We start from the raw sequence: 113,514 nt of genomic DNA on the forward strand, positions 1-113,514 counted from the left end.
GCCACAACATCCCGCACCTTCGCGTCATCTTCTGCTTTTTCTGTCTCGGGCTTGCTGCGCTTGAGAAATTCGATCGCCATTGCTCTTATCCTTGAAATCTAAGTTGTTTTAGTCTTGCGCGATCCGCGCCCCTGTCTGCGCGTCGAACAGGTGGCAAATCTCGGTCGGAATGGCACCTGTCACAGTCTGGTCAATCTCGGCGCGATAGTCCTTGTTGGTCTTGATCGATACCAACGCACCGCCCTGACGCCATGTGATCATGGTGGCATCGCCCAAAAGTTCCACTGAATAGACCGGTCCGGTGATCTGGCCGTCCGCCTCACAAACATCGGCGTCTTCGGCACGGAAACCCAAGGTCACCGGACCGCTGTGCCGGGTTTTCAGGCCTTTGATTGTCATGCCTTCGGCAGTGAAGGTGCCGCCATCAATCCGGCCATCGATCAGGTTCATCGCGGGGGATCCGATAAAGCTGGCCACAAAAGTGTTGGCGGGTGTGTTGTAGATTTCGGTGGGCGTGCCAACCTGTTGGATCTCGCCTGCGTTCATCACCACAACGCGGTCGGCCAATGTCATCGCCTCAATCTGGTCGTGGGTGACATAGACCGTTGTCACCTTCAGCTTGCTTTGCAAGTTCTTGATCTGCGCACGGGTCGAAACGCGCAGCTTGGCGTCCAGATTGGACAGCGGTTCATCCATCAAAAACACGGTCGGTTTGCGTACGATGGCACGGCCAAGCGCCACCCGTTGCCTTTGCCCGCCGGACAATTCGGCGGGGCGGCGGTGCATGAAATCTTCCAGCTCCACCATGCGCACGGCCCGCATCACCATCTCGTCGTGCTGGTCCTTGGGCACGCGGCGCACCCGCAGCGGAAAGCGGATATTTTCATAGACCGACAGGTTCGGATAAAGACCATAGGATTGGAACACCATGGAGATATCGCGGTCTTTCGGCGGCAGATGGTTCACCACCTGATCACCCAGCAGGATCTCGCCCTCGCTGACCCCTTCAAGGCCCGCAATCATCCGCATGGTCGTGGACTTGCCGCAACCCGACGGGCCCAGCAGCACCAGAAATTCTTCATCCGCAATATCGAGGTTGAGGTCTTTCACGCCGACAAAGTCGCCCCATCGCTTGTTGATATTTTTGAGTTGAAGTCGGGCCATGACAGAGACCTATCCTTTGACTGCGCCAGCGGTCAGGCCGCTGACAATTTGGCGTTGGAAAAACATGATGAGCACAAAAAGCGGGATGATGGCCGAGACCACAGCGGCGACCGCATACATGACCTTGCCCTCTTCTTGCGTCGAGCCGAGGAAGCTGTTGATCTTGGGGATCATAGTGGCGTTCGTTTCGGTCAGCAGCATCGAGGTGGTGGTGAAATCGTTGTAGGCTAGCAGGAAACTGAACAATCCGGTGGTCACTACGCCGGGCCACATCACCGGGATGATCGCCAGACGAAACGCTTGGAACCGGGTACAGCCATCAACCATTGCGGCCTCATCCAGATCTTTGGGTATAGACAGGAAAAAGCTGTGCAGCATCCAAAGGGTGAAAGGTTGATTGATCGCCACCAGCACGATGATGGTGGTCGGCAAATAGCCCCAGATATTCAGTTGAAAGAACGGCAACAAGTAACCTGAAACCAGCGTCACATGCGGCATGGCACGAAACACCAGCGCGGCGATCAGGATCCAGAAGGTGTAGCGAAAGCCGGACCGCGCCAACGCATAGCCGCCCAAAGTGCCCAGCGTCAGCGAGATCATTGTAACGCAAAGCGTTACGATGCCGGTGTTCATCGCGGCACGCCAGAATTCCTTTTCGATCCAGGCGCCGCGATAGCCATCAAGGGTAAAGGCACCGCCGGTTTGCGCAGTGGTGGCGGGACCGGCGATTGCGTTCATCCAATCGGCGCGGGAAAAGAAATCGCCCTCCGCCTTGAACGACCCCCATGCTGTCCACAGGAATGGAAAGGCCGCGATGAACAACCAGACCAGAACGAATGCTACCGAAAGGACCGCAAGCGCGGTGGATTTCTGCGCCGCTGGATTGTCACTGGATGTTTGGAACAGGGCCATGGCTCAAGCCTTTCGGTTGAATTCGCGGGCGTTGCGGAACAGCACCGGCAGCAGCAGGATGATCACACCGATGATCGTCAGCATCGACGTCGCGGCAGCGGACCCAAAGAGCGGGGTCTCAGCCTCGCGCAGGTCGGTGTAGATCAGATAGCTCAGCGAGGTGGCGCTGGCGGAGGCAGAGAAACCGATGATTGGCTCAAAAATCCGGAAGTTGTCCATCAGCTGCATCAGCGCCACAAAGGTCGCCAGCGGCAGCAGATAGGGCATCACCACAAAGCGGATCTGCTCCCACCGGTTGGCGCCATCGACCATGGAGGATTCCAACGTATCGGAGGGCACGGTTTGCAGTCCGGCGTAGAAGACAACAAAGGCAAAGGGCGCAGAGTGCCAGACGCCGTAAACAAACAACGTGACCCAGGTCAGCGTCGGGGAGGCCTTGAGCGATAGCGATGGATCGGCAAAAAGGTATTGCAGGAAAGCCCCCACAACACCGCGGCTGTCGATCATCCAGAACAGCACCAGCGAGCCCACCAGCGGCGTGACGATCATCGGCAGCAGGGAAAAGAAGATCACCGGCCCCTTGAGAAAACTCGGGATCGAATTGACCACCACGGCGATGATAAACCCAAAGACAATCACCAGCGGCGTGACGATAAATGTATATGACAGCGTAAAGATCAGCGCCTTGTAGAACGGCAGGTTCATGATCCGGTCGCGGATTTCGCCAAAGTTCTCAGAGGTCGCTACAATCTCGGTGATCTCATCAGTCGCGAGGTGGCTGGAGTTTGTGTAAGTGTCCAACCCGTTGAACCGTCCGGCGGGAGAGTCTTCGCGCACTTTGCGCATCGCATCCTGATCGACCGCCACTTCGGGTGTGCAACCAAACGGGCCGCAGGTTTCGGTTTCGATCATGATCTGCTCATGTTCGACAAACATCGACTGATAGGCGACCGAGATAATCGGAACGGCGATGAACAATGCCATTGCCAGCAGTGACGGCCAGATGAAGGCCATAAATTCCTTGTGGGTCATAGCGGCCCCTGCCCCCCATTAGCCGGATACGGATCGAAGATTAGTAAGGGGGCTTTTACGCCCCCTTACAATGTCTGGCACAAAGCTTAGTTCAGAAAACCCGCTTCTTTTGCCGCAGTGTTGTAGGCGGCGGTGATGTCATCCAATGCCTGCTCGGCGCTTTCGCTGCCTTGCAGATATTCAATCACATTGTCCCCCAGTGCCGTGTGCAGGAGGCCCATGTAAGGGACCATCGGATAGGGGCGTGCCTTGCCTTGGAGATTGGCAACAACACCGTCAGCAGCAGGGGTTGGCGCATAGCCATCCACCAGCCAGACAGCCAGCTCCTGGTTCTCCGCGATCACTTGGGGGGAGATTCCCTTCATCATTGCGCGGAAGGAAGCTTCGGCATCCTCGTCAGAGATATTCTTGGCGATGGTGAACCCATCCCACCACAGCGCCGCAGACGGAACGCCGCCATCCATAAGCGCCGGCATCGCGGCAAGCGCTGTTGCTTTGGCGATCTCCGGTGCAGGGCTGTCGTCGCCGATATAGGCGCTGGCCCGTGAGCCCCAGGATGTTACAAAGGCAAGCTCGTTTGCCTCCCAGATCGGTTTGACGCCATTGGTGTCATAGGTCACGTAATCGGGGCTCATGTAGTTGGTCATCGCCTTGAGCGTTTCGAGCGTCTTCATGCCGTTGGCATTGTCGATATCCAACTCAGCAGATCCCGCCTTGAAGAAATCACCGCCGGTGCCGAGGTAGGCGTTCACAAACTCCGCCGCGAGGTTCCAACCGGGCTTGAAGTTCGCCGCCAGTGGATATTCCATCACGCCTTTGTCTTTCAGCATTTTGGAGGCTTCGATCAGTTCAGCATAGGTGCCGGGCACCGCGATGCCGTGCTCTTCCAAAATGTCCTTGCGATAGAACAGGTGCTGCGCGTTGGCCATAAAGGCAATCGCCATCACCTTGCCGTCCACCTTGATCAACTGCTGCGGCAGCAATTGTTGTCCCCATTTTTCAACATAGGCATCCAGCGGGCGGATCAGATCTTCGTTCAGCAGTGGCACGATGGAGTTTGTCGCAACAATCGGCACAGTATAGCTGGCCGGGTTGGTGGTCAGCGCAGGCACCTGAATGTTCTTGTGTTCGGTCGTGGCGTTGCTCGTGACCTCGACACTGTCATTGGCGCAGGTCTTGGCCGCGTCCGCGATCACATGCAGGGCTTCAAAGTCGTTGGACAAGATCCGGACCGAGCCACCCTCGATGCCGCAATCGGCCAAAGCTGCTGTGGTCGACATCGCCAGACCACAGGCAACAAGTGCTGTTGTGAGTTTGAATTTCATTGGAAACCTCCCATTGGTTTTTCTTTTCCCCTCCGGCGTCCGGAACTTGCCCAAACACCGCCCGAAACCCGATTCCGAGTCTCGTTGTGGCCTCAGTTGTGCATATTTTGAATACGCATTCAAGCTTAGATTTTGCGCTCCTCTTGGTAGCGATTTCGATCATTTCTCCCATTTACCTATGATTACTTAAACTTTTGACTTGAAATTACTGCTAAACGCGCAAGCTGATGGGTCGCCCATAAAGAAATATTTGCAAGCGTATTCATATCTGAGTAGCCTTTCATCCAAACCCCCGATTCTGAAGGTGACCCATGAATAAACAGCAGCCCCCCAAACAAGCGCCAGCCGCAAAAGCCCCCGAAGTTCTTCAGGCAGAGCGCCTTGATTTTGTTGATCTGGTCCCGGATGACCGGCCAAGGGCGCAACCCATGCGCGGGTTTGATCCGATCTACACAGACATTGTGGATTACATCATCCGCTGCACCCACAAGATTTGGGACGAACGTGATGTCGGGCTGATTTACACCCATTATACACACGATTGCGTGGTCTACGGCGCGACCGGTACGATCTACACCCGCGAGCAGGTTGTGCAGGACACCATTCAACGCATGTTCATGCTGCCCGAACGGCGCGGCATGGCCACTCAGGTGATCTGGCGCGGTAATGAAGATGACGGGTTCTACACGTCGCATCTGGTCACCGGCTCTGGTCGCCATACCCAGCCGGGGGTCTACGGCAAACCGACGGGCCGCAACTTTGTCGCCCGGACCATCGCGGACTGTATGGTTTTCGAGAACAAGATTTACCGCGAATGGCTGGTTGTGGACAGCATGGCGCAGATCAAACAGATCGGCCTTGATCCGCAGGACTATGCTGAAAATCTTGCGCAGGGGTATTTTGACAAAGGATTGCTGTCCATCGACATCGGTGAAAACGGCCGCCTGTCCGGGCAATATCCGCCCGAAGCCAAACCCGATCTTGAGATTGCGCATAACGACCTAGAAGAACAGGTTCTGATCTGGTTGAACGACATTCACAATCGGCGGATGTTCGGCAAGATCAACGAGGTCTACGCGCCAACCATTCAATACCACGGTCCGCTGATGAAAGAACTTTATGGGCAGGCGGCGGTGATCCACCAGACGGTGGGCTTTTATGCGTCCATTCCTGATGGCCATTTCATGCCGCAGCATATCTGTTCCGTGCCTTGCGACGAAGGCGGTCACAAAGTGGCGATCCGCTGGGTGGTTGAGGGGCACCACCTTGGTTGGGGTATTCTGGAAGATCTCGGCGCACCAACCGGAAAACGGGTTCAGGTCATGGGCATGACCCATTTGCATATTCGCGATGGCCGGATTGTCGATGAATGGGTGAACTATGACGAAATGTCGATCCTGATGCAGGTCAAATTGGCACAGATGGCAGACCGGCCCAGCGCGGTTTTGCCAGAGGCCTAAGGTCAAAAGACCGTCCCCCATGGTCTTTGCCATGGGGGACGGCCGCGCTTGCGGTGCGCCCTAGATGCTTTTGATAGATCCGCCGTCAATACGGATCTTGGAGCCAGTCACATATCCGGCCCGCGCAGAGGCAAGGAATGTGACAACATCGGCAAATTCTTCCGGCTTTCCATAGCGCCCCGCAGGAATGGTGGCGCGGGATTTTGCCGCGACGTCCGCCACATCGGTTTCGGTGCGTTTGGCAGCGGCCGCGTCCAGTTCATCAACCCGCTGTGTATGAATCCGGCCCGGCATCACGACATTGACGGTGATCCCGTCCCCTGCCACCTCATTGGCCAATGTCTTGGACCAGCCCACCACGGCAGAGCGGATACCGTTGGACAGTGCAAGGTTCGGGATCGGCTGTTCAACACCGGATGAGGTGATCGAGACAATGCGCCCCCATCCGCGCCCCTTCATCGCAGGCAGCAACCGTGTGTTGAGGTGGAACAGATTGGCGGCCATCGCCTCAAAATGGGTCAACCACTGGCCGCGTTCTGCTGATTGTGCGGTACCGGGGGGTGGGCCGCCGCCGTTGTTCACGATGATATCGACGCCGCCATCTTTGAGCAGCTCGTCAACCACCCCGTCCACTTGCGAAAGATCCGCCAGATCCAGCGCCAGCGGTGTGACATCCGTCATGCCCTCTGCCCAATCCGCAATCTTGTCGCGGCTGCGTGCAGCGGCAAAAACTGTTGCGCCTTCGGCAGCCAGCGATTTGGCGATGGCCATGCCAAGACCGCGGCTGGCACCCAACACAAGCGCCCGTTTTCCGTTCAGTTCGAGATCCATCAGCCCAGTTCCTTCAATCGTTGTTCTTGTCGTTCAATCAAACGGTCCACTTCCGCGCGACTGTTTGCCGACAAACCCGCGCCCGGTTTACGCAGGGCGTCATGGGCAATGATCCCGCGCCGGGCCAGTGTGTATTTTCGGATGGCAAGGCCCATGCCCGGCTGTTGCTCAAAACGGGCCAGCGGCAAATAGGCGTCAAAGATATCGCATCCGCGTTCGGCCTCTCCCTTGGTGTAGTGTTCGACCACGCTGACCATCATCTCTGGGTAGGCAAAGCCGGTCATGGCACCATCGGCCCCGCGTGCCATTTCCTCGGGCAGGAACAACCCGCCATTGCCGCAGAGGATCGACAGCGGCCTGTCCAGCGCGCCCGCCTTGCGCAGCGCGGTGATTTTTTCCAACCCCGGCCAATCCTCATGCTTGAGGCAAACGCAGGTTGGCAGATCGTTGACTATTCTGGCGATCACCTTGGGCGCGATCTGCACCCCTGTGACCAGCGGGAAATCCTGCAAGACAAAAGGCACATCGCCGATCAGCTCGGCCACCTGGCTGTAATAGGTCACGATTTGATCATCGGTACGCAGATTTCCAGGCGGTGCCACCATCACACCGGCCGCGCCAAGATCCATCACCATCTGCGTCAAGGCCCCGATCTGGGCAAAACCGGGGGCGGACACGCCCACAACCACCGGCACCCGGCCATCGACACGGGCCAATATCCGCGCCACCACATCACGCGATTCCTCAACTGTCAGCTTGGGTGCTTCGCCCATCATGCCCAAGACCGTCAGCCCTGTTGCACCTGCACCGAGGTAGAAATCCACCATCGAGTCGCAGCTGTCCATGTCGATGCGCCCGTCCGGGTGAAAGGGCGTCACGGCGATCACAAAGACGCCTGCAGCTTGGGGAGTAAGTAAAGTCATTGTTGGTCCTATCGTGTCTTTTGAAGTGCCACCCGCCCGATCGCCATTGCAGTGGCGGCCTGACAAGGTTCGACCACCGGAATACCGAGGTGGGTCTCAAGTTCGGTGCGAAAGGCGGTCATGCCCGCGCAGCCCAGAATAGCGACGTCCGCCCGCGCGGTGTCACGCAGATGCGCGCCCACGGACTTGAGCCGCTCAAACGTGCGGGTTTCATCGGCCAGTTCGGCCACCCCCAGTTCCAGCGGGTGATCCCCCGCCAGCCGGTCCATCACGCCCATCGCGCCCAGGTATCGCATGTGCCGCGGTATGCTGGTGGACAGGATGGAGATGATGCCGAACCGTTGGCCCAGGGTCATCGCCGTCAGGATAGAGGCCTCCGCAATGCCCAGTACCGGATGGTTTGATTGTTCGCGCAGCGCCGCCAGCCCCGGATCGGAATAACATGCCACGACAAAGGCGCTGGCGTTTTCTTCCAGTGCCGCGCAATGGGCCAACATTGGAGCCACGACCCCATCCACATGGGCTTGCGTTTCAATGCCCGGCGGCCCTTCGGCCAAAGTCCGCGCCTCAATCGGCACCGGCGCGGCAGAACGCATCGGATCCACGGCGCGGTCAATGCCATCCGTGACAAACTGGCTGCTGTTGGGATTGATCACATAGATGGTCATGTGGGTGTTGCCTCTCTTCCCCAAAAATCATCCGGCAGGGCCATATCGGCCTGGCCGCCACCGATACGTTGCAGCATCACGGCACATTGCCGCGCTGCATCGGCGAGGATCTCATCCTCATGCACCTGCGTTGCACGGCCATCCTCAAGCACCATGGCCCCGCCAACCATCACATTGCTAACATCATTGCCATTTGCAAAACAGACCAGCCGGTGCAGCGGCATGTTGGGCGGGAACAGATGCGGGCGGCGCAGATCAACGGTGATGATGTCGGCGCGTTTGCCAGTCTCCAAAGACCCGATATCGCCTTCCATGCCCAAGGCCCGCGCGCCGCCAATCGTGCACATTTCCAGTGTCTGGCCGATGGGCAGGACATCTGCATCCTGAAAATGCTTGCGGTGATAATGCATCGCCTGCTGCATGTGGCGGAACATATCCGCTGAGCGGTCGGGCGCGGTCGCGTCCGAGCCAAGCGCAACCGTCGACCCTTGCGCCATCAGCTCAATCGCGGGGCAGCGCCCCGAAATGGAGGCATTGGCGGAGGGGTTATGGGCCACCTTGGTGCCTGTCTCGGCGATCAGTGCGATCTCGTCATCGTGCAGATCAATGCAATGGGACAGCAAGGATTGCGGCCCTAACAGCCCCAGCTCATGTGCCCTGCGCACCGATCCACGCCAGTGTCCGTCTTGGGTAAAGATCGCGCCTTTGTCTTTGGCAAATTGCCGGACCGCCTGGCTTTGTGCGCAGGCGGCGGCATAGTCTTCGGGCGCCATGTCGCGCTCATGTTCGCCGCGCAAGACAGGATAGAGCATGGCGATGCGGATCGTGTCATCTGCCTTGCCGTGCCATTCCTCAAAGATGTGTTTGCAGGTTTCGAACTGCTGCTCGAAACTCACCGGAAAGGTCGTGCGGGTGCCGCTATTCCAATGGGCATAGTCAATCGGATGCGGGGCGCGGGTCGGCCCCACGGCAACAACCGACCGGGTGCCGACGGACAGCACCCCGTCGCAATGCGCCTTGGCATAGGCCGGATCGTCTGTGCGCATGATCGTATCGCCGCCGCCCAGCAGGGATACCCCGGTGGTCACACCAAACCGCAGCCGCTCCAACGCGGCAAGGCGGGCCTCGGCAAACCAGAACGCCGCGTCCGAGGCTTGGGTGTAGACCTCGCCGCAGATCTCCTCCCAACGGTTCCCATTGTGCATACCGATGGATTTGATCAGCCCGTGGCCGGCGTGGGCATGCACATCCACAAGGCCCGGCAGAATGATCTGATCCGTGCAATCAATGACCTGCGCCGCGTGCACCTGATCGGCCAGCGCCGCAGCCGCGCCCAAGGCGACGATACGCCCTCCCGCAACCGCCACCGCGCCACGATCCACCACGTCACGCTGTACGTTCATCGTGACTAAGCAGCCGCCGGTAAAAAGCGCATCTGCCTCAATCATGGCAGTGTCTCCAGTTTTGGCAATTGTCGCACGTCAATGACCCCGTCCGCTGGCATTTCGAAATCCGGGTTCGCGCCCCAAAGGCCAATCACCCGGACCGGATTGTAAAGTGTCAACCAAGCCGGATCATCCTGCAACAGCCTATAGGCCTCCTGCCAGATCTCGCCCCGCAGGTTGCGGTCGGTTGTCACCCGGCCCTCGTCGATCAACGCTTCGATCTTGGGGTTCTTGTACCCTTGCCACCACGATCCTTTGACCCGCCCGTCGATCTTTTCATAAAGTACGCGGTAGGTGCTCATCGGACTGGAATCGAACACGCAAAGATCGGCGATCTCCTTGCGGCGCACCATATGGGCGTAGTCTTCCCGCTCCGGATGCACGGTGACCGCCAATGTGATCCCGACCTCGACCAATTGCGCGGCCAGAGCTGCGGTCAACCGTTCGGCCTCATCAGGCAGCCGCGTCGGGCAATCCACGCTCAACGTCAGACCAGAGCCATGCCCGGCTTCGGCCAACAGCCGCATGGCAGTTTCTCGATCCGTCGGGATCGTGGCGTCTTGGCAGGAGCCATAATGATTTGGACTAACGAACCCGTGCAGCGGCTGCGCCGCGCCAAGCATCACAGTTTGCACAATCGCGTCCCGGTCTACCGCGAGGCTCAACGCCCGGCGCACGCGCGCATCGGCCAGCGGCCCCTGCGCGGCGTTCAGCAAATAGATGATGGCGACCGGCGACAAATAGGTGTGGCGCATAGCGCCCAACCGGCGGGAGGCCTCAAAATCCAGCCCATTGGCAATGGCTACTTCACCGCGCTCCAGCATCGCAAATCGCTCTGCCGGGTCATTGACAAGCTTCCAAGTAATCTCAGCATTGGCGGGCGTTCCGGCAAAGTGATCCGCAACGCGGGTAGCGGTGATCTGGGTTTCATCAACCGATTGCAGGCGGTACGGGCCACTGCCGATTTGCACGGAATAGTCCTTGGCATCAAGGGCGGCAAAAGCAGCGGGCGCGACGATGAAACCTTGCTCCAACACATCAAGCAAATCCGCCATCGGGGCGGCCAGCCGCACGGACAACCGATGCGGGCTCAGAATTTCCAGCGCTGCTCCGCCAAGAAATTGCCGCCATACAGCAGGCGCCCCAAGGGTATAGCCTTTGTCGGCCCGCGCCATACGCTCAAGGCTCGCAGCGACAGCCGTTGCGTCACAGGCGGAACCGTCATGAAATGTCACGCCCTCTTGCAAATCAAAAACCCAATGCCGCGCATCGTCGCTCACGGTCCAGCTTTGGGCCAGATGCGGCACAAAATCGGTGCCCGCACGGCGCACCAAGGTATCATAGATCGCATGCAGGATCGGCAGCTCGTCACTGGCATCCGTACAATCGTGGGGGTCGTGAATGCCTAAACGCGCCTGTGCGATTGTGGTCATGGGCGATCCCTTTCCGGTTCATCCGTCAGGTGGCATGCCACGGTTTGCCCATCGCCCACATCCTGTAGCGCGGGGCGTTCGCGGGCGCAGCGGTCCCATGCAAAGGGGCAGCGGGTCCGAAAACAGCACCCCTCCGGAAGATCAAGCGCCGATGGCACTTCGCCGCTGAGCACAATTTCCTCGCTGCTGCGTTTGGGTTTGATGCTGGGCGCCGCAGAAAGAAGCGCACGTGTATAGGGATGGCGCGGACGCGAGAACAAAACGTCACGCGGCGCGTTCTCAACCATGAAGCCCAGATACATCACGCCAACACGGTCCGCGATGTGATGCACCACTGACAGATCGTGACTGATGAACAGATAGGCCAGTCCAAATTCGTCACGCAGGTCTTTCATCAGGTTCAGGATTTGGGCCTGAATGGACACATCCAAGGCCGAGACCGGCTCGTCCGCCACAATCAATCCCGGCGTCACCGACAGTGCACGGGCAATGCCGATCCGTTGCCGCTGCCCGCCGGAAAACTGGTGCGGATAACGCCCGGCATGTTCCGCGTTCAGCCCCACCCGCGCCAACAGTTTTTCAATCTGATCAGGCACGGCCTTGCGGTCTGCGGCGGTCTTGGCTTGCTCCAGCAATGGCTCTGCCACGATGTCGCGGACTTTCTGGCGCGGGTTGAGCGAGGCGTAGGGATCTTGAAAGATCATCTGCATCTTGGCGCGCACTGGCAGCATCTCGGCGAACCCGTGACCGGCGATATCTTCGCCATCGACGTGGATCTCGCCAACGGTCGGTTTGTAGATGCGGGCAATGGTTTTGGCGACAGTGGATTTGCCGCAACCGCTTTCCCCAACCAACGCCATGATCTCGCCCCGGCCAATGGAAAAGCTCACACCATTCACGGCCCGGACAATCGGATTCTCAAGCCGCAACCCGCCACTGTCCAGCTTGAGCCGGTCCAAAAGGCCGCCGCCAATGGGGAAGTGCATTTCGAGGTCGCGCACCTCCAGCATGGGATCAGGGGTCAAAGTCATGCAAGCTCTCCCGGTTTGAGGGGGAAATGACACGCCGCCCAAAGCGAGCCATGCTGCGCCGTGAGGGTTGGCTCACGCTCCGCACAAAGCGCTTGGGCCCGTGGGCAGCGATCCTTGAAGTTGCACCCTTTGGGTAGGTTTCGGATGTCCGGCACCGATCCGGGGATCTGCTTCAAACGGTCATGGCGTTCGGCGGTGTCCGGGATGCTGTCGATCAGGCCCCGGGTATAGGGGTGGGTCGGCGTCTCGATCAGTTCTCTGGTTTTGCCGCGCTCCACAACGTTGCCGCAATACAGGACCGTGATGTGATCGGCCATTTCGGACACCACCGCCAAATCATGGGTAATCAGGATCATCGACGCGCCCTTGTCCGCAATCTGTTGCCGCATCAGCTTGAGGATCTGGCTTTGGATGGTCACGTCCAACGCGGTGGTCGGCTCATCGGCTATGATCAGCCGCGGCCGCGCCAGCATGGCAATCGCGATCACGACCCGCTGCCTCATGCCGCCAGAGAACTGGTGCGGATAGGCCTTGAGACGTTCCTCAGCCCGGCTGATGCCGACGCTTTCCAGCATGTCGATACAGGCCTGCTTGCGGGCCGCGGCATCCAGATCAGAGTGCAGGCACAAGACCTCGTCCATCTGGCGTCCCACTGTGTGCAATGGATTGAGCGAGGTCATCGGATCCTGAAAGACCATCGAAATCTCGCGTCCGCGCACTTGCCTCAGCCGGTTCTCACCCGCGGAGACCAGATCTTGCCCGTCCAGCAGGATCTGCCCGCCCTCGATCTTTCCGGGGCTGTCGATCAGGCCAAGGATGGAAAACCCGACAACCGATTTGCCGCCGCCGCTTTCTCCGACGAGGCCCATCACCTCGCCTGCGCCGACTTCGAAGCTGACACCATTGACCGCTTTGACCGTTCCGGCAAAGGTGTGAAAATGGGTGTGCAGATCCTGCACAGCAAGCAACGGCTTTGACTTGATTTGCCTGGTCATTTGAGCCTCGGATTAAGTTCGTCGCGCAGGAAATCGCCAAACAGGTTGATGCCAAAAACCAAGGTCATGATGGCCACGCCGGGAAAGACCGAGGTCCACCACAGACCGCTGAACAGCACGTCAAACCCGTTCTTGATCAACAGGCCCAACGAAGGCTGGGTGATCGGCACACCGACACCCAGAAAGCTCAGCGATGCTTCGATCAACACGAAGGTGCCGACCTGAATGGTCGCGATCACGATTAGCGGGGTCAGCACATTGGGCAAAACATGTTTGCGGATGATTTTGCGGTTGGACAGCCCGGCCACCTTTGCCGCCTGCACGTACTCCTTTTCGATCTCCGAAAGGGTCGAACCGCGCACTGTTCTGGCATAGACCACCCAGCCCACGGCAGTCAGCGCAATCAGAACCTTGTCGATGCCGGTGCCCACGGCGGACATCAGAAACAGGGCAATCAGGATTGAAGGGAATGACAGTTGAATGTCGGCAATCCGCATGATGATCGCATCGGCAATGCCGCCATAAAAACCCGCGATAAGGCCCAGCAGTGTGCCAAGCGTACAAGAGGCGATCATCGCCACCAGCCCGATAAACACCGAGATCCGCGCACCATAGAGGATCGACGCCCAGACATCCCGCCCCTGCCCGTCTGTGCCAAGCGGAAACCGCGGATCGCCGCCCTCCAGCCACATGGGCGGTTTGTAGCTGTCCATCAGGTTGAGCGCGGCAATATCATAGGGATCTTGCGCCACCAAAAACGGGCCTGCCAGCACCGCAAAGGCAAAGAACGCCATAAGCGCACTGCCAATGATGGCAGAGGAGCTGCGCTTGTAGTTGTGAAAGAATTCGGATTGGAAGAAGCCAGTCATCATATGCTCATTTCAGCGTGATGCGCGGGTCGATCAACGTATAGACGATGTCGACGATAAAGTTGATGACCACAAAGATCAGCGCCACCAGCATCAGGTAGACGACAATCACCGGGCGGTCGGCGCGGTAGATGCTGTCGATCAACAATTTGCCCATGCCGGGCCAGGAAAAGATCGTTTCGGTGATTGTCGCGAATGCGATCAGATCACCCAATTGCAGACCAAAGATTGTCACCACCGGGATCAGCGCGTTTTTAAGCCCGTGTTTGTAAAGCACATCCCGCCGCGTCGCCCCTTTGGCGCGGGCAAATTTCATAAAGTCCTGACGCCCCACTTCCATCATGCCGGCACGGGTCATGCGCAGCAAAATGGCCATGGTGCCAAGGGACAGGGTGATTGCTGGCAACATGATGTGATGCCAGCCGTCCCACGTCAGCAGGCTGATCCGCAAACCAAGAAATTCTGCGGTGTCGCCACGACCGGATGAGGGAAAGACCCCCCAATGCACAGCAAAGAGGTAGATCAACACCATGCCGACCCAGAATCCCGGCAAGGATATTCCTAGCAGCGATCCAGCCATGATGACCCGGCTGATCCGGCTGTTGGGGTTGGCACCGGCATAAACGCCCAAAGGGATCGCCACCACAATGGCAAGCGCCATGGCCACCAGAACCATTTCGACCGTGGCTGGCATCCGTTCAAGAATGAGGGTCATCGCAGGTTGGCGGAACACATAGGAATTGCCAAAATCGCCCTGCACCAGACTGGTCAGAAACTTGCCGTATTGCACCAGCAACGATTGATCGAGCCCCAGCAAACGGCGGGCCTGTGCGATCTCGGCGTCTGTGGCGTCAATCGGGACAACCATGAACACCGGATCCCCCGTGAAACTCATCATCAGGAAAACAATCACCGAGACCACCCAAAGAACGAGGGTCATCTGGATCAAACGTTTGAGCAGATATCCGAACATCAGCGCCGATCAGCCTTGTTTGATAGGGAAAAAATGGCCCCAACGCGCATTGGGCGTGCCAGGGCCAGTTACGGGGTTATTTGACGTCCATGTCGTAGGCCCACAGGAACTTGTCCACGCGCGGCTCAAGCATCACGCCATCACGGGCGGCGTAGATGTCTTGCTCATAATGCAGCGGGATCATCGGGACATCGGCCATCAGGATCTTGGTCGCTTGCTGCAAAAGCGCGTCACGCTCTTCGATCTTGGGGGTGGAATCCGCCTGATCAACAAGTGCATCCATTTCAGCGTTGGAATAGGAACCACGGTTCACCTGTCCATAGCCGTCTTTCTTGCCCCGTGAATAGAACAACGCACCATACATGGACCCGGCATCGCCCGACGGCACGTCCCAGCCGCTCATGATAAAGCTGGAATTCTCTGTCGGCACACGGATGTAGCCCCAGAAATTCGACTTGGGCATGATGTTCAGTTGCAGATCAATGTTGATCTTGGCCAGCATCGAGGCCAGCGCCTGTGCAATCTGGGCATCGTTCACATAGCGGTTGTTGGTCGCATCCAACGTCATGGTGAACCCGTCGGCGTAGCCTGCCTCGGCCATCAGCGCCTTTGCTCCGTCAATATCCAGCGGATACATCTCGCGGAAGTTCATGCCATCGACATGGCCAATGTGGGATGAAGGCACATATTGATCCGAGGGTGTTGCCAGCCCGTTCATCACAATCTTGTTGATCGCGTCCACGTCAATCGCCTGTGCAATCGCCGCCCGGACCCTTTGGTCGGTCATCGGATTCTTGCCCTCGATGGTCGGGGATTCCTCCCGCATGTCCATGGCCAGTACGACATTCAATAGACTGGGCCGTGTGATGACGCTAAACCCGCCCTCTTTCTTCACGCGGTCCACGTCGCGCACGGCAAGATCCTGGATCACGTCCACTTCGCCGGTCAGCAATGCCGCCGTGCGGGTGGCCGGATTGGTGATCGGGCGGAATGTGACCTCTTTGATCTTTGGTGCCCCGGCCCAGTAGCCATCAAAGGCCTTCAGAACCAGTTTTTCCTCTTTGATCCATTGATCCAACATATAAGGCCCGGTGCCCATAGGCTTGAGGTCCATATCGGTGTCACCGGTGGCGGTGGTATATTCCTCATCAAGGACCAACAATTCCGCCAGATCATTGGGCAAAACCGCATAGGGTTTGGGCGTTGTGATCTCGACCGTTGTATCATCCACTGCCGTGATGGAGGCGATGTTTGCCACCAGATCAGGACGGATGGATTCGCGGGCCTTTTCGACGGTGAAAACAACATCCGCTGCAGTGAAGGCATTGCCGTTGTGGAAGGTCACACCATCGCGCAGATTAAAACGCCACGTGGTCTCATCGACATTTTCCCAGCTTTCAGCAAGGCCCGGCCCAAAGGACAGATCCCCCGCACGCTTCACGAGCGGATCATAAAGGTGGTAATACATGATGTTGGACGACAGCTCTTCTCCCGCGAGGGGGTAAAGATGGCTGGGATCGGATGTCAGACCGATGGTCACGGATTTGCCTTCGGCTTGGGCCATGCTGGCCGCCGCAGCAAGAACCGCCACCCCGACAGCTCCGGCCCGAAGGGCGGTTTGAGACAGATATTTCATGGAAACTCCTCTGGTTGGTCGCGTTTGCGAAAAGTAGAACCGGACGGTTTGCCGCCCTTGTTGTGGTTTGGGTTAAATGGGTTTGGGTGATCAGTGCCCCGGCTTCGCGGTCTGCACCTCGATCTGGTATCCCTCGGGATCGTTCATAACAAAGGCGCGGATGCCCAGCTCTGCGCTGTCGCGCGGCTCCGTCAGCCCATCAACATTCCGAGAGGCCGCCCAGGCATGCCAAGCGTCCACATCCGGTACCCGCAGGCACAATTGTACGGTCTTGGCTTCAGCCCAGTTCTGCATGCCGCGGGCCTCATCGACGAGGCCAACATGGGCCTGCCCGTCGATCCGGTAAATTTTTGACCAGCCTTGATCAATGGCCAGATCGAAGCCAAGCACAGTCTCGTAGAAGGCCATCGCTGCGGGCAGGTCACGGTAGTACTGAAAGGTGACTGCCAGAACGATCCCATCATCCGGACGCTTTACCTGTGTCGAAGTCATCTAGTCACTCACTTTGGATCAATTTGGTATCCGGACGGTATACCATTTGAACACCGAGTCAATAGGCCTCTCCTAAATCCCCGCGTAGGCTGCAGGGGCGCGGATTAAAACGGGTGGTAGATGTGTGAAATAATGGCTTCGCGCACGTTGCTCAGGTGCAACTTCATCGCCGCTGAAGCAGCGTCAGGCGCTTGCGCGGTGATCGCGTCAATGATCGCCAGATGCTCATGGCAACCGGGCAAAAGCCGATCGGGAATCGACCCCTGATCGAACATCCTGGTCTTGTTCTTGAGGCCCTCTATCAGCTCGACCAATATGTTGGATCCCGCCAGTCGCGCAATCTCAAGATGAAGATCCCGGTCAAGTTTGGAATGGGTGCGCGGGTCGGGTCGCTCGCCCTCGATAAACCCAACGATCTGCGCCCGTAGGTCCAGCAATCCATCATATGAAGACTTTGAAATAGCGGCCTTTTTTGCAGCTTCGCACTCCAACAGGCTGCGGGCGTGAAGGATCTCCATAATGTCGCCCAGCGAGACGCTGCTGACCATGGGTGTGCCCCCGGCAGACCGGGTCGCGAGGCCTTCGCTGATCAGCTGGCCAATCGCCTCGCGGACGGGGGTGCGCGACACACCAAGCCGGTCGGCAAACTTCTTTTCGCGCAGCAGGGTGCCGGGTTCCAACGTGCCATCGAGAATCATCGCCTTCATCCGCTCAAACGCAGAATTCCCCAAGGTTTGGACGGGATCGGCCATTGTTTCTCCTTCGCTGCTTGCTCGACTATGTCATATTTATATCCGAGGCATCTTTAAAGATATGAGAAATGGTATACACTGAGTATTTCAATATGCAAAATTTGGCGTTGGACCGGGCATGAACAGCAAGACATTCGATCTCATCATTCGCGGCGGCACCATTGTAACGCCGCAGGGCATGCAACATTCTGACGTGGGCGTCACCGGCGGGCAGATCACCGCGGTCGCGCCGGATTTGCCCGACAATCAAGCCGAGGTAATTGATGCAGGCGGCCATCTGGTCTTGCCGGGCGGCGTCGATACACACTGCCATATCGAGCAGATTTCTGGCGCAGGGCTGATGAATGCCGATACCTTTGAAACGGCAACGCGTTCCGCGGCCTTTGGCGGCACAACCACCGTGGTGTCTTTTGCCGCGCAGCATCCGGGACAGAAGATCAAACAGGTCGTGGCAGAGTATGCTGCACTTGCCCAAAAGGGCGCGATGATTGATCACGCCTTCCATATGATTGTTGCCGATACGGCCAATGGCAATTTGACCGATGATCTGCCCAGGTTGATCGCGCAAAACCACCGTTCAATCAAGATTTTCACCACCTATGACAAGGTTCGCCAAGACGACAAATCCATCCTCGATATTCTAGATCTGGCTGCTCGCGATGGCGCATTGGTATGTTTTCACGCAGAGAACGACGGGCTGATCCGCAACATGACCGATAAACTGCTGGCGGAGGGCAAAACCGCACCGAAATACCACGCCGCGTCGCATCCGCGCGAAGCAGAAATCGAGGCAATTGACCGCATGTGCCGCTTTGCCAAATTCACTGGCGCACGGATCATGATCTTTCATGTTTCCACCCGCGAAGGGGCAGAGATCGTCCGCAAGGCCCGCGCCGAAGGTGTGAATGTGCAGGCAGAGACCTGCCCGCACTACCTGTTTATGACAGCGGACATTCTGGAGCAGGACAATCCGGCACGGTTCATGTGCTCTCCGCCGCAACGAACCACCGATGATCAGGATGCCCTTTGGGACGCCATTGCGGATGGCACGTTGTCACTTGTCACTTCCGATCATGCGCCCTACCGGACGGACGCCAGCGGCAAGTTCGCCAATGGGCGTGATGCCCCGTTCAACAAAATCGCCAACGGCATGCCCGGGCTCGAGACCCGTTTGCCACTTATGTTCAACGCCATGGTCACCCAAGGGCGCGGCGGGCCGGAAGCGTTTGCTCGCGTCACCGCAACAGCCCCCGCGCAGGCTTTCGGATTGCTGAACAAAGGCGCGATTGCACCGGGCTTTGATGCAGATATAGCAGTCTGGAACCCTGATTTGAGCCATACCTATGGCGCCAATGATCTTAAGGACAATGTCGGGTATAACCCGTTTGAAGGCACCACGGTGACAGGCATACCAGTGACTGTTCTGTCACGGGGGCAAGAGATTGTCCGCGACCGCGTATTGCACAGCCTGCCCGGTCATGGCGCTTGGCAACCGATGACATGGCAGGGGAATCGGCGCGACACGTAAGGGTCACCCTCCGCCTCGCATGGGCGCAAGATGGGTATTTCGTGCAACAAACGAGGCCTCGAACGACCTCTTGTTAACGGGCTGTTCTTCGGGCCGGCAATCGGCAAGGCGGGCCGCCTCCTGTGCCAGCTCATCCACCTGCATTGCGATAGTGGACACGCCCCCGCCCAGCCAAGCATAGTAAGACGGATCGCCATACCCGACAAAACCTGCGCCCTCTACTGCACCTTGATCTGCCTCCAGAAAAACGCTGAGCGCTCCGTTTGAAATTTCAAACCCGCCACAGACAATCGCCGTCACATTGCCCGCTTCCAACAATCGCGCCGCATTTCGTTGGCCGGTGCTAAAATCCGGGGCGCCTAGTGTGATCAAGCGCTCATCACTCGCAAGGCCCGCCGAGGCGAGCCCAGCTTCAAACGCCGCTCGTCGCGCCCGCCCCGAGGACAGCCGTTCATCCGCACCTATATAACCGATGGACCGATGCCCCAGTCCTGCCAAATGCTGCACAGCTTCGCCAATGGCCCTGTGGTCCTCAACCAGTATGGAGGACGCAGGTTGGCCCATGTCTTGTTCCCGGATCAGCTGGATCACATTCACCCCGTTGAGGTGAGCCGAGACATTCCGAACCGCGCCCGGCGCCGGCACGTGGATCACCGACATTGCCTGAACCTCGTGCAATCGCTCGAAGGCGCGCAGCTCGGTTTCGGGGTCATCATTCGTCAGATGGATGATCAAATGCAATGAATGATCTTCGCAAGATTGCGCCAGCGTATTGGCAAAGCGGGCATAGAATTCATTGACGATATTGGGAAGCAGCAAGCCAACAATCTTTGTCCCGTCGCCGCGCATGGCCTTTGCCGCGGCGTTTTTCACATAGCCAACTTTGCGGGCATGATCCTGAACAGCTTTGCGGGTGTCGGGCCGCACATTCGGATGATCCGAAAGCGCCCGTGACACTGTCATATGTGAAATTCCCAGATCTCTGGCAATGGACTTGATGGTGACGCGATTGCTCAAGAAAGAATCCTATTGGTTTTGGCGCAGGTTAGCATTTCTGGTTTGGATGTGTTGACAAATATGTTGGCGTTATCGCATATGTTCACGTGAACACGATGCAGGGAGGCAAAGCCCTTGGCAAGCGAATTTGAGAAAAGATGCGCGGAATTGCTGGTCGAGCTTGGCTTGATCAAAGCCGGGCAAAGCTGCACCGCAACGCCTTTGACCGGCGGTGTGGCCTCTGACATTGGCATGGTGGAATTTGAGGGCCGCAAAGTCTGTGCCAAGTTCGCTTTGGCCAAGTTGAAAGTTGCCGAAGACTGGTTCGCGCCAGTCCATCGCAACCGCGCCGAATACGAATGGCTGCGAGTCGCGTCAGGCATCGCGCCTGATGGCGCGGTAAAACTGTTTGGCCGCTCCGATGCGCTCAATGGTTTTGCCATGGAATTTCTGGATGGGGCTGACGTCTATCTTTGGAAAGACGCGCTGTTGGCAGGGCAGGCCCCGCAAGGCGAGGCCGCCGTGGTTGGCGATCTGGTGGGCCGCATTCACGCCGCTTCGACCCAAGAGGGTTTCGATACCGCGCCATTCCACAATGCCGACGATTTTCGCGCCCTGCGCATTGAGCCCTATTTGACCTTTACCGCAGGACGGCACCCGGATTGCCGCAGCGCCCTTCATGCGCTGGCGGATATGCTTTATTCGGCTGATCGCGTGCTGGTCCATGGTGACGTCAGCCCGAAAAATATCTTGCTTCGCGGCGGGCGTCCGGTGGTTCTGGATGCGGAATGTGCCACCCTTGGAGATGCAAGTTTTGATCCATCCTTCTGTCTCAACCATCTGGTATTGAAATCCATTCACCTACCGCAAATGGCGGAGGTTTATTTGCAGGAAGCCAGCGCCTTTTGGCACAGCTATCGCGCCCATATCACATGGGAAGCGGAAAGCGCATTGGAACAGCGGATTTGCCGATTGCTGCCCGCGCTGATGCTGGGGCGGGTCGATGGTAAATCACCCGTCGAGTATTTGAATGCCGCCTCGCAAAGTTTGACCCGCGATCTGGCGCGATCTTTGGTTCTGGCGCCGCCAGCAACCTTGGCCGAGGTTTTCGGCACCATCCATCAGGCAATAAAGGACACACAAGCGTGAGCGAAATTGCATCAATCCATGGAATGCGGGTCTGGGACTCGCGCGGTAATCCGACGATCGAGGTTGAAGTCGCCCTCGCAGACGGATCGACAGGTCGGGCCATTGCGCCAGCCGGGGCGTCACGCGGCACCCGAGAGGCGGTCGACCTGCGCGATGGCGGGACGGCCCTGCGCGGGATGGGCGTTCAAAAGGCGTTAGACGGGATCGCAAGGCATGTCGCTCCTGCGTTGCGCGGACTGGATGGTTTGGACCAGGCTGCGGTTGATGCCGCGCTCATAGATGCGGACGCCACTGCGCTGAAGGAAAACCTGGGCGGCAATGCGATGGTTGCGACCTCGCTGGCGGTGCTGCACGCCGCTGCCGATCATGCGGGCAAACCGCTTTGGCGGCATGTTGCGGACAGTTACGACTGCGCTCCCAAATTGCCATTGCCCGAAATCCAGATCTTTGGCGGCGGAGCCCATGCGGGCGGGCGCGTCGATATTCAAGACTTTATGATCATGGTGCCCGGCGCGGCCAGCTTTGACGAGGTGATGGAGATCACCAACGAGGTCTATTTTGCCGCTGGCGATATCATGGCCCAGCGCGGCAAACTTGCTGGCGTGGCAGACGAGGGCGGCTGGTGGCCGCAGTTTGACAGCAACGAAGAGGCGCTTGAGACGCTGGTCGCAGCCATTGAGAAAGCTGGCGAAAAACCGGGCGACCGCGTTGTGATCTCGCTGGATATCGCGGCGTCTGAGTTTGGCACCGACGGAAAATACCGTTTGTCACTCGAAGACCGGGATCTGGACAGCAGCGGCATGATCGACATGTTGGGCCGGTGGATCGACAGCTATCCGATTGCGTCCATCGAAGATCCGCTGGGCGAGGATGACCCCAAAGGCATGGCCGAATTCACGCGTCGGTTTGGTGGCCGCGTGCAAATCATTGGCGATGATTATCTGGTGACAAATGCCGATCTGGTGCGCGAGGCAATCTCGCAGGGTGCGTGCAATGCCGCGCTGATCAAGGTCAATCAGGCCGGAACCGTGAGCGAATCCATTGCGTGTTTTGATGCAGCCGTGAAACAAGGATGGGGCGCAATCGTGTCTGCGCGTTCGGGCGAGACTGAGGATGTCTCAATCAGCCATCTGTCTACGGGGCTTGGCTGCGGTCAGCTTAAGGTCGGGTCGTTTACGCGCTCCGAACGGATGGTAAAATGGAATGAATGCCTGCGGATCCAGCGTGATCTGGGCAAAGACAGCTTTGTTCAGGGGGCGCCTTTGGCGCAGACCTGGTGGGGCAAGCAAAAGAGCTAAGGAACAGACTATGAAATTTCTTCGATTGGGTGATGCTGGGCAGGAAGTGCCATGCGTATTGGACCAAAACGGTGTGGCCCGCGATATCCGCAGTGTTGCCGCAGATATCGGGCCGGATACGATTGATGGTTTGCAGGCCAAGCTGGCCAATGCCGATCTGACCGCGCTGCCCGAGGTCTCTTCGGACGGGGCGCGGGTCAGCAGCCCGATGTCCCAGCCGCGCAATATCTATTGCATCGGTTTGAACTACTCCGATCACGCAGCCGAGGCAGGTTTGCCCATTCCGGATGAGCCGATCCTGTTTACCAAATCCTCCGGTACGTTCTGCGCCCCCAATGATCCGATCCTGCACAGCCCCAAAATGACCAAATTGGATTGGGAGGTTGAGCTGGGCATTGTGATTGGCAAATCCGCGCTGAACATCAGCAAGGCAGAGGCCAAGGATCACATTCTGGGCTATACGCTGGTCAATGATGTGTCCGAACGGGCCTGGCAGCAGGAACGCTCAGGCCAGTGGTCCAAAGGTAAATCCTTCCCCAATTTCTGCCCGACCGGCCCGATGATCGTAACCGGTGATGAGGTTGGCGATGCCGCCGCACTGCCCATGTGGCTGGATGTGAATGGCCAACGGATGCAATCCGGCAATACAGACACGATGATCTTTGATTGCCAGACCATCGTCAGCTACCTCAGCGAATTTTTGCGCCTTGAACCGGGTGATCTGATTTGCACCGGCACCCCTCCGGGTGTGGGCGCTGGCATGAAACCGCAGGTCTGGTTGAACTCCGGCGATGTGGTGCGCCTCGGCATTGATGGTTTGGGCGAACAAACCCAAACCGTTGTCGCTTTGTAAGGCAGCCGTCCCATGAAAAAGCTACGGTCACAGCAGTGGTTCGACAATCCAGACAACCCGTCTATGACCGCGCTTTATCTGGGCCACTACCTCAATTACGGGCTCACTCTTGAGGAGTTGCAATCGGGCAAACCGATCATCGGCATCGCCCAGACCGGCAGCGATCTGAGCCCGTGCAACCGGCATCATATTGAACTGGCCAAGCGGGTGCGCGACGGGATCACGGCTGCGGGTGGTATCTGCCTTGAGTTCCCCGTGCACCCCATTCAGGAAACCGGCAAGCGCCCGACGGCGGCGCTTGACAGGAACCTCGCCTATCTGGGGCTGGTCGAAAGCCTTTATGGGTATCCGCTGGATGGCGTGGTGCTGACCATTGGTTGTGACAAAACCACGCCAGCGCTTCTTATGGCGGCGGCAACTGTTGATATTCCGTCCATCGCTTTCTCTGTTGGGCCAATGTTGAATGGCTGGCATGACGGCAAACGATCCGGCACAGGTCAATCCATCTGGCTGGCCCGGAAGATGCTGGCGGCGGGTGAAATTGACGATGCTGAATTTATGAAGATGGCCACGGCATCAACCCCGTCCGTGGGGTTTTGCAACACCATGGGCACCGCCACCACGATGAATAGCCTGGCCGAGGCTTTGGGGATGCAATTGCCCGGCGCGGCGGCCATTCCTGCGCCCTACCGCGAACGCGGGCAGATGGCCTATCACACCGGCCAGCGCATTGTGGATATGGTGCGCGAGGATCTCAAACCCTCTGACGTGATGACCCGCGCGGCCTTCGAAAACGCGATTGTGGTCAATTCTGCCCTCGGCGGCAGCACAAACGCGCCGATCCACCTTAATGCAGTGGCCGCCCATCTGGATGTCCCGCTGAGCAATGATGACTGGCACAGTTTGGGCCACCACATTCCATTGCTGTGCAATGTGCAGCCCGCAGGTGAATACTTGGGCGAAGATTTCTATCGCGCCGGCGGGGTGCCTGCGGTTGTGAAGGAACTGCTGAACGCCGGCGTGCTACCGCATCCGGACGCCATGACGATCACGGGCAAGTCAATTGCCGAGATCTATGCCGATGCCAAAGTGCCAGAGCGAGACGTGATCCGCACTGTGGCCGATCCGATGAAAGAGGCGGCGGGTTTTCTGCATTTGTCGGGCAATCTGTTTGACAGCGCGATCATGAAAACATCCGTGATCTCGCCCGACTTTCGCAAAAGATATCTGTCTGACCCCGATGATCCCGACGCCTTTGAGGGCCGCGCCATCGTGTTTGACGGACCAGAGGATTATCACGACCGGATCGATGACCCGGCTTTGCAGATCGACGCCGATTGCGTTCTGGTGATCCGCGGCGCGGGGCCCATCGGATACCCCGGCGGCGCAGAAGTGGTGAATATGCAGCCGCCCGCCGCCCTCATCCGCGCCGGAATTTCAGAGCTGCCCACGCTTGGCGATGGCCGTCAATCCGGCACATCCGGCAGCCCATCCATTCTCAATGCCAGCCCCGAAGCCGCAGCAGGCGGTGGATTGGCCTTGCTGCAAACCGGTGATCGGGTTCGGATCGATCTAGGGCGGCGCAAGGTGAATGTGCTGATCTCCGATACTGAATTGGCGGCGCGCAAAGAGGCGCTGGAACAGGCTGGCGGCTATCAATACCCCGCCCATCAGACCCCATGGCAAGAAATCCAACGCGGCATGGTCGATCAACTGGACCGCGGCATGGTTTTGAAACCAGCGGTCAAATACCACGCCATCGCACAGCAAAATCAGGTTCCCCGTGACAACCATTGATGCCCCCCTCACCTCGGCCCGGCGGGCTTTTGCCGCCTATCCAAGCCTGAAAGGCAAATGCGCCTTTGTGACCGGCGGCGCGACGGGCATTGGCGCCGCGATGGTGCAGGCCTACGCGGATCAGGGGGTCACTGTCGGCTTTATCGATATCGCTGAGCAGCAGGGTCAGCAGCTTTGCCAGCAGATCACCGAAACCGGGGGCACGGCGTGGTTTCGCCGGGTTGATGTCACCGACATCGCAGCGCTTCAGACCGCGATTTCAGAATTTTCGGATGCCGTGGGGCCAGTTGATATTCTGATCAACAACGTGGCCAACGACACCCGTCATGCAATGCAGGATCTGACGCCCGAAGGGTGGAACCAATCCTTTGACGTGAACCTGCGACCAGCGTTCTTTGCCATTCAGGCCGTCGCAGAGACCATGATCGACCGCAAGCAGGGCAGCATCGTCAACTTTGGTTCGATCTCATGGAAGGCCAAAGTGGACAGCATGCCAGCCTATACAACGGCCAAGGCCGCCTTGCATGGGTTGACCCGTTCCTTTGTCAAACCGCTGGGCGCGGCGGGCGTGCGGATCAACACGGTGTTGCCCGGATGGGTGATGACCGACCGCCAAATCGCCTTGCATCTGGATGCAGAGGGCGAGGTGTTCTTGCAGGCCAATCAACCGCTTGCTGGTCGCATCACCCCGGAAGACGCGGCCGCAATGGCACTTTTCTTGTCTGCAGATGACAGCGCGATGTGCACAGGTCAGGAGTTCTCGGTCGATGGCGGATGGATCTGATGGCTGCAGGTGCAACAGCAGAGATATTTGACCAACGCCGCTGCCGCTTGGGCGAAGGTGTGTTTTGGCACCCGTTGCGGCAACAGCTTTTTTGGTTCGATATTCTGGGTCGAAAGTTGCACAGCAAACACAGCGGAAAACCGATCACCTGGGCGTTTGACGAACATGTCTCCGCCGCTGGCTGGATCGATCACGACACGATCCTGATCGCCAGTGAAACCCAGCTTTTTACCTTCAACCTGGAAACCGGCGCCCGGCAGCAGATGACCCTGCTGGAGGCTTCCAACCCGATCACCCGTTCCAACGATGGCCGCGCGGATCCGTTTGGCGGGTTCTGGATCGGAACCATGGGCAAGAATATCGAAGCGGGCGCAGGGGCAATCTACCGCTTTTACAAAGGTCAATTGTACCAGATTTTTGACCAGCTGACGATCCCGAACGCCATCTGTTTTGCACCCGATGGCAAGGTTGCCTATTTCACGGACACCCTGACGCAGATCATCCACAAACAGCCCTTGGACAACGACGGCTGGCCACAAGGCAAACCACAGGTTTTTGCGGATCTTCGGGCCGAGGGTCTGTTCCCCGATGGGGCCGTTGTGGATGATACCGGACATCTGTGGAACGCCCAGTGGGGCGCATCGCGTGTGGCCCGCTATGCGCCTGACGGGTCTTTCGTCAGTGCGGTGGAATTTCCAGCACAGCAAATCAGCTGCCCCGCCTTTGGCGGATCTGGACTGGATCGGTTGTTTGCAACTTCAGCGGCGGATGGGCTGCCAGAGGATCAGGCGGATCAAGGCAAGACATTCGTCATCCAAACAACAATCAAAGGCCAGCAAGAGCATCAGGTCTTGCTATAGCTTTCGGTCCATCAGGTGCCGGCGGAAAAAACAAAGGCGGTCCGCTGCCGATAAACCGCGCCGGGGCGCAGGATCGGTGAAGGGGCAAGCGGGTTGTTGACCGCGTTGGGCCAGTTCTGCGGCTCAAGCGCGATACCGGCGTATTCCGGCCACTGCGCCCCGCCCTCAGACACCAGATTGGTCAGCGCCCCGTCATAGATCTGCAAACCCGGTTCGGTGCTGTGAATATCCATGCTGATGCCGCTGTCAGGGGCGCTCAGGCGGGCAAGGTGCGCCTGACCTTGGCGGTGGTCGAAGCAATAGTTGTGATCAATCCGGCCATCCCGCAACGCGGCACTCAAAGGTTTGGCGCGGCGCAGATCAAATGCGTGGCCGGTCAATGGCTCCGGCGCATCATGCGGTATCAACCCTTCGTCGGGCCTCTGGTAATGCTGGGCAGGGCTATAAAGCACGTGATCCAGAACCGACCCGGACAGGCCTAGGTTGAAATACCCGTGATGGGCAAAATTGCAGGGGGTTGGCAGGCTCGATGTTGCGGTGATCTCAAGCTGAAGGGCCGGACCTGCCGTAATCGCATAGGTCAGCTCTACATCCAGCGCACCGGGAAAGCCCATGTGACCATCGGCCAAATGCAGCGCAAGCGTGACCCGGTCCAGCCGGTGCTCCGCAACCTGCCAATTCAGCCGCGATGTGCCCTCGCGCCCACCATGAAGCATATGCCTGTCGAGAAAATTCTGATCGGTTTGATAGGTGGTGCCGTCGATGGAAAAGCGCCCTTCGGCAATCCGGTTGGCACAGCGCCCGACAGTCGCACCCAGATAGATGGCTTGGTCGAGATACCCCTCAAGATCATTCAAACCCAACACCAGAGATTGCGGGTGGCCCTCCAGATGAAGGCTTTGCAAGGTCGCGCCATAGCTCAGCACATTGGCGCGCAACCCCTGCCCCACGATCGGGATTTGCCAGACGGTTTGGCCATCCGGCAGCGCCCCAAAGGAACGCAGGGCAGGTTGTTTTGTCATGGGTTCAGTAAGTCGCGCGGCCGCCGGACATGTCAAACACGGCAGCAGTTGAATAGGAACATGCCTCGGAGGACAGGAACATCACCATTTCGGCAACCTCATCCACTGTGCCCATGCGCCCCATCGGGATCTTGGCAAGCATGTAGGAAATCTGTTCCTCGGTCACATCATCCAGCATCTCGGTCTTGATCACCGCAGGTGTGATCGCATTTACCCGAATGCCGGTTTGCGCCAGTTCCTTGCCCAGAGATTTGGTCAGGCTGATCACCCCCGCCTTGGAGGCCGAATAGGCCGAGGCGTTAGGATTGCCCTCTTTGCCCGCAACGGAGGCCACGTTGATGATGCGGCCATAGTCATGCTCTTTCATGAAAGGCACCACCGCGCGGGCACAATGGAACACTCCGTTCAGGTTGACCTGCATCACGCGAGCCCAATCATCTGGTGGGAAAGCCTCTACCATGGCGTTTGGCCCTGCAATCCCGGCGGAATTGACAAGGATGTCCAGCCCGCCCATCTGATCGTTTGCCTCATGTGCGGCAGCGGCCACATCGGAAAAGTCGCTGACATCCACAACCCGGTGCATGACAGGGCCAAAAGCTGCTAGCTCCTGCGCCTTTTGAGCCAAGGCATCGGCGTTGGCATCCCAAAGGCAGACCTTTGCGCCACGCTCCAACATGGCGCGGGCTGCCGCCGCCCCCATGCCGCGTGCGCCGCCAGTGATGATCGCCTTGCGCCCCGAAAAATTCTGCGCGTTCATAATATTATCCTTGTTATTCATTGTGGAACGGGTTGCGTTCACATCAACATTTTGACGATTTCATCATGGCTTTCGCGGTCCTGCGGGCCATTCAAATTGACCGTGCCGCGCCGCGTGCCCGAGCGCATGACGATGGCCCGTTCCGCAACTTCCATAACGTGTTCGATATTGTGCATGATCACGATCACCGACAGGTTATGCGACTTCAGCGTGCGGATCAGATCCAGCACTTTGCCGGTTTCGCGCACCCCAAGGGCGGCTGTCGGTTCATCCATGATCACCACTTTGCGGCCCCACATCACCGATTTGGCGATGGCGACACATTGGCGCTGACCACCCGAGAACGCGCTGACCTCCTGGTCAATGCGCGGGATGTTGATCGCCATCTGGCTGACGGCTTCGCGGGCCTCGTTGCGCATGGCGTTGCGGTCCACAAACCCCAGCATCTTGCGCCAGCCACCGCCGACCTTTTCCTTGCCGGCAAACACATTGGCGGCCACATCCAGATTGTCGAACAACGCAAGGTCTTGGTAGATCGTTTCAATGCCGTGATCGCGGGCCTCATGTGGTGTGCCAAATGAGACAGCCTGCCCGCCGATCCGGATCTGCCCCGCGTCGGGCTGGTAATAACCTGACAAGGTTTTGATCAGCGTCGATTTGCCTGCGCCGTTGTCGCCCAGCAGTGCAAGAACTTCGTTTTCATAAAGTTCGAAGTCCACACCGCGCAGCACTTCAACAGGGCCGAACCGTTTTTCGATACCGGTCATTTCGACCACTTTGTTTGGTGCGGTCATGACCGTTTCCCCCGGTTGATAATGGCATCCGACAGGACAGCAAGGATCAGAACACAGCCCGATGCGACCCCCTGCCAATAGACGGACACGGCGTTCAGAACGAGGATGTTATTGACCAAAGCGAGGAACAAAACCCCAAGCGCCGCGCCCAAAACCGTGCCGCGCCCGCCATAGATCGAACAGCCGCCAACAATCACTGCCGTAATCACTCGAAGCTCCATTCCCGTTGCCGTATTGGGAAAGGCCGAGCCAAGCCGCGCCACGACAACGACACCGCCCAGTGCGGCGAGAACCGAACAGATAACATAGCCCATCAGCTTGAGCCGTTTGACATTGATCCCCGCCCGCAGCGCCGCCATTTCAGACCCGCCGAGAAAGGCAAATTTGCGGAACCAGACGTTCTGCCACATCGCCATGTGGAAAAGCACGATCAACACAACAACAAGCACAACCAGATTTGGCAGACCAAACAGCAAGTCACCATTTGCCAGCGCCTTGAAACTGCCGGGGATCGAAGACATCGCGTAACCGCCAGACAGGATGTACACCGCGCTGCGGAAAATCGTCATGGTGCCAAGGGTTGTGATCAATGGGTTGAGCCCGACATAGGCAATCAGATATCCGTTCACCACGCCGACAACGACACCGGCACAAAGCCCCGCCGCTATGGCGATAGGAATAGACAGGCCCGCGTTAAAGGCCAGTGCAATCACAACCGCACTTAGCGCCACAACAGAGCCGACCGAGAGGTCAATGCCGCCGCTGAGCAGAACAATCGTCAGGCCAATGGCGACGATCATCTCAATTGACATGCCGATCACCACGTTCTTGATGTTGGCGGCGGTCAGGAAATAGGGCGACAGCATTGTCGCGGCGATGGCGGTGATCAGGATCATCACGCCAACGATAAGCTCGCGGCTCAGCAATAGGCGTTTGAAATCAAACCCTCCTGCATCTCCAAGCCGATCAGTGTTTGTCTGGGACAAGGTCATGGGACCACTTCATGAGAAAGGACAGATATGTCCGGCCAGCGGGATGCCAGCCGGACGTGAGGCCGCTTAGGAACAGCTGCCGACAAGGAATGAATCGGCGTTTTCTTTCGTGATGAAGAACATGCCGGGATCAATTTTTGGCGGCAGAACAGAGACACCCACATCCGCGCCGGGCGTGCCGTCGAGGTTGTTGTTCACATATTCATACGCCAGTTTCAGAGCGAGGAACCCTTCGAGGTAGGTGTTCACCGCCGAAGTTGTCTGAATGGCGCCATCCTTGATGCCGCAAACGATGGGATCAAAGACATCTGATGCCACGACCATCACTTCGCCTTTGCGGCCCAGTTCGGTCAATGCAGTCGCCACGCCCGTACCGGTTGCGTTGATCACAACTAGACCGTCGATGTCCGGATTGCCAAGCAGCATGGTCTTGGTGCGTTCTGCTGTGATTTGGTCATCACCCTGATTGTCTTCGATCGCGACAACCTCATAGGCGGGTGCGTTGGCAGACAGATAATCTTTCAGGCCTTGAATACGCACTTGCAGGTTGGTTTGGTTGATGGCTGTCAGAAGGCCGATCTGCCCCTCTTCCTTGCCTTGCCCCTGCAGCAGCTCGACGATCTTTTTACCGTACTGAAAACCGACGTTGTAGTGATCTGGCCCCACGAAGGTGATGCGCGGGCTATCTGGTGCGTCGCTATCAAACGTGGCCACAGGCACACCCATTTCGGTGACGCGCTTGATGGTTTCGGACATGGATGGATCAAATGCACCGGTCAGAAACGCCTAAGGTTGGGTCAGTGCGATCTGCTCCATCTGGTTTTGCGTTGCGATGTTGTCAAATTCGACCGGACCGGTGAATTCGAACTGCACGCCCAGTTGATCAGCCGCATCCTGCGCACCCTGACGGATCGGCACCCAGAACGGGTGGCCCGAGATCGGAACAACCATAACGTATTTCTGATCCGACACATCCGCCGCATAGGCACCTGTCACAGCCGCCGCAGAAAGCGCGATTGCCGCGAGGGTTGATTTGATAATTGACTTCATTTGGGTCCTCCCTGAACACCGTATGCCGTCCCGTTTGTCGGAGCGGCAGAAGCGCGACAGATGGATCAAGCCATCTCATCGCAAATTGGTACATTGAATGAACCATAAGACCAAAATAAGATCTGTCAAGCGCCCCTCGGACTTCAGGCTTTTGGCAATTCCAACGCGCTTGTGGCCAAGTTATTATAGATACGATCCATATGGCGGTGCATCATTCGGCGGGCCAGATCAGGATCGCCTGCGGTGATCGCCGCGAGAATTTCGCGGTGATCCCGAATCGCATAGTCCCGCATTTCGGCGGTCGAAAAGTGATCTTCGAGGCGTTGATAGTATTTGCCGCGCTGCATATTCCACAGATCGCGCACCATATCGGCCAACACCGTATTCTGGCTTGCGCGGGCGATCTCGCGGTGGAATTGCCGGTCTGATGGGTGCCGCAAATCATATCGCCGCTCGCCTTCTTCCAAGGCTTGCGCGGCTGCTCTGATCCGCTCGATATCCGCCTCAGAGCCCAGTTTTGCAGCCAGATAGGCCGTTTCCCCTTCCACCGCTCGGCGGGCTTGTATGATATCAAGGGGGCGTCGCCCGCTGTCGTCCAGCGATGGCAGGCGGTTGGCATTGGACAGCGCATCCTGAGCCACGAAGATCCCGCTGGAGGTGCGGATTTCCAGCACACGGCTGAGTTCCAGCACAACAAGGGCCTGACGCAATGACCCACGGCTGACCTTCAACTGTTCGGCAAGATCACGCTCTGACGGAAGGCGATCTCCGGGGGAAAAATCACCGGCAAGGATGAGTTCGATCAGCAATTCCGCGATCTGGTCGTGTAGTTTGTTCTGTTTCAAAGCCTGAACCGGCATGCGTCCTCCTTCGGGCGGCTGGATAGCTTCAAGCCGCACCTGTCACGTGGTCTTTGGTTCAGTCTATAAACCGATTGGCGAACACACAAGCTTGGCCATCAACGGGCGTGCAAAGGCGCGTTCTCAGAATTTGGCGACCAGCTGGCGCAACGACGCCACGTTCATGCGTTTATAGGCATTCTTCCGGTGGGTGATGATGGTGGTTTCTGCCAGCCCCAAAATCTGCGCGGTCTGCGCGGCGGTGCGTCCCTTGATCGCCATTGCGGCAACTTCTCGTTCGCGGTGCGTGAGGCCCGGATAGCTGAGTGCCAAGCGTGCCTGAATATCCTGCTCCATCCAGACAGAACCTTTCAGCGAAAACGCGACATGCCGCTCCACCGCTGCAAGAAGAAACGCCAACAGCGCCTCGGCTTTTGCGCGGTTAGGCTGATCAAAAATGCCGGTTTCTTCGGCCGTATAAAGGCTCACCGATAAGCCATAGGTCGACGTCCGGCGCACGAGGGAGATCCGTCCCGCAATCCCGGGTAGGTCGTAACAATCGCGCCGATAGGTAAAGGATTTGATATCGGCAGCATCTTGGTGGGTCAGGAAATCCCCTTCGCCTTTGCTGCCGGACAGCAGTGCCGTGTTTGGGTCTTGATCAATGTGGCGGGTGTAGCCCTGTGCCGCCTGCTCCGCCCGTCGTTTTCCTTTGCAACTGTCGGTCCCGACCAAAAGCGGCACGTCCCGGTCCCCCTGACAGAAGATCGATACAAAATCAGCTCGGCACACCTCGTGACCTAGCTTGAGCAAGGCAGGCACCAACCCAGCCGATCCGATATTTTCCACCAGTCCCGCACATTGGGCCGCAGTGAGGGCCAAGACATTTTCGTTCGCCGGATTTGATTTTTTCAATGCAAGCACCCACCGTGTATTCGGCCCGATCTTAGTGGCAAGTCAGACAACAGAGTATTCCCAGGCTCTTTCCTCATCAATGAGGAATGCCACAATCTATCGCGCAGGCTACGACTTGGCCAACTGCGGTGACATTCTTGCCAGCCGCAACAACTTACCCAAGGAGGCCCCTCATGTTTGCCCGCGAAAATATTGCATTTGATCCAATTGCCCTGCCCGACCGTGCAGACCTAACTGATGCGGAAATAATGGCGCAGGCGCAGGCCTTCTACAGCGCAATGTGCAAGCGGCATACGGTGCGCGATTTCAGCAATCGCCCCATTGACCGCGCCGTGATCGAGAAATGTATTCTCACCGCCGGCACCGCGCCATCGGGCGCCAATCATCAGCCATGGCATTTTGTGGCGATCTCAGATCCGGCATTCAAAAAGCGCATCCGCGATGCTTCAGAAGAGGAAGAACGCAGGTTCTATGAGGGCGGCGCGGGCGATGAGTGGCTCAAGGCGCTTGAGCCCATTGGGACCAATGACAACAAGCCTCACCTTGAGGATGCGCCATGGCTCATTGTGATTTTTGCCCAGCGTTGGGGCCATTTTGACGATGGCACGCGCTACAAGAACTATTACGTGCCCGAAAGCGTTGGGATCGCTACGGGTTTTCTGCTTGCGGCGCTGCACCACGCGGGCCTGACATCTTTGACCCACACCCCCAACCCGATGAAGTTTCTCAATGACATGCTGGGGCGGCCACAGTCGGAAAAGCCCGTGATGATCCTTGCTGTGGGCCATCCGGCGGCCGATGCCACCATCCCGCGCGTCGCCAAGATCAAGAAACCGCTGAGCGAGATCCTGACCGTTTCTGAGTGACTGTCTGTCCGATAGCATCCGCCCATTTTACCAAACAGATGAGAAGGCTGTGCCATGACCTATGTCGTGACCGATAATTGTATCGCCTGCAAATACACCGATTGTGTCGAGGTTTGCCCTGTTGATTGTTTCTATGAAGGGGAGGCAATGCTGGTGATCCATCCCGACGAATGCATCGATTGCGGCGTTTGCGAGCCTGAATGTCCGGCTGATGCGATCCGCACAGACGCGGAGCCGGACAGCGCCAAATGGGTCGCGCACGCGCGGCAATTCGCAGAACTTTGGCCGGTCATTACCGCCCGCAAGCCGCCCCTGGCAAATGCCGCGCAGCGTGATGGCGAGGCAGGGAAATTCGAATTGTTCTTCGCACAGGCCCAGACCTAGGATTTGGGGAAGGATTCTAGGCCGGATGCGCTTGAAACGCCACTTCGCATCTTGGTGAGCCTTTCAGGATAGATCGGGACGGATCGTGAAAATCGGCCCGAGATCGGCTTGACAATTGCCCCTTCACCCACAAGGAAGGCGGGCATTGGATGACCTATCTGAAACGTCCATCAAAAGGTCCGTTTCATCCGGTTTGTTCAGTAAAGTTGTCGTATAAAACAAGGTCCATTTCTGCGTTCACGCGATGACTTAATTCAAATAAAATTCGGAGTACTATTATGCCTCGTATCGGTATGAAATTGCCTGATGTGACATTCCGCACCCGCGTGCGCGACGACAGCATCGATGGGCCAAATCCCTTCACCTGGAAGGACATGACAACACAGGATTATTTCGGTGGCCGCCGTGCCATCCTGTTCTCGCTGCCCGGTGCGTTCACGCCGACATGTTCGACCTATCAGTTGCCCGGTTTTGAAAATCTGGCGGGTGAATTTGCCGAACAGGGCGTGCAGGACATTTATTGCCTTTCTGTTAACGACGCATTTGTGATGAACAAATGGGCCGCTGATCAAGGTATCAAGACCGTCAATGTCATTCCTGATGGTTCTGCGGAATTTACCCGCAAAATCGGCATGTTGGTGCAAAAAGATAATCTTGGCTTTGGCCTGCGCAGCTGGCGATATGCAGCAGTTGTGGATGACGGTAAGATCGTCGCTTGGTTCGAAGAGCCGGGCATCGAAGACAACTGCGCGGATGATCCATACGGCGAAAGCAGCCCTGAGAACATTCTCAAGCATCTTAAGGCAAACAACCCCTTCGCGGTTGCCTCCTGATTGGTTGCACTCAGGCTGTTGCTGGCCGTCGATGAATGGTTCAGCCCCGCAGATCTGCGGGGCTGTTTTTATTTGTGTGTCCGAAGTTTCGGATGTGCCCGAGATCACCCTTTTGGGCATTAAGCGGATGTTAGCGACCTGCCCTTACACCCCGCCCTGCAACCCGTCATCCGAATGCAGGAGCCAACAATGAACAAGCCGCTAATCACAGCATGCCTGATGTGCACCGCCACCGCCGTGGCTGCCGCCGATCTTCAGGAAATGGGCGATATGTCCAAAGAAATGGTGGCCCGTGCCGTCACCCACTACCAACAGGTCGGGCGCGAACAGGCCGAAAAGGATTTTAACCACAAAACTGAGGAATGGTACGCCGACAAATACTTCCTGCATATGTTCGCGATGAACGTAGATGGTACCGTCTGGGCCGATAACGTCTGGCCCGAATTCATCGGAACGGATTTTACCGCCGCGGCCGGTTTTGACGGATTTGAGTTTGGCCATGACATCATCGCAAACACGCCGCAGGGCGGTGAAGTCTATCAGGTGCAGTTGAAATTCATGAACCCAGAAAGCGGTGATCTCACACCATCCGTCGGCTCTTGCGTGCGCGCCGATGCTCAGAACATCCTGTGCAGCTGGGCCAACGGCTGATCCGCGCCACGAATGAAAGGCCGCAAGCCGTGTTCTTGACCTCAATTAAGCAGAAAATCATCTTTGTCGCCCTATTGTCCTTTATCGGGGCGACGGTGGTATCCCTGTTTTCCTATCGTGGCCTTGATGACGCCACCGGTGCCATGCGGTACCTAACCGAAATCGCGGCACCGCAGGAGAAAGCCAATAACGAGGCAAGCGCGGCGTTGGCGACGTTGATCCAGAAAATCTACCAATATCTTCTGTGGCTTGAGATGAATGGCCCTGCCGAAGATGCCGCCGAAATGCGCGGCCAGATTGATCAGATGATCGTGGAGTTGGACCGCTTTGCGGAGGCGGGGCTTGTCCCCGTTGAGAGTTTCACCGAGTTCAAAAGGAAGTTGAGTGGACTGTTGGGCATGGCAGAACGCAATCCAAGAATTGCCTTTGGTGGGTTGCGCGGCGCTCTGTCCGTTTATGGCGAAATATTTGGAGTGATTTCCGAAAACCTAATCAACTCGCAGGCAGAAACAGAGAACTCCGTCAAACGCGCACAAACCTCGATCAGCAGGTCCTTGTTTGTGATCCTCACCGTTGGGATTTCCACGATCGCTTTGAGCTTGCTCATCTCTATTGCCGTTAGCATCCGTCTGTCGCGCGGGATTCATAAGATGGTCAATGCGATGACTGCCATTGCCGCCGATCAAGATAACGTGGAAATCCCGAATATCGGCCAGAAAGATGAATTGGGCCAGATGGCTGGCGCATTGGTCGTGTTCCGTGACGGACAGCAGGCCAAACGTGATTTGGCCTTCGCGCAGGCCCAACATCAAGAGGCAGAAAAGGCCAAAGATGCCGCCGCAAGAGAGGCAGAAGCGGCCCGGCTTCAAGCCTTGCAAGAGCAGGCAGAACTTGAGCGGCAACAAGCAGAAGAAGCGCAAGAGCGATCCCGTAGAACAGAAGTGATGCAGGCCGAACTGGCAGGGGTTATCGCCCTGGCACAGGCGGGTGATTTCACCGGCAGGATGCAGAACGCAGCGACAGAGAACGACGACGATGCAATCCGCACCTCGGTGAACCAACTGGTTGAAACGGTCGAAGTTGGCGTCAAGGAAACCTCCCGCGTGTTAGAGGCTTTGGCAAAATGCGATCTCACCCTCAAGATGGAGGGGGAATTTCAAGGTGCCTTTTCCAAACTCAAATTGAATGTGAACAAAGGCACCTCATCGCTTGGCGATGCGCTTGGGCACATTTCGCAAAACGCCCAGATCGTCACGAACAGCTCTTCTGAATTGTCCAATGCGGCGAAAGACCTATCACAACGCACCGAAGGCGCGGCGAGCCGCCTTAGCACGGCCAATGACATGATGCGCGAGATCAACTCGGCCTCCCTGTCCGCGTCCGATCACGCCAACAAGGCCACCGAATTTGCCGTCAGTGCCCAGAATGCAGCGGAACAAAGCGGTCAGGTGGTCGATAAGACCGTGACAGCGATGGCACAGATTGCCGAGTATTCAAACAAAATCAGCGTTGCGACCGATGTGATCAATGAAATCGCCTTTCAGACGAACCTTCTCGCCTTGAACGCAGGCGTCGAAGCCGCCCGCGCTGGCGAAAGTGGCAAGGGATTTTCGGTCGTAGCAACCGAAGTGCGTTCACTTGCTCAACGGTCGGCGGAATCGGCACATGAGATCGGTCAACTGATTGCAAACAGTCAACGCGGTGTCGAACAAGGCAGCAAACTGATCACCGAACTGGGCAGCGCGATGAGCGATGTTGTCGCCCGCATTTCCAAAGCCGCGGAAGCGGTGCAGGCCATTGCTGTGTCCACCGGAGATCAGGTGCATCAGATCAAACAAATGGAAGGGACTGTTGTTGAACTTGAACAATTGACCCAGACCAACGCGGCGATGAGCGAGGAATCCTCCGCGGCGACAGCTGTTTTGCTGGAATCCGCCCAGCAGATGAAAGCGCTGATTGAGAATTTCAAATTCGAGGGCCAGACATCATCCGCAGGTATTGGCTCGGCTTTGTCTGCCGAATCTGCTGCTGACGCGCAGTGGTCAAATGCAGAAGCCCAGATGCGCGCCATCTGACCCGTGAAAAGACCAAGGAGGCAAGACACCGCGCCGGTCTGCACAGCCACAACATGAAACTTCATTGCTTTTCTATCACTTGATCTCTCGAACCGGATCGAGGCGTCCTGCCTCCCCGGTCCGTTGCCGTTTATATTGACGATATCCAATATCCACGATAAGAAATATCTTGATTATTCGTGGAGAGATTTCAATGAAACTGAGTGATGGCGTTGAATGGGCCGCGCATTGCGTTTTGCTGTTGGCAGCCCTGCCCGGAGAGGCGCGGCTTTCGGGGCGCGCCTTGGCCGAATTTCACGGCGTGCCGGAAAGCTATCTGCTCAAACACCTCAAAGCGTTGGCAAAAAGTGGCATCCTGAAATCTTTCTCTGGGCCTGCCGGGGGCTACGGCCTGGCGAGGGCTGCATCTGAAATCAGCATGCTTGATATCGTCCATGCGGTTGAGGGGAAGACCCCGGCGTTCCGGTGTTCAGAGATCCGCCGCCGCGGCCCGTGTTCGGTAAGAGACCACAATGCCTACCCCAAACCTTGCGGCATCAATCGCGCTATGCTCAGGGCCGAGCAGGCCTATCACACCGCCCTCAAGACCGAGACGGTGAGCGATCTTCTGACCGAATTTGCAGGGACGGTTGATCCTAGGATTGCGGCACTTGGCCAAGCTTGGGTCATCAAAAACATAAGGAACGCAGCATGATGAAAGTATTTGTCACCGGCGGCACGGGCGTGCTTGGCCGCCCTGTGATCCGCACATTGGTCAACAGCGGCCACAAGGTTATTGCATTGGCCCGCTCTCCTGAAAAGATCAGCGCACTGCGTGCCCTCGGCGCAGAGCCCGCAGCCGCCAGTTTATTTGATCCCTCCAGTCTGCGTGACAACATGCAGGGCTGCGACGCCGTCTTGCATCTGGCAACACGCATTCCCAAAACCTCTGACATGAAATCCCCCCATGCCTGGGCCCAGAACGACCGCATTCGCAAAGATGGCACCGGGAACCTCGTTGATGCCGCGCTGGCGACCGGAAAGGTCAAAACCTTCATCTATCCGAGCGTTTTCTTCATGTATGGAGACGGCGGAGACACCTGGCAAAGCGCGGCCACGGCCGAATTGAACCCGCCCGCGCCGCTACAATCGACATTAACAGCAGAGAACCACGTGACCCGCTTCGCGGCACACGGCGGCGAAAACCGGGGTATAAACCTGCGGTTTGGCAGCTTCTATGGACCCGGTTCCCGAGACAGCCAGGATATGCTTTCGATGGCGCGAAACGGCATTGTGATGCCCTTGGCCACTGGCGGAACGTTCAAATCGATGATCTGGGTTGAGGATGCTGCCAGCGCAATGATTGCAGCGCTCAATCATGCAAAGAGCGGCACCTTTGATGTTGCAGAAACAGAGCCGTACACTCAGGATCAAGCGATCAAAGCACTGGCAGTGGCGGTCGGACGGCGAAGCTTGTTTAAGCTGCCTCGGTTCCTGCTTCGGTTTGCGTTGAAACCGGACATGCGCGGCCTCTTGGGCCGCAGCCAACGTATCACCTCACAGGAATTTCGGGACATGACGGGCTGGAAACCTGAGGTGAAAAACCAGACCGAGGGATGGCAAAGGATCGCACAGGGCGACGCGCGTACGTCAATCGCGAAAGCCAAAGCAGCGTAACCGACCGCATTCAAAGAACGCATCTGGCTAGGGTCAGGACCCATTAATTTTACGTCGCTGGTTTGGCAGGTTTTTACTGTAGCCAGGCACCTCTGCGCAGGAACTCTTGTTGAATTTCAAGCAGATGTAACGCAGCTCACAGGAAAAACCCGCCAAATCCTTCGGACGTCCAAACCTCTTCATTTCAGCGGCGTGAGCCATTTGCAGTTAACCCGTTAGCTGCTGCATGTCTCAAACCACTGAATTTTCGAGGTTTGGACGCCAGCGGCGCAAAATTAATGGGTCCTGACCCTAAGCCAAGGCGAGGATGAAGCGCCGGCTTGACCACTGCAAAGCTTCAATAGCGCTTTGACTGAAAACGCCCAGGTATTCTGGCTTGCAGCCAAGAAAAATGCGGCCAAGCCGGAACCGAACCTGCCGCCCTGCGTTATCGTCGGAGATCCCGGCCCGGCACCTCGTTTCTGAATTGCCCAGTCTACCGCTGGTCTGGGATCTCAAACCATGCATGTCCCGACGTGCCGCTGGTGCAGGCATTCCCGCCGCATATCTAATTTCGCCGCGCCAAAACGAAAGCCCAGACATATGACCAGCACGCTGATGACACGCCTCGCTATTTTGGGGATGGGCGTTGTGACGGCCTTTGCCACATTGGAATACGCCCAAGATTTCTTTGCCCCTGTGCTGTCTGCACTCATCCTGGGTATCGTCCTTTCGCCGCTTGTCCGGTTTTGGGAACGCATCGGCCTTCGCCCGTCATTGTCTGCGTTTGCCACGGTTGCGATCACGATGATTGCTGTCGTCTGCCTTGTCCTGCTGCTGGAACCCTACGTCGCAGAGGCCATCGCGCGTGCACCCGTTATCTGGGTCGAGTTGCGCACAACAATTGAGGGGATCAGGGCGATGATCCTTGGCTTGGATGAAATCGCCGAAGACGTTGTCGCGGCCGTCGATCCCAAAGGCGAACAGGCCCAGCCCCCTGCCGAAGGCATAGATGTACCCTCAATCACGGACGCTCTGTTTTATGCGCCACAGTTTCTTGCCCAATTGATGATGTTTGTCGGCGTCCTGTATTTCTTTTTGCTGACCCGGACAGAAATTTACCGCTGGGTCGGTGCCTCTGTTCCATCGCTGAGCCGAGACGATTTTTTGCACGCCGAACGGCAGGTCTCCCGGTATTTCCTGACCATTACGGCAATCAACGGATCGTTTGGCGTGGCCATTGCCGTGGTGATGCAGTTGATCGGCATGCCCGGCGCGGTGTTCTGGGGTGTCTCTGCGTTCTTTCTGAACTACATCCTCTACCTTGGCCCGCTTGCCTTGGGGGCGACACTTTTGGTGGCAGGGATGGTGGTGTTCAACGGCGCAGCCAGCTTTGCGCCCGCAGCGATTTATCTGTCGATGAACGCCGTTGAGGGGCAATTTGTGACCCCTGCGATGGTTGGCAAACGCATGTCGGTCAACACGCTCTTGGTGTTTGTGTCGCTGGTGTTCTGGCTATGGCTTTGGGGGCCAATTGGCGGCGTGATCGCGATCCCGCTACTGATCTGGATGATCACGATCACAGAACGCGCCTTGGGACAGCCCATTTCGGATGGCATCCCAAATTTGATCCGCACCAACCCCGATCAGAGTAAGCTTTGAGGGTTCATCATAGTTCTGCAAGTCGAAGCGGCGTTTGAGGAAACTGGGCGGCTTAGGGTCAGGACCCATTAATTTTACGTCGCTGGTTTGGCAGGTTTTTACTGTGGCTAGGCACCTCTGCGCAGGAACTCTTGTTGAATTTCAAGCAGATGTAACGCAGCTCACAGGGAAAACCCGCCAAATCTTTCAGACGACCAAACCTCTTCATTTCAGCGGCGTGAGCCATTTGCAGTTAACCCGTTAGCTGCTGCACGTCTCAAACCACTGAATTTTCGAGGTTTGGACGCCAGCGGCGCAAAATTAATGGGTCTTGACCCTAAAAATCGCCCGGTTCCAATTCAAAGGTTGCGGCGTCAAAACTCACTGTCATCTGGTACTGATTGTGATCGCGCTGCACGTCGATGTCAGCGCCCAACTGAATCGCAAAGGCGGTGATAAGTTTCGACCCCATGCCGGTGCTTTCGGGTGCGACCTCATTGCTCAAAGAGTTCACCAAAACAAAGCGGCATTTGTCCTGTGCATCACGGGTAAAAGTCACCGACATCCGGTTGTCCCCGTTTTCGGAGGCACCCACGTATTTCATCGCGTTGGTCGCAGCCTCCGAAGCCAAAAGCGACATCGGCACCGCCTGATCTGGGTAAAGCATGACATCTTCGACCTGCACATCAACGGCGATGTTTTTGGCAGTGTCCGTCCCGACCTCCACCGATCTTTCGATAATTTCCCGCACCAGTTCACCCACGTTGACCAACCCGCCGCTGCTGGTTTGATAAAGATCGCGGTGAATGGTGGCCAAACTCAAAACGCGGTCCTGCATGCGGCGCAGAATGCGTTTTGTATCGTCATGCTGCGCCTCACGGATCTGCATATTCAGGATCGACGAGATCAGTTGCAGATTGTTTTTGACCCGGTGATGCACCTCTTTGAGCAGCACATTTTTTTGCCGCACAGAATCTTCCAGTTCGGCCTCGTCGCGCAGGATCGAGTGGGCCATAACAAGAAACGAATTTTGGATGTTTTGCAGCTCGCTTGGCATCTCGCGGGTACGCTCGTCGGTCAGCAATGTGCGATTATCGGCAAAGCGCATCATCTGCGCGCCGACACTGCGGATATGGCGGGAGACCAGCCGATGAACCGCAAAAAGCGCCACCGCGAGGCTGATCATCCACATGAGTGCCGGAAACAGGCTGGTCGGTAGGATCTTGCTGATCTGGCCGGAAACACCGTTGTCTTTGTCCCAGACACCCAATGCAAAGATCTTGCCCGTTTCAATCGGCACAACCGCATAGATACGATCTTCGCCATAGACGCTTTGACGCGAAAATGTGCGTGCCGCTACGGTGGTGAATTCGGCCAGATTGGTGCCCAGCGGCAGGTTCGCAACAGCCGCGTCGGCGCCATTGCGGGAACTTAGAATTTCGCCGTTTTCGTTGAAGGTCAGTAGATCTAGAAGCGCTTCGTTTTCACTATCGTCCCCGAGTGCATTAAGGATCGAATGGGGAACCGAGACTGTGACAAATCCGGTCAAGTCGTCTTCTTCAAAGACCGGTTGGGAAATGTTGATCACCGATCCTTCCCCGTTTGGTCCGTCAATGCTCACCTCGATGCGGGGTGTCTCTGCCTCGACGGCTTCGGCGAACCCGGGCGCGTTGGCATAATCCAGTTCGACCCCGGTGGATGAGCAGGTCATCTTGCCGGAGATCGGCACATAGCCAATGAAGTTAAATATGCCGGCGTTTTCCAGAACCTTTGCCAGACGTTTGGAACAGGCCGCCGGGTTTTCCAACATTTGCGGCAGAAACGCGCCCACACCAGAGGCGAGACCGAATGCCCGCTGGATGACGATACGCTCTTCTGCCGCTGCCTGCTCTGTCAAACCCAGCAGAGCCAATTCCGAGTTTTGCTGCGCTTGTTCTGTCACGCTTCGGGTCTGGCTGACTGCGATCATGCCAATTGGCAGGATTGCCAATGACATCATCACTGCCATCCGGAACCGCAGGCTCTTGTACCAGCGCGGGGATTGATCTTCTTTCAGCGTCACTGCGGAACTGTACCTGCGCCGGAAATCACGGCCATAGTGGCGCGGTCAGTCAGCTCCATGGGGCCCTCTTCGTCCAGATGCAAAAGTTCCGTCAGCTTGGCGCGGCCACGGTTTGCCCGGCTTTTGACGGTGCCGACAGCCACACCGCACATGTCTGCGGCTTCCTCGTAGGAAAATCCGGATGCCCCCACAAGGATCAGCGCCTCGCGTTGTTCATCGGGCAGCAATTCAAACGCTTGTTTAAAATCGCTCAGCTGCATCCGGCCATCGTGTTCCGGCTTGACCGATAGGGTCGCTGTGAACACACCATCGACATCCGCGACCTCGCGGTTCAGCTTGCGGCGGCTGGAATAATAGGTGTTGCGCAGAATGGTGAATAACCAGGCTCGCATCTTGGTGCCGGGCTTGAACTTATCAATATTGGTCCAGGCTTTGACGACGGTATCTTGCACCATGTCATCAGCGGTCGCCCCGTTGCGTGTCAAACTCAACGCAAAGGCACGCAGGGCCGGCAAATGCTCGACCAACTCATTTCTTGGATCTTCGGACATTAACTGTTGCCCTTCTGCTCAGCATCCTGCGCTTTGAGAACATCAAGCAGATCTTTGAACCGATCAGGAAGCTGTTCCTGAACAAGGTCGGAATAGACCATCTTGAGGTTCTGATCGATCAAGTCTGCTATGCGCTCATCGTCTTTTGATTTGTTATCTGTCATTGCTTCTCGGTCTCTTTTTTTCGAAAAAACTCATCACCCAACGGAACCGAACGCATGATCACCGCGTTTGGTTCCGAAACAAATTGAAAAAAGGCAAAAAAGAATGTCGGATACACAAGACACTGTGGACCTTTCTGATCAGATCGCACGGGAACTTCCTTATCTCCGAAGATATGCGCGGGCGCTGACGGGATCTCAGACCAGTGGGGACAATTATGCAATCGCCACGCTTGAGGCGATTTTGGAAGACCGTTCCATCATTCAGGGCGATATGACAACCAAGGTTGGTCTGTTCAAATGTTTTCACGCCATCTGGTCCAGTTCCGGTGCGCCGGTGGTCGAAGATGGTGCGGGGGCACTTGGCAAGGCACAGGCGCATCTGGCGTCCCTTGCGCCCAACACCCGAGAAGCTTTGCTGTTGTCCACTGTCGAGGAGTTCACCATCGCACAGGTTGCCACGATCATGACCGTCAGCGATGAAGAGGCGCAGCATCTGATTGCAACCGCCCGCACCGACATGGAAAACAGCGTGTCCGGCCGTATCCTGATTATCGAGGACGAACCGATCATCGCTGCCGACCTGAGTGCAATTGTCAGTGATCTTGGGCACACCGTCACCGGCGTGGGCCGTACCCGCGCGGATGCGGTTGCCAAGGGCAAGGGCGACAAGCCTGATTTGATCCTTGCTGATATTCAGTTGGCCGACAATTCGTCCGGCATTGATGCGGTTAATGATCTGCTGGCCGAACTGGGCGATACGCCTGTGATCTTTATCACTGCTTTCCCAGAGCGGCTTTTGACAGGCGACCGGCCAGAACCCGCGTTTCTGATCGCCAAGCCCTACAAAGAAGATCAGGTGCAGTCCGCGGTCAGCCAGGCCATGTTCTTTGCCTCCACGGAAACGCTCAAGCGCTGATCTGACTGCCAGCGCAACAAGAAAACCCCGCCTGTCGCTCAGGCGGGGTTTTTCGTTTTTGGGTTCATCCTCTGGATCGCTCAAGCTCTATCCGGAAGAGTCTTTAAACGCCCGCGCGATCATGGTCGCGGCAAAAAGCGCCAGAAAGATCAGGAACAGGATCTGCGCGATGCCTGCCGATGCGCTTGCAATTCCGCCAAATCCAAAGATGGCCGCAATGATGGCGACCACAAAAAATATAACTGCCCAAGAAAGCATGTCATGGTCCTTTCGTTTGTGTTGGTGCGCCGCAACGTGGCGCTGATCTGAGACACCAACGGGCGGCCCCTTGGACAAGTTCCAAAGAATCTTGATCAATGTTTTTTGGAACCTTTTGCGCAGCCAGCTGTTTGTTGGTCAGAGACGAATAACCAAACGATAAGGAGTGACTTTATGGCACGCGCCAGCACCAACGGTTCCACAAAGGACGTTTCCGTCCAAGACCTGACAGATCAGATCGAAACCCTCCGCAAGGATCTGAGCGATCTGACAAGCACTATGGCCGACATGGGAAAAGCCAAGAAAGCCCAGCTTGCCGATGCCGCAGCACAGCAGGTTGAAACCGCCCGCAAAAAAGGTATCGAAACCGCAGATATGCTGGGCGGTCATGCCCGTGACGTGCAGGGGCAGGCCAACGATTTTGTGAAATCGCAACCGGCCACCGCGCTGGGTATCGCCGCTGGGGTTGGCTTTCTCGTCGGTTTGATGAGCACGCGCCGCTAACATGCTCAGCAAGGTCAAACATTCCGCGGCACGGGCCGCGCGCAAGGCCGGGATGGTCAGCGCGGGCGCCCTGTGCGTTCTGGTCGGGGCCGGTTTCTTGACCGGCGCTGCCTGGATCTTTCTGGCAACCGCCTATGACACGCTGATCGCAGCCTCTGTGATCGGCGCGGCCTATGCGGGCATCGGTTTGCTTTTGGTTGGACTGGCCGGATCAGACGAGCCGGAACAACACTCCGCACCAGAACCTGATCCCAAGGCGGCCCCGGCATCTGCTGATGCGCCGCCACTTTTGCAGGCCTTTTTGTTTGGATTGCAAGCCGGCGCCTCTAGTGATCGGCGCTAAGCCGCGAAACGGCCTTTTCCACCATTTCCGCAGAAAAAGGGCGCGGCAACACCACAACATGCGGCGCGGCATCATAAACAGCCTCCGCAGCATCGCTTAACAATATGCTGCGCTCCGCGAGGTCACATTGGACCAAAGCGGCGCTATCGTCCTCCGGCGGATCGGACCTCGGCTGCCAAATTATCAACGATGCCTTGCCGTAGTCTTTCACCGCCTCTCTGGCGACCGCCGCCGACCGAAAGGTGACGACATCCGCACTGGGATCCAAATCCTGCAACGTTTGTGCAAGATCCAGCGCCACGACGACATCATCCAGAACGATGACAACTTTTCTGCGCATGTGCTTTTCCCCAAAGTGAAGCACCAGCATACCGCCGCAAAAACACACCGCATTAAACTATGACATAGGAGCAGACATTAAATGGCCCAGAAGTGCGAGAATTGCCCGCTACGTCAAAAACCGCTTTTTCAAGACCTGTCACCGGACGAGGTCCGCTTTATGCAAAAGTTCAAGGTTGGCGAACTTGTCGTTGATCCGGGCGCGCCCATCTTGATGGAAGGGTCCAACAGCCCGCAGCTGTTCACTGCGCTGAGGGGTATGGGCATAAGATACAATACCTTGCAAAATGGCCGCCGTCAGGTGCTGAGCTTTGTTTTTCCGGGCGATTTTATCGGGATGCAGGCAGGGATCATGGGCGAGATGGGGCATTCGGTTGAGGCAACCACCCAGATGACCTTGTGTGTGTTTGACCGGTCGGGCATCTGGAACCTGTTTAAATCCCACCCTGAACGTGCGTTCGATCTGACATGGCTGGCCGCAAGCGAGGAACACTTTCTGGGCGAGGCGCTGTCTTCCGTCGGGCAGCGCAGCGCAATCCAAGCCATCGCGTGGGCGCTGGTGCGCGTGTTCCTGCGGGGTCGTGCGCTGGGGTTGGTGCGCAACGGCGTGATGCCCCTGCCCTTTCGGCAACAGGATTTAGCCGATGCACTGGGGCTTTCGCTTGTGCACACCAACAAAACGCTGGCGGTGTTGCGCGACCGGCAATTGGCGGCTTGGTCAGACGGCGAATTGCAGGTCAACAATCTGGAAGCGCTGGCCGATATTGCCGAAACAGACACCGAAAAACTGCCGGCACGACCAATTTTGTGACATCACATGGAACCAGACGGGTCAATCGTGCGTTAACCCGCGCAGGCTGATCAAGGAAAGATCCGAATATGGCCCCCAAACCTTACCAGTGTTGCGGCCTCAAATGAGCAAACGCGCCCTTGTATCCAAGCTGATCCAAAACGTCCGCGCCAGCTATTGGTTTTTGCCGGGATCTCTGGTTTGTCTTGCCGCGTTGCTGGCGCAGGGCACCTTGTATCTGGATCAGCACCCCGATTTCCTGCCCTTCGATCTTCCCAAGGGTCTGCGCGATACCCAAGTGGACGGCGCGCGTTCCTTGATGTCGATTATCTCACAATCGGTTTTTGGGGTCGCCGGGGTGATGTTCTCAATGACCATCGTGGCGGTGTCCTTTGCCTCGGGCAATTTTGGGCCGCGGCTGATTGGGAATTTCATGCGGGATCGCGGCAATCAATGGAGCTTGGGCATTCTCGTCGCGACCTTTGTCTATGCCCTGCTGATCACCCGCGCGATCCAAAGCCCGACGGGCGCGGATGCAGATCTGTCCACCGCCCTGTTTGTGCCCTATCTGTCGATCCTGATCGCACTTGGGCTGACCTTCGTGTCGGTCTTTACGGTAGTCTATTTCGTGCACCACATTCCCGAAACGATCAACGTCTCCAACATCACCGCGGGTTTGGGAAAACGGCTGGTCGCGGACATCAAAACCTTGATCGACACGCAATCGGACCGTGATCCTTCAACCACACCGACCCAGCCCACAGGTGATCCGGCCATGACCGTCACTTTGGGGCAATCTGGGTATATTCAAACGATGAACAAGGAACAGCTGCGCAATCTGGCGCAGGATCATGACCTGTTCATCGACGTGCCCCTGCCGGTTGGCGAATTTGTGACCGAAGATACGGTGGTTTTGCGGATTTGGGGGCCTCAGGTTCCCGATGAGGCGAAGGAGGAATTGACCTCCTGTTTCGCGCTTGGCCACAGCCCGACAGAAAGTCAAAACCTGATGTTCATTGTTGATCAACTGGTCGAGATGATTGCCCGCGCCATGTCACCGGGGGTCAATGACCCGTTCACCGCGATCAACTGTTTGAACTGGCTGCACTCGGCCTGTGTCGCAGCCGCCAATCACAAAGGCGGGTTGCGCCCCGTGCAGGACGGACCGGTGAAAACCAAAGCGCTGGAGTTTGGGGATCTTCTGGAGGCCAGCTTTGGCGTGCCGTGGAAGTATATCCACGCCGATCCCCTCTGCGCCCGTCATATGCGGGTGATCTTTGCCAAGCTGCCCAATCAGCTAGAAGATCCCGAACATCTGGATAGCTTTCGTGCCTTTATGGATCGGGTTGACCCGGCAATCTGATGTTAACGCAGCCGCGCCTCGGTTTTGGCATCAAAGAAATAGGCCGTGTCCGGGTCAAGAACCACGTCGACTGAGGTGCCCGATTTGATCAGTTCATCCCCCTTTGTCTCGACCACGATCCGCTCTGAAGTCGGGGTGTTGAGATAATCATAGGCCACCCCGCCCAGTTGCTCTGAAATATCCACCGTGATCGGGGAGCTTGCCGGCCTGATCGACAGATCCTGCGGGCGCAGGCCCACGGTGATGCTGCTGCCCTCAGTTGGCAAAGCCACCGACGCAGCGATTACGGCATCGCTCAACGCAGGAATGCGCACTTTGCCGCCCTCGACGATACCGTTCACAAAATTCATGCTGGGCGATCCGATGAACCCCGCGACGAACTTGTTATCTGGGTTTTGATAGAGCTCCATCGGGCTGCCGACCTGTTCAATGCGCCCGGCCCGCAGCACAACAATTTTGTCAGCAAGGGTCATCGCCTCAACCTGATCATGGGTCACATAGATCATCGTCGCACCGATCTTGTTGTGCAGGCGGCTGATCTCGACACGCATATCAACGCGCAACTCGGCATCAAGGTTGGACAGGGGTTCGTCGAACAAGAACACTTCGGGTCCGCGCACAATGGCGCGGCCAATGGCAACCCGCTGGCGTTGTCCACCGGAAAGGGCCTTGGGCTTGCGGCCCAGATAATCATCCAGCTGCAAAATCCGGCTGGCTTCGGCAACCTTTTTCTCGATCTCCGCCTTGGGCACGTTGTTCATCTTAAGCCCAAAGCCCATGTTCTCTTTGACCGTCATATGCGGGTAAAGCGCATAGGTTTGGAACACCATCGCGATGCCCCGATCAGAGGGATCATCATGGGTCACATCACGGCCACCAATATGGATCTGGCCGTCCGTGGTTTCTTCCAATCCCGCAATCATCCGCAGCAAAGTGGATTTGCCACACCCTGACGGGCCGACGAAAACGCAGAACTCACCTTCGTTGATCTCAAGATCGACGCCATGGATGACCTGAACATCACCATACTTTTTGACGGCCTTGGTAAGTGTAACACCGGACATTTCAGTATTCCTTCGCGGTTGTTAGGACGGGAATTGCCAAGACGTCGCCTCGGCCCCGATGTTTTCAGCAGCTTGCAAAAGCGGCGCACGGAATGCGTCCAACCCTTCAAGCGTATGGCGGGTTGTAGATGTGGCAATCGACAGCGCCCCAATGACCCGGCCATTGGTGGTCAGCACTGGCGCAGCGATTGAGATGATGCCCTGTTCATGTTCCTGCCGGTCAAAGGCGATACCCGCCTCGCGGATCGCTTCAAGCTCGATCGCGAGGCTCTCGGCGGTGCAATGGGTGGCAGGGGTGTATTGAAAATAGGCCTGTTGATGCAGCGCCAGTTGCAGGCGTTTGGGTGCCATAAAGGCCAGCATCGCCTTGCCCACACCTGTGCAATAGGCGGGCGCAACCTTGCCCGCTTCGGCGAGGGTTTCAAAGCGGTCCGTCGCCTCTAGCTTGTCGACGAACAGCACCTGACCATTGTCGATCTGCGCAAGGTGGACCGTTTCGCCAACCAGTGCCGCCAGTTCTTCGACAAAGGGCCGTGCAATCGGGGCAAGCGAGGCGTTCTTCCATGCCGTATGAGCCAGCCGCATCAGGCGCAGGCCAAGCGAATATGTCCCGTCCTCGGGGTCATAAGACAGCATGTGTTGATTCGTCAGCGTTTGCAGAAAGCGATAGAGCGTGGCTTTGGGATGAACGCTTTGCGCCAGCAGTTCGGAAAACCGGACGGGGCGGCCGATCTCTGCCACCATGTCCAGAATTTCCAAAGCTTTTCCGACTGTTCCGTCGTTTTGAACCGGCTTGTTCACGTCAAATTCCCCTCCCGCTTCAAAGGGCGCGACCCCATGAAACTGTTGACATGGATAGCCGATCAGCGCAGTGTTTTCAATAGTTGAGATTAGGGTTTCATTATTTGGAACCAACCGTCAACAGGGAAAGACCTGGGACCTTAGGGAGGAAACCATGTTCCATCGCACCAAAACTCTTGCCGCCGCTGTGGCAACTTCGACATTGCTTGCCTCATCGCTTTTTGCCGGTGAGCTGGTGATCAACACCGACACATCAGACCCCGCGCCAAAGGCCGCGTTCGAGGCGTTGATCGCAGGCTTTGAAGCAGAAAATCCGGACGTCAAAGTGACGTGGAACTTGTTTGATCACGAGGGTTACAAAACCTCGATCCGCAACTTCCTGACCGCCGATGCACCAGATCTGGCGAACTGGTATGCGGGCAACCGGATGTTGCCATACGTGAACGCCGGCCTGTTTGAGCCGGTTGACGATGTTTGGGCCGAACATGGGCTGAACGAAAGTCTGGCCTCCGCCAAAGGGTCGATGACCATTGATGGCAAGATCTGGGGCGTGCCTTACACCTATTACCAGTGGGGCGTTTACTACCGCAAAGACCTGTTTGAGGCGAACAACATCGCCGTGCCCACCAACTGGGACGAATTCAAGGCGGCGGGCGCAACGTTGACGGCGGCGGGCATCACACCGATCACCATCGGCACCAAATACCTTTGGACCGCTGGCGGCGTGTTTGACTATCTGAACCTGCGCACCAACGGCTATGACTTCCACATGGCCCTGACCAAGGGCGAAGTGGCTTGGACCGATGATCGCGTCCGCGCCACCATGGCCAACTGGAAAGAACTGATCGACGCCGGTTTCTTCCTCGAAAACCACGCCGCCTATTCCTGGCAGGAGGCCTTGGCGCCGATGGTTCAGGGTGACGCTGCGATGTATGTGATGGGCAACTTTGCCGTCGCACCCCTGCGCGAAGCGGGTCTGACCGACGATCAGATCGGGTTCTTCCAATTCCCGGTGATCAACCCCGATGTGCCGCTGGCCGAAGAGGCGCCAACCGACACGATCCACATCCCGGCCAATGCCAAGAACAAAGAGGACGCCAAAAAGTTCCTCGCGTATCTGGCCCGCGCCGATGTGCAGACCCAGATCAACAATACACTGGGCCAGCTGCCGATCAACTCCGGTTCCTCCGTGGGGGACGACAAGTTCCTGCAGGCCGGTTATGAAATGCTCAGCTCCACCACCGGCGGCATCGCACAGTTCTTTGACCGCGACGCGCCAGCCGAAATGGCCAAAGCGGGCATGGAAGGTTTCCAAGAGTTCATGGTCAAGCCAGAGCGTCTGGACGCGATCCTTGAGCGGCTCGAAAAAGTCCGGGGCCGGGTCTACAAATAAAGACGCCGTCTAAACAACGTGCTGCCGCCTGAACGGGCGGCAGCGCAGGCACCATCTGCGGCACTGGGGGAGGATGACATGAAAACCTACTGGAAAAAGAACCAGCAGCGTTTGGCACCCTGGCTGTTTCTCGCGCCGGGCATTGCGATGTTCGCCATCTACGTCATCATCCCGATTTTTCAATCAATGAGTATCTCGCTTTATGCCTGGGACGGCCTTGGCGAAAAAGAATACGTCGGTCTGTCGAACTATGTTGAGCTGATGGACGACGATGCGTTCTATACCTCGCTCAAGAACAACGTGATTTGGCTGGTGCTTTATATGCTGGCGATCCCGGCGGGGCTGTTTGTGGCCCTGTTCCTGAACCAGACAGTGCGCGGCATCCGGATTTACAAGTCGCTGTTTTTCTTTCCTTTTGTGATTTCTCAGGTTGTCGTCGGCCTTGTCTTTTCATGGTTTTACGACCCCAACTTTGGCCTATTGAACATCGCGCTTCAGGCAATTGGCTTTGATCCCATTGCGGTTCTGGCGGATGAGGATTGGGTCACCTACGGCATCATCGCTGCGGGCCTCTGGCCGCAGACGGCTTATTGCATGATCCTCTATCTCACGGGCCTCAACGCGGTTGACCCCGAACAGATCGAAGCTGCGCGTTTGGACAATGCCAAAGGGTTCAAGATGCTGTGGTATGTTGTGTTGCCGCAACTGAAACCGGCAACCTTTATTGCCATGGTTGTAACGGTGATCGGGGCGCTGCGGTCCTTTGACCTGATCTCGATTATGACCGATGGCGGCCCGTGGGGATCGTCGCGGGTTTTGGCATTTTACATGTATGAACAGGCGTTCTCGGAATATGGGTTCCGCATGGGTTACGGCGCGGCGATTGCCGTGGTGCTGTTCCTGATCATGATGGTCTATATCACCGCTTTCCTTGTCAAAATGTACCGCGACGAAAGGGGGCTATGAGATGTTTCCGACACCCATTGAAAAGACCTCAACCGCCAGTCAGACGTTTTACAAGATCGCCCTGCCGATTGCGCTGATTGTTTGGCTTCTGCCGCTTTTGGCTGTTGCGCTGACCTCGATCCGGTCGGCGGGGGACATCACGGCGGGCAACTATTGGGGTTGGCCGACCTCCTTTAACCTGCTTGAGAATTACACTGCAATTTTTGAAAACACGCCGATTGGCAAATACATCCTGAACAGTTTCAAGGTGACGATCCCAACCGTGATCGGCGCGGTGGCCCTGTCGTGCATGACCGGTTTTGCCCTTGGCGTGTACCGCTTCAAATCCAATCTGCCGGTGTTCTTCATGTTCGTTGCGGGTAATTTTGTACCCTTTCAGATTTTGATGGTGCCGGTGCGCGATCTGTCGCTGAACCTCGGCATTTACAACACCACCATGGGGCTGGCGCTGTTTCACATCGCCTTTCAAACCGGGTTTTGCACCCTGTTCATGCGCAACTTTATCAAAGCGATGCCCTATGCCCTGATCGAAGCGGCGCGGGTCGAAGGCGTGAGCGAAATCAAGATCTTCTGGTATGTCGTCATGCCCCTGATGAAGCCCGCGATTGCCGCGCTTTCAGTGCTGATTTTCACGTTCATCTGGAATGACTATTTCTGGGCAACCGTTCTGACCCAAGGGGCCGACACCCAGCCCATTACCGCAGGTCTTTATTCCCTCAACGGGCAATGGGTTGCGGCATGGCATCTGGTATCAGCAGGGTCTATCGTAGCCGCAATGCCACCTGTCTTGATGTTCTTCCTGATGCAAAAACACTTTATCGCCGGTCTGACCCTTGGGGCCGTGAAATGATCCAAAGCTGGCGGTTGGACGATGGACGACAGTCCCTTGTTTTGGGCTGCGCCGATGGGCGTTTGGCCGAAGTGATCTATTGGGGCGCATCCCTGCCCGTGGGTGAAAACCTCGAAACGCTCTATGCGGCAGGCAGGCAGGATGTGACCGGCGGTATGCTGGATAAGGCGCCTGCCTTGTCGATCTGCCCCGATGCCGGACGCAGCTTTCCCGGTCAGGCTGGTCTGTCGCTGCGCGGCGAGGAGGGGTCGGTGATCCATCCTGACCTGCGTTTGGCCGAAGCGCTGCAGGACGCCCATTCGCTGACTCTGGTCTACAAAGACCCTGCAATGGGCCTGACTTATACTGCGACCTTCAACATCAACGTCGCCACTCATATTATCTCGGGCCAAGCGCAACTGTCCTCCGATCATCCCGTGCGCCTCGAGTGGCTGGCGGCGCCGGTGTTGCCCGCACCTCAACTGGCCGATGAGATGATTGATTTCGCGGGTCGCTGGTGCGGTGAATTTCAGATGGTGCACAGCCCGTGGTCCGCTGGCATCCGCATGCGCGAAAGCCGCACAGGCCGCAGCGGACATGAACATTTCCCCGGTTTGGTCCTGCCTTGCCTTGGCGCAACCAACACTCAAGGCCATGCCTATGCCCTGCATTATGGTTGGTCCGGCGGGCACCGGATGGTGGCCGAAGAACTGCCCGATGGCCGCAGACAGGTGCAGTTTGGCAATGCCTCAGCCACCGAATTGGAACCGGGCACAGAATTTGCCACAGCCCCGCTGTATGCGACATTCTCGGCGCAAGGGATCAACGGCTGCGCCACCGCGTTTCAAAGGCATCTGCGCGATGCGGTTGTGCGGTTTCGCGATCCGGCCCGCCCGCGCCCGGTGCATTACAACTGCTGGGAAGCGATCTATTTCGATCACAAACTGCCGGACCTAAAAGACATCGCCGCCCGCGCGGCAAATCTGGGCGCCGAGCGGTTCGTGCTGGACGATGGTTGGTTTGGCAAACGCGATGACGACACCACATCACTTGGTGATTGGGTGGTGGATGCGCGAAAATATCCCGATGGTTTGGGGCCGCTGATTGAGCATGTCCAGGGTCTGGGCATGACCTTTGGCCTGTGGTTCGAGCCAGAGATGATCAACGCTAACAGCGACACCTACCGCGCCCATCCCAGCTGGGTTCTTGGCCCCGAGACCCAAATCACCGGCAGGCAGCAACTGGTCCTTGATATGGCACAGGCCGAGGTGCGCGATTACCTTTTTGACCGGATCTCCGCCCTGCTGGCGGCGCATCCCATCGACTATATCAAATGGGATCACAATCGGGTTCTGCCCGCGCCTGATGCCGCGCAAACCCGCGGTACCTATGCACTGCTGGATCGGCTGGGCGCAGCCCATCCCGAGGTCGAGATTGAAAGCTGCGCCTCGGGCGGCGGGCGCATTGATTTTGGCATTCTGGAGCGCACGCAACGGGTCTGGCTGTCCGACAGTAACGACGCGCATGAACGGCTCAAGATCCAGCACAACGCGGCGTTGTTCCTGCCGATGGTCGTCACCGGAAGCCATGTCGGCCCGCTTCATTGCCACACATCAGGGCGCAAGCATGACATAAGATTCCGCGCTTGGGTCGCGGCCCAGCGGCACATGGGGTTCGAAATGGACCCGCGCGAATTGACCGATCTTGAGACCGATGTCCTGCGCGATGTCACGGGCTGGTGGAAGGCCAATCGCGATTGGATGGCGCGGGCAGATATCCTGCGCCTTGATACAGGCGATGCGGCAATGATCGCAGAGAAGCAGATGGCCGAGGATGGCAGCCGTTTCGTGGCATTTGCCGGTCTTGCAGCCGCGCCTAACCAGATTGTGCCACGTCCCCTGCGCCTGACCGGGTTGGACGCAACCGCCGAATACGAGATCAATCTGCGGAACCGCGATGATCGCGAGCGGCTGTCACGCGGGGCACCGGCGCTGCGCAACGGGCCGGTCACGCTTTCGGGCGCCTATTTGATGAACAACGGTCTCACCCTGCCGTGGTCTTTTCCGGACCGGATGTGGGTGATCGAAGGAAAACGGTTATGACAGATGACAAACGCAGAAACCGGGCGTGGTATGGCAAGGCCGACCGGGACGGGTTTATTCACCGCAGCTGGATGAAAAATCAGGGGTTTCCGGATCACGTCTTTGATGGCCGTCCCGTTATTGGGATTTGCAACACATGGTCCGAGCTCACGCCGTGTAATTCCGGCCTGCGTGATCTGGCCGAAGGGGTGAAGCGCGGCGTCTGGGAGGCGGGCGGCTTTCCTGTTGAGTTCCCGGTGATGTCGCTGGGCGAGACCCAGATGAAACCCACCGCAATGCTGTTTCGCAATCTGCTGGCGATGGATGTTGAGGAATCCATCCGCGCCTATGGGATTGACGGCGTAGTTCTGCTTGGCGGGTGCGACAAGACCACGCCGGGGCAGTTGATGGGCGCAGCCTCGGTCGATCTGCCGACCATCGTGGTCAGTTCTGGCCCGATGCTGAATGGCAAATGGCAGGGCAAGGATATTGGGTCTGGTACGGACGTGTGGAAGTTTTCCGAAGCGGTCCGCGCGGGCGAGATGACCTTGCAAGATTTCATGGCCGCCGAAAGCGGGATGAGCCGGTCGAAGGGCGTGTGCATGACGATGGGCACCGCATCGACGATGGCCTCGATTGTTGAGGCGATGGGTCTGTCGCTGCCGACCAATGCCGCGCTTCCGGCGGTCGACAGCCGCCGCATGGCGCTGGCTCATATGACGGGTAAACGTATCGTTGAGATGGTCGAGGAAGAGTTAAAGCTCTCTGATGTGGTCAGCCGCGAAAGCTTTGAGAACGCGATATTGGCCAATGCTGCGGTGGGCGGGTCCACCAATGCGGTGGTGCATCTGCTGGCGATTGCGGGACGGGTCGGCATTGACTTGAGTTTGGACGATTTTGAACTGGGCAGTGATGTGCCCCTGCTTGTCAACTGTATGCCATCGGGGCAGTACCTGATGGAAGATTTCTGCTATGCGGGCGGGATGCCCGTGGTGCTCAAGGAGTTGGGCGAGATGATGCGCCCGGCCCGTACCGTTCTGGGGGGCGATATCGGTGTCTATGCCGATGGCGCGGAATGCTGGAACGAAGATGTGATCCGCCCGATGTCCAATCCGCTCAAACCCGCTGCCGGTCTGCGGGTGCTGCGCGGCAATCTCGCGCCGCAGGGGGCGATTATCAAACCCTCCGCCGCGACCGAAAGCTTGCTGGAACATGAGGCCGAAGCTTACGTGTTTGAAAGCATCGAAGAGTTCAAAGCCAACATTGACCGCGAAGATTTGCCGGTGACAAAGGACACGATCCTTGTGCTTAAGGGCTGCGGGCCAAAGGGGTATCCGGGCATGCCGGAGGTGGGCAATATGCTGATCCCGGCACGTCTGGTGAAAGAGGGTGTGCGCGATATGGTGCGCCTGTCTGACGCCCGCATGTCCGGCACCGCCTATGGCACCGTGGTTTTGCACATCTCGCCCGAGGCGCAGGCGGGTGGCACGTTGGCTCTGGTCAAAACCGGCGACCGCATCCGCCTGTCGGCCCGCGAAGGGGCGCTTGAGCTGTTGGTCGATGAGGCCGAGCTGGAGACCCGCCGCGCCGCATGGGCCCCGGACCCAGCCCATTACACACGCGGCTACGCAAAGATGTATGTTGATCATGTCCTGCAAGCGGATCAAGGCGCAGACCTTGATTTCCTCGTCGGCAAGGACACCCGCCCCGTCACAAGAGAGAGCCATTGATGCCCACAGCCACGTTTCACGATCTAAAAGATGCCTCCGTTTTCATCACCGGCGGAGGCGCGGGCATTGGTGCCGCGATCACCGAAGGCTTTATCGAACAGGGCGCCAAGGTCGCCTTTGTACAGCGTTCGGATGCCAGCGGGTTTTGCGATGACATGCAGGACAAACACGGGGTGCGGCCGCTGTTCATTCCCTGCGACATCACCGATGTCAGCGCCTTACAAGCGGCTATTTCAACCGCTGCCGAGGCCCATGGCGCGGTGACGGTTTTGGTGAACAACGCCGCCAATGACAAACGCCACGACACCGAGGACGTCACCGAAGAGTTTTGGGACTGGTCTCAGGCGATCAACCTCAAGGCCTATTTCTTTGCCTGTCAGGCGGCAATCGCAGGCATGCGTGCGGCGGGCGGCGGTGCCATCGTCAACTTTTCCTCGATCAGTTACATGATGGGCAATGCCGGATATCCATCGTACACGACGGCCAACGCGGGCATCAACGGCATGAGCCGCAGCCTTGCCCGCGAATTTGGCCCCGACAAGATCCGCGTCAACGCCTTGGCCCCCGGTTGGGTCATGACCGACAAACAGCGCGATCTCTGGGTGACGCCCGAAGCGCTGGCCGCGCATCTGGAGCGGCAGTGCCTGAAAGAGGAGCTGCTACCGCAGGATATCGTGGACGCGGTGCTGTTTTTGGCTTCGAAAACCTCACGGATGATGACCGGCCAGATGATGGTCGTCGATGGCGGAACAGTGGTGACAGGATAACAACATGAACGCGGTTGAATGGATTGCCGTCGATTGGGGCACCTCTGCCCTGCGGGCCTGGCTGATGGGGGCGGGCACGCCCCGGCTTTTGCGATCTGACAAGGGTATGGGCGGGCTGGCACCCGACCAGTTTGAAGCGGCCCTGCTGGATCTGGTTGGCCCTTACCTTGACGGGCCTGTGCCAGTGATTGCTTGCGGGATGGTTGGCGCGCGGCAAGGCTGGGCCGAAGCGCCCTATGCCAAGGTGCCATGTGTGCCGCCGGGGATCGGCAATGCCACCCGGCCAACGGTGGCTGATGCGCGGCTCCACATGCATATTCTTCCCGGCGTGTCGCAGGACAAGCCCGCAGATGTGATGCGCGGCGAAGAAACCCAGATCGCCGGTTTTCTGGCGCAGACACCGGATTTTGACGGCGTGCTGTGCCTGCCCGGCACCCACACCAAATGGGCGCAGATCAGCGCCGGAGAGATCGTCAGCTTTCAAACCGCCATGACCGGAGAACTGTTTGCCCTGCTGTCAGGTCAATCGGTTCTGCGCCATTCAATTGGGACGGGCTGGGACGATGCTGCTTTTGGCGAAGCGCTTTCAGATGCGATGTCACGCCCGCAGGCCATCGCGGCCAAGCTGTTTCAGATCCGCGCCGATAGCCTGCTGCACGCGCCAGCCCCGGACAGCGCCCGCGCCCGGCTTTCGGGCTTGCTCATCGGTCTCGAATTGGCTGCGACGAAACCCTATTGGCTGGGCCAAAGGGTCGCTCTGATCGGCGATGCCGCCCTGTGCGCCCGATACGCCGAAGCGCTGGCCGCGCAAGGCTTACAACCAGAACACACCAACGCGGACGAAATGACCCTCGCCGGGCTGTCAGCCGCCTATGCATCCCTAGAGGAGATTTCATCATGAGCCGCCCCATCATTGCCATCCTGCGCGGCGTCACCCCGGATGAGGCCGTGCCGATTGGCGGGGCCTTGATTGATGCTGGCATTGACCGGATCGAAGTGCCGCTCAACTCGCCCGATCCGCTGCGCAGTATTGAGGCGTTGGCGACGGCGTTTGGCGATCATGCGCTGATCGGGGCGGGGACGGTGTTAACGGCCAAGAACGTGGCAGATGTTGCGAATTGCGGCGGTAAATTGATCGTTTCCCCCGATTGCAACAGCAACGTGATCACCGCCACCAAAGCGGCTGGCATGTTGTCTTTTCCCGGCGTGATGAGCCCGACCGAGTGTTTTGCCGCGCTGCACCACGGGGCGGACGGGTTGAAATTCTTTCCGTCATTTCTGGTTGGCACTGCTGGCCTCAAGGCGATATCGGCGGTGCTGCCCCAAGGCACGCAAACCTTTGCGGTTGGCGGTGTGGGGCCGGATAATTTCGCCGAGTGGCGGGTGGCAGGTGTTACAGGTTTTGGCATCGGAACAGGGGTTTATACACCCGGCTTAACGGCCGCCGAGGTTGGCGAAAAGGCGCAGGCCATCACCGCAGCTTTTGATGAGGCATGGACATGACCGCTCCTGAGGTTTTTGACGATCGCATTTGTGTTCTTGGCGAAGGGCCGCTTTGGCATCCGCTGCGGGGCCAGTTTTTTTGGTTCGACATCTTGCGCAAATGTTTGATGAGCCGGATTGGTGAGCAAACCCTCGAATGGCAATTTGACGAACATGTCTCCGCCGCCGGGTGGGTCGATGAGAACCGGCTGCTCATCGCATCGGAAACCAGCCTTTCAACCTTTGATCTAAACACCGGCGACAGCGAATGGGTGATCGGGCTGGAGGTGGACAACACGGTCACACGGTCCAACGATGGCCGTGCCGACCCCTTCGGAGGTTTCTGGATCGGGACAATGGGCAAATCCGCCGAAAAAGGCGCGGGTTCAATCTATCGTTTCTATAAAGGTGAGCTGCGTAATCTTTACGGTGATATCTCCGTCTCGAACGCCATCTGCTTTGCCCCCGATGGGGCCTGCGCCTATTTCACCGACACCCACAGCAATCAAGTCATGCGCCAACCTCTTGGACCGGATGGTTGGCCTGATGGCGCGCCTGAGGTGTTTATCGATTTGCGCGAACAGGGTCTGAACCCCGATGGCGCTGTTGTGGACAGCACCGGTTGCATCTGGCTGGCGCTATGGGGCGCGGGGCAGATTGCCCGCTATGATCCGCAGGGGCAGTTTCTGTCGGCGATAGATTACCCTGCATCCCAGATGACTTGCCCTTCTTTTGGCGGGCCGGACCTGACCAGACTTTATGCCACCTCTGCTGCTGTGCATCTGGACGAGGCGCAGGGCGGCAAGACCTTTGTGATCCAGACAGATGTGACCGGCCAGCGCGAACATCAGATCATTCTATGACCGATCTGAAACGCAGCCTTGGCACCTGTTATTACCCAGAACACTGGCCCGAAGAGATCTGGGCCGACGACGCCCGGCGTATGGTCGAGGCAGGGCTGACTTGGGTGCGGATTGGTGAATTTGCCTGGTCGCGCCTTGAGGCCGTGCCGGGTGAATACACCTTTGACTGGCTTGACCGTGCGATTGAAACATTGGGCGCGGCTGGGCTCAGGGTCGTGCTGGGCACGCCCACCGCAACACCGCCGCGTTGGCTTGTGGACAAACATCCCGATATGCTGGCCCTCGATGCCGAAGGTCGCCCGCGCGGATTTGGATCGCGGCGCCATTATTGTTTTTCCCATGCGGGGTATCACGCAGAATGCGCCCGTATCGTCACCGAATTGGCCGAACGCTATGGCCGCAACCCTCATGTCGCGGCATGGCAGACCGACAATGAATATGGCTGCCACGACACCACGATTTCCTACAGCGTTGCGGCCCGCGCCGCCTTTCGCGGATGGCTGCGCACCCGCTATCGCGGCGTTGGAAACGACGGGAATATTGCAGCGTTGAATGCCGCCTGGGGCAATGTGTTCTGGTCGATGGAATACGATGACTTTGACCAGATCGAGCTGCCCAACCTCACGGTAACGGAACCAAACCCCGCCCATGCGCTGGCCTTCCGCCGCTTTGCCTCGGATCAGGTTGTGGCCTTCAACCGCTCGCAGGTTGAGATCATCCGGGCCCATTCGGACGCCCCGATCACCCATAATTACATGGGCCGGATCACGGATTTTGACCATTTCAAGGTTGGCGAAGATCTGGATTTTGCCAGTTGGGACAGCTATCCGCTGGGTTTCCTCGAAGATCGGGTCGGCGCGGATGCAGACCATCAGCGCCGCTTTGCCCGGCAGGGTGATCAGGATTTTCAGGCGTTTCACCACGATCTTTATCGTTCCGTTGGCAAGGGCCGCTGGTGGGTGATGGAACAACAGCCCGGGCCGGTGAACTGGGCCCCGTCCAACCCCGCGCCCGCCCCCGGAATGGTCCGGCTTTGGTCATGGGAGGCTTTTGCCCATGGCGCCGAGGCGGTGTGCTATTTCCGTTGGCGGCAAGCGCCCTTTGCGCAGGAACAGATGCACAGCGGCTTGCTGAGGATCGACAGTGCAGACGCGCCGGGGCTGGACGAGGCCCGCAGGGTCGCCGCCGAGATTGCCGAAGCGCCGGAGGTCTCTGCCGCGCAGGCACCGATTGCCCTGATCTTTGACTATGACGCCGATGCCGCTTGGGCGGTGCAACCCCATGGCGCGGGGCTCAGTTATTTTGGGCTTGTGTTTGACACCTACAAGGCCTTGCGCCGTCTGGGGTTGTCAGTGGATATTCTGCCGCCCGGTACGCAGGATTTCAGCGGGTACAAAGTCATCGCCGCACCCGGCCTGATGCACATGCCTGAACCCTTGAAGATCGCTCTGTCGCAGACACAGGCACAGGTGGTCTTGGGGCCGCGCAGCGGGGCGCGAGATGTGGATATGCGCATTCCTTTGCCGCTTCCGCCCGCAATTCCGGGGCTGGATGTGACTGTCGCGCGTGTGGAAAGCCTGCGTGCCGACATGCCCAGACCATTGAAAAGTGGCGGCGCAATCACTGGCTATTGCGAGGAATTGGAAGGCAGTGCAGAGGTGCTGGAGCGCAGTGAGGATGGCAATGCGGTGGTCTGCGCCACAGGGCATCTGCGCTATGTCGGGGCGTGGCTGGATCAGGCTGCGTTGAAACGGGTCATGGCTGCGGCCTGCGCTGATGCGGGGCTGGATACATTGGACTTGCCGGATGCCGTGCGCGTGCGTGACACTGGCAATGAACGGTTCTGGTTCAACTACGATCTGCACGCCGCTGACGCCGAAGGGCGGCGATTGCCGCCCCTGTCTGTGTTGCGAGAAACCTTGCCGGACTAAAGCCCGTTCACTGGCACCTTGAGCATCGGATTACCGTCTTTGTCTGTCGGCACTTCACCCGCACGCATATTTACCTGCAAAGACGGGATGATCAGCTTGGGCACGTCAAGCTGCTTGTCCCGCTCGGTACGAAACTTGATAAACTCATCGCGGGTCTTGCCGCCGCCAACGTGAATGTTGTTGGCTTTCTGTTCGGCCACGGATGTTTCCCACATGATCGCGCGGCCATTGGGGCCGTAGTCGTGGCACATGAACAAGCGGGTCTCATCGGGCAGCGACAACACCTTTTGAATGCTATCGTAAAGCTGCCCTGCATCGCCGCCGGGGAAATCGGCACGGGCCGAACCGCCGTCGGGCATAAACAGCGTATCCCCGGCAAAGGCGGCATTGCCCATTACATGTACCATGCAGGCCGGTGTGTGGCCGGGCGTATACATGGCAAAGCCTTGCATATTGCCCACCATATAAGTGTCGCCATCCTTGAACAGTGCATCAAACTGCGAGCCGTCACGCTGAAACTCTGTGCCTTCGTTAAAGATCTTGCCGAAGGTGTCCTGAACCACAAGGATCTTTTCCCCCACGCCGATCTTGCCACCCAGCTTTTCCTGCAAATAGGGCGCAGCGCTTAGGTGGTCGGCATGCACATGGGTCTCGATGATCCAGTCCAGCGTCAGCCCCCGCTCCGTGATCTCTTTGATCAGTGTGTCAGCGTGGTCATAGGTGATCCGCCCGGCGGCGTAATCGATATCCATCACACTGTCGATGATCGCGCAGTGATTGCTGCTAGGGTCTTTGACGATATAGGTGATCGTGTTGGTGGCCTCATCAAAATGGGCTGAGACGTCCGGCTTTACCGACAGATCAACGGGATAGGTCATAGGATAATCCTTGGTTTCTCGGGGTCAAATGCATGCGTGCCGCGTTCAGAGTAAACGCAGCACGGCAAAGCGCTCAAGGGGTTTGGCAAGGGACAGGCCAATCAGAGTTTGCAGGTCCGGATGCCAAAAATCCGGTAAAGTGGGCAAAACCGCATCGCAGATGTGGCAATCAGTACCAGACCAACCACCACGGCAATCACCGTCGCGGTGCCGCTGGCAAACAGGGCCATATTCGACACAAATGGAAGGGCGATCAGAACCAGCCCCAAAACAATGCGCAATACGCGGTCGATTGATCCTACATTGGCAGTCATCTCATCTCTCCTTTTTCAAGCGTTAACCCATCTTACCAGATGGCGCTGCCTGTCACGGTGACAATGTCACCAAGGCCAAAGGAGATTATCCCACGTGCCCCGCCAATTGTTCCAACGCGGCGCGATTGGTCATGGTGATGCTGCCCCGCCCCTGCGCGATCCAGCCGCGGCGCTGGTATTCTTGCAATTGCCGCGAGATCACCTCGCGGGCTGTGCCCAACTCGACCGAGAGTTTCTGGTGGGTCGTGGCGACCTTGTCCGCGCCTTCGGATAGATCAATCAACCGGTCAGCCAAACGCACATCAAGCCGTTGAAAGGCGACCTCGTCAATCATCCGAAACAGATCGGTGATCCGCTTGGAGAACGCCGCAAAGACAAAGTCACGAAAGGACTTGGATCGCGCCACCAAATCATCAAACACATCACGCGGCACCGCCGCCGCTTTCACCACGGTCTCCGAAATCCCCTCAGCCGCGTAATCCTCATAGGCCAGCAAACAGGCAGTGGTCAGCACGCAGCTTTCTCCGGCGTGAATGCGGTACAGCACGATCTCGTGGCCGGTCTCAGACACTTGTTGCACCCGCACTGTGCCATCCAGAAGAAACAGCATATTCTCTGGCGACCGATCCGGCCCGAAAATCATCGTGTCTTTGGGCACATCGACAATTGCACTGCGGCTCAGCAAGGTCTGTTTGATCTCCGGCTCCAGCCGCGCCAGCCCGGCAAAGCGTTCGACCCAATCGATGGTCAGATCTGTTTGCGCCATTGATCCCGTTCCCTTGCTCTGCTCAGGTCTATCTTGCCACTGCCAGCCACCCGGCGCCATGGGGCAACTTGCCCAGTTGGGTCAGGTGAACTTACGGAACAATTTGGTCTGGTCGAACATCTCTTCAAGCTCCTCCATACGCTCTTTTGTGTCGCCCCAGCTCAGGTTCTGAACCGCCGAGATCATGGTTTCGGTCAGCAGCATGGTGGTCACCGCGCTGTCCCATGCGGAGGGCACGACAATTCGGCTCGACAGGCTGATGTCAGCCAACTGATGCACCGGAGAGCGCCATTGATCGGTAAACAGGATTATCTTGGCCCCCTGCGCATGGGCCATTTCCGCCAGCTTGAGCGTGTTGTTCTCGTAGCGGCGCACGTCATAGATCACAAAGACGTCGCCTTCCTTCACATCCAAAAGGTAATGCGGCCATGTGTTTGACGTGGATTGGATGTGGGTGATCTTGGGGCGGATCACCTGCATGTGCAAAAACAGGTATTCCGCGAGCGTATGTGTGATGCGCCCGCCGACAATGTACAGGTGCCGCTGATCATCGGCCACCAGTGCGCAGGCTTCATCAAATCCTTTTGGGTCAATCTGGCCAAGGGTATGGCGGATGTTGTCGATCACCGCGTCGGTAAACCGATTGAGCATATGTTCTGACGGGGCATTCTCGGCCCAAGTGTCGTGCTTCTCGATCGGGTCTTTGGCTTTGGCCTTTAGCTCTTCGCGCAGCTCGGACTGAAAATCGGGATACCCTTTGAACCCCAGCTTTTGCACCATCCGCGCCACCGTGGGCACCGAAACATTGGCATCCTTTGCCAGCGCGGTGAGCGGGCCAAGCCCGGATGCGGGGTAATTTTCGAGGATGGAATGGGCCAACTGCCGCTCTGCGCGGGTCAGATCATCCAGCTTTTCCTGAATGCGATCTGAAATTGTCAGTGGTGCCTCAGACATAGTCACCCTCCCCTTTTGATTGATAATATAACAAATGAAACTTTGTTGTGATATATTTTTCACAATTTTGTTGACAGAGTGCCCTGTCGCCGCTCAGTTTGGCCGTCATGGAGGCGTGATGACGGACACACAGAATCAAGAACAAACAGACGTTGTGCAGGTGGTTAACCCCGCGGCTGGCTCTTCTGTTGTGTTGGTCTGCGAACATGCCTCGCACTATATTCCCGATTGTTTTCATAATCTTGGCCTTTCGGGTGACGCTCTGACCAGTCACGCGGCCTGGGATCCCGGTGCGATGCCCGTGGCGCAGCGGCTGGCCGAACGGCTTGATGCGGCGCTGGTGGCCAGCTGTATCTCGCGGCTTGTCTACGACTGCAACCGCCCGCCCGAAGCGCCAGATGCGATGCCGCCAAAAAGCGAGATTTTCGACATTCCGGGCAACCTCAATCTGTCTCAGACCCAGCGCGATGCGCGCACCGAGGCCTATTACCTGCCCTTCCGCGATGCCGTGGCCAAGACCGCCGCGCAGGTGGCCGAGCCGGTGATCGTCACCATTCACAGTTTCACTCCGGTCTATCACGGCAAGACCCGTGCGGTTGAAATTGGCGTGCTGCATGACAGTGACACGCGGCTGGCTGATGCGATGCTGCAAAATGCGGCGGATCACACAAAAGCGGTGGTTGAGCGCAATGCGCCCTACGGCCCCGAACATGGTGTAACCCATACTTTGAAAGAACACGGTATCGCAGGCGGTCATATGAACGTGATGCTGGAAATCCGCAATGATCTGATCGACACGCCCGAGCGCCAGACAGCCATGGCCGATATGATCGCCGAATGGATTTCAGACGCCTATAAATTGACCCAGGCAAAAGGGGCCGTGACATGCGTGGCGTAATGCGCGGCTATATCACTGCGGTGGACGCGGTGAACTATCGCATGGGCCGGATTGCCATGTACGGCATCTTTGTCCTGATGGGCGTTCTGCTGTGGTCTTCGGTCAGCAAGACCTTTTTCCTGCCTTCGCTTTGGACGCTGGAAATGGCGCAGTTTGTGATGGTTGGCTATTACATCCTTGGCGGTCCCTATTCGCTGCAACTGGGATCGAACGTGCGGATGGATCTGCTTTATGGTGGCTGGTCGCCGCGCCGCAAGGCATGGGTGGATCTGTTTACCGTGTTGCTGTTGATCTTCTATCTTCTGGTGCTGCTCTACGGCGCCATCAGCTCAACCGCGTATTCGCTGGGCTATTGGAAGACAGAGCCGATTTCCTATCTCTTTGGCGTGATCACCGGCAGCGAAGAGGTGGGGCGTCTTGAGCGGTCTTCCTCCGTTTGGCGGCCCTATATGTGGCCCATCAAATTGGTGATGATCATCGGGTTCACACTGATGATCCTGCAATGCCTTTCCGAATTCTGCAAAGACGTGCTGCGCCTGAAAGGTGAAGAAATATAATGCCTTACGAGTTGATCGCCACGTTGATGTTTTCAACCATGATGCTGATGCTGCTGACCGGCCAGCGAGTGTTTGGTGCCATCGGGTTTATTGCCGTTGTTGCCGCTTTGCTGCTTTGGGGCGACAGGGGCGGCTTTGACATTGGCTTTGCCGCTGCGATGAAGCTGATGAAGTGGTATCCGCTTTTGACGCTGCCGATGTTCATTTTCATGGGCTATGTGCTGTCGGAATCCAAGATTGCCGACGATCTATACAAGATGTTCCATGTCTGGATGGGCGGCCTTCGCGGCGGCTTGGCCATTGGCACAATTGGCCTGATGGTTCTGATTTCGGCGATGAACGGGCTGAGCGTGGCAGGTATGGCCATCGGGGCCACTATCGCCCTGCCGGAACTTCTCAAACGCGGATATGACAAACGCATGGTGACGGGAGTTATTCAGGCTGGATCGTCCCTTGGTATCCTGGTCCCGCCTTCGGTTGTTCTGGTGCTTTATGCGATGATCGCGCGGCAACCTGTGGGGCAATTGTGGCTGGCCGGTGTGGTGCCGGGGTTGATGATGGCCACGATGTTCATCGCCTATATCGCCATTCGGTGCCGGATTAACCCGTCGCTTGGTCCGGTGCTATCTGCCGAAGACCGCGATATGCCCCGCGATGAGAAACTGCGCCTGCTGCGCGCCGGTCTGCTGCCAATTATCATCTTTGCGGTGATGATGGTGCCTTTCGTGAATGGCTGGACCAGCCTCGTGGAAAGTTCTGCAATTGGCGCGTTGGCAGCATTTGTTGCCGCAGTGATCAAGGGGCGTATGACACGCGAGGTCTTTGAAAATTCGGTCCGCAACACGTTGGGTATCACGTGTATGTTCATGTGGATCATCCTCGCCGCGCTGGCCTTTGGTGCGGTCTTTGACGGGCTGGGCGCGGTCAAGGCGATTGAGAACCTCTTTACCGAACAACTCAATCTCAGCCCGTGGATGATCCTGATTCTGATGCAGCTCAGCTTTATTCTGATGGGCACCTTTCTGGATGACACAGCGATGCTGGTCATTGTAGCGCCGCTTTATGTGCCGCTGGTGGGGGCGCTTGGGTTTGATCTGATCTGGTACGGCATCCTGTATACCATCACCACGCAGATCGCCTATATGACACCGCCCTTTGGGTATAACCTGTTTTTGATGCGTGCCATGGCACCGCCCGAGATTTCGCTGCGCGATATCTACGGGTCCATTACCCCTTTTGTGCTGGTGATGGTGCTGGCCCTGACCCTCGTGATGATCTTCCCCGGATTGGCCACATGGCTGCCCGAGGTTGTCTACGGAAACTGACAAACAAGAAGCCGGGCCAACCGGTGTAACCTTCAACAAGGAGAACGACCATGACCACAAGACGTAAGTTTATCCAAGGGGCCGCCGTTGCGGGCCCGGCCGCGCTGGCCACGCCTGCGCTGGCGCAAAGCACAATCAAATGGCGGATGCAGACCTATGCCGGCGCCGCATTGGCCGCCGAGGTGATTGATCCGGCGATCAAGATGTTTAACCAGATCGCTGGCGACCGCATGCAGATCGAGCTGTTCTATGCCGATCAGCTGGTTCCAACGGGCGAATTGTTCCAAGCGATGCAGCGCGGCACAATCGACGCGGTTCAATCCGATGATGACAGCATGGCATCCCCCACCGAAGTGACCGTGTTTGGCGGCTATTTCCCGTTTGGCTCCCGCTATAGCCTCGATGTGCCGGTGCTGTTCAACCAATACGGCCTGAATGAGATCTGGGACGAAGAATATTCCAAAGTTGGCGTCAAACATATCTCTGCTGGGTCTTGGGATCCGTGCCACTTTGCCACCAAAGATCCGATCAACAGCCTGGCTGATCTGAAGGGTAAACGCATCTTTACCTTCCCAACTGCGGGCCGGTTCCTGAGCCAGTTTGGCGTGGTTCCTGTGAACCTGCCATGGGAAGACATCGAAGTGGCCGTGCAAACGGGCGAGTTGGACGGGATCGCGTGGTCGGGCATCACCGAAGACTACACCGTTGGCTGGGCTGACGTGACCAACTACTTCCTGACCAACAACATTTCTGGCGCTTGGGCGGGATCGTTCTTTGCCAACATGGACCGCTGGAACGAGCTGCCCGAAGATCTGCAAACCCTGTTCCGGGTCTGCTGTGACCAGTCGCATTACTATCGCCAGTGGTGGTATTGGGGCGGCGAAGCCAACCTGCGCGTCAATGGTGACAAGCTCAAGCTGACCACCATCCCGGACGAAGAATGGGCCACCGTCGAGAACGCCGCCCAGGAATTCTGGGAAGAGATCGCAGCAGAAAGCGACGTCAAACGCCGCGTTGTTGATATCTTCAAAAAGTACAACGCGGACATGGTCAAGGCTGGCCGTCCGTACCGTTACGGCTAAAACAAACTGTAGGGTGGGGATACTCCCCACCTTACGCCTCTATCTGAAAGGGATCACATGAACTTCGACGATCTGAAAGCCCGCGTCTCGGACGGCAGCATCGACACCGTGCTGGCGTGCTTTGTGGATATGCAGGGCCGCCTGATGGGCAAACGCTTTCACGCGGTGAATTTCGTTGAAACCTCTTACGCAGAGACCCATTGCTGCAACTATCTGCTGGCCACAGACCTTGAGATGGCTACGCCCGATGGCTATGCCTCAACCTCATGGGAAAGCGGTTATGGCGATTATGTCATGCAGCCCGATCTGGCCACGATCCGCCCGGTGCCATGGCTTGAGGGCACGGCGATGGTGTTATGTGATGTACTGGACCACCACACCCATGAACCTGTCCCGCATTCGCCCCGTGCGGTCTTGAAAAAACAGATTGCCCGCCTTGAGGCGCTTGGCTTTGACGCGATGATGGCGACCGAGCTTGAGTTCTTTTTGTTTGAACAAAGCTATGATGAAATTCGCAAAAACGGTTTCCGCGATCTGACCCCGATCAGCGGTTACAACGAAGATTACCACATTTTCCAGACCACCAAGGAAGAGGGCGTGATGCGGCCGATCCGCAACCACTTGTTCAACGCTGGCCTGCCGATTGAAAATTCCAAAGGCGAGGCAGAGACCGGTCAGGAAGAGCTGAACATCCGCTATTCCGCCGCGCTCGATTGTGCCGACTACCATTCGATTGCCAAACACGCGATCAAAGAAATCTCATGGCAGCATGGCCGCGCCGCGTCCTTCCTGCCCAAGTGGCATCATTCCAAGGTCGGCAGTTCCTCCCACGTTCACCAATCGCTTTGGGTCGATGGCAAACCGGCGTTCTTTGATCCTGATGCCAAATTGGGCATGTCCGAATTGATGAGCCATTACATGGCTGGGCTGATTGCCTATTCGCCAGATTACACCTTCTTTCTTGCGCCTTATGTGAACAGCTACAAACGCTTTTCCAAAGGCACCTTTGCCCCGACCAAAACCGTTTGGTCCGTGGACAATCGCACCGCTGGTTTCCGCCTGTGCGGCGAAGGCACAAAGGGCGTGCGCGTGGAATGCCGGATTGGCGGCTCGGATCTGAACCCCTATTTGGCGCAGGCCGCCATGTTGGCCGCCGGGATCAAGGGTATCGAAGACAAGATGGCCCTGCCCGCCCCGACCACGGGCGACGTCTATGAAGACGCCAAAGCCGCCGACATCCCGCAGACCCTGCGCGCGGCGACTGAAACCCTGCGCAACTCGAAATTCCTGCGCGAAGCGATGGGTGATGATGTGATCGACCACTACACCCGCTGCGCCGAATGGGAACAAGAAGAGTTCGACCGTGTGGTGACGGATTGGGAAATCGCCCGCGGGTTTGAACGGGCTTAATTGCGCGGCTTGCATGGGCCGCACGCCATCGTTAACGGGCAGCGATGCTGCCCTCTTTCGCTGTGAAACATCCTCTTCGGCGCTGCCGACATTCGGAGACAAGACATGAGTACAATCACCTGTATTTCGCCCATTGACGGGTCGGTTTATGCCGAACGTCCCGCGTTGACCGCCGAGGCGGCCAAGGCTGCCGTGGACCGCGCAACAGCAGCGGGGGCCGCATGGGCCGCGCGGCCGCTCAAGGAACGGATTGATCTGGTCATGGCCGGTGTGGCCAAGGTTGGTGAGATGAACGAAGAGATCGTGCCGGAGATCGCCCATCAGATGGGGCGGCCGATCCGTTATGGCGGGGAATTTGGCGGCTTCAACGAACGGGCCAGCTATATGGCCGAGATCGCCGAAGAGGCGCTTGCCGATATTGAACTCGAAGACAGCGGCGCGTTTCGCCGGTTGATCAAGCGGGTGCCGCATGGTGCCGTGTTGGTGATCGCGCCGTGGAACTATCCTTTTATGACAGCAATCAACACCGTCGCCCCGGCCCTGATCGCGGGCAATACTGTGATGCTGAAACATGCCTCGCAAACGCCGCTGGTCGGTGAACGGATGGCGCAGGCGTTTCATGCCGCCGGGGTGCCTGAAGATGTGTTCCAGAACTTGTTCCTTGACCACCAAACCACATCCGATCTGATCGCCGACAAAAGCTTTGGCTTTGTGAATTTCACCGGATCTGTCGGAGGCGGCAAAGCGATTGAAACCGCCGCCGCCGGCACTTTCACTGGCATCGGGTTGGAACTTGGCGGCAAAGACCCCGGCTATGTTTGCGATGATGCGGACATCGATGCGGCGGTGGATACGCTGATTGATGGCGCGATGTTCAACGCCGGGCAATGCTGTTGCGGCATTGAGCGGATCTACGTGGCAGAGCAGCATTTCGACGCTTTTGTCGAAAAGGCCGTGGCCATTGTGAAGGGCTACAAGCTGGGCAATCCTCTGGACCCGGAGACAACCCTTGGCCCAATGGCGCAGGCCCGCTTTGCCGAGGACGTCCGCGCCCAAACCGCAGAAGCGGTTGCCGCAGGCGCCACCGCGCATATTGATCCGGCAGATTTCCCGCAAGACGGCGGCGCCTATCTGATGCCCCAGATCCTGACGGATGTGACCCACGACATGCGCGTGATGCGCGAGGAAAGCTTTGGCCCGGTTGTGGGCATCATGCCCGTGAAAGACGACGCCGAGGCAATCGCGCTGATGAACGACAGCAACTTTGGTTTGACGGCCTCGGTTTGGACGGCGGACACCGCCCGCGCCATGGCGATTGGCGATCAGATCGAAACCGGCACTGTGTTCCAGAACCGCGCTGATTACCTTGATCCCGGTCTGTGCTGGACCGGCTGCAAAGACACCGGGCGTGGTGGGGGATTGTCGATCATCGGCTATCACAACCTGACACGGCCCAAATCATATCACCTAAAGAAAGCCTGATCCGATGACGCTCACTGCAAATTGGTCCTATCCCACCGCCGTCCGCTTTGGTGCGGGGCGCATTTCTGAAATTGCTGATGCCTGCAAAGCCGCTGGCATCACCAAACCGCTGCTGGTTACTGATCGCGGTTTGGCCAACATGGAGATCACAACCCGCACGCTGGATCTGCTAGAGGCGGCGAGCATGGGCCGGGCGATCTTTGCTGATGTTGACCCGAACCCGAATGAGAAAAACGCCGAAGCGGGCGTGAAGGCCTTTAACGAGGGTGGCCATGACGGCGTGGTTGCCTTTGGCGGCGGCTCTGGCCTTGATCTGGGCAAGTTGGTGGCTTTCCTTGCTGGTCAAACCCGCCCCTTGTGGGATTTTGAAGATATTGGCGATTGGTGGACCCGCGCCGATGCAGACGCCATTGCGCCAATTGTGGCAGTGCCAACCACGGCAGGCACCGGTTCTGAGGTGGGCCGCGCCTCCGTGATCACCAATTCCGAGACCGAAGAGAAAAAGATCATTTTTCATCCCAAGTTCCTGCCCAGTGTGGTGATCTGCGACCCCGAATTGACCGTTGGCATGCCGCAGTTCATCACGGCGGGCACTGGCCTTGATGCCTTTGCCCATTGTGTTGAGGCATTTTCCTCGCCGCATTATCATCCGATGTCGCAGGGTATGGCGCTGGAAGGCATGCGTTTGGTTAAGGAATACCTGCCCCGCGCATATGCGGATGGCACGGACCTTGAGGCACGTGCACACATGATGTCCGCCGCTGCGATGGGGGCCACGGCATTTCAAAAAGGGCTCGGTGCGATCCATGCCCTGTCCCACCCGATTGGCGCGATGTATCACACGCATCACGGCACCACGAATGCGGTTTGTATGCCTGCGGTCTTGAAGTTCAACGCGCCCGCCATTCGCGGGGTGTTCGACAAGGCGGCGCGTTATTTGGATATCGACGGCGGCTTTGACGGGTTCTGTGCGTTTGTTGATGATTTCAACGCACTGTTTCAAGTGCCGCGCAATCTGGGCGAGTTGGGGATCGAGACCCCCGATATTGACCGGATCGTAGCAGGCGCATTGAAAGATCCAAGCACCGGCGGCAATCCTGTTGAGATGACCGAGGAAAACACCCGCAAATTGCTTTTGCAGATCGTTTAAGCCTCTGCCCTCAAACAATAGAACGGTCAGGTGCACAGCGCCTGACCGTTTTTTTTGGCCCTATCGGAACACGCGGCACCCGGTTTCGGTGATTGCGCCCTTTTCGACGGGGTAGTTGCGTTTGGGGTTGATGATCGCCCGCTGAATGCCCGTCAGCCGGCGCATACATTGATTGGCCGCAGCATTCCCGGCGCGTCGTCCGTCCACATAGATGTCGAGCCAGACATAACCCTTATAGCCGCTGTGGCAGGGCCCGTTTTGGGGCGCATTCCCATCACCGCAGAGGTCTTCGACGATGGCGTATTTGCGCAGGCGCGGGAAATAGAACCGCGTGCCAGCCGGGAAGTCCATGATGCTGCGGCTGCCGCGTTTGACATGGCCGACCGCCAAGGTGACAGGGTCGGCATAGGTGCCGGTGCCGCCGGCGCCCCTGTGCAAGACGGGTCGCGCAATGGCCGTTGAGCCGCGCGGCGTGTTGTCCCAAAAGCTGTATCCGGTAAGAAATGCGCTGAATTGCTGTTCGGCTTGCGCGGCCCCTGCACCCAGCATCAGGCCGAGCGCCATCGTGACCTGCAAACAGGTTTTCTTGATCTGCATCTGGTTGATCCTCTTCGGTTTTTCGAGATCGGCAACGCGGTTTTTGTCGCTGCCCGACGCCTTCGAAACCTCAGCTAGATTTTATAACATGCTGTTAATTGCCGTCCCTGCGGGCGCGCTCTAACCTGCCGCAATGGCCTTGATCGGACAGGTCCGCGCCAAGGGCTGCACGGGCGTATAACAGATGGTTAACCATGTAGAGGATTGCTTTTGCGGCCAAACGCGACTGAAAATCCTGCCTAATCAATTTTACAGAATCACATGACAAATTCGCGAAACTTTCAGCCAAAGGCTGTTTCAAATTCGCGGGAATCAACCCTTGCGGTCTTTGCCATTCAATAATCTTGGCCGATCACGCAGATAAACCCCGTCTCAGAAACAATGGTGCCACATTGCCCTGCAAATCAGGGCGAAAATGTGCCGTTTGATGACTCGCCCAATTTTCGACATATACTAAGCTCATTCTCTTCAATGTTGGCGGATTTCCCGCGAATAGAGAACTGAATTCTAGTGGGTCTTTCTGGAGGGTGGCCAGACCGACCTAGCGCGCACTGCCAGTGCGGATCTGCCAACACGGCAGGTCCTGGGGGGTATTGCAACCAACTAGACCAAATGGACCGGGCTACAGATTTTGGACGGCGCTTTGCTGGCGCGGCTCAGGGTTTGTCCGGTCTTTGACATGTAGACCAAAGGCTGCCGCCCGATGAAGACAACAGTACGCAACACCGAAGGATCCCGTGGATGAGCCGCCTTGCGCGTTCATATACCGAGACCCGCGTTGCACGTGGCAAGTCGGATCGGGTGTTTCTGGACCCCAGCAACCGGCGCCGGTCGCGGGTGCTCCTGTCTGCGATGACCTTGTTTGCCGCTGTTTTGATCTGGCTGGTGGTGTTTTCCATCTCTTTGGTCTCCACACGCGGGATCAAGGCGGCGCTGCCGGACGAGATTATCACGCTCAAAGGTGAGTTTCATCAAACCGGCACTCATGATCATGCCAGCCATCTGCATGGTGCGGGCGGCAATCTGCCTGCGATCGAACGCTTTGCGCTTCAGGAAACCTCCAAGTATCGCTGTATTGCCGAGGACAAAAACGCCTCCGAAAATGCCCAGCGCGTTTATGCGGTTGTGCCCAGCCATCTGGTTGAATCGCCAGCGTCCCTGACCGAAAGCTGCGATGTTGTGGATGTGGTCATGCCAATGTGGTTCGACCTGCGTGTCGAACAGGACGCCCTGCGCGTTGGCGGTTTGGCCGATGACGCGCGTGAGGCTGTCCGCGGATATGTGGCGCAGCAAGAAGGCCGGGTCGAGGTCTTGCCGATCCTGCGCTTTGATCCATCAAGCTATTCCTATTTCGAGACCGCGAGGGGGCTCCGCGCGGTGGCGGCGGCACTGTCTGGTTTTGCTGACGACCTGGCCAAGAGCGACGAGGCGGTGGGCCTTTGCATTGATGCCAGTCTGATTGCAGCAAAAGGCAGTGCCGCCCTGGCAGAGGTGTTTCGCCCCTTCGCCAGCCGGATGGCCGATTTGGGCCTCCAGTCCTGCGGCGTCATCTCGGCCACCACCGAAGACGCCAATCTGGTGGTCACGGATCATTTCCTCGATCTGGTTGTTGTTAAGGGCTTTGAAGAACCATGGGTCGGGTCCGCCCCGCGCCCGGTTGCGGCACGTGACTGGTTTGAACAGCGTGTGATCGCGGTGCAGGACATCGTTGCCGAAGACAAGCTGGTGATGGCGCTTGGCAGTTTCTCTGTGGATTGGGTCTCGGGCCGGGCCAAGCCGGACACAATGCCCTATGCCCAGATGGCATCGGCCCTGGCCGAGGCTGAGGCGACACCGACCTTTATTCCGGCTGCCGGTGCCGCACAGGCGATCTATGTGGATGACAAAGGCCGCCAGCACCGCAGCTGGATCCTTGATGCGGCCTCTGCCCACAATCAGTTGATGTGGCTGAAAAAGCGCGGCGTGCGCGGTGTTGGCGTTTGGAACCTTGGTTATGAAGATCCCGGTCTCTGGGCGGTTCTGGATCAGGCGCAGCATGACACCCCGCTGGATGGCGATACGCTGAGCAACGTTGTGTTTACCAACTACGTGAACCGCATTGGTGCTGGGCCTTTTGTGGCCCCTGTCTCCATGCCGGTGATTGGGCAGCGTGAGGTCGTGCTGGATCCGCAGACAAATCAGGTTCTGGACGTCAAATATGACAGCATGGCCCGTCCCGCCAGCGTCCGCCTTTATGGGCGCGGCACCCCCAACAAGGTGGTCTTAACCTTTGATGACGGCCCGGTGCGCAACTACACCACCGAGACTCTGGATATCCTCAAAGAGACCAATACACCTGCGTCGTTCTTTGTGCTGGGCCACAATGCGCTGCAGAACCCTGATCTGATTGAACGCATTCTTGAGGACGGTCACGAGCTGGGTTCGCACACCTATTGGCATCCCCATATGAATGACATTTCCGCCTCCCGCGCGACGGTTGAGGTGAATTCGGTGCAATTGCTGGTCAACGGCATCACCGGACGCAGCATGCGCCTGTACCGTGAGCCCTATATGCGCAGCGGCGGGCCGATCACCTCCAAGGAAGTGGCATCGCTGCTGCCGTTGGAAGAGGCCGGATATATCATTACCGGTATGGATATCGTGCCACGCGACTGGCTGACCACCTCTGCTGAGGAACTGGCGGCTGAGGTGATCCGTCAGGTCGAAGAGAACGCGGGCGGCGTTGTTCTGCTGCATGACGGCGGCGGCGACCAAACCCAGACCGTTGCAGCCCTGCCTATCTTGATCGCGGATCTGCGGGCCAAGGGGTATGAATTCACCTCTATCGCCGATTTCCTTGATACCAACCCCGAAACCCTGATGCCGCATGTGGATGGGATCAGCACGGCGTTCAGCAGTGTGTCCTTCAAAGCGGTTGGCAATAGCTGGTCTTTGCTTGAGATCACGTTCTGGTCGGTCTTCGGTCTTGGCCTGTTCCGCGGATTGCTATTGTTGTTCCTGACGTCCCGCCGCAAACGCCATGTGGCCAGCTATGCCGCCGAGGTGCCAAGCGTGACCGTGGTGATCCCGGCCTATAACGAGGCTGATGTGATCACCCAGTGTATCGAACGGGTTTTGCAGTCACAGTACCCCTATTTCGACATTATCGTCGTGGATGACGGGTCAACCGATGACACCTACGCCAAGGCGCTGCCCTATGGCACTTTGCCCAATGTGACAGTGTTGACCCGACAGAACGGCGGCAAATCAGCGGCGATGAACCGGGCGCTGTTTGAGACCGAAAGTGATGTGTTGATCTGCATTGATGCGGATTCGCAAATTGCGCCGGATGCGGTAGGCCTGCTGGCCGGTCACTTTGGCGATCCCGATATTGGCGCGGTCGCGGGGCGCGTGGTTGTGGGCAACCGCAACAATCTGCTGACCCGTCTTCAGGCGCTGGAATACATCACAGCCCAAAGCGTGGAACGCCGCGCCAAGGAATACCTCAACGCGATCACGGTTGTGCCCGGTGCCATTGGCGCATGGCGGACCACCGCCTTGATGGAGGCAGGTATCTTCTCGACGGAGACCCTGACCGAAGACGCCGACATGACCATGGCCGTGATCCGGTCCAACTACCGCGTGATCTATGAAGACCGCGCTGTGGCCAAAACAGAGACACCCGCCACCGTGTCCGGTTTGCTGACCCAGCGTTTGCGTTGGTCGCTGGGCATGATGCAGGCGGGCTGGAAACATCTGGGCGCGGTGATCGAAGGGCGCAAGCTGGGCCTGATTTCCCTGCCTGATCTGGCGATCTTTGGTTATTTGATGCCGCTGCTGGCGCCGCTTGCCGATTTGTTCTTGCTGATCCTTGCGGGCGGCTATGTGATGGGCTGGATCAATGGCACCGAACCTGCCGTCACCACTGCTGTGCCGCCCACCTTGTTGCTGGCTTATCTGATATTGCCGGTGCTTGAGCTTTTCACTGTTCTGCTGGCGTTCAAGCTGGACCCCAAAGAAGATCGCCGTCTACTATGGCTCATCCCGATGCAGCGCGTGTTCTATCGCCAGCTGCTGTACATTTCGGTGATCCGTGCCCTGTGGCGCGCCACCACGGGTTCACTTGCCAAATGGGGCCATGCACAACGCGCCGGTTTCCAGTTCGACCAGACGAGACAGTCATGATGAACCGCCGCAATTTTCTAAAAGCAAGCAGCGCCCTGCCGCTGGCCTTGGCCCTGCCTGGCACCATGGCGCAGGCCCTGAGCAAATCGCGCAACACGATTGTTGTGATCGACGGGATCTCGGCGGCCGGTGATGCCGGCAGTCTGTCGGCGACGATGGAAGGATTGATCCGGCTGGGTGTGCCGATCAGCTGCATCGTGGAAACGGCCCATCCAGAGGCCGGCCCGCTGCGTGCGGATCATCCGGTGTCGACGCTGCTGCGCGATATGCGGGTCCGATTGCCCGGTTTGATTGACTTGCTGCCGGTGCTTCCCGATTTGGCACGCCGAACCACACATTTCCAAGCCCGAGAGGCCTATGACGCGCAGCACCGCCTGTTTGATGCGCTTTGGGGGGATCGTGAGGGTCAGTCCGCAGGATTCCGCCCCCGCGCTGTTGCTTGCGACATGTCCGAAAACGCGCTGCCGCCAACCGGCGTGCGCACCAGCGGCATCCGCAATGTCCTGATGCGCCCCCCCGCAACCGCCAGCGCAGCTGTGCAATCTCAGGCTTGGGACAACGGCGTTGTGCGTCTGATCGGCGGCAAGCGGGTCCAACTGACCGACGCGGCCACGCAGCTGCAAAATGATCCGGCCAACCCCGGCGAGCGTGTCTTGTACCTCTCCGCAACAGATCTGGCCGCCCTTCCTGCCGCTGAGTTGCCTGACCTTGCCGCGCAATTTGCCAATGCTGTGATGCAGCCCGATGGCGACACATGGGTCAGCCCGATCCTCGCCTCTGATGTACAATTCCGCGATGCTTATAGCTACAACCGCAAAATGGCGTTGCATTTCATGGCCACCCCCGGATCATCGGCAGTGGAACGTGCCATCCTCACTGATTTCCGGCTTGATCTGCTCAATGCCGGTCTGCCCTCCAGTTTTGGTGAGGCGGTTGAGACCGGCCAGACAGATCGAGACGGCACCGGTTATTGGATCGATATTCAGCGCACCAAAGCGGTGCTGCCCATCCTGCCGGTGCAACACTACCTTGCCGGTTCTGCCGCACTCGACCCTGCCGCGCTGAACGCGGATCGCAACAGCTTTGGCATGGGGGTGGAATTTCGGCCGCGCAGCACCGCCCACGCCGCCGGGATCACCGAAGACAACACCATGGTTGTCCCCGCAGAGATCATCCGTGACCCCGGCCAATTGGCTGAACTGGACCGCGGCGAGTATGGCACCGAAGATTTCACCGTCCTGATCTCCGATCAGGTGCTGCAAAACGCACCGCAGCGGAAAATCCTGAAGCAGGCCCTGCTTTCGCTGGCCGACGACGGGATCACCCGTCCTGTCACCCTGCCCGAGTATGTGCGCGGGATCACTCCAAGCGATGCCTACCTGAACCACTTCCGCCGAACCGCCGCCTATGCGGGCCGCGCCCGTGGATCAGATCGGGCGCAGGGCCGCCAAAGCCATGCGCAGCTGATGGAAGACGCCAAGACCGCGTGGCGCTATTTTGAGAAATGGACCAACCGCCGGACCGGCCTCTGCCCGGCAACGGTCAATTTCTCCGGCAGCGGTTCCACCCTGCACGAAGCCGTCACGATGTGGGACGTCGGCAGCCATATCAACGCATTGGTTGCCGCCAACGAGCTGTCTTTGATCACCGACAAGGCGTTTCAAACCGCCATCCGCAAAATCCTGCCCAACATCGCAGGCCGCAAATCGCAGGGACGTCTGCTGCCGCAAGGGTGGATCGCCACGGACAAAATCAAATGGGGCGTCAAGGATTTTGATGGCTGTGACGCCGGGCGCCTGATGGCCGCGCTTTACAATCTGGACACCCACAGCGCCACCAAGGACCGGGCGGAGCCGACCGTGCGGTCCTGGGATCTGGACAAGGTGATTAAGGACGGCGTGATCTACAACGTGACGGATGGGATCGAGACCACGACCTACCGCTCCCACTGCGCCCATTACGCGGCTTGGGCGTTCCGCACCTGGAGGCTTGAGGTCCGCTCGCCCTACGAGGTGTTTGACGGCAAAAGCGAAACCGACGGGCGGATCGCCCTGTTGGAAGCGGGCGGGCATATCGGGCCAATGGGGGCAGAGCCGCTGTTGCTCGAAGCGATTGAACTGGGGATGTCGCCGGAATCGGAATACCTCGCCGATGTGCTCTTTGCCGCGCAGCTTGAGGAATATGACGAGACCGGAAACCTGACCTGCGTGTCTGAAGGGCCCATCGACCGCGCCCCTTGGTTCACCTATCAGGGCATCCAGTTTGACGCGCCGGGGCGAATCTGGGCCACAGATACAGTCGCCAGTCTGCCCGAACACCGCTCCCCCGAGTTCCGCAAGAAAAACCATGTGGTCAGTTCCAAGGCGGCCTATCTCTGGGCGGCTTACAAGAACCACGACTATTGTGACTTATTGGTCGATTACGTGCGCGAACGGGCGCGGACGGACAATGGCTTTGCCTCCAGCATCTACCGCGAAACGGGCAAAGCGACGGCGACCTACGCCGACATCAACACCAATGCGATCATCCTGCAATCTATCGCCCAAATCATGCGGAACGCAGAAAGCCAGTAGCGGCCTCATTGCTCTCAGTATTGCAAACTCATTACAGATATGTAATGCTCCCCTCTAAACCGGATGGGGATGCTTGTGGCACAACTAGACAGACCACCGACAGACGATACCGATCTTTGCATTGGCACACGGCTGCGCGAATTTCGTATGGCGCAGGGGTATTCTCTGGCAAAACTTGCGGCGGTCACTGGTATCTCGGATGCGACCCTGTCCCGCGTGGAAAACGCGCAAACGCTGGTCTCGGCTCATAATCTCTATATCCTCAGCCAAGCGTTGAACGTGGATATCACCGCATTCTATGAACCTGCTGCCCATCCGATCCGCAGCGGCATAAGGTCAGTGTCCCGCGCCGGTGAGGGCCGCCAGATTGACACGGCGCGGTTCACCTCCGCCGTTTTGGGTGCCGATCTGTCGAACAAAAAAATGCACCCTGCCATCGATGTGGTAACCGCGACCGCGCTGGATCAAGTGGGCGGCATGGCCAGTCACAGCGGCGAAGAGTTCCTGCTGGTGATGGAGGGCGTGCTTGTCCTGCATTCAGAGCATTACGCCCCCCTGCGCCTGAACGCCGGAGATTCCATCTATTTCGACGCGGGCATGGCGCATGCCTATCTCACGCCCGATGGTACGCCCGCCCGTATTCTGGTGGTCAATTCCTCCGAACCCGATCTGGGCGATGCTGCGCCTGTTTCCACTTCCTCCTCCTGAAAGGCCACCAAAATGAACGCTGACCTAAACCTCAAACCCGAGGCGATCCGAAGCGCCGAACTGGTCCTGCCTGTGCAAGACCTGAAAACCGAGATGCCGTTTTTCCTTGGCCAGTTGGGCTTCCGGCTGGACACGATATATCCTGCCGATGATCCGGCTGTGGCGGTGGTTTCTGGTCACGGTCTGCGGCTGCGGCTGGAACGCGGCGCAGCGGTCGCGCCGGGCAAGGTGGTGCTTTATTGCGATGCGCCGGATGATCTGGGCGGTGTGGGCGCGATAGTGACCTCACCCAATGGCAATCAGGTCGAGATACAGGATGCCAATCCGCCGCTGGTGATCCCTGAGACGCAACATTCCTTCATGGTGCGCCGCTTGGCCGACAGCGACAGCTGGATCATCGGGCGGGCGGGCATGCGATATCGCGATCTAATCACCGACCGTCTGGGCGGGTCAATCATCGCCAGTCACATCCGCATTCCCGATGGCGGGCCGGTGCCGGATATGGTGCATTATCACACCGTCGGTTTTCAGCTGATCTTTTGTTATCGCGGCTGGGTGCGATTGGTCTATGAAGACTATGGCGAGCCGTTTATCCTTGAGGCCGGAAATTGCGTGATCCAGCCGCCGCAGATCCGCCACCGGGTGCTTGAAGCGTCAGACAATGTCGAGGTGTTGGAGATCGGCGTGCCTGCGGAACATATCACCACCATTGATCACGAGATGGAGCTGCCCAACGGCCCCGCGAACCCCGATCGGGAGTGGGACGGCACCAAGTTCGTGCATCACCGCGAGGATCAGGCGACTTGGACCCCATGGCGTGTGCCCGGATGGGAGGCGCGTGATACGGGCATTGGTGCGGCCACCCGAGGCATTGCAGGGGTACAGGTCAGCCGCCCCGGCACGAATGCACAGGGTGCTTGGACCAGCCATGACACCGATATCCTGTTCACCTTTGTCAAAGAGGGCAGCCTGACCCTTGAGGCCGACAGCGAAGGGCGCAAAACCCATGATCTGGTTGCGGGGGATGCCTTTGTCCTGCCGCCGTTCCTCAAGACCCGCTATGTCAAACCGTCAGACGATTGCGAGCTGATCGAGGTGACCTTGCCCTCGTCCTTTGGGACGACCGTTCATCAGGATTAAACGCAAAGGGCCGCTCCAGGGGGCGGCCCTTTGCTGCATTATCGCGCAACAGTAGATCAAACAGACCGGGTGATCCCGCCGTCAACGCGGATATTCTGGCCGGTGATGTAAGCCCCGCCGGGTGAGGCAAGGAACGCGACCACGCTGGCAATCTCGCTTAGCGAATTGCCGTATCGTCCCATCGGGATCATCGAACGGAATTCCTCTTTTTCCGGCAGGCTGTCGATAAAGCCGGGCAAGACATTGTTCATACGAATGTTCTCAGCGGCATATTTATCGGCAAAAAGCTTGCTAAAGGCGGCAAGCCCGGCCCGCATAACGCCTGACGTTGGAAACACCGGATTGGGCTCGAACGCGGCAAAGGTTGAGATGTTGATAATCGCGCCGCCACCTTGTTTTTGCATGATCGGAGTGACCAAACGCGACGGACGCACCGCATTTAGGAAATAGACCTCCATCCCTTCGTGCCAGTCGTCATCGGTTAGCTCAAGCACAGGTGCCCGAGGGCCATGGCCAGCAGAATTGACCAAGGTGTCAATGCGGCCCCATTTCTCCATCGCAAGATCGACCAGCTTTTGCAGATCATCATTGGATTTGTTGGTGCCAGTGATCCCGATCCCGCCCAATTCTTGCGCCAGTGCCTCGCCCTTGCCGGAAGAGGACAGGATCCCGACCTTGTACCCATCGGCAGCCAATGCGCGGGCGCTGTCCGCGCCCATGCCGCTACCGCCGGCGGTGATCAGTGCAACTTTGATATCACTCATAGTGTCCTCCATCAGGTTTCTTTTTTGTCGTTCACAATGTTCATCGATGCCACGCCGCTGTTTCCCAGCTCGACCGAGGCAAACGGGCCGCCGTGGCACATGTTGCCGGGGTCTTGGTTGTCCATCGGCGGGGTGTCGGCAAGCACCTGTTCGGCAAATTGTTCGGCGTTGTCTTTGGGGCGGTAACCGAGGAAAGACGCCTTGGCATTGTCCACCGGCACGCGGTCATTGTTTGACACGCCGTAAACGACGCTGAAACCCGTCACTGGGGTGTCGATGGACCGCTGCACCAGCTGAATCAGATCGTCATAAGACAACCATGATCCAAGCGCCCGCGCGTTGTTGACCTGTGCGCAGGACAGGATGCGCATATGCACGCTTTCCAGCCCGCGTTTGTCCCAATACATGCTGCCCAGATCCTCGGCAAAGCATTTGGCCAGACCATAGAAGGTATCCGGGCGGTGCGGCGCATCCACGCCGATAAAGTCGGTCTTGGGGTGCATCCCAACCGCATGGATCGAGCTGCCGTAAACCACGCGGCGCAGGCCTTGGCGATAGGCAGCTTCCCAGATGTTATAGGCCCCGATGAAATTCGGGCCGAGCAGTTTTTCAAACGGGCCTTCATCCGCATAGGCGCCCATATGCACAACCATGTCCGCGCCTTCGAGAACCTTCAGCATGTCATCAAGGCTGGCCAGATCACCCTTCATGTAGGTCTCACCGGGATAGAGGGTGCCAATGTCATCCACAATGTCGGTCGAGACAAGTTCATCACACATCCGGGTCAGCGGTTCGCGCAAGTAGGAACCAAGGCGGCCAGCGGCGCCTGTCAAAACGAGTTTTTTCATGGGTCAGTCTTTCTTGAGTTTTGATGTGGCCTGGGCAAGGCGGTTCATCGCCTTGTCCAGAACCTCGGCCGAGGTGGCCGTCGAGAGGCGGAAATAGGGTGACAGCTCATAGGCGCTGCCGGGTACGGCGGCGATGCCTGCCGCGTCCAGAAGATAGGCGGCAAAATCGATGTCGCTGGCAATCACATAGCCGTCTGGCGTCCTTGCTCCGATGAAATCCGCGCAGCCAATATAGGCGTAGAAAGCCCCGCCCGGTGCGTCGAGTGTCAGGCCCTCAATCGGCGCGATCCGGTCTACCACCAGATTGCGGCGTGCCTCGAACGCGGCGTTGAACCGGCGCACGTCGTCTTGGGGGCCGTTCAATGCGGCCACGGCAGCGGCCTGCGCGATGGTGCAGGGGCCAGAGCTGATCTGCGATTGCACCTTGGTCATTGCGGCAATCAAGGGCGCGGGGCCGCCCGCATAACCGATCCGCCATCCGGTCATGGCATAGGCTTTGGAAACGCCGTTGACCGTAAGCGTGCGGTCTTTCAGATCCGGACATGCGGCGGCAAAGGACAGGAAGTTGCGCCCGTCGAACAGGATGTGTTCGTAGATCTCATCAGACAGGATCAATACCCGAGGATGATCGCGCAGCACTGCGCCCAAGCTGCGTAGGGCCGCATCATCATAGGTTGCGCCCGCCGGATTGGATGGGCTGTTGAGAATGATCCAGCGGGTCTTGGGCGTGATCGCATCCGCCAGCGCCTTGGGCGTTAGGCAAAAGCCATCCTCGGCCTTGGCTTTGACCGTCACCGGCACACCGCCAAGGATCAGCACCATATCTTTGTATTGGCCAAAGTAGGGCGCACAAAGCACCACTTCATCGCCCGGCTCCAACGTTGCCATCAGCGCGTCAAAGATCACCTGTTTTGCGCCATTGCTGACAATCACTTCGGTTTCGGCAGAATAATTCAGATCGTTCTCGCGGGCGAATTTGGCACTGACCGCTTGCCGCGCGGCCAATGTGCCTTGGGTGGGCGGATAACGGGTGTCTCCGGCCAACGCGGCCTGATGCGCCGCTTCAACGATATGGGCAGGCGTGTCAAAATCCGGCTCGCCCAACCCCAGATCAATGACATCGCGGCCTGCGGCCTTGGCGGCCTTGGCGGCTTGACTGACGGCGGCGGATGCAGATGGCTTCACTGTGGCAAGACGGGCTGCGGCATAGGTCATCTGAGCTGGCCTTTCACCTCTGCCAACAAGGCATCGCTGGCCTTGGCCAACAGGCCGGTGTCACTGCCGCAAGCAACAAAAGTGAACCCGTCGTTCAGCAATTTGGCGGCAAATGCCGGATCAGACACCAAGGTGCCAACTGGCATGCCCTTGTCCATCAACCGCCGCGCAACCGGCATGATCGCATTCCAAACCGCATCATCCATCGGCTTGCCCAGCAGGCCCATATCGGCGGCAATATCCGCCGGTCCAAAGAAGATCCCGCTGACACCGTCCACGGCGGCAATATCCTCGGCTTGTTCAAGCGCCGATGCGGTTTCGATCTGCAACAGAACCGTGGTTTCATCGGCAACTTTGGCAAAATAATCCCCCACGCGGCCAAACTTGTTGGCCCGCGTGTTGCCCGACACACCGCGCATGCCCAGCGGCGGATAGCGGGTAGCGGCGACTGCTTTTTGCGCTTCCTCGACCGTTTGGATCATCGGAAACAACAGCCCCGGCACGCCCATATCGAGCAGGCGTTTGACGATCACCGGATCATTCCATTCGGGCCGCACAATGGCGGTTGTCTGGCTGGAGGCAAAAACCTGCAACTGGCCCAGAACGCTAAAGTAATCGTTGGGCGAATGCTCCATATCGATCAGTGCCCAGTCATAGCCGCTTGGCGCTGTGACCTCGGCGGCAAAGGCGCTGGCGAAACTGATCCAGAGGCCAAGCTGCTTTTGCCCTGCGGCAATGGCATGGGTAAACGGGTTCTGCTCCAGATCCATTAGATCACTGCCTTCTCGCTGACCGGCCGGTTTTGCCCGATCCGGTTGAAATGAAACTCGCTCAGGTCGAGGGTCTTGTAGTTGCCATGCAACATGATCTCGGCGGTGCCGCGCCCCATGGCCGGAGATTGTTGCAATCCGTGGCCCGAGAAACCGTTGAGGAAAAAGAAGTTCGAAACCTCATCATGTGGCCCCAAGATCGCGTTGTGATCAAAGGTGTTGTAGGAATAATGCCCTGCCCATTCGGACTGCACTTTGATCGCCTCAAACTGCGGGATGCGGGTCGCGAGGGTTGGCCAGATATGGTTTTCCCAGATCGAATGATCCATCGCGAAATCATCAAAGTCCACCGCCGGATCAATATCCGCGTGTCCGCCTGCCTGATAGGTGCCGCCGCCGTTTTCGCGCACGTGCACGCCAGAGGGATCAATTGTCAGTGGCAGGTCGCGGTCCAGCGGCTTTTCTGCCGTGAATATCCAGGTGAAACGCTTGCGCGGCTCAACCGGAATTTCGATCCCCGCCATTTGCGCGGTGCGGTTGGCGCGGGGGCCGGAGGCATTCAAAACCTGTCCGCAAGACACGATCTCGCCCGAGGACAGCGTGACACTTTCCACCTGCGTGCCGGCGGCATTCTTGGTGATTGCGACGACCTCGTTCTGGATATACTCAACCCCGGCCTCCTTCGCGGCGCGGCGCTGGCAATCAAACACGGCTGTGCCGTCCCAATAGCCTTCGTCAACCAGATTGATCGAGCCAAGCACGATGTCATCAAGGTTGTAGAATGGATAGGCCTGCGCAATCTCGTCGCGGGTCATCAACTGGGTCGCCGCCCCTGCGGCATGCTGAATTTTCTGGTTCTCGCGCAATACATCGGCAAAGCCGTCATTGTCCGCCAGATACATATATCCAAAACTGCGGATACCAAGGTCAGGCACACGGGTGTCGCCGCCCATGTATTCGCGCAGGTTTTTCACAAACTCGGCGGCAAACTGCGAGATTTTCACATTAAGCTGGGTCGAGAACTGCTGACGCATGCAGGAATTCGTGTGCATGGTTGATGAGTTCTGATAGGTCGGATCACGCTCCACCACCAGAATGCGTCCGTCAAAATCTTTGTCCTTGGACAAAAACCAAGCGGCCGACGATCCCATAATGGCACCGCCGACGATCACAACATCATAGTTTTGATGTGCAGGGGCTTGCAGTTTGCTCATGCTAGGTTCTCTCCTTTGTTGATGGCCGCTTGCACGGCGGCGATGTCTTCGGGGCTGAGCCCATAGTCTTTTGCGGCGGTCTCGGCCGAGATATAGCCGCGGGCCAGATCGCGTTTGACCAACGCCGGATCGCGCTGGGACGGATCGCCGTAGCCAGCACCGCCGGGGAAGGCCATCATCACCTTGCGGCCATGAGGCACAAATTGTTTGCCCTTGCCGTTCATTGTGCTGCCGTCATCCTGCGCAATCGTAGTGGGTGCGCCGGACGCGCCGCCACGGCGACCACGGGCCGGATGATCCACCCTGTCAAACATCGCCTGAATGTCAAACTCGTATCCTTCTTGTGCGCCCACTTCCATGAATTGCCCCAGACCGCCCCGCTGTTTGCCCGCGCCGCCGCTGTCTTCGCGCAGTTCCTTGCGCCAGATGATCACCGGGCCGACATGTTCGGTGGCCTCTACGGGCATGGTCATCACGCCCGAAGGGAAGGCCGTGGCGTTCAACCCGTCATGTTCGGGCCGTGCGCCTGATCCACCAGAATTGAAGGTCAACACCTCGGACCGCCGCGCGCCTTTTGGCGCAGGGCCATCGCTGCGCGGGCGCAAGGAAACCTGGAAGTTACACAAACATCCGGCTCCTTCGGCGGGCACCAGATCCGGCAGGATCTTATCGAGCGCATCATAGACCGTATCAGGCACAAAATGCCCAACGATATGGCGCAGGGCCACGGGTGCGGGGTGCACCGCATTCACGATGGTATCTTCGGGCGCGGTGATCTCAAATGGTGCAAGTGAGGCCGCGTTGTTCGGGATCTCCGGCGCGATCGCGCATTTGAGCGCATAGCAGGCGTAGGCCTTGGTGTAGACCAGCGGGCAGTTGATGCCCTTTTTGTCGACGCCGGTGGTGCCGGTAAAATCAGACAGGATGCGATCCTCTTCGATACTGACCTTGACCCTAAGCGTGATCTGCGTGGCAAAGCCATCCACCGTCATCTCGCCCGAGGCGGATTTGCGCGGCAGGGCGTTGATCCGTTCCAATGTGGCACGGCGGGAGTTTTCGAGGATGAAACCGCCGATCCCGTCCAGATCGTCCAGATCGAATTCCTCCATCATCTCGGCCAGCCGGCGATGGCCAATCTCGTTGCAGGTGGTCAGGGCAAAGATATCCCCGACCAATTGATCCGGCTCGCGCACGTTCCCGCGAATGATACGCACCAGCGTTTCATCCACCTCACCGCCTGCGGCGAATTTCATGATGGGGATATACAGCCCCTCTTCGTAAACACTGGCCGCATCCGCGCCAAACCCTCGCCCGCCGATATCCACGATATGCGCGGTGCAGGCGAAGAACCCCACGATAACACCCTTGTGAAACGAGGGCGTGACCATGGTGATGTCATGCAGGTGGCCGGTGCCTTCCCATGGATCGTTGGTGATATAGACATCACCCTCGATGATATTCTGGCGCCCTATCCGGCGAATGAAATGCGCAACCGCATCGGCCATCGCGTTAACATGCCCCGGCGTACCAGTGACCGCCTGGGCCAGCATTTTGCCGTGGGTGTCATAGACCCCTGCCGACAAATCGCCCGCCTCGCGCACAGAGGTGGAAAACGCGGTGCGCACGAGCGCCTGCGCCTGTTCTTCGACCACCGAAATCAGGCGGTTCCACATGACCTGATAGGCGACGTTTGAATGTTGCTTTGCCATGGGTTTACCCTTTCACGCTTACGTCGATGCAGCCGTCAGGCTGACGAATAGCCTTGCGGCTGGAGGGGATGATGATGGTGGTTTCATCCTCGGTCACGGCGGCGGGGCCTGCGATCTCTGCCCCTTCGGCCATTTGGTCGCGCAGGACCACGGCCGCATCCTGATAGGCGGATTTGGCCGGGTCGAACATCTGGCGGCGTCCGGCAACCGGTGCATCGCCCGCAGGCTGTGCCATGGCTATTTGTGCCACCTGTTCAGGCGGGGTTGTCGCGTTGACGGACCAAACAGTGATCTCGATATCAAGTCCGGCCACCTTGCGGCCGAACAGCTTGACGTAGTCTTCTTCAAACCGCGCCTCGAATGTGGCGGCATCTGGGGTCATCGCTTGATCTTCGGTCAGGACAATCGGGATTTCCCAGCCTTGACCAGCATAGCGCATGTAGACTTTGAATTCTGACAGGATCGGCGCGTTTGCATCGCAGTTGCGGACAAATCCTGTTGCCTCGGCCTTGAGCTCTGACAACAGGCTTTGGATCTTGGGCGCGTCAAAGTCCGACAGTTTCATATAGACGGAACGGTTTGCTTCAAAGCTGAAGGGCGCCCGCAAGAACCCGATGGCAGAGCCGACCCCGGCCCCCGGCGGCACCAAAAGACGATCCACGCCCAGTTTCTCACACAGCCGTCCGGCGTGCAGTGGGGCCGCACCGCCAAAGGCGATCATCGTGTATTCGCTAAGGTCTTCGCCGTTCTCAACCGCATGCACGCGGGCGGCGTTGGCCATGTTTTCATCGACCACCTCTGCCAGTCCAAATGCGGCGGTGGCGGCATCCATATCCAGAACCTCGCCCAGAACGCTGGACAATGCCCCTTCGGAGCTGGCGGTTTCGAGCTGGATCGACCCACCGGCAAAATTGTCCGGATCCAGCTTGCCCAAAACCAGATCGGCGTCCGTCACCGCAGGTTTGTTACCGCCGCGCCCGTAACAGGCTGGTCCCGGCTCGGACCCTGCACTTTCGGGGCCGACGCGGATTTGGCGCATGCTGTCCACATGGGCCAGACTGCCACCGCCCGCGCCAATCTCGACCATGTCGATCACCGGGATAGAAATTGGCATGCCCGACCCTTTTTTGAATCGGTAGGTCCGCGCCACTTCAAACACGCGGCTGGTTTTGGGCGTCTGATCCTTGATCAAGCAAATCTTGGCCGTGGTGCCGCCCATGTCGAACGACAACACCTTGTCCAAGCCATAACGCGCCGCGATATGGGCCGCAAAAACCGCCCCACCTGCAGGACCGGATTCGACCAAACGCACCGGGAATTCTGCCGCGTTTTCGATGGAGATAATTCCGCCCCCGGAATGCATCAGGAAGATGTTGCAGCTGACGCCCTCATCGCGCAAACGTCCTTCCAGACGGCCCAGATAGGACTTCATCAGAGGTTTGATGTAGGCGTTGGCGACCACGGTGTTGAACCGCTCATATTCGCGCATCTGCGGCGAGACCTCACAAGACAGCGAAATCATCGCGCCGGGCATCTTTTCTGCCACCACCTCGGCCACCAGCCGTTCGTGATCGCCATTGAGATAGGAATGCATCAAACCAATGGCGACACTGTCATAGCCCGCCGCTGCGATCTGATCGACGACTGCCTCAACTTCAGTCCGGTCCAGCGGGATCAGCACTGCGCCGCGGGCATCCACACGTTCCGGCACGGTAAAGCGGCACTGCCGCGGCAAAAGCGGTTCTGGCAGGTTCAGGTTCAGATCGTATTGTTCGAACCGGCTTTCGGTGCGCATCTCGATCACATCCCGAAACCCCTGGGTGGTGATCAGCGCCGTCTTGGCCCCGCGCCGTTCGATCAGCGCATTGGTGGCCAAGGTTGTGCCGTGGATGATCTGGCCGATATCGGACGGGGCAATCCCGGCCTTGGTGCAAACTTGATGCATCCCATCGATAATGGCGTTCTCCGGCGCGGCGTAGGTGGTCAGCACCTTGGTGGAATATGGGCTGCCGTCCACCTCAAGCACCACGTCGGTAAAGGTGCCGCCAATGTCTACGCCCAGTCGAATCGCATTCTGTGTCATCTGTCCAACCTGATTGATTTTCCGCAGCGTAGCGGGGGGAGGCGGATCAAATCCAATTCTTATTTCCGATAGGAGTGATAGATTTTTGTGATCCTTCTGGCCTTAGAAAACCACCGCTTCGGCCTCGGCACGGATGTAATCCTCCGAGATACGTCCGGCGATGGCGGCGGCCTCTTGAACATATTGCGCCACTTTGCCCGCCTGATAACGGGCGGCAAAGCGCAGGGGTGCCGGGGTCCAGTCCACCTGCAACTGCCGCAATGGTGCGCCGCCTGCCTCCGCTGTGACCAAGGCCCTTGGCAGGACCGCAACGCCAAGGCCATCACGGGCCATTTTTACACAAGACGACAGGCTGTTTGACGGCACGATCCGCCCCTTCGGCAGCCCTTGTTGGTCAGCATATTCATTCAGCGCGATGGAGGCTTGCGTGTCCCGCGCTGGGGTCAGGATGCCTGCTTCCAAAAGGTCACCAACACCATATTGCCCGCCTTCCTCAAATGTCAGTGACGCACCGCAAACCCAGACATAGGGGTATTGCCCCAATTCCGTGATGCCCGTGGCGCTGGATGTGAAGGGCGCGGTCTGGATCGCCAGATCCAGCGCGTTTTTGGTCAAGGCAATATCAAGGTTGCGTGACAGATCCACCGTCAGTTCCACGCTTACACTGGGATAGGCGTCCTTGAGGCTGAGCAGAAAGCTATGCAGCCACGTGCAGGCCACCAGTTCCGTGACACCTAGGCGCAGGCGGTCTTGAATGAGATCGGGCCGCTTTGCCACCGTGATCAGCCCCTCGGCCTCATGCAGCACCCGGCGGGCCGCTTGCACGATCTCGGTGCCTTTGTCCGTCAATTGCACCGATCCGGCATTGCGCAACATCAAGGTGGTGCCCAGGGTCGCTTCCAATCCGGCAATCCGGGCGGAAATGTTCGGCTGTGTGGTGTTCAGATGTGCCGCCGCTTTGCGAAAACTGCCCAGATCAGCCACCCAGATCAGGGCTTCGAGCTGTTTGAGGGTAAAGGTGTTTCCGATCATCACGGGGCCTTGGGTTGCGGACGCGGCGGAGCGTACCCATGCAGACAAGCCTTTGCAGGCAGGCAAAGTCAACTGCGCCCGTGCTATCGCTTGATTAATCCGAAACAACCCATCATATTCATACTATCGAATTTTTGCGGAGGTATCAGATGGCGCTTTCTCGACGCGATTTTGTGGCAGGCGGTGCGGGCCTGATGGCTAGCGCGGCATTCGGGGTACGACCCGGCCCCGCCTTTGCCCAGATTGATCTGGGGGACATCCGCCTGGATGTGGTCAGTGACGGGTCTTTGACCCTGCCGGGCGGTTTCATTTTTGATCCGATGCCGCAGGATGAACTGGCCCCGATCATCGAACGCTTCGATCTGTCTGCGGATGTTTTGACGCCGCCGTGCAATGTGACCTTAATGCGCAGCGGCGATCGTGTGGTCTTGTTTGATGTTGGCTCGGGCCCGGATTTTGCCCCCAATGCGGGCACGCTTCTGACCTCTCTAGAGGCATTGCGGGTCACGCCAGAAGATGTGACCGATGTGGTGTTTACCCATGCGCATCCTGATCATCTTTGGGGGCTGCTGGATGATTTTGACGATCCACTGTTCAGCAATGCCAGCTACATGATCGGGAAAACCGAGTGGGATTATTGGATGGACCCCAACACCGTTGATACCATTGGCGATGCGCGCGCGTCCTTTGCCGTGGGGGCACAGCGGCGGCTTGAGATGATCGAAGACAGCATCGCCTTTTTCAAAGACGGAGAAGAGATATTGCCCGGTGTTGCGGCGCGGGCCACCTTTGGTCATACCCCCGGCCACATGGCATTTGAGGTGCGATCGGGCAGCAACGCGGTGATGATCCTTGGTGATTGTATAGGCAATCATCACGTCGCCTTTGCCCGGCCTGACTGGCGATCAGGATCGGATCAGGATCAGGATCTCGCCGCGCAAACCCGCGTTGCGTTGATGGATCAACTGGCCGCAGAACAGATGCAGGTCATCGGTTACCACCTGCCCCAAGGTGCGGGATATGTCGAAAAAGGCTCAGACGGTTACACATTTACAGGACAGATATAATGCTGCGTTCACTGCTCATTTCCACATGCATTTTGGCCGGGGCCGCACAGGCCAGCGAGGACATTGCAGATCAATATCCCGGCTCCATGCTGTATTCCAAACCGGTGGAGTTCATCCCCGGTATTTATTCTGCCATCGGGGCCACTGCGCCGCCCACTTATGACAACGCCGGGCACAACAACAACCTCAGCTTTATCGTGACAGGCGACGGCGTTGTGGTGATCAATGGCGGCGCCTCCTACCTGCTGGCCGAGGCGCTGCACAAAGAGATCAAGGCGCTGACAGATCAACCCGTCAAGCTGGTGCTGAATGAAAACGGTCAAGGGCATGCGATGCTGGGCAATTCCTATTGGGCCGATCAAGGCGTCAAGATTGTCGCCCACGTGGATGCCGCCCATGAGATTGAGGAATACGGCGGTGCCAGCCTGCGGGCACATCAGAACCGTCTTTTGGAACGCGCTGATCAGACCCGCGTGGTGATGCCGGATGAGACATTTGAAGACAGCTATCCGATTTCCATGGGCGGTATGGAGATTGAGGCGCGGTATCTTGGCCCCGCACACAGCCCCGGCGATATCGTGGTCTGGTTGCCTGCGCTAAGTCTGGTGATTTCCGGCGATATGGCCTTTCACGAACGGATGTTGCCGATCTTTGAACACACCTATACCGCCGATTGGCTTGAGACTTGGGACACCGAATTTGAAGCATTGGGCGCAACCTATGTGATCCCCGGCCATGGCCATCCGACCAACATGGATCAGGTGCGGCGCTATACCAAAGGGTATCTGGAATACCTGCGCGGGAAGGTTGGCGCGCATCTGGAAGACGGCGGCGATCTGGCTGAGGCTTATTACGTGGATCAATCGCCCTATGCGCATCTTGATACGTTCGAAGAGCTGGCGACCAAGAACGCAGGCCGGGTCTATGAGCAGATGGAATTTGAATAGGCTCTGATGGCCGCCTGCGCTTCAGGCGGCCAAGGCCACCCGGCGGCGCAGTAAGGTGTGGGTGGCCATTGCCCCCAGCCACATGCAGAAGACAGCGACCCATGCCGTGATCGCAAAGATCGACCCGCCCGACATGCCCGCACCCACCGCACAGCCTCCAGCAAGCATGCTGCCAAAACCCATCAAAACAGCGCCCAGCAAATAGCGCTCCATTGGCGTGTCAGGGCCAAACCGTTCGATCCTGATTTCGCGGCTGAGCAGCGCCATCAATCCAGCGCCCGCAAAAACCCCCGGCACCAGCCCGACGCCAAAGCCAAGTGGCAGGTCGGGCGCATTGACCAACCCCATCAAAGTGTCTGTCGATGGTCCGGTGAAGGTGACAGACGATACAGGCACCACATCAAACGAAGTCTGCGATATGGCATAGGTCAAAGCCCAGCCCAGTGCCACAGCTGCGCCAACACCGGCAGCGGCAAAGATGCGGCTGAACTGCACCTGTGTCCGCCTTGCCAAGACCAGCCCGCTGAGCAAGGCCAGCGCCGCCGCTATGGCTGCCAGGCCTGCACTCAACCCCAATTGGATCAGCATGTTCCGCGCCTCGCCGCCCTCAACCAACCACAGCACCGTCAAGCTTTCGCGAGCAGGTGACAGAACCCCCCGCAGGGAGGCCTGCGCGACCAGCGTCAACACCAACCCGGTCAGGATCGCCCGCATATTGCCGGTTGCCGACAACACCAACAAACGACTGGCACAGCCCCGCGCAAGGATCATGCCTGCGCCAAACATCAAACCGCCGATGATCGCGCCAGACATGCTGCCGGTGGCGGCGAGTTGCCGCGCGTTTGACACGTCCAAGAGGCCAAACGCCACGGCGCCCTGCACCAGCATTACCGCCGCCGAAAACGCAATCAGCCAGATCGACAACCGCGATCCAAACCGCCCCTCGGCGACTTCGGCGGTAGCGGCGCGCAGGCAAAACTGGGAATGTTGGGCGGCCATGCCAAAGATCACGCCAGTGATCGCACCGGCCATCATCAACACAGCCGGATCGCCAAAGCGGTCGATCAGGGCCTCTAACATGGGCAATCCTCGGACAGATCAGTGGTTACAGATGCGCGATCACTCGCCAACCGCTTCGCGGACGATGTCATCCAACAGGCTTTGCACCTCTTGCATCGGGCCGTCAGGATAGTTGCGATATCCGACAGAGACCTTGCCGTCCTTGTCGGTGACAAAGATACCGTATGGGCAATGGGCGATGTTCATCGGATCGGCCTCCATCACCTTGCGGGACAGAACGGCCGAGCAGAACAAAAAGATATCCGCGCCGTCAAAGATTGTGACATCGCTGCCTACATCCGCGCCGGTGCGGTTCAGCATCTCGCCAGTGTGGCTGACATAGTCGATGACCAGGCCGCGCCCGACGATGGCGCTTTCGACGCTAAAGGTGGCATCGTCAAAGCTGCCGTCAAAGTCATAGACAGTGGACAATGTGTCAGCATGTGCAGTGACGGCCATAGAGGCGGCAAACAAGCCTGCGATAAATGTGTTTTTCATGGATTGATCCCCTTTTCTCAGGGCCAGATTACCATATCCTTTGCTGCCGGGCTTTGACCCTGATCAAAGCCCGGCAGCTTGTAAATCAACCGAACATGTCTGCGGTGATGCCCGCGTACCAACCTTCGGATTCTTCATAGGTGGCCTTACGCAAATCCGCGCTTTCGCCGGTTTTTGAGATAAACCCTTCAACCTTGGCGATCTTTTCGTCCGTGGCCTCATAGCTTGCACCGACTTTCACACCATCATTGGTGTCGATCAGCGACCAGCAGGTGTTGGAGAACCGCGCCGGGAACACCTTGGAGCCGGTCAAGGCTCCGCGCACCGCATTGGCGCAGACCTTGGCCTGACTGTTGGCCGAGAACCCGGATTTGGGCATATCGCCTTGCTGGGATGCATCGCCCAGAACGTAGATCTCTGCGTCGGCCTTGGTGGACATATCGGCGGCATTGACCGGAGCCCAATTGCCATCAGTGACACCCGCGATCTCCGCGATCCGGCCCGCTTTCATTGCGGGGATGACGTTGCACACATCCACTTTGGTTTCTTCGCCGTCGATGGTGACGGTCATTGCATTCGGATCAACCGAAACATTGCCGCCGCCGAAGTCTTCGCCGATCCAGTCGATCATGCCCTCATAGTGGTTGGCCCAACCCTCTTGAAACAGGCTCATCTTTGAGAACTTTGGCTTGGGGTCCGCAACAATGATCTTGGCCGTAGGATTGTTGGCCTTGAGGAAATGCGCAACCATCGACACCCGCTCATAGGGGCCGGGCGGGCAGCGGTACGGGTTGGGCGGCGCGACCATGGCAAAGGTGCCGCCTTCGGGCATCGCCATCAGTTGCGCCTTGAGCAGTTCACTTTGCGATCCGGCCTTGTAGGCGTGGGGCATGGCGTTCTGGGCGGACAGATCCCAGCCTTCAACTGCGCCATCTACAAAATCAATGCCCGGGCTGAGGATCAGCTTGTCATAGGGGACGCTGCCGCCACCGGCGAGGGAAACTGTCTTGGCGTCGCGGTCCACGCCCACGGCCCAGTCATGCACAACGTTCACGCCACCCGCAGCCAAACTGCCATAGCTGTGACCGATGTCTTCGATGTCCTTGAACCCGCCCAGATAGAGGTTGGAGAAAAAGCAGGTGTAATACATGCGCGTGGGTTCAATCAGCGTGACGTCGATCGCGCCCTTGCTGTCTTTGGCGATATAACGCGCCGCCGTTGCGCCGCCTGCACCGCCGCCCACAACCACGACACGCGGTTTGCCATGCCCGTCCGCCAAAACCATTGGCGCGGAAAGGGACGCCGCAGCAGCCGCTGATGTCCCGATAAAATGACGTCTGTTCAGTTTCATTTTTCTTCCTCCCTGACGGGCCCTATTCGAGGGCCTCAAAATATGCGGCCAACGCCGCGATCTCTTCGTCTGACAACCGGCCTGCCATCATCTGCATCACCGGATGCGGCCTGAGCTTGCGTTTGTAGGCGTGCATGGCCACGACAAAATCTTCGGCTGGCCAGTTGGTGATCGAGGGGATACCCGCATCCTCACCGTCACGCTGATGGCAGGTGCTGCAATCTCCAGCCAGATATTCACCATACTCCGGATCGCCCTGCAGCGCGAGAATGGCGGGATCTATGTCATGATCCGTTGCCGTTGCTGTTGGCTCCGCTTCGGGAAAGTTTGCCGGATCGTCCGAAAACTGCCGCAGATAAACGAGCAGATCGTCGCGGTCTGCTGCGTCCTTGATCCCCTTGAAGTTCATTCGGGTTTTGGACACCAGCGCCTTGGGGTTCTCGATATAGGCGTCAAGTGTTTGGGCTGTCCAAGTCAGGCCATCATTGCCCATCCGGTCCATGCTTTTGGAGTATCGGAACCCCTCGATTACGCCCGCCCTGCGGCCAAATACACCGTTCAATTGCGGACCAACCCGATCTTTGGCCCCCTCTCCCACTTGATGGCAAGCTTTGCATTGCTGGAAAACTTTCGCACCGTTTACCGCATCGCCCACTTCTGTGGCAGAGGAGACCCCCGCCACCAACGCGGCGGCGAGAAACGTCAGGAGAGATGTGAACCGTACGGTCACTCCATCACTCCGCGAAGGTCTTGAGGTATTCAATCACCGCCGCTTGATCCTTTTCCTTTTTCAAACCGGCAAAGCCCATTTTGGTCCCCTTGAGGTATTTCTTCGGCTTTTCGAGGAAAGCTGCCAATTCTTCAGGTGTCCAGACCAATCCGCCTTCGGCAGCGGCCTTCAGAGCTTTGGAATATTTGAACCCGTCCACGGCTCCGGATGCTCCGCCGACGATCCCGTTCAGGACCGGACCAGAGCGGTTTTTGGCTTTGGCGCCGACCTGATGGCAGGCTTTGCACTTTTTGAATACCTTCTCGCCCGCCTTCGCCAATTCGGCGTCAATCGCAGGCGCGGCGGCTTCAACCGGCGCTTCTTCGGTCTCTTCGGCCTTGGCTGCATTGGCTTGTGTGACTTCGGCAGTTGCCGGCTTGTCTTCTTCGGGGGTGACATCAAGAACCATGGCACGCATGGTCACTTTGACCTCATCCTTGCAGTTTTCCATGCAGGGCTCACCGCTCCAGATTGCGTATTCGGTCTCCGCGCGGTTGTCCAAAATGAATCCCTGCGCGTTGGGCAATTCAACATCGGCAAATGTTTCATCCGACAGGACAAAATCATCTTCGATCAGATCGTTGGAATACAGGATATAGGCGACAATCGCATAGACCTCATCATCGCTGAGCGTGCCCGCATTGCCGTAGGGCATGGACCGTTTGATATAGTCAAATGCCGTGCTGAGATGCGGCCAGTAAGAGCCGACCGTCTTGAGCGGATCTTCGTGATCGAGGGTATCCGCACCGCCGGCCAGCTTGGGCCAGTTGTCGATCCCTTCGGCAAAATCACCGTGGCAGACCGCGCATTGCTCGGCAAAAATTTCTTCGCCAACAATCGCGTCCCCTGATCCGGCAGGCAGGCCATCCCCATTGGGGCTGACATCGCCGTCCCATGCGGCAATTTCCTCGGGCAGGGCCGCGCGGCCAAGGCCGAATTTCTCGGCGGATGCGGGCGCGGCCAATCCGGCCAGCAAAGCGATCAGGGGAATGGATTTAAGAAACTTCGACATTTTCAGCCTCGCCCGTGCTGCGCACCAACCATGTCTGGATGCAGTTGTTGTGATAGATGGAGTTGAGCCCGCGCACCTCGCGCAATTGCGCCTTGGTGGGCTGCACATATCCGGTGTCGTCCATGGCACGTGATTGCAGCATCATCTCTTCCCCGTCCCAATCGGTATCGAGATAAAAGCGGGTCATCGCCATTTTCTCGCCCGGCTTGGCCAGGCGGGCGGTTTCCCATGTTTCGCCGCCATCCTTGGACACATCGACACGTTTGATCGCACCGCGCCCGGACCACGCCAGCCCGGTGATCACCAATGGCCCTTTGCCGTGGGTGATCGGCGCTTGCGGGCTGGGCGAGGTGACGACCGACTTGGCATCCATCGCCCAGGTCCATTTGCGGGCAATGCCGTTTTCCAAGACGTCAGTGTATTTGCTGGTCTCTTCGCGGCTTTCGACCGGCGCATCCGTGACCTCGATCCGGCGGATCCATTTGACCCACATGTTGCCTTCCCAACCGGGGACAACCAGACGCACAGGATAGCCGTGTTCTTTGCGCAGCGCCTCGCCGTTGGCTTTGAAAGCGACCAAGACATCGTCCAAGGCCTTTTCCATCGGAATGGAACGCCCGTTTGATGACGCATCTGCGCCTTCGACGAACACCCACTTGTCCTTGAGATCACCTGCGGTATCCAGACCGGCCTCTTCAAGCAGGGTGCGCAACGGCACGCCCGTGTATTCCATGTTGTGGATCATGCCGTGGGTGAATTGCGCCCCGTTCAATTGGGCCCCGGCCCATTCCATGCCTGTGTTGGCGGCGCATTCGCAGAAATAGACGTGGTTCTCGCGCGGGAAACGTTCGAGATCGGCGTAGGAAAAGACCAGCGGCGTATCGACCAGACCGTTGATCATCAGGCGGTAGTCCTGCTTTTTCAGGTCAATCGCGCCGGAGTGGTGCCGCTCAAACGCGCAGCCCTGCGGGGTAATTGTACCGTCAAGTGCGTGGATCGGGGTGAAATTGATCGAACTGACGGTGTCAGCGGTCAACCATTCCACATTACGGCGGATCACGTCGTTTTCATATTCAATCGGCAGGCCATAAGGCGTGGCATCCACGCCATCACCCAACTCCTGTGCCCAAGGCTGTACTTGCGTGATCAACGGATCAGGGCTGGCGGCACGGGCGGTGCCCGCGGCGATGGCGCCTGCACTGGCCGCTGCGGCCCCGCTTAGGAAGGCACGGCGCGAGGGAGCGCCCGGCGTTTTCTTATCTGACATCTGTTATGTCTCCTCTGGCAGTTCGGGGGTTAAACCCCGACAACTTTCACACTGTTGTTCGGATCAAGGGATACTGTCCCCTGATTGGCGATATGGGCCTCGACCACATCCCAGATCTGCGGCCCTTCGGTGCCTTGGTTCACCGAGGCCCAGCCCGCGACCTGATAGGTCTTGGACGGATCAATCATCTCGCCCGTTTTGAGCAAGGTCATCTCGGTGATGCGGTCGCCCTGCGGCTTGGTCACGTCAATCCTGTAGCCAAGGCCACCGACGCGCACCATATCGCCGCCCTGCTGGTAATAGGGGTCAGGGTTGAACAGGTTGTCGGCCACATCCTCCAGCACTATATGCAGGAATTCACCCGTCATCTCGGTCCGGTAAGCTTCGCCATAAGTCATCGAGGTGACGTTCCAGATGTCTTCGCGGGTGATGTCCTGACCGGGCAGGATCGACGGGCCCCAGCGCACACCGGGGGACAAGGCGATATCCGCCTCCCGTTCCGAGATCAGCGCATCACAAATCAAATCATCCCATGTGCCGTTGAAATTGCCACGGCGGTAAAGCGTTTGGTCATCAGCCGTCTTGCCGATCACCTTTGTCAGATCGTCGAGGTATGGCGCACGCTGTTCATCAATCAGCTTGGCCACCTCTGCATCGGGGGTGATCACATCCGAGAAGATCGGGATCAACTTGTGGCGGAAGCCCATCATGCGGCCATCGCGCACATCCAGATCGACGCGGCTGACAAATTTACCGTTGGACCCGGACGCAACGATGATCGTGTCGCCCACCAACACCGGCTCGGGCAGCGCGTCATGGGTGTGACCGGACAGGATCACGTCGATGCCCGTCACAATGCCTGCCATCCGCTTGTCCACGTCAAAGCCGTTGTGACTGAGGCAAACCACCAGTTCCGCCCCTTCGGCACGCACCCGATCGACCATCTCCTGCATGTTCTCGTCGCGGATGCCAAAGGCGTATTCGGGGAACATCCAGCCGGGGTTGGCGATGGGCATATAGGGGAAGGCCTGACCGATGACCGCAATCTTTACACCGCCGCGTTCGAAGAATTTATAAGGCGGGAACAATTCGGCGGGTTCATCCCATTCAGCGTCAAAGATGTTTTGACCCAGCGCGGCAAACGGCAGGCCCTCTACAATCTCGTTCACCCGGTCAGAGCCCAGCGTGAATTCCCAGTGGAAGGTCATCGCGTCGGGGTTGAGGGCGTTCATGACATTGACCATGTCCTGCCCTTGGGTGTGATAGCAGGTATAGCTGCCATGCCATGTGTCGCCGCCATCCAGCAGCAATGCATCGGGGCGGTCGGCACGGATCGAATTGATCACGGTCGCAACCCGGTCCAGTCCCCCCACACGGCCATAGCCTTTGGCCAGCGACGCAAAATCATTATAAGTCAGGGCATAGGCAGAGGGGCTGCCGTCCTCGATGCCGTAAGCGCGCCGAAAATCGGCGCCGGTGACATGAGGCACTGCACCTTTGTTGTTACCAACACCGATGTTGACCTCAGGCTCGCGAAAATACAGCGGTTTGAGCTGCGCATGGATGTCCGTGACATGGATCAACGAGACATTCCCAAAGCTGTCAAACTCCAGCAGCTTGTCCTGTGTCAGGGCCTGTTGCGCAGCAAGTTGCGCCCAATTGCCAAAACCGGACCCACCATAAAGCGCCGCAGCGGCCATGGAGGTTTGCAGGAAATCACGGCGAGAAATCATAGGGTGGCTCCGGTCACGCGCACGTATGCGCATTTATGAATTTAATAAGTGCGAAAAACCCCGCGCAGCGTCCTGCGCGGGGTCATGGTTTAGTTTCGGATGGACGGCCCTTCGACGGACAGACCATTGCCGCGTGATGCGACGTACAGTTCAAGCGCGATAAACTCAGGCGAACCGGGCTTGTAGGTCTCGGCGCGGGTGTCGCGCACACAACCTTTGAAACGGGCATGCACCGCGTTCAGCTTGGTGTTTTTCAGGCGGTAAACGGGGAAGCCGTTGATCTGGCCCTGGCTGAGGTGATCGGCGCGGATCATCTTGCCATAGCTGTCTTCGTGGCAATTGGCGCAAGACAGTTCCAGCTGACCTGTGCGGGTGTAGTAGAGCTCCTTGCCCTGCTCCCACGTTGATTGCGCCGGACCGTCAATGGCGACATTGATCGGCATACCGCGAGACACAGACGCCAGCAGCGCGGTCATATTGACCATGTTGCTTTTGGTGTACTTCCACTTTTCCGCGCCCATACGGTTTTCGCGGCAGTCGTTGATCTGCATCTCAAGGGTGCGCACCTCCCCTGCTGCTTCGTTCCACTTGGGATACACAGCACGCACGCCGGCCATTGTATCAGGCTCGTTATGGCAGCTTGCGCAGGACTTGCCTTCGGAGCCTTCTGCGGTGTTCCAGACATCTTCGGCCTGTTCCACAAAGATCATGCCGGGGTTGTCGAAATCATCCGCTTGCATGGCGCGGGTTTCAGTTCCGCGGAAAAGCCAACCCGAAAGAACCTCATCCACTGCATCCTCAAGATGCGCAGGCGCCGCTGTGCGCGTCACCATGGTGATGTCTTCGTTCAGGATCAGCGTATCATCCACCGGATCGGCCATCGCCGCCCCGCCAAATGCCATCACCGATACCGTGCAGGCCATTTGTGCCAGTCGTTTCATATGTGTTCCTCCCAGTGACACAGCCCCTCAGCCGATCGCAATTTTTTTGCTTGTTTCGTAGATCGACCCATCATCGTCATACCAAGTGAATTTGAATTCACCGGCTTCGGGCACGGTGGCCTGAAATTCCAGATAGGGGTTGGTCGAGATTGCCGGCTCAAGGGTCACGTCAATCACGTTTTCACCGTTAAAGTCACAGGTGAACCGGTTGATGATGGACCGTGGAATAGGGTTGCCATCGTCATCTTTACGCTGGCCGGATTCCATTTTGTGGCTGATCAAAGTCTTGATCGTGATCGCCTCACCGGCGGCCGCCTTTTTGGGGACTTTGACGCGGGGTTTTACACCAGATGCCATGTTGAATTCTCCTTAATGCCTTAGCCGCCGCAGCCGCCGATTGTTACTTTGACTGTGCTGGATGCCTTGGCGAATGTGCCGTCTGCCATTTTGGCGATGGCAACAACGTCCTGCGTGCCCGCCAGGCGGATACGTGTGGAGGCCTGATGCGATGCGGCCAGCTTGCCGAATTTGAAAGTGGCGACCGGCGGCGTCGGGTTGCCCAGTGCCAGCACCATAATCTCGACCGCGCCGGGGGCGTCGACCTCGATTGGCACGGTGTTGCCGTTCTCGGCAATCTCGGGCGCGGTCAGTGTCACGCCGGTGTCGGCCATTGCTGCGCCGCCGGTGAAGGCTTCGATCTCGGCTTCGCCTGCGGCGTAGCCCTTGACCGGAAGACCCGCGAGAACAAGTGCCCCCGCCCCAAGCGCCAGCGCATTGCGTCGTGTGAATTCCATGAGTGATCTCCTAGTCTGGTCCGCAGACCCTGCGGATTATTCTTTGAGTGTCTTGAGGTAGGCGACAACATCTTCGATCTGTTGCGCAGTCAGGACCGGACCAAAGGTCTCGTCCGCCGCTTTGCCTGTGTATGCTTTGCCCGGGCGGATGAAGCCCTCGGTCTTGTAGAAGGCTGGCATCATCGTGTCTTCGAACATGAGTTTGGCGTTTGCCACGATCCCGCGCAGCTCTGCTTCGTTCCAGCGATCACCAGCGCCATCCAGCGCAGGACCGATCTCGCCGTGGAACGGCACATCGCTCAGATCGGTGACCTGATGACAGGCCACGCAGTTGCCTTTTTTCTTGTTGCCAACGATGTTGCGGCCTTCAACCGGATCACCAGCTGCGCCCGACAATGACATCGCAACGGTGCCCTCGTCGTATTTCACCGCTGTAGGCGCCACGGCTTCGGCCAGTGCCGCGCTTGTCAGCATGCCCGCAATCACGGCTGCAGTTCCTAAAATCTTCATGCGTCCTCCCTTGCCTTCACGGCGTTTTGTATACCGTAGCGCACGATTTCCCGATCACGCAACAACAAATTCAGTTTAATGAATTTTTTTATCTGAGCGACCAATCTCGTGTGCGCCCATCCGATCACCCGGCACGTTCGGCGATCTTACGGGCATGATATTTCTGGAAACTTTCGTCTCCGACATAGCCTTTCTCGACGACCCAGTTGAACATGTCAAACGTGGTTTGGCGGCCAAAGGCACCGGGCATCGTGGCCACCGCCGCTTGGGATGCCGTCATGCCATCCTCTACATTTTCGGGGAAAAACAGAATCGTTGGCGTGAACAAAACGCCCCATTTGCGCACCATCTGTTTCTCGGAAAGTGTCTCTCCGTCAAAGTCGGTGACCTCGACATCGCCAAACATGTTCACCTGCACGACAAAGTAGTTTTGCGCGATGTAATCGGCAATTTCGGGCTGCGGATAGATCTCTTCGTGCATCTTGGTGCAGTAGATACAGCCGCGTTGTTCAATCATCACCACCAACCGCTTGCCCTCGGCGTTGGCCTCTTCCAGATCCTCGCTCAGATCTTTGAAAGTGTCGCGCATCCAAGGGGCTTTGTGCAGCCCGTCATCGCCCACCTCTGCCGCGTGCAGAGGCAGCGCCAAAGCCAGCAGGCTTGCGACCAGTATTGCAATCCGTTTCATAGGTGTCTCTCCCTTATCTCAGCACACCGATGTCCGGCGCAATCGACAGCATCCACTGTGCGATATAGTTGATCGAGTTTGTCGCGATCAGAATGCCGAACACAATCAGCATCACCCCCATCAGCTTTTCAATGGTTCCCAGATGGCGGCGGAATTTCTGCATCCAGCGCATGAAGGGTCCGATGAACAATGCCGCAAGGATGAAGGGCAAGGTCATGCCGAACCCGTAAACGAAAAGCAGGGCCGCGCCGGTCGATGCGGTATCTGCGCCCGCCGCGGTGAACAGGATCGCCGCCAGCACGGGCCCCACGCAGGGCGTCCAGCCAAAGGCAAAGGCCAGCCCGATCACATAAGCGCCCAGCAGGCTGACGTTGGAGGCATCCCCACCATCGGCCCGCAATTGCCGGTACAGGATGCCAATGCGGATTACTCCGAGAAAATGCAGGCCCATCGCGATGATAATCGCCGCTGCGATCCAGCGCAGGATGTCAAAGTATTCGCGCACCGCCTGACCAAAGGTCGTGGCTACGGCCCCAAGCCCCATAAAGATGGTGATGACACCGGCAGCAAAGAAACAGGCGGCCAACACCGCACGGATGCGGACGCTACGGTCAATCTGCGCGTCCGCCTGGATCTGGTTCATGCCGACACCGGCCAGATAGCTCAGGTAGAAGGGCACAATCGGCAGGATGCAGGGCGACAGGAACGACAACAGCCCGGCGATCCAGGCCCCTGCAAAGGTAATATCCATCATGACCCAGACCCGCCCTTGAGTAATTCACATATTCATATTATGTATTATTACTACCAAAGGTCAATTTACCATGTTCCTGCGTCGCGTCTTACTGTCTGCTTTTTTGCTGCTCTCCTCTGCCCTCTCGGCGGCGGCTGAGCTGTCATTGGTTATGGTCGAAGAAGACGGATGTGTCTGGTGCGCCCGCTGGAATGACGAGATTGCCCATATCTATCCCAAAACCCCCGAAGGCCAATCCGCCCCCCTGCGCCGGATCGATATTCACACGGCCTTGCCGGAGGATTTGACCTTTGCCAGACGGCTCAGCTTTACCCCGACATTTGTGCTGATGCAGGATAATCTGGAAATTTCACGCATCGAGGGCTATCCTGGAGAAGACTTCTTTTGGGGGCTTCTGGAAAAGATGCTGGAAATAGCCGACAGCCCGCCATTGAATTGAGGATGACGATGGACACGAGCGTTTCACACCAAGACGGCCTGACACCGTCGGAACCGGCAAGCACATCCAGCCTGCCCGTGTTCGACAAGGACATCTGCGCCGAAGACATGGACAAGATGGCCGCCAATGCGATGCGGGCGTCCAATTTTCTCAAGGCGATCAGCCATGAGGGGCGTCTGATGATACTGTGCCATCTGGCCTCTGGCGAGAAATCCGTGACCGAATTGGAAGAGTTGCTGTCTGCGCGGCAGGCGGCGGTGTCCCAGCAATTGTCACGCCTCCGGCTAGAGGGGCTTGTGACCCCGCGCCGCGATGGCAAAACCATCTATTACAGTCTGACCGATGACCGCCCGAAACAGATCATGGAAGTTGTCTATGATCTGTTCTGCCGCCAAAAGTAACCGGTGACGCGGCACAGCAAGACCCACTGCAACCAGAGGGCCAAGCCATGTTTGATGTCTTTTCCGAACCTGCACTGGTTGCGCTGATCGGCCTTGTAGGCGGCGTGTTTCTGGGTCTGGCGGCCCGCATCGGGCGGTTTTGCACATTGGGCGCAATTGAAGATCTTTATTACGGCGAAAGCGCCTTGCGTCTGCGGATGTGGGGCATTGCCATTGGCGTTGCGGTGATCGGCACCTTTGGGTTGTCGGCGGCAGGTCTGCTGGATCTGGGCGAGACGCTGTATATGACCCGCGACTGGAATATCGTCGGTTCTGTTCTTGGCGGGTTGGTTTTTGGCTATGGAATGGCCTTGGCGGGCAACTGCGGTTACGGCGCATTGGCGCGGCTCGGTGGCGGTGATCTGCGGTCCTTCTTGATTGTTCTGGTGATGGGGCTTTCGGCCTATGTCACCTTGGGCGGGCCTTTGTCTGGTCTGCGCATCTGGGCCTTTGGCACCTATGTACATCCCGCCGCAACCTCCAGTTATGCGCAGGCGCTGTCCGCGCTTTCGGGTCTATCCGTAAACGTTGCTGGCATGGCGATCGGCGCGGTCATTCTGGCACTGACTTTGGTCAATCGCGATATGCGGCGATCTTTCAGCCATGTGTTCTGGGGCGCAGTTGTGGGCCTTTCCATCGTCTCGGGCTGGGCGGGCACACAATGGGTTGCGGCACATGGATTTGACGCAACGTCGGTGGTCAGTCACACGTTTTCCGCGCCCATCGGGGAAACCATGCTTTATGCGATGACGTCCTCTGGCAACACCATCAGTTTTGGCACCGGATCGGTGATCGGCGTCCTGCTTGGGGCGTTTCTGGGCAGTCTGTTCAAGGGGCATTTCCGCTGGGAGGCCTGCGATGACCCACGAGAGCTGGGCAGGCAGCTTTTTGGGGCGGCCTTGATGGGGATGGGCGCGGTTGTCGCAGTTGGATGCAGCGTAGGCCAAGGCATCTCCGCCTTTTCGGTGCTGGCCTATAGTGCGCCGATCACTCTGCTGTGCATTCTGGCCGGTGCTGCGATTGGGCTGCGGCAATTGATCCTGGGATTTGCACCGCCAGTTTAGGGTCAGGACCGGTTTCTTTAAAAGAATCGTGGCGCCCCATCAGCTGCCTTTATCATCCCCTTTCACGTGATCCTGCCGGACCGTGCCGCGATACTTCACCGTCAATTCATCAGGCACCTCGCTACCGTCATACATAAACGGCAGGATTCCCCGGCGCCCGGATTTGCCGCGCATGGTCTCGATGTCATCTTCGGACCGCGTCACCCGCTGTGACATTCGCCGCCCCCATTGCGCCAACATATCATAAAGACGGTCCATCTCGGGGTGATGCTTGCCGCCCTTGGCCAGGTCATGGAATTCGTCCGGATCGGCTTGCAGATCAAACAGCATCGGGCGGAACCCGCCCTCGGCGTGCATCAACTTGTATCGGCCATCAAACACCATGAACAATCGTGCGTCGCGCGGGCGCAGACCCAGTTTGACCGCTTGCGGGGTGGCCGAATAGTCATATTCGCTGATCGCGTATTCGCGCCAGTCCGGCACCTCGCCGTGCAACCACGGGATCAGGGACCGGCCCTCAATGATGTGATCGGGCACCTTGCCACCTGCCGCTTCGACAAAGGTTGCGGCGAGATCGACGCTTTCCACCAAAGCGTCACAGGTCGTGCCCCGCGCCGTATCCGCAGCGCTGCGCGGATCGTAGATGATCATCGGCACCTTCACCGATTGTTCGTGGAACAGATCTTTCTCACCCAACCAGTGATCGCCCAGGTAATCCCCATGGTCCGAGGTCAACACGATCATCGTGTCTTTCAAACGGTCAGTATCTTCCAGATGATCGAGCAGACGACCCAATTGATCATCACATTGCTTGATCAGCCCCATATAGGCCGGGATCACCTTTTGCCGGACCTCTTCGCGCTGAAACGCGCTGGCGACCTTGTTTTCCATATAGGCCCCGAAAACAGGATGCGGATCATCGCGTTCCACATCGGCGCGGCGCGGTTGCGGTACATGGTTCGCGCCGTACATGTTATGATAGGGCGCAGGCACGATATAGGGCCAGTGCGGTTTGATAAAACTGACATGGGCACACCACGGGCCGTCGTGTTCTTCGATAAACTCAATGGTTTTGCTGGTCAGCCAAGGGGTTTCGCTGTCCTCTTCACGGATATTTGCGGGCTTATCCGCATTGCGGAACATCCAGCCTGATGCAATTTGTTCATCCTCAATTCCGGCATTGGCATAATCGGCCCAGGGGTTCTCGCTGTCGTAGCCTTTGCCCTTGAGATATTCGTTATAGGGAGAACGTTTTTCGTCATAGAACCCGTCCGGCCCCTCGCCCCACAGCCCGTCATCGCGCACCCATGCATCAAACCCGCATTCGGCCTGCCGTGCGCCGATGGTGCTGTCCGCACTCAGCCCAAGCCGCGCCATGCCGTCCGCATCCGCCACCATGTGGGTCTTGCCAATCAGCCAGCAGTCCATGCCAAGTTTGCGCAGATGATCGCCGATGGTCTGCTCTCCCACTCGAAGGGGGAAGCCGTTCCATTGTGCGCCGTGGCTTGATGCGTAGCGGCCCGTATAATAACACATCCGGCTGGCACCGCAGATCGGTGACTGCACATAGGCGTTGGAAAACCGCACGCCCATCTGCGCGACACGGTCAAAGTTTGGCGTGTGCAAATGCGGGTGCCCCGCACAGCTTAGATAGTCGAACCGCAACTGGTCATACATAATAAACAGAATATTCACTGGCGTTCCCCCTGCCCTTCAGTATCCACAGCACAGGCCAAACAACCAGAGGTAATTTCCCCCGAAAGCAGCTGATCATTGCCACCCCAAAGCCGATATGACACTAAGGTGCCACGGTTTTTAGGGCGGGCAGCATTGACATGAAAATTGCCGTATTCGGTATCGGTTATGTGGGTCTGTCCAATGCCGTTTTGTTGGCCCAGCACAACAGCGTTGTTGCTGTGGATCTCAACCCAGACCGCGTGGCGCAGTTGAATGCGCGCCAATCCCCGATCGAAGACCCCAAGCTGGAAGATTGGCTCGCCACCAAAGATCTCGATCTGACCGCCACAACCGACAGCGCCGCCGCAATGACAGGGGCCGCCTTTGTCGTAGTTGCCACGCCCACGGATTACGACCCAAAAACCGACTTCTTTGACACCTCATCAGTTGAGGCCGTGATCCACGCCGCCGTCCGAGACGCGCCAGACGCGACAGTTGTGATCAAATCCACCGTTCCGGTTGGGTTCATCACCCGCATGCGCGGCGCCACCGGATCAGACAACATCCTGTTCTGCCCCGAATTTCTGCGCGAGGGCATGGCACTGCATGACAACCTGCACCCCTCTCGCATCGTGGTCGGCGCCGAAACCCCGGCCGCCCGCAGCTTTGCCGATCTGCTGGTGCAAGGTGCAGAAGCCCGGAACATCCCGCTGTTGTTCACTGGCGCGGAAGAGGCGGAATCGATCAAGCTGTTTGCCAACACCTATCTGGCCATGCGCGTTGCCTTCTTTAATGAGCTGGACAGCTATGCCCTGAGCCAAGACATGGACGCCCGCCAAATCATTGAGGGCATCGGCCTCGATCCACGAATTGGCACCCATTACAACAACCCATCGTTTGGCTATGGCGGCTATTGCCTGCCCAAAGACACCAAACAGCTGCTGGCGAATTATTCCGATGTGCCGCAAAACCTGATGCGGGCCGTGGTTGACGCCAACCGCACGCGCAAGGATTTCATTGCAGGGCAGATCGTCGCAAAGAACCCGCAGGTCGTGGGCATTCACCGTCTGGTGATGAAAGCAGGATCCGACAACTTCCGCCAAAGCTCAGTCCAAGGCGTGATCCGCCGTATCCGCGCCGCTGGCATTGATGTTGTGATTTATGAGCCCGCGCTTGAGGATGCCACGTTTATGGGGTGCTCGGTCATCAACGATCTGGCGACCTTCAAACAGCGCAGTGATGTGGTTGTGGCAAACCGCGCTTCCGAAGATCTGGATGATGTGGCAGGCAAAGTCTTTACCCGCGATATTTTTGGCCTCAGCTGACAACAATCTTGAGGAGGGCAAATGCGCGATCCCAAAAGAGATTTCCTCGCCAGCCTGTTTGACGCAGCTGTCGCCGCCGCCGATCCGCTCAAAGCGTTGCAGGGCAACCTGCCGGACCCGCCCAAGGGCCGCACGGTTGTCATCGGTGCAGGCAAAGGCGCGGCGCAATTGGCCCAAGCTTTTGAGCAACTCTGGCCCGCTCCGTTTGAAGGCGTGGTCGTCACTCGCTATGGTTACGCCGCCCCTTGCGAAACCATTCGGGTAGTCGAAGCGGCCCATCCCGTGCCGGATGCCGCTGGCCTTCAGGCCGCTGAAGCGCTCAAGGATGCTGTGCGTAATCTTGGCCCGGATGATCTGGTGATCGCGCTGATCTGCGGTGGCGGTTCGTCTTTGTTGCCGGACCCTCCGCACGGCTTAACGCTTGAGGATTTGCAACAGTTGAACGAGGCGCTGCTGGCCTCGGGTGCGCCGATCTCGGTGATGAACGACATTCGCAAATGCTTTAGCGGGATCAACGGCGGACGTCTGGCCGAACTGGCCGCCCCTGCGCAGGTCTGTTCACTGATCGTGTCGGACGTACCGGGTGATGCACCGGGCGAAGTGGCCTCCGGGCCAACTGTACCGGGGCGCCCCGCCATTGCAGATGTGCGGGCGATGATCCGCGCGCGCGGCATTGTCCTGCCGGACCGTTGTATGGATTACCTTGAAAACAGGGCCAGCACCCCGGATCGCCCAGCGCCTCATGTTACGACCAAGGTCATCGCCTCCGCCGCGCTTTCCCTGCAGGCCGCCGCTGACGTCGCGCAGTCATGCGGCATACAGCCTTGGATCCTGTCAGACGCCATCGAGGGCGAAGCGCGAGATGTAGCACAAGTACACAGCGCCATCGCCCTGCACACCGCCAAGTCCGGCACACCCTACGCCGCGCCGCTGGTGATCCTTTCGGGCGGTGAAACCACCGTGACCCTGCGCCACAAAGGCCGCGGCGGCCGCAACAGCGAGTTTCAGCTGAGCCTCGCCATCGCCCTTGATGGTCAGCCGGGCATCAGCGCCCTTGCCGCGGACACGGACGGGATCGATGGTTCCGAAGACAACGCTGGTGCCTTTGTCGATGGCAATACAGCCAGCCGAATGCGGGAGGCGGGCCTCGACCCCATCGCATATCTTGGCCGCAATGATGCCTATAGCGCCTTCAAGGCCATAGATGGCCTCTTTGTCACCGGCCCCACAGGCACCAACGTGAATGATTTTCGCGCCATCTTGATCGGCGATCTACCAAAGGGCTAATGCCGCCAATAGGCCCGCCGATCAACGGGCGGTTTTTGCCGCCACATGATCCGCAATCAGCGCCTTATAAAGCGCCTGCAACTGCGCCGTCACAGGCCGATCCCCGTCACCAATCGGCTTGCCATCGATGGTCGCCACCGGGGTTTGCGCCCCAAAGGTTCCGGTCAAGAACGCCTCATCCGCACTATAAGCCTCATAAAGCGAGAAGTTCTTTTCAAACACCGGAATTTCATTGGCACGGCACAGATCAATCACCTTTTGCCGGGTAACACCGTTCATGCAGTAATCCCCGGTCGAGGTCCAAACTGCCCCGCCGCGCACAATGAAAAAGTTGCAGGCGTTGGTGGTGTTCACAAATCCATGCGGGTCCAGCATCAGCCCCTCATCCGCGCCCGCCGCCTCGGCCTGCAAACAGGCGATGATACAGTTGAGCTTGGAATGGCTGTTCAGCTTGGGATCCTGGCTATTGGGCAAGCCGCGCACCTGCGGCACCGTGGCCAATGATATGCCCGCCGATTGCAGGCGGTTCACCGGCTTGGAATGCTCCATGATGATCACCAACGTCGGGCCAGATGTGCTCAGCGCGGGGTGCTGGAACGGCTTGTCCTTGATCCCCCGCGTCAGCATCAAGCGGCAATGTACATCATCGGTCATCCCGTTCGCCGCGGCTGTCTGACGCAGCGCCTCGGCAATGCCCGCGCGGTCCATTTCCACGTCCATCGCAATAGTTTTGCACGACCCGAAAAACCGGTCCATATGTTCATCAAAAAACGCCCAGACCCCGTCATAAAGGCGCATCCCCTCCCAGATCCCGTCACCTAGCATAAAGCCGCTGTCATAGACCGAGACCTTGGCCGCATCGCGGTGCACGATCTCGCCGTTCACATAGATCTTGATGTCACGGTTGCGGATGTCTTCTTCGGCGTCATGGGTGGTGGAATGATCAGTCATGCTTGGTCCGCTTTTAGAGTTTCTTGCATTGATAACAGGTTTCATACCCGCTGCCAGACATGTCCCGCCTTTCGGGGGCTGCCGCCCCTCCCCCTTTTTGGCAGTCAAATATTCCGGGGGGATCGCCGCGCAAGCGGCGATGGGGGCTGGCCCCCTTTTGCCCTCACACCCGCCAACGCAACACCCGCCGTTCCAGCGCGGCGATGGCCGATGACACAGCAACACCAAGCAGTGACAGTATCACCACTCCTGCGAACAGACGCTCCAGATCATAAAGGCTGCCCGCCTCCAGAATATAGGCACCGATACCGTATTCCGCGCCCAGCATTTCCGCCGCCACCAACAGGATAATCGCAATGGTCAGCGACACCCGAAGCCCCGACAGGATTCCGGGCATGGCGCCGGGCAGCACAATCTTGCTCACAATCGACCACCAGCCAAGGCCAAAGCT

General features: G+C 57.9%; 110 protein-coding genes (1 of these 110 only partly in view). 49 read left to right on the top strand and 61 right to left on the bottom strand.

Features of this window, described 5'->3' with window-relative positions:
* Window positions 1–108: 108 nt before the first annotated feature.
* The 4 genes from C8N31_RS10825 to C8N31_RS10840 all read right to left on the bottom strand — a co-directional run bounded on the left by C8N31_RS10825 (window position 109) and on the right by C8N31_RS10840 (window position 4,433).
* Window positions 109–1,164, bottom strand: coding sequence for an ABC transporter ATP-binding protein (locus C8N31_RS10825; RefSeq protein WP_025049772.1), 1,056 nt, complete (start codon window positions 1,162–1,164; stop codon window positions 109–111).
* A gap of 9 nt (window positions 1,165–1,173) precedes the next feature.
* Window positions 1,174–2,076 carry a carbohydrate ABC transporter permease gene (locus tag C8N31_RS10830; protein WP_025049771.1) on the bottom strand — a complete coding sequence of 301 codons (903 nt, stop codon included), beginning with the start codon at window positions 2,074–2,076 and terminating at the stop codon, window positions 1,174–1,176.
* 3 nt (window positions 2,077–2,079) lie between these two features.
* On the bottom strand, window positions 2,080–3,108 hold the full coding sequence (locus tag C8N31_RS10835) for a carbohydrate ABC transporter permease (RefSeq protein WP_025049770.1): 1,029 nt from the start codon (window positions 3,106–3,108) through the stop codon (window positions 2,080–2,082).
* A gap of 86 nt (window positions 3,109–3,194) precedes the next feature.
* Window positions 3,195–4,433, bottom strand: a complete 1,239-nt coding sequence (locus C8N31_RS10840) for an ABC transporter substrate-binding protein (protein ID WP_025049769.1) — start codon at window positions 4,431–4,433, stop codon at window positions 3,195–3,197.
* Window positions 4,434–4,744: 311 nt separating this feature from the next.
* Between C8N31_RS10840 and C8N31_RS10845 the strand changes: the two genes are divergently transcribed.
* Window positions 4,745–5,893, top strand: a complete 1,149-nt coding sequence (locus tag C8N31_RS10845) for a nuclear transport factor 2 family protein (protein ID WP_025049768.1) — start codon at window positions 4,745–4,747, stop codon at window positions 5,891–5,893.
* A gap of 60 nt (window positions 5,894–5,953) precedes the next feature.
* Here C8N31_RS10845 and C8N31_RS10850 read toward each other — a convergent pair whose 3' ends face one another.
* From C8N31_RS10850 to C8N31_RS10905, 12 genes are all read right to left on the bottom strand, one after another.
* On the bottom strand, window positions 5,954–6,724 hold the full coding sequence (locus C8N31_RS10850) for an SDR family oxidoreductase (protein ID WP_025049767.1): 771 nt from the start codon (window positions 6,722–6,724) through the stop codon (window positions 5,954–5,956).
* On the bottom strand, window positions 6,724–7,647 hold the full coding sequence (locus C8N31_RS10855) for a dihydrodipicolinate synthase family protein (protein WP_025049766.1): 924 nt from the start codon (window positions 7,645–7,647) through the stop codon (window positions 6,724–6,726). The genes C8N31_RS10850 and C8N31_RS10855 overlap by 1 nt, the downstream gene beginning before the upstream one ends.
* 8 nt (window positions 7,648–7,655) lie before the next feature.
* Window positions 7,656–8,315, bottom strand: coding sequence for an aspartate/glutamate racemase family protein (locus C8N31_RS10860; RefSeq protein ID WP_025049765.1), 660 nt, complete (start codon window positions 8,313–8,315; stop codon window positions 7,656–7,658).
* Window positions 8,312–9,763 carry an amidohydrolase family protein gene (locus tag C8N31_RS10865; protein WP_037918919.1) on the bottom strand — a complete coding sequence of 484 codons (1,452 nt, stop codon included), beginning with the start codon at window positions 9,761–9,763 and terminating at the stop codon, window positions 8,312–8,314. The genes C8N31_RS10860 and C8N31_RS10865 overlap by 4 nt, the downstream gene beginning before the upstream one ends.
* On the bottom strand, window positions 9,760–11,193 hold the full coding sequence (locus C8N31_RS10870) for an ABC transporter substrate-binding protein (protein ID WP_025049763.1): 1,434 nt from the start codon (window positions 11,191–11,193) through the stop codon (window positions 9,760–9,762). Before C8N31_RS10870 ends, C8N31_RS10865 begins: the two co-directional genes overlap by 4 nt.
* The gene (locus C8N31_RS10875) at window positions 11,190–12,224 is read right to left on the bottom strand and encodes an ABC transporter ATP-binding protein (RefSeq protein WP_037918917.1); all 1,035 of its coding nucleotides are present in this window, start codon (window positions 12,222–12,224) and stop codon (window positions 11,190–11,192) included. Before C8N31_RS10875 ends, C8N31_RS10870 begins: the two co-directional genes overlap by 4 nt.
* The gene (locus C8N31_RS10880; RefSeq protein WP_037918915.1) at window positions 12,221–13,219 is read right to left on the bottom strand and encodes an ABC transporter ATP-binding protein; all 999 of its coding nucleotides are present in this window, start codon (window positions 13,217–13,219) and stop codon (window positions 12,221–12,223) included. The genes C8N31_RS10875 and C8N31_RS10880 overlap by 4 nt, the downstream gene beginning before the upstream one ends.
* A complete protein-coding gene (locus tag C8N31_RS10885) occupies window positions 13,216–14,088 on the bottom strand; it encodes an ABC transporter permease (protein WP_025049760.1) in 873 nt (290 codons plus the stop codon). The genes C8N31_RS10880 and C8N31_RS10885 overlap by 4 nt, the downstream gene beginning before the upstream one ends.
* Before the next feature lie 7 nt (window positions 14,089–14,095).
* A complete protein-coding gene (locus C8N31_RS10890) occupies window positions 14,096–15,061 on the bottom strand; it encodes an ABC transporter permease (protein WP_025049759.1) in 966 nt (321 codons plus the stop codon).
* A 76-nt stretch (window positions 15,062–15,137) separates the two neighbouring features.
* Window positions 15,138–16,697: an ABC transporter substrate-binding protein gene (locus C8N31_RS10895; RefSeq protein WP_025049758.1), complete on the bottom strand. Its 1,560-nt coding sequence runs from the start codon at window positions 16,695–16,697 to the stop codon at window positions 15,138–15,140.
* Between the two features lie 90 nt (window positions 16,698–16,787).
* Complete coding sequence (locus tag C8N31_RS10900) at window positions 16,788–17,189, bottom strand: VOC family protein (protein WP_025049757.1); 402 nt, start codon at window positions 17,187–17,189, stop codon at window positions 16,788–16,790.
* A 104-nt stretch (window positions 17,190–17,293) separates the two neighbouring features.
* On the bottom strand, window positions 17,294–17,941 hold the full coding sequence (locus C8N31_RS10905; RefSeq protein ID WP_025049756.1) for a GntR family transcriptional regulator: 648 nt from the start codon (window positions 17,939–17,941) through the stop codon (window positions 17,294–17,296).
* A 118-nt stretch (window positions 17,942–18,059) separates the two neighbouring features.
* Here C8N31_RS10905 and hydA point away from each other — a divergent pair, with 118 nt between their 5' ends.
* Window positions 18,060–19,469, top strand: a complete 1,410-nt coding sequence (hydA, locus tag C8N31_RS10910) for a dihydropyrimidinase (protein WP_025049755.1) — start codon at window positions 18,060–18,062, stop codon at window positions 19,467–19,469.
* A gap of 3 nt (window positions 19,470–19,472) precedes the next feature.
* Here hydA and C8N31_RS10915 read toward each other — a convergent pair whose 3' ends face one another.
* Window positions 19,473–20,486: a LacI family DNA-binding transcriptional regulator gene (locus C8N31_RS10915; protein ID WP_146173126.1), complete on the bottom strand. Its 1,014-nt coding sequence runs from the start codon at window positions 20,484–20,486 to the stop codon at window positions 19,473–19,475.
* Between the two features lie 114 nt (window positions 20,487–20,600).
* On the opposite strand from C8N31_RS10915, the gene C8N31_RS10920 reads away from it, so the two are divergent.
* From C8N31_RS10920 to C8N31_RS10945, 6 genes are read left to right on the top strand one after another with little or no spacing between them, the layout of a single operon-like run.
* Window positions 20,601–21,614: a phosphotransferase family protein gene (locus C8N31_RS10920; RefSeq protein WP_025049753.1), complete on the top strand. Its 1,014-nt coding sequence runs from the start codon at window positions 20,601–20,603 to the stop codon at window positions 21,612–21,614.
* On the top strand, window positions 21,611–22,912 hold the full coding sequence (eno, locus tag C8N31_RS10925) for a phosphopyruvate hydratase (protein ID WP_025049752.1): 1,302 nt from the start codon (window positions 21,611–21,613) through the stop codon (window positions 22,910–22,912). Before C8N31_RS10920 ends, eno begins: the two co-directional genes overlap by 4 nt.
* A gap of 10 nt (window positions 22,913–22,922) precedes the next feature.
* Window positions 22,923–23,765, top strand: coding sequence for a fumarylacetoacetate hydrolase family protein (locus C8N31_RS10930; protein WP_025049751.1), 843 nt, complete (start codon window positions 22,923–22,925; stop codon window positions 23,763–23,765).
* 12 nt (window positions 23,766–23,777) lie between these two features.
* Window positions 23,778–25,562, top strand: coding sequence for an IlvD/Edd family dehydratase (locus C8N31_RS10935; RefSeq protein WP_025049750.1), 1,785 nt, complete (start codon window positions 23,778–23,780; stop codon window positions 25,560–25,562).
* On the top strand, window positions 25,549–26,346 hold the full coding sequence (locus C8N31_RS10940; protein WP_025049749.1) for an SDR family NAD(P)-dependent oxidoreductase: 798 nt from the start codon (window positions 25,549–25,551) through the stop codon (window positions 26,344–26,346). The genes C8N31_RS10935 and C8N31_RS10940 overlap by 14 nt, the downstream gene beginning before the upstream one ends.
* Window positions 26,346–27,206 (top strand): SMP-30/gluconolactonase/LRE family protein, encoded by an 861-nt coding sequence (locus tag C8N31_RS10945; protein WP_197021543.1) that lies wholly within the window; start codon window positions 26,346–26,348, stop codon window positions 27,204–27,206. The genes C8N31_RS10940 and C8N31_RS10945 overlap by 1 nt, the downstream gene beginning before the upstream one ends.
* An 11-nt stretch (window positions 27,207–27,217) precedes the next feature.
* Here the strand turns inward: C8N31_RS10945 and C8N31_RS10950 are convergent, their stop codons facing one another.
* The 8 genes from C8N31_RS10950 to C8N31_RS10985 all read right to left on the bottom strand — a co-directional run bounded on the left by C8N31_RS10950 (window position 27,218) and on the right by C8N31_RS10985 (window position 33,542).
* Window positions 27,218–28,228 (bottom strand): aldose epimerase family protein, encoded by a 1,011-nt coding sequence (locus C8N31_RS10950; RefSeq protein ID WP_025049747.1) that lies wholly within the window; start codon window positions 28,226–28,228, stop codon window positions 27,218–27,220.
* A 4-nt stretch (window positions 28,229–28,232) separates the two neighbouring features.
* Entirely contained in the window at window positions 28,233–28,985 is a 753-nt protein-coding gene (locus C8N31_RS10955; protein ID WP_025049746.1) for an SDR family NAD(P)-dependent oxidoreductase, read from the bottom strand.
* A 38-nt stretch (window positions 28,986–29,023) separates the two neighbouring features.
* Window positions 29,024–29,779 carry an ATP-binding cassette domain-containing protein gene (locus tag C8N31_RS10960; protein ID WP_025049745.1) on the bottom strand — a complete coding sequence of 252 codons (756 nt, stop codon included), beginning with the start codon at window positions 29,777–29,779 and terminating at the stop codon, window positions 29,024–29,026.
* Window positions 29,776–30,771 carry an ABC transporter permease gene (locus tag C8N31_RS10965; protein WP_025049744.1) on the bottom strand — a complete coding sequence of 332 codons (996 nt, stop codon included), beginning with the start codon at window positions 30,769–30,771 and terminating at the stop codon, window positions 29,776–29,778. Before C8N31_RS10965 ends, C8N31_RS10960 begins: the two co-directional genes overlap by 4 nt.
* 66 nt (window positions 30,772–30,837) lie before the next feature.
* Window positions 30,838–31,527, bottom strand: coding sequence for a substrate-binding domain-containing protein (locus C8N31_RS10970; RefSeq protein WP_025049743.1), 690 nt, complete (start codon window positions 31,525–31,527; stop codon window positions 30,838–30,840).
* Window positions 31,528–31,557: 30 nt separating this feature from the next.
* Entirely contained in the window at window positions 31,558–31,821 is a 264-nt protein-coding gene (locus C8N31_RS10975; protein WP_025049742.1) for a type 1 periplasmic-binding domain-containing protein, read from the bottom strand.
* A gap of 143 nt (window positions 31,822–31,964) precedes the next feature.
* Window positions 31,965–32,681, bottom strand: coding sequence for a FadR/GntR family transcriptional regulator (locus tag C8N31_RS10980; RefSeq protein WP_025049741.1), 717 nt, complete (start codon window positions 32,679–32,681; stop codon window positions 31,965–31,967).
* Between the two features lie 123 nt (window positions 32,682–32,804).
* Window positions 32,805–33,542 (bottom strand): helix-turn-helix domain-containing protein, encoded by a 738-nt coding sequence (locus C8N31_RS10985; protein WP_146173127.1) that lies wholly within the window; start codon window positions 33,540–33,542, stop codon window positions 32,805–32,807.
* A 206-nt stretch (window positions 33,543–33,748) separates the two neighbouring features.
* Here C8N31_RS10985 and C8N31_RS10990 point away from each other — a divergent pair, with 206 nt between their 5' ends.
* The 8 genes from C8N31_RS10990 (at window position 33,749) to C8N31_RS11025 (ending at window position 41,681) form a co-directional block, all read left to right on the top strand.
* Window positions 33,749–34,441, top strand: coding sequence for a nitroreductase family protein (locus tag C8N31_RS10990; protein WP_025049739.1), 693 nt, complete (start codon window positions 33,749–33,751; stop codon window positions 34,439–34,441).
* A gap of 54 nt (window positions 34,442–34,495) precedes the next feature.
* Entirely contained in the window at window positions 34,496–34,825 is a 330-nt protein-coding gene (gene fdxA, locus C8N31_RS10995) for a ferredoxin FdxA (RefSeq protein WP_025049738.1), read from the top strand.
* Window positions 34,826–35,103: 278 nt separating this feature from the next.
* Window positions 35,104–35,658: a peroxiredoxin gene (locus C8N31_RS11000; RefSeq protein ID WP_037918911.1), complete on the top strand. Its 555-nt coding sequence runs from the start codon at window positions 35,104–35,106 to the stop codon at window positions 35,656–35,658.
* Window positions 35,659–35,847: 189 nt separating this feature from the next.
* The gene (locus tag C8N31_RS11005; RefSeq protein ID WP_025049736.1) at window positions 35,848–36,309 is read left to right on the top strand and encodes a hypothetical protein; all 462 of its coding nucleotides are present in this window, start codon (window positions 35,848–35,850) and stop codon (window positions 36,307–36,309) included.
* Window positions 36,310–36,344: 35 nt separating this feature from the next.
* On the top strand, window positions 36,345–38,384 hold the full coding sequence (locus tag C8N31_RS11010; RefSeq protein WP_156026918.1) for a methyl-accepting chemotaxis protein: 2,040 nt from the start codon (window positions 36,345–36,347) through the stop codon (window positions 38,382–38,384).
* Between the two features lie 193 nt (window positions 38,385–38,577).
* Entirely contained in the window at window positions 38,578–39,078 is a 501-nt protein-coding gene (locus C8N31_RS11015; protein WP_025049734.1) for an RrF2 family transcriptional regulator, read from the top strand.
* Window positions 39,075–40,040, top strand: a complete 966-nt coding sequence (locus tag C8N31_RS11020; protein WP_051544660.1) for an NAD-dependent epimerase/dehydratase family protein — start codon at window positions 39,075–39,077, stop codon at window positions 40,038–40,040. The genes C8N31_RS11015 and C8N31_RS11020 overlap by 4 nt, the downstream gene beginning before the upstream one ends.
* A 582-nt stretch (window positions 40,041–40,622) precedes the next feature.
* Window positions 40,623–41,681, top strand: a complete 1,059-nt coding sequence (locus tag C8N31_RS11025; RefSeq protein ID WP_025049732.1) for an AI-2E family transporter — start codon at window positions 40,623–40,625, stop codon at window positions 41,679–41,681.
* A gap of 316 nt (window positions 41,682–41,997) precedes the next feature.
* Here C8N31_RS11025 and C8N31_RS11030 read toward each other — a convergent pair whose 3' ends face one another.
* From C8N31_RS11030 to C8N31_RS20360, 3 genes are read right to left on the bottom strand one after another with little or no spacing between them, the layout of a single operon-like run.
* A complete protein-coding gene (locus C8N31_RS11030; RefSeq protein ID WP_025049731.1) occupies window positions 41,998–43,722 on the bottom strand; it encodes a sensor histidine kinase in 1,725 nt (574 codons plus the stop codon).
* The gene (locus C8N31_RS11035) at window positions 43,719–44,273 is read right to left on the bottom strand and encodes an RNA polymerase sigma factor (protein WP_025049730.1); all 555 of its coding nucleotides are present in this window, start codon (window positions 44,271–44,273) and stop codon (window positions 43,719–43,721) included. Before C8N31_RS11035 ends, C8N31_RS11030 begins: the two co-directional genes overlap by 4 nt.
* Complete coding sequence (locus tag C8N31_RS20360) at window positions 44,273–44,437, bottom strand: NepR family anti-sigma factor (protein WP_160168848.1); 165 nt, start codon at window positions 44,435–44,437, stop codon at window positions 44,273–44,275. The genes C8N31_RS11035 and C8N31_RS20360 overlap by 1 nt, the downstream gene beginning before the upstream one ends.
* Before the next feature lie 103 nt (window positions 44,438–44,540).
* Here C8N31_RS20360 and C8N31_RS11040 point away from each other — a divergent pair, with 103 nt between their 5' ends.
* Entirely contained in the window at window positions 44,541–45,353 is an 813-nt protein-coding gene (locus C8N31_RS11040) for a response regulator (protein ID WP_025049729.1), read from the top strand.
* Between the two features lie 87 nt (window positions 45,354–45,440).
* Here C8N31_RS11040 and C8N31_RS11045 read toward each other — a convergent pair whose 3' ends face one another.
* Window positions 45,441–45,611 carry a DUF1328 domain-containing protein gene (locus C8N31_RS11045; protein ID WP_025049728.1) on the bottom strand — a complete coding sequence of 57 codons (171 nt, stop codon included), beginning with the start codon at window positions 45,609–45,611 and terminating at the stop codon, window positions 45,441–45,443.
* A 174-nt stretch (window positions 45,612–45,785) separates the two neighbouring features.
* Between C8N31_RS11045 and C8N31_RS11050 the strand changes: the two genes are divergently transcribed.
* Both C8N31_RS11050 and C8N31_RS11055 read left to right on the top strand, forming a co-directional pair.
* Window positions 45,786–46,115, top strand: coding sequence for an ElaB/YgaM/YqjD family protein (locus C8N31_RS11050; RefSeq protein ID WP_025049727.1), 330 nt, complete (start codon window positions 45,786–45,788; stop codon window positions 46,113–46,115).
* Between the two features lies 1 nt (window position 46,116).
* A complete protein-coding gene (locus C8N31_RS11055; RefSeq protein WP_025049726.1) occupies window positions 46,117–46,458 on the top strand; it encodes a phage holin family protein in 342 nt (113 codons plus the stop codon).
* On the opposite strand, the gene C8N31_RS11060 is transcribed toward C8N31_RS11055, so the two are convergent.
* A complete protein-coding gene (locus C8N31_RS11060; RefSeq protein ID WP_037918909.1) occupies window positions 46,442–46,798 on the bottom strand; it encodes a hypothetical protein in 357 nt (118 codons plus the stop codon). The genes C8N31_RS11055 and C8N31_RS11060 overlap by 17 nt on opposite strands.
* 81 nt (window positions 46,799–46,879) lie before the next feature.
* Here C8N31_RS11060 and C8N31_RS11065 point away from each other — a divergent pair, with 81 nt between their 5' ends.
* The gene (locus C8N31_RS11065; protein WP_025049724.1) at window positions 46,880–47,608 is read left to right on the top strand and encodes a Crp/Fnr family transcriptional regulator; all 729 of its coding nucleotides are present in this window, start codon (window positions 46,880–46,882) and stop codon (window positions 47,606–47,608) included.
* Between the two features lie 103 nt (window positions 47,609–47,711).
* Window positions 47,712–48,950 carry a DUF2254 domain-containing protein gene (locus C8N31_RS11070; protein ID WP_025049723.1) on the top strand — a complete coding sequence of 413 codons (1,239 nt, stop codon included), beginning with the start codon at window positions 47,712–47,714 and terminating at the stop codon, window positions 48,948–48,950.
* 2 nt (window positions 48,951–48,952) lie between these two features.
* On the opposite strand, the gene C8N31_RS11075 is transcribed toward C8N31_RS11070, so the two are convergent.
* Window positions 48,953–50,014 (bottom strand): ABC transporter ATP-binding protein, encoded by a 1,062-nt coding sequence (locus tag C8N31_RS11075; RefSeq protein ID WP_025049722.1) that lies wholly within the window; start codon window positions 50,012–50,014, stop codon window positions 48,953–48,955.
* Between the two features lie 21 nt (window positions 50,015–50,035).
* A complete protein-coding gene (locus C8N31_RS11080) occupies window positions 50,036–50,815 on the bottom strand; it encodes an IclR family transcriptional regulator (protein ID WP_025049721.1) in 780 nt (259 codons plus the stop codon).
* 154 nt (window positions 50,816–50,969) lie between these two features.
* Here C8N31_RS11080 and C8N31_RS11085 point away from each other — a divergent pair, with 154 nt between their 5' ends.
* The 10 genes from C8N31_RS11085 (at window position 50,970) to C8N31_RS11130 (ending at window position 62,857) form a co-directional block, all read left to right on the top strand.
* Window positions 50,970–52,208 (top strand): ABC transporter substrate-binding protein, encoded by a 1,239-nt coding sequence (locus tag C8N31_RS11085; RefSeq protein ID WP_025049720.1) that lies wholly within the window; start codon window positions 50,970–50,972, stop codon window positions 52,206–52,208.
* A gap of 78 nt (window positions 52,209–52,286) precedes the next feature.
* Window positions 52,287–53,174 (top strand): carbohydrate ABC transporter permease, encoded by an 888-nt coding sequence (locus tag C8N31_RS11090; RefSeq protein WP_025049719.1) that lies wholly within the window; start codon window positions 52,287–52,289, stop codon window positions 53,172–53,174.
* A 1-nt stretch (window position 53,175) separates the two neighbouring features.
* Window positions 53,176–54,024 carry a carbohydrate ABC transporter permease gene (locus C8N31_RS11095; protein WP_025049718.1) on the top strand — a complete coding sequence of 283 codons (849 nt, stop codon included), beginning with the start codon at window positions 53,176–53,178 and terminating at the stop codon, window positions 54,022–54,024.
* On the top strand, window positions 54,021–56,105 hold the full coding sequence (locus C8N31_RS11100; RefSeq protein WP_025049717.1) for an alpha-galactosidase: 2,085 nt from the start codon (window positions 54,021–54,023) through the stop codon (window positions 56,103–56,105). Before C8N31_RS11095 ends, C8N31_RS11100 begins: the two co-directional genes overlap by 4 nt.
* Window positions 56,102–57,814: an IlvD/Edd family dehydratase gene (locus C8N31_RS11105; protein ID WP_025049716.1), complete on the top strand. Its 1,713-nt coding sequence runs from the start codon at window positions 56,102–56,104 to the stop codon at window positions 57,812–57,814. Before C8N31_RS11100 ends, C8N31_RS11105 begins: the two co-directional genes overlap by 4 nt.
* Window positions 57,814–58,581: an SDR family NAD(P)-dependent oxidoreductase gene (locus C8N31_RS11110; RefSeq protein WP_025049715.1), complete on the top strand. Its 768-nt coding sequence runs from the start codon at window positions 57,814–57,816 to the stop codon at window positions 58,579–58,581. The genes C8N31_RS11105 and C8N31_RS11110 overlap by 1 nt, the downstream gene beginning before the upstream one ends.
* A gap of 4 nt (window positions 58,582–58,585) precedes the next feature.
* Window positions 58,586–59,482 carry a 2-dehydro-3-deoxygalactonokinase gene (locus C8N31_RS11115; RefSeq protein ID WP_025049714.1) on the top strand — a complete coding sequence of 299 codons (897 nt, stop codon included), beginning with the start codon at window positions 58,586–58,588 and terminating at the stop codon, window positions 59,480–59,482.
* The gene (locus C8N31_RS11120) at window positions 59,479–60,084 is read left to right on the top strand and encodes a 2-dehydro-3-deoxy-6-phosphogalactonate aldolase (protein WP_025049713.1); all 606 of its coding nucleotides are present in this window, start codon (window positions 59,479–59,481) and stop codon (window positions 60,082–60,084) included. Before C8N31_RS11115 ends, C8N31_RS11120 begins: the two co-directional genes overlap by 4 nt.
* Window positions 60,081–60,926, top strand: a complete 846-nt coding sequence (locus tag C8N31_RS11125) for an SMP-30/gluconolactonase/LRE family protein (RefSeq protein ID WP_025049712.1) — start codon at window positions 60,081–60,083, stop codon at window positions 60,924–60,926. The genes C8N31_RS11120 and C8N31_RS11125 overlap by 4 nt, the downstream gene beginning before the upstream one ends.
* A complete protein-coding gene (locus C8N31_RS11130; RefSeq protein WP_231476901.1) occupies window positions 60,923–62,857 on the top strand; it encodes a beta-galactosidase in 1,935 nt (644 codons plus the stop codon). The genes C8N31_RS11125 and C8N31_RS11130 overlap by 4 nt, the downstream gene beginning before the upstream one ends.
* Here the strand turns inward: C8N31_RS11130 and C8N31_RS11135 are convergent.
* The 4 genes from C8N31_RS11135 to C8N31_RS11150 all read right to left on the bottom strand — a co-directional run bounded on the left by C8N31_RS11135 (window position 62,854) and on the right by C8N31_RS11150 (window position 65,769).
* The gene (locus C8N31_RS11135) at window positions 62,854–63,735 is read right to left on the bottom strand and encodes an MBL fold metallo-hydrolase (protein ID WP_025049710.1); all 882 of its coding nucleotides are present in this window, start codon (window positions 63,733–63,735) and stop codon (window positions 62,854–62,856) included. The two genes, C8N31_RS11130 and C8N31_RS11135, sit on opposite strands and share 4 nt — an antisense overlap.
* A 101-nt stretch (window positions 63,736–63,836) precedes the next feature.
* Complete coding sequence (locus tag C8N31_RS11140) at window positions 63,837–64,049, bottom strand: YgaP family membrane protein (protein ID WP_025049709.1); 213 nt, start codon at window positions 64,047–64,049, stop codon at window positions 63,837–63,839.
* An 85-nt stretch (window positions 64,050–64,134) separates the two neighbouring features.
* Window positions 64,135–64,815, bottom strand: a complete 681-nt coding sequence (locus C8N31_RS11145; RefSeq protein ID WP_037918906.1) for a Crp/Fnr family transcriptional regulator — start codon at window positions 64,813–64,815, stop codon at window positions 64,135–64,137.
* An 81-nt stretch (window positions 64,816–64,896) separates the two neighbouring features.
* On the bottom strand, window positions 64,897–65,769 hold the full coding sequence (locus tag C8N31_RS11150) for a MurR/RpiR family transcriptional regulator (protein ID WP_025049707.1): 873 nt from the start codon (window positions 65,767–65,769) through the stop codon (window positions 64,897–64,899).
* Window positions 65,770–65,887: 118 nt separating this feature from the next.
* Between C8N31_RS11150 and C8N31_RS11155 the strand changes: the two genes are divergently transcribed.
* From C8N31_RS11155 to C8N31_RS11185, 7 genes are all read left to right on the top strand, one after another.
* The gene (locus C8N31_RS11155; protein ID WP_025049706.1) at window positions 65,888–66,667 is read left to right on the top strand and encodes an N-formylglutamate amidohydrolase; all 780 of its coding nucleotides are present in this window, start codon (window positions 65,888–65,890) and stop codon (window positions 66,665–66,667) included.
* Window positions 66,655–67,224 (top strand): TRAP transporter small permease subunit, encoded by a 570-nt coding sequence (locus C8N31_RS11160; protein ID WP_025049705.1) that lies wholly within the window; start codon window positions 66,655–66,657, stop codon window positions 67,222–67,224. Before C8N31_RS11155 ends, C8N31_RS11160 begins: the two co-directional genes overlap by 13 nt.
* Entirely contained in the window at window positions 67,224–68,549 is a 1,326-nt protein-coding gene (locus C8N31_RS11165; RefSeq protein ID WP_025049704.1) for a TRAP transporter large permease, read from the top strand. Before C8N31_RS11160 ends, C8N31_RS11165 begins: the two co-directional genes overlap by 1 nt.
* A gap of 50 nt (window positions 68,550–68,599) precedes the next feature.
* Window positions 68,600–69,631 carry a TRAP transporter substrate-binding protein gene (locus C8N31_RS11170; protein WP_025049703.1) on the top strand — a complete coding sequence of 344 codons (1,032 nt, stop codon included), beginning with the start codon at window positions 68,600–68,602 and terminating at the stop codon, window positions 69,629–69,631.
* A gap of 57 nt (window positions 69,632–69,688) precedes the next feature.
* On the top strand, window positions 69,689–71,041 hold the full coding sequence (locus tag C8N31_RS11175; protein ID WP_025049702.1) for a glutamine synthetase family protein: 1,353 nt from the start codon (window positions 69,689–69,691) through the stop codon (window positions 71,039–71,041).
* A 105-nt stretch (window positions 71,042–71,146) separates the two neighbouring features.
* Window positions 71,147–72,523 (top strand): aldehyde dehydrogenase family protein, encoded by a 1,377-nt coding sequence (locus C8N31_RS11180; RefSeq protein WP_025049701.1) that lies wholly within the window; start codon window positions 71,147–71,149, stop codon window positions 72,521–72,523.
* A 4-nt stretch (window positions 72,524–72,527) separates the two neighbouring features.
* On the top strand, window positions 72,528–73,673 hold the full coding sequence (locus tag C8N31_RS11185; RefSeq protein ID WP_025049700.1) for an iron-containing alcohol dehydrogenase: 1,146 nt from the start codon (window positions 72,528–72,530) through the stop codon (window positions 73,671–73,673).
* Window positions 73,674–73,733: 60 nt separating this feature from the next.
* On the opposite strand, the gene C8N31_RS11190 is transcribed toward C8N31_RS11185, so the two are convergent.
* Window positions 73,734–74,270 (bottom strand): hypothetical protein, encoded by a 537-nt coding sequence (locus tag C8N31_RS11190; RefSeq protein WP_025049699.1) that lies wholly within the window; start codon window positions 74,268–74,270, stop codon window positions 73,734–73,736.
* Between the two features lie 741 nt (window positions 74,271–75,011).
* Between C8N31_RS11190 and C8N31_RS11195 the strand changes: the two genes are divergently transcribed.
* The 4 genes from C8N31_RS11195 (at window position 75,012) to C8N31_RS11225 (ending at window position 82,855) form a co-directional block, all read left to right on the top strand.
* Entirely contained in the window at window positions 75,012–78,434 is a 3,423-nt protein-coding gene (locus C8N31_RS11195) for a glycosyltransferase (protein WP_025049698.1), read from the top strand.
* Window positions 78,434–81,007, top strand: coding sequence for a DUF3131 domain-containing protein (locus C8N31_RS20215; RefSeq protein ID WP_025049697.1), 2,574 nt, complete (start codon window positions 78,434–78,436; stop codon window positions 81,005–81,007). Before C8N31_RS11195 ends, C8N31_RS20215 begins: the two co-directional genes overlap by 1 nt.
* Window positions 81,008–81,082: 75 nt before the next feature.
* Window positions 81,083–81,715: a helix-turn-helix domain-containing protein gene (locus tag C8N31_RS11220; protein ID WP_170116161.1), complete on the top strand. Its 633-nt coding sequence runs from the start codon at window positions 81,083–81,085 to the stop codon at window positions 81,713–81,715.
* A gap of 12 nt (window positions 81,716–81,727) precedes the next feature.
* Window positions 81,728–82,855 carry a cupin gene (locus tag C8N31_RS11225; RefSeq protein ID WP_051544656.1) on the top strand — a complete coding sequence of 376 codons (1,128 nt, stop codon included), beginning with the start codon at window positions 81,728–81,730 and terminating at the stop codon, window positions 82,853–82,855.
* Window positions 82,856–82,911: 56 nt separating this feature from the next.
* Here the strand turns inward: C8N31_RS11225 and C8N31_RS11230 are convergent, their stop codons facing one another.
* The 8 genes from C8N31_RS11230 to C8N31_RS11265 all read right to left on the bottom strand — a co-directional run bounded on the left by C8N31_RS11230 (window position 82,912) and on the right by C8N31_RS11265 (window position 92,490).
* The gene (locus C8N31_RS11230) at window positions 82,912–83,619 is read right to left on the bottom strand and encodes an SDR family oxidoreductase (RefSeq protein WP_025049694.1); all 708 of its coding nucleotides are present in this window, start codon (window positions 83,617–83,619) and stop codon (window positions 82,912–82,914) included.
* Between the two features lie 11 nt (window positions 83,620–83,630).
* Window positions 83,631–84,467 carry an NAD-dependent epimerase/dehydratase family protein gene (locus C8N31_RS11235; RefSeq protein ID WP_025049693.1) on the bottom strand — a complete coding sequence of 279 codons (837 nt, stop codon included), beginning with the start codon at window positions 84,465–84,467 and terminating at the stop codon, window positions 83,631–83,633.
* A 3-nt stretch (window positions 84,468–84,470) separates the two neighbouring features.
* Entirely contained in the window at window positions 84,471–85,682 is a 1,212-nt protein-coding gene (locus C8N31_RS11240) for a pyridoxal phosphate-dependent aminotransferase (protein WP_025049692.1), read from the bottom strand.
* Window positions 85,679–86,452 carry an HpcH/HpaI aldolase family protein gene (locus C8N31_RS11245; RefSeq protein WP_025049691.1) on the bottom strand — a complete coding sequence of 258 codons (774 nt, stop codon included), beginning with the start codon at window positions 86,450–86,452 and terminating at the stop codon, window positions 85,679–85,681. The genes C8N31_RS11240 and C8N31_RS11245 overlap by 4 nt, the downstream gene beginning before the upstream one ends.
* A complete protein-coding gene (locus C8N31_RS11250) occupies window positions 86,452–87,666 on the bottom strand; it encodes an NAD(P)/FAD-dependent oxidoreductase (protein WP_025049690.1) in 1,215 nt (404 codons plus the stop codon). Before C8N31_RS11250 ends, C8N31_RS11245 begins: the two co-directional genes overlap by 1 nt.
* Window positions 87,663–89,375, bottom strand: coding sequence for a hydantoinase B/oxoprolinase family protein (locus C8N31_RS11255; RefSeq protein WP_025049689.1), 1,713 nt, complete (start codon window positions 89,373–89,375; stop codon window positions 87,663–87,665). Before C8N31_RS11255 ends, C8N31_RS11250 begins: the two co-directional genes overlap by 4 nt.
* A gap of 4 nt (window positions 89,376–89,379) precedes the next feature.
* Entirely contained in the window at window positions 89,380–91,458 is a 2,079-nt protein-coding gene (locus tag C8N31_RS11260) for a hydantoinase/oxoprolinase family protein (RefSeq protein WP_025049688.1), read from the bottom strand.
* A 102-nt stretch (window positions 91,459–91,560) separates the two neighbouring features.
* Window positions 91,561–92,490, bottom strand: a complete 930-nt coding sequence (locus tag C8N31_RS11265; protein WP_037906050.1) for a LysR family transcriptional regulator — start codon at window positions 92,488–92,490, stop codon at window positions 91,561–91,563.
* A gap of 149 nt (window positions 92,491–92,639) precedes the next feature.
* Between C8N31_RS11265 and C8N31_RS11270 the strand changes: the two genes are divergently transcribed.
* On the top strand, window positions 92,640–93,557 hold the full coding sequence (locus tag C8N31_RS11270; protein ID WP_025049686.1) for an MBL fold metallo-hydrolase: 918 nt from the start codon (window positions 92,640–92,642) through the stop codon (window positions 93,555–93,557).
* Window positions 93,557–94,504: an MBL fold metallo-hydrolase gene (locus C8N31_RS11275; RefSeq protein ID WP_107992372.1), complete on the top strand. Its 948-nt coding sequence runs from the start codon at window positions 93,557–93,559 to the stop codon at window positions 94,502–94,504. The genes C8N31_RS11270 and C8N31_RS11275 overlap by 1 nt, the downstream gene beginning before the upstream one ends.
* 21 nt (window positions 94,505–94,525) lie before the next feature.
* Here C8N31_RS11275 and C8N31_RS11280 read toward each other — a convergent pair whose 3' ends face one another.
* The 13 genes from C8N31_RS11280 to C8N31_RS11340 all read right to left on the bottom strand — a co-directional run bounded on the left by C8N31_RS11280 (window position 94,526) and on the right by C8N31_RS11340 (window position 105,880).
* On the bottom strand, window positions 94,526–95,584 hold the full coding sequence (locus C8N31_RS11280) for a YeeE/YedE family protein (protein ID WP_025049684.1): 1,059 nt from the start codon (window positions 95,582–95,584) through the stop codon (window positions 94,526–94,528).
* A 39-nt stretch (window positions 95,585–95,623) separates the two neighbouring features.
* Window positions 95,624–96,061, bottom strand: a complete 438-nt coding sequence (locus C8N31_RS11285) for a DUF302 domain-containing protein (RefSeq protein WP_025049683.1) — start codon at window positions 96,059–96,061, stop codon at window positions 95,624–95,626.
* 85 nt (window positions 96,062–96,146) lie between these two features.
* Window positions 96,147–97,412, bottom strand: a complete 1,266-nt coding sequence (locus C8N31_RS11290) for an NAD(P)/FAD-dependent oxidoreductase (protein ID WP_025049682.1) — start codon at window positions 97,410–97,412, stop codon at window positions 96,147–96,149.
* 22 nt (window positions 97,413–97,434) lie between these two features.
* Window positions 97,435–98,142 carry a c-type cytochrome gene (locus C8N31_RS11295; RefSeq protein ID WP_025049681.1) on the bottom strand — a complete coding sequence of 236 codons (708 nt, stop codon included), beginning with the start codon at window positions 98,140–98,142 and terminating at the stop codon, window positions 97,435–97,437.
* A gap of 4 nt (window positions 98,143–98,146) precedes the next feature.
* Window positions 98,147–99,193, bottom strand: a complete 1,047-nt coding sequence (locus C8N31_RS11300) for a c-type cytochrome (protein ID WP_025049680.1) — start codon at window positions 99,191–99,193, stop codon at window positions 98,147–98,149.
* Window positions 99,177–100,460 (bottom strand): sulfite dehydrogenase, encoded by a 1,284-nt coding sequence (soxC, locus tag C8N31_RS11305; RefSeq protein WP_025049679.1) that lies wholly within the window; start codon window positions 100,458–100,460, stop codon window positions 99,177–99,179. The genes C8N31_RS11300 and soxC overlap by 17 nt, the downstream gene beginning before the upstream one ends.
* Window positions 100,461–100,489: 29 nt before the next feature.
* On the bottom strand, window positions 100,490–102,193 hold the full coding sequence (gene soxB / locus C8N31_RS11310; protein ID WP_025049678.1) for a thiosulfohydrolase SoxB: 1,704 nt from the start codon (window positions 102,191–102,193) through the stop codon (window positions 100,490–100,492).
* Between the two features lie 89 nt (window positions 102,194–102,282).
* The gene (gene soxA / locus C8N31_RS11315; protein ID WP_025049677.1) at window positions 102,283–103,134 is read right to left on the bottom strand and encodes a sulfur oxidation c-type cytochrome SoxA; all 852 of its coding nucleotides are present in this window, start codon (window positions 103,132–103,134) and stop codon (window positions 102,283–102,285) included.
* Between the two features lie 27 nt (window positions 103,135–103,161).
* Window positions 103,162–103,491: a thiosulfate oxidation carrier complex protein SoxZ gene (gene soxZ, locus C8N31_RS11320; protein WP_025049676.1), complete on the bottom strand. Its 330-nt coding sequence runs from the start codon at window positions 103,489–103,491 to the stop codon at window positions 103,162–103,164.
* Window positions 103,492–103,511: 20 nt separating this feature from the next.
* Window positions 103,512–103,928 (bottom strand): thiosulfate oxidation carrier protein SoxY, encoded by a 417-nt coding sequence (gene soxY, locus C8N31_RS11325; RefSeq protein ID WP_025049675.1) that lies wholly within the window; start codon window positions 103,926–103,928, stop codon window positions 103,512–103,514.
* A 36-nt stretch (window positions 103,929–103,964) separates the two neighbouring features.
* Window positions 103,965–104,438 (bottom strand): sulfur oxidation c-type cytochrome SoxX, encoded by a 474-nt coding sequence (gene soxX / locus C8N31_RS11330; RefSeq protein WP_025049674.1) that lies wholly within the window; start codon window positions 104,436–104,438, stop codon window positions 103,965–103,967.
* 124 nt (window positions 104,439–104,562) lie between these two features.
* Window positions 104,563–105,126, bottom strand: coding sequence for a thioredoxin family protein (locus tag C8N31_RS11335; protein WP_025049673.1), 564 nt, complete (start codon window positions 105,124–105,126; stop codon window positions 104,563–104,565).
* Window positions 105,127–105,139: 13 nt separating this feature from the next.
* Window positions 105,140–105,880: a cytochrome c biogenesis CcdA family protein gene (locus C8N31_RS11340; RefSeq protein WP_025049672.1), complete on the bottom strand. Its 741-nt coding sequence runs from the start codon at window positions 105,878–105,880 to the stop codon at window positions 105,140–105,142.
* Window positions 105,881–105,950: 70 nt separating this feature from the next.
* On the opposite strand from C8N31_RS11340, the gene C8N31_RS11345 reads away from it, so the two are divergent.
* From C8N31_RS11345 to C8N31_RS11355, 3 genes are read left to right on the top strand one after another with little or no spacing between them, the layout of a single operon-like run.
* A complete protein-coding gene (locus tag C8N31_RS11345) occupies window positions 105,951–106,319 on the top strand; it encodes a thioredoxin domain-containing protein (RefSeq protein ID WP_025049671.1) in 369 nt (122 codons plus the stop codon).
* An 8-nt stretch (window positions 106,320–106,327) separates the two neighbouring features.
* Window positions 106,328–106,720 (top strand): ArsR/SmtB family transcription factor, encoded by a 393-nt coding sequence (locus C8N31_RS11350; RefSeq protein WP_051544662.1) that lies wholly within the window; start codon window positions 106,328–106,330, stop codon window positions 106,718–106,720.
* 47 nt (window positions 106,721–106,767) lie between these two features.
* Complete coding sequence (locus C8N31_RS11355) at window positions 106,768–107,823, top strand: YeeE/YedE family protein (RefSeq protein WP_025049669.1); 1,056 nt, start codon at window positions 106,768–106,770, stop codon at window positions 107,821–107,823.
* 39 nt (window positions 107,824–107,862) lie between these two features.
* Here the strand turns inward: C8N31_RS11355 and C8N31_RS11360 are convergent, their stop codons facing one another.
* Window positions 107,863–109,518 carry a sulfatase-like hydrolase/transferase gene (locus C8N31_RS11360; protein ID WP_025049668.1) on the bottom strand — a complete coding sequence of 552 codons (1,656 nt, stop codon included), beginning with the start codon at window positions 109,516–109,518 and terminating at the stop codon, window positions 107,863–107,865.
* A 140-nt stretch (window positions 109,519–109,658) separates the two neighbouring features.
* Between C8N31_RS11360 and C8N31_RS11365 the strand changes: the two genes are divergently transcribed.
* Window positions 109,659–110,825 carry a nucleotide sugar dehydrogenase gene (locus tag C8N31_RS11365; RefSeq protein ID WP_025049667.1) on the top strand — a complete coding sequence of 389 codons (1,167 nt, stop codon included), beginning with the start codon at window positions 109,659–109,661 and terminating at the stop codon, window positions 110,823–110,825.
* Between the two features lie 21 nt (window positions 110,826–110,846).
* Complete coding sequence (locus C8N31_RS11370) at window positions 110,847–112,112, top strand: glycerate kinase type-2 family protein (RefSeq protein WP_025049666.1); 1,266 nt, start codon at window positions 110,847–110,849, stop codon at window positions 112,110–112,112.
* 21 nt (window positions 112,113–112,133) lie between these two features.
* Here C8N31_RS11370 and C8N31_RS11375 read toward each other — a convergent pair whose 3' ends face one another.
* Window positions 112,134–113,063 (bottom strand): aminotransferase class IV, encoded by a 930-nt coding sequence (locus C8N31_RS11375; protein ID WP_025049665.1) that lies wholly within the window; start codon window positions 113,061–113,063, stop codon window positions 112,134–112,136.
* Window positions 113,064–113,226: 163 nt separating this feature from the next.
* A protein-coding gene (locus C8N31_RS11380; RefSeq protein ID WP_025049664.1) for an ABC transporter permease crosses the window boundary here: on the bottom strand, window positions 113,227–113,514 show its end. The gene runs 519 nt beyond the window's last position; the window shows 288 of its 807 coding nt (coding positions 520–807); its start codon lies off the right edge, out of view; its stop codon occupies window positions 113,227–113,229.

The sequence above is a fragment of the Sulfitobacter mediterraneus genome (assembly GCF_003054325.1).
GTDB classification, from domain to species: domain Bacteria; phylum Pseudomonadota; class Alphaproteobacteria; order Rhodobacterales; family Rhodobacteraceae; genus Sulfitobacter; species Sulfitobacter mediterraneus.

Excerpts from the sequence above, each read along its gene's own strand:
- C8N31_RS11170 (WP_025049703.1), top strand. The coding sequence starts at position 68,600 with ATGACCACAAGACGTAAGTTTATCCAAGGGGCCGCCGTTGCGGGCCCG.
- C8N31_RS11355 (WP_025049669.1), top strand. The coding sequence starts at position 106,768 with ATGTTTGATGTCTTTTCCGAACCTGCACTGGTTGCGCTGATCGGCCTT.
- C8N31_RS11015 (WP_025049734.1), top strand. The coding sequence starts at position 38,578 with ATGAAACTGAGTGATGGCGTTGAATGGGCCGCGCATTGCGTTTTGCTG.
- C8N31_RS11150 (WP_025049707.1), bottom strand. The coding sequence starts at position 65,769 with ATGTCTGAGGCACCACTGACAATTTCAGATCGCATTCAGGAAAAGCTG.
- C8N31_RS11000 (WP_037918911.1), top strand. The coding sequence starts at position 35,104 with ATGCCTCGTATCGGTATGAAATTGCCTGATGTGACATTCCGCACCCGC.
- C8N31_RS20215 (WP_025049697.1), top strand. The coding sequence starts at position 78,434 with ATGAACCGCCGCAATTTTCTAAAAGCAAGCAGCGCCCTGCCGCTGGCC.
- C8N31_RS10830 (WP_025049771.1), bottom strand. The coding sequence starts at position 2,076 with ATGGCCCTGTTCCAAACATCCAGTGACAATCCAGCGGCGCAGAAATCC.
- C8N31_RS11225 (WP_051544656.1), top strand. The coding sequence starts at position 81,728 with ATGAACGCTGACCTAAACCTCAAACCCGAGGCGATCCGAAGCGCCGAA.
- C8N31_RS10875 (WP_037918917.1), bottom strand. The coding sequence starts at position 12,224 with ATGACTTTGACCCCTGATCCCATGCTGGAGGTGCGCGACCTCGAAATG.
- C8N31_RS11240 (WP_025049692.1), bottom strand. The coding sequence starts at position 85,682 with ATGACCTATGCCGCAGCCCGTCTTGCCACAGTGAAGCCATCTGCATCC.
- C8N31_RS10870 (WP_025049763.1), bottom strand. The coding sequence starts at position 11,193 with ATGACCACAATCGCACAGGCGCGTTTAGGCATTCACGACCCCCACGAT.
- C8N31_RS10895 (WP_025049758.1), bottom strand. The coding sequence starts at position 16,697 with ATGAAATATCTGTCTCAAACCGCCCTTCGGGCCGGAGCTGTCGGGGTG.
- C8N31_RS10850 (WP_025049767.1), bottom strand. The coding sequence starts at position 6,724 with ATGGATCTCGAACTGAACGGAAAACGGGCGCTTGTGTTGGGTGCCAGC.
- C8N31_RS10835 (WP_025049770.1), bottom strand. The coding sequence starts at position 3,108 with ATGACCCACAAGGAATTTATGGCCTTCATCTGGCCGTCACTGCTGGCA.
- soxX (WP_025049674.1), bottom strand. The coding sequence starts at position 104,438 with ATGAAGATTTTAGGAACTGCAGCCGTGATTGCGGGCATGCTGACAAGC.
- C8N31_RS10965 (WP_025049744.1), bottom strand. The coding sequence starts at position 30,771 with ATGACCTTGTCCCAGACAAACACTGATCGGCTTGGAGATGCAGGAGGG.
- C8N31_RS11235 (WP_025049693.1), bottom strand. The coding sequence starts at position 84,467 with ATGAAAAAACTCGTTTTGACAGGCGCCGCTGGCCGCCTTGGTTCCTAC.
- C8N31_RS11135 (WP_025049710.1), bottom strand. The coding sequence starts at position 63,735 with ATGACCTATCCCGTTGATCTGTCGGTAAAGCCGGACGTCTCAGCCCAT.
- C8N31_RS10865 (WP_037918919.1), bottom strand. The coding sequence starts at position 9,763 with ATGATTGAGGCAGATGCGCTTTTTACCGGCGGCTGCTTAGTCACGATG.
- C8N31_RS11040 (WP_025049729.1), top strand. The coding sequence starts at position 44,541 with ATGTCGGATACACAAGACACTGTGGACCTTTCTGATCAGATCGCACGG.
- C8N31_RS11340 (WP_025049672.1), bottom strand. The coding sequence starts at position 105,880 with ATGATGGATATTACCTTTGCAGGGGCCTGGATCGCCGGGCTGTTGTCG.
- C8N31_RS11255 (WP_025049689.1), bottom strand. The coding sequence starts at position 89,375 with ATGGCAAAGCAACATTCAAACGTCGCCTATCAGGTCATGTGGAACCGC.
- C8N31_RS11245 (WP_025049691.1), bottom strand. The coding sequence starts at position 86,452 with ATGGATCTGGAGCAGAACCCGTTTACCCATGCCATTGCCGCAGGGCAA.
- C8N31_RS10960 (WP_025049745.1), bottom strand. The coding sequence starts at position 29,779 with ATGACCGCACCAAACAAAGTGGTCGAAATGACCGGTATCGAAAAACGG.
- C8N31_RS11055 (WP_025049726.1), top strand. The coding sequence starts at position 46,117 with ATGCTCAGCAAGGTCAAACATTCCGCGGCACGGGCCGCGCGCAAGGCC.
- C8N31_RS11160 (WP_025049705.1), top strand. The coding sequence starts at position 66,655 with ATGCGTGGCGTAATGCGCGGCTATATCACTGCGGTGGACGCGGTGAAC.
- C8N31_RS11180 (WP_025049701.1), top strand. The coding sequence starts at position 71,147 with ATGAGTACAATCACCTGTATTTCGCCCATTGACGGGTCGGTTTATGCC.
- C8N31_RS11230 (WP_025049694.1), bottom strand. The coding sequence starts at position 83,619 with ATGAGTGATATCAAAGTTGCACTGATCACCGCCGGCGGTAGCGGCATG.
- C8N31_RS11085 (WP_025049720.1), top strand. The coding sequence starts at position 50,970 with ATGTTCCATCGCACCAAAACTCTTGCCGCCGCTGTGGCAACTTCGACA.
- C8N31_RS11100 (WP_025049717.1), top strand. The coding sequence starts at position 54,021 with ATGATCCAAAGCTGGCGGTTGGACGATGGACGACAGTCCCTTGTTTTG.
- C8N31_RS11265 (WP_037906050.1), bottom strand. The coding sequence starts at position 92,490 with ATGATCGGAAACACCTTTACCCTCAAACAGCTCGAAGCCCTGATCTGG.
- C8N31_RS11115 (WP_025049714.1), top strand. The coding sequence starts at position 58,586 with ATGAACGCGGTTGAATGGATTGCCGTCGATTGGGGCACCTCTGCCCTG.
- C8N31_RS11095 (WP_025049718.1), top strand. The coding sequence starts at position 53,176 with ATGTTTCCGACACCCATTGAAAAGACCTCAACCGCCAGTCAGACGTTT.
- C8N31_RS11375 (WP_025049665.1), bottom strand. The coding sequence starts at position 113,063 with ATGACTGATCATTCCACCACCCATGACGCCGAAGAAGACATCCGCAAC.
- C8N31_RS11075 (WP_025049722.1), bottom strand. The coding sequence starts at position 50,014 with ATGTCCGGTGTTACACTTACCAAGGCCGTCAAAAAGTATGGTGATGTT.
- C8N31_RS11290 (WP_025049682.1), bottom strand. The coding sequence starts at position 97,412 with ATGAAACTGAACAGACGTCATTTTATCGGGACATCAGCGGCTGCTGCG.
- C8N31_RS10935 (WP_025049750.1), top strand. The coding sequence starts at position 23,778 with ATGAAAAAGCTACGGTCACAGCAGTGGTTCGACAATCCAGACAACCCG.
- C8N31_RS11145 (WP_037918906.1), bottom strand. The coding sequence starts at position 64,815 with ATGGCGCAAACAGATCTGACCATCGATTGGGTCGAACGCTTTGCCGGG.
- C8N31_RS10930 (WP_025049751.1), top strand. The coding sequence starts at position 22,923 with ATGAAATTTCTTCGATTGGGTGATGCTGGGCAGGAAGTGCCATGCGTA.
- C8N31_RS10945 (WP_197021543.1), top strand. The coding sequence starts at position 26,346 with ATGGCTGCAGGTGCAACAGCAGAGATATTTGACCAACGCCGCTGCCGC.
- C8N31_RS20360 (WP_160168848.1), bottom strand. The coding sequence starts at position 44,437 with ATGACAGATAACAAATCAAAAGACGATGAGCGCATAGCAGACTTGATC.
- C8N31_RS11120 (WP_025049713.1), top strand. The coding sequence starts at position 59,479 with ATGAGCCGCCCCATCATTGCCATCCTGCGCGGCGTCACCCCGGATGAG.
- C8N31_RS11165 (WP_025049704.1), top strand. The coding sequence starts at position 67,224 with ATGCCTTACGAGTTGATCGCCACGTTGATGTTTTCAACCATGATGCTG.
- C8N31_RS11065 (WP_025049724.1), top strand. The coding sequence starts at position 46,880 with ATGGCCCAGAAGTGCGAGAATTGCCCGCTACGTCAAAAACCGCTTTTT.
- C8N31_RS10845 (WP_025049768.1), top strand. The coding sequence starts at position 4,745 with ATGAATAAACAGCAGCCCCCCAAACAAGCGCCAGCCGCAAAAGCCCCC.
- C8N31_RS11070 (WP_025049723.1), top strand. The coding sequence starts at position 47,712 with ATGAGCAAACGCGCCCTTGTATCCAAGCTGATCCAAAACGTCCGCGCC.
- C8N31_RS10855 (WP_025049766.1), bottom strand. The coding sequence starts at position 7,647 with ATGACTTTACTTACTCCCCAAGCTGCAGGCGTCTTTGTGATCGCCGTG.
- C8N31_RS11125 (WP_025049712.1), top strand. The coding sequence starts at position 60,081 with ATGACCGCTCCTGAGGTTTTTGACGATCGCATTTGTGTTCTTGGCGAA.
- C8N31_RS11105 (WP_025049716.1), top strand. The coding sequence starts at position 56,102 with ATGACAGATGACAAACGCAGAAACCGGGCGTGGTATGGCAAGGCCGAC.
- C8N31_RS11280 (WP_025049684.1), bottom strand. The coding sequence starts at position 95,584 with ATGTTAGAGGCCCTGATCGACCGCTTTGGCGATCCGGCTGTGTTGATG.
- C8N31_RS11155 (WP_025049706.1), top strand. The coding sequence starts at position 65,888 with ATGACGGACACACAGAATCAAGAACAAACAGACGTTGTGCAGGTGGTT.
- C8N31_RS11190 (WP_025049699.1), bottom strand. The coding sequence starts at position 74,270 with ATGCAGATCAAGAAAACCTGTTTGCAGGTCACGATGGCGCTCGGCCTG.
- C8N31_RS11250 (WP_025049690.1), bottom strand. The coding sequence starts at position 87,666 with ATGAGCAAACTGCAAGCCCCTGCACATCAAAACTATGATGTTGTGATC.
- C8N31_RS11020 (WP_051544660.1), top strand. The coding sequence starts at position 39,075 with ATGATGAAAGTATTTGTCACCGGCGGCACGGGCGTGCTTGGCCGCCCT.
- C8N31_RS11260 (WP_025049688.1), bottom strand. The coding sequence starts at position 91,458 with ATGACACAGAATGCGATTCGACTGGGCGTAGACATTGGCGGCACCTTT.
- C8N31_RS11140 (WP_025049709.1), bottom strand. The coding sequence starts at position 64,049 with ATGACTGCCAATGTAGGATCAATCGACCGCGTATTGCGCATTGTTTTG.
- C8N31_RS11335 (WP_025049673.1), bottom strand. The coding sequence starts at position 105,126 with ATGAAACGGATTGCAATACTGGTCGCAAGCCTGCTGGCTTTGGCGCTG.
- C8N31_RS10840 (WP_025049769.1), bottom strand. The coding sequence starts at position 4,433 with ATGAAATTCAAACTCACAACAGCACTTGTTGCCTGTGGTCTGGCGATG.
- C8N31_RS11050 (WP_025049727.1), top strand. The coding sequence starts at position 45,786 with ATGGCACGCGCCAGCACCAACGGTTCCACAAAGGACGTTTCCGTCCAA.
- C8N31_RS11345 (WP_025049671.1), top strand. The coding sequence starts at position 105,951 with ATGTTCCTGCGTCGCGTCTTACTGTCTGCTTTTTTGCTGCTCTCCTCT.
- C8N31_RS10990 (WP_025049739.1), top strand. The coding sequence starts at position 33,749 with ATGTTTGCCCGCGAAAATATTGCATTTGATCCAATTGCCCTGCCCGAC.
- C8N31_RS11005 (WP_025049736.1), top strand. The coding sequence starts at position 35,848 with ATGAACAAGCCGCTAATCACAGCATGCCTGATGTGCACCGCCACCGCC.
- C8N31_RS11275 (WP_107992372.1), top strand. The coding sequence starts at position 93,557 with ATGCTGCGTTCACTGCTCATTTCCACATGCATTTTGGCCGGGGCCGCA.
- C8N31_RS11025 (WP_025049732.1), top strand. The coding sequence starts at position 40,623 with ATGACCAGCACGCTGATGACACGCCTCGCTATTTTGGGGATGGGCGTT.
- C8N31_RS11045 (WP_025049728.1), bottom strand. The coding sequence starts at position 45,611 with ATGCTTTCTTGGGCAGTTATATTTTTTGTGGTCGCCATCATTGCGGCC.
- C8N31_RS10890 (WP_025049759.1), bottom strand. The coding sequence starts at position 15,061 with ATGTTCGGATATCTGCTCAAACGTTTGATCCAGATGACCCTCGTTCTT.
- C8N31_RS11060 (WP_037918909.1), bottom strand. The coding sequence starts at position 46,798 with ATGCGCAGAAAAGTTGTCATCGTTCTGGATGATGTCGTCGTGGCGCTG.
- soxB (WP_025049678.1), bottom strand. The coding sequence starts at position 102,193 with ATGATTTCTCGCCGTGATTTCCTGCAAACCTCCATGGCCGCTGCGGCG.
- C8N31_RS11195 (WP_025049698.1), top strand. The coding sequence starts at position 75,012 with ATGAGCCGCCTTGCGCGTTCATATACCGAGACCCGCGTTGCACGTGGC.
- C8N31_RS10970 (WP_025049743.1), bottom strand. The coding sequence starts at position 31,527 with ATGTCCGAAACCATCAAGCGCGTCACCGAAATGGGTGTGCCTGTGGCC.
- C8N31_RS10980 (WP_025049741.1), bottom strand. The coding sequence starts at position 32,681 with ATGCCGGTTCAGGCTTTGAAACAGAACAAACTACACGACCAGATCGCG.
- C8N31_RS11035 (WP_025049730.1), bottom strand. The coding sequence starts at position 44,273 with ATGTCCGAAGATCCAAGAAATGAGTTGGTCGAGCATTTGCCGGCCCTG.
- C8N31_RS11175 (WP_025049702.1), top strand. The coding sequence starts at position 69,689 with ATGAACTTCGACGATCTGAAAGCCCGCGTCTCGGACGGCAGCATCGAC.
- hydA (WP_025049755.1), top strand. The coding sequence starts at position 18,060 with ATGAACAGCAAGACATTCGATCTCATCATTCGCGGCGGCACCATTGTA.
- C8N31_RS11090 (WP_025049719.1), top strand. The coding sequence starts at position 52,287 with ATGAAAACCTACTGGAAAAAGAACCAGCAGCGTTTGGCACCCTGGCTG.
- soxY (WP_025049675.1), bottom strand. The coding sequence starts at position 103,928 with ATGGAATTCACACGACGCAATGCGCTGGCGCTTGGGGCGGGGGCACTT.
- C8N31_RS11300 (WP_025049680.1), bottom strand. The coding sequence starts at position 99,193 with ATGTCGAAGTTTCTTAAATCCATTCCCCTGATCGCTTTGCTGGCCGGA.
- C8N31_RS11185 (WP_025049700.1), top strand. The coding sequence starts at position 72,528 with ATGACGCTCACTGCAAATTGGTCCTATCCCACCGCCGTCCGCTTTGGT.
- C8N31_RS11370 (WP_025049666.1), top strand. The coding sequence starts at position 110,847 with ATGCGCGATCCCAAAAGAGATTTCCTCGCCAGCCTGTTTGACGCAGCT.
- C8N31_RS10900 (WP_025049757.1), bottom strand. The coding sequence starts at position 17,189 with ATGACTTCGACACAGGTAAAGCGTCCGGATGATGGGATCGTTCTGGCA.
- C8N31_RS10885 (WP_025049760.1), bottom strand. The coding sequence starts at position 14,088 with ATGACTGGCTTCTTCCAATCCGAATTCTTTCACAACTACAAGCGCAGC.
- C8N31_RS11130 (WP_231476901.1), top strand. The coding sequence starts at position 60,923 with ATGACCGATCTGAAACGCAGCCTTGGCACCTGTTATTACCCAGAACAC.
- C8N31_RS11110 (WP_025049715.1), top strand. The coding sequence starts at position 57,814 with ATGCCCACAGCCACGTTTCACGATCTAAAAGATGCCTCCGTTTTCATC.
- fdxA (WP_025049738.1), top strand. The coding sequence starts at position 34,496 with ATGACCTATGTCGTGACCGATAATTGTATCGCCTGCAAATACACCGAT.
- C8N31_RS10860 (WP_025049765.1), bottom strand. The coding sequence starts at position 8,315 with ATGACCATCTATGTGATCAATCCCAACAGCAGCCAGTTTGTCACGGAT.
- C8N31_RS11270 (WP_025049686.1), top strand. The coding sequence starts at position 92,640 with ATGGCGCTTTCTCGACGCGATTTTGTGGCAGGCGGTGCGGGCCTGATG.
- soxA (WP_025049677.1), bottom strand. The coding sequence starts at position 103,134 with ATGAAACGACTGGCACAAATGGCCTGCACGGTATCGGTGATGGCATTT.
- soxC (WP_025049679.1), bottom strand. The coding sequence starts at position 100,460 with ATGTCAGATAAGAAAACGCCGGGCGCTCCCTCGCGCCGTGCCTTCCTA.
- C8N31_RS11365 (WP_025049667.1), top strand. The coding sequence starts at position 109,659 with ATGAAAATTGCCGTATTCGGTATCGGTTATGTGGGTCTGTCCAATGCC.
- C8N31_RS10905 (WP_025049756.1), bottom strand. The coding sequence starts at position 17,941 with ATGGCCGATCCCGTCCAAACCTTGGGGAATTCTGCGTTTGAGCGGATG.
- C8N31_RS10880 (WP_037918915.1), bottom strand. The coding sequence starts at position 13,219 with ATGACCAGGCAAATCAAGTCAAAGCCGTTGCTTGCTGTGCAGGATCTG.
- C8N31_RS11350 (WP_051544662.1), top strand. The coding sequence starts at position 106,328 with ATGGACACGAGCGTTTCACACCAAGACGGCCTGACACCGTCGGAACCG.
- soxZ (WP_025049676.1), bottom strand. The coding sequence starts at position 103,491 with ATGGCATCTGGTGTAAAACCCCGCGTCAAAGTCCCCAAAAAGGCGGCC.
- C8N31_RS10955 (WP_025049746.1), bottom strand. The coding sequence starts at position 28,985 with ATGAACGCGCAGAATTTTTCGGGGCGCAAGGCGATCATCACTGGCGGC.
- C8N31_RS10975 (WP_025049742.1), bottom strand. The coding sequence starts at position 31,821 with ATGAAGTCAATTATCAAATCAACCCTCGCGGCAATCGCGCTTTCTGCG.
- C8N31_RS10950 (WP_025049747.1), bottom strand. The coding sequence starts at position 28,228 with ATGACAAAACAACCTGCCCTGCGTTCCTTTGGGGCGCTGCCGGATGGC.
- C8N31_RS10825 (WP_025049772.1), bottom strand. The coding sequence starts at position 1,164 with ATGGCCCGACTTCAACTCAAAAATATCAACAAGCGATGGGGCGACTTT.
- C8N31_RS11285 (WP_025049683.1), bottom strand. The coding sequence starts at position 96,061 with ATGAAAAACACATTTATCGCAGGCTTGTTTGCCGCCTCTATGGCCGTC.